This window comes from Blastochloris sulfoviridis (genome assembly GCF_008630065.1).
Lineage (GTDB): Bacteria > Pseudomonadota > Alphaproteobacteria > Rhizobiales > Xanthobacteraceae > Blastochloris > Blastochloris sulfoviridis.
The window spans coordinates 57672-167725 of record NZ_VWPL01000001.1; the positions used below are offsets into that span (position 1 = coordinate 57672).

Sequence of the window (110054 nt, forward strand, 5' to 3'; positions counted from 1 at the left end):
GCGGCTCGGCCGGGAACGACGGCGCGGCAGGAATGCCGCGTCGCACCTATTCCGCCCTCAGCAACGACTTCATCCGATGTGAATTCATGACCCAACGCTGGTCTCACATCCTGAACACGCCGAACCTTGTCTCCGGCACCGGGGCGTTCAGCGCGGCGGAGAAGGCCAGCGCCAGCACCCGGCGGGTTTCGGAAGGCGCGATGATGCCGTCGTCCCACAGCCGCGCGGTGGCGAAGTACGGGCTACCCTCGGCCTCGTACTTGGCGCGGATCGGCGCCTTGAACGCCTCCTCGTCCTCGGCCGACCAGGCCGCGCCCGCGGCCTCGATATTGTCGCGCTTGACGGTGGCGAGCACGGTCGCCGCCTGCTCGCCGCCCATCACCGAGATGCGCGAGTTCGGCCAGGAGAACAGGAAGCGCGGCGAGTAGGCCCGCCCGCACATGCCGTAATTGCCGGCGCCGTGCGAGCCGCCGACGATCACCGTGATCTTCGGCACGCTCGCGCAGGCCACCGCGGTGACCATCTTGGCGCCGTCCTTGGCGATGCCGCCGGCCTCGTAGTCGCGCCCCACCATGAAGCCGGTGATGTTCTGCAAGAACAGCAGCGGCACCCGGCGCTGGCAGCACAGCTCGACGAAGTGCGCCGCCTTCAGCGCGCTCTCCGAATAGAGGATGCCGTTGTTGGCGACGATGCCGACCGGGATCCCGTGGATGTGGGCGAAGCCGGTGACCAGCGTGGTGCCGTAGAGCCGCTTGAACTCGTCGAACTCGGAGGCGTCGACGAGGCGGGCGATCACCTCGCGGATGTCGTATTGCCGGCGGTTGTCGGCCGGCACGATGCCGTCGAGCTCGGCCTCGTCATAGGCGGGCGGGCGCGGCTCGCGCAGCGCAATGTCGATGATTTTGCGGGTGTTGAGGTTGCCGACGATGCGCCGGCAGATGGCCAGCGCGTGGGTGTCGTCGGCGGCGTAATGGTCGGCGACGCCGGAGTGGCGGGCGTGGACGTCGGCGCCGCCGAGATCCTCGGCCGACACCACCTCGCCGGTCGCGGCCTTCACCAGCGGCGGGCCACCGAGGAAGATGGTGCCCTGGCGGCGCACGATGACGGTCTCGTCCGACATCGCCGGCACATAGGCGCCGCCGGCGGTGCACGAGCCCATCACCACCGCGACCTGGGCGATGCCGGCCGCCGACAGATTGGCCTGGTTGAAGAAGATGCGGCCGAAATGCTCGCGGTCGGGAAATACCTCGGTCTGGTGCGGCAGGTTGGCGCCGCCCGAATCGACCAGATAGACGCAGGGCAGCCGGTTCTCGCGCGCGATCTCCTGGGCGCGCAGGTGCTTCTTCACCGTCATCGGGTAGTAGCTGCCGCCCTTGATGGTGGCGTCGTTGCAGACGATGACGCACTCGCGGCCCTCAATGCGGCCGATGCCGGTGATGACGCCCGCGCCGTGCACGTCGCCCTCGTACATGCCGAAGGCGGCGAGCGGCGCGAGGTCGAGGAACGGCGTGCCGGGGTCGATGAGGCGCATCACCCGCTCGCGGGGAAGCAGCTTGCCGCGGGCGACGTGGCGCTCGCGCGTCTTGGCGTTGCCGCCCAGCGCCGCCTCGGCGCGTCGCGCCTTCAGCTCCGCAACCAGCGCCGCCATGGCGACGCGATTTTCCGCAAACACCGGCGCACCGGTGTCGATGCTCGACGCAATGACCGCCAAGGTCGTCTCCCGTTTCAGCCCGGCACTTTTTGCGGCCGGTTCCCCCTATCTATGACGCAAGCGCGGGGACGGCGGAAGCTGACCGTTGGTTCAGGATGCAACCAATTGGGAGGTTCGGCCGGGCGCGCCCTGCCTGCCGTCAGAGAAAATGACTGTCGAAACAAAGGCGTGGAGGGCAAGACCGGAGCCCGGCCGCAAACACGGCGGATCAGGTCAGATGTCCCGGCGATGGAGCTAGATCAATTTCTCGACCAATACTCGTAAACCTTGTTCAATTCCTTGGCAAAGAACACCTGCTTCTCGGATACGTCGTACCCGAGAGTTGCCGCAAAATCGAAAAACCCGTCACCCGGCCGTCCATCCGATTTGGCGACGACGACCACAGATAGCATGCCACGATCTTTTTCGCTTTCCTCCCTTGAAATATCACAAAGTAATTTATAAAATCTCCCGTCTATATGTGAAATATTGACTGCTGTTATCTTCTTGCATATACATCCATAAGTTATCACGCTACGGCGTTTTGCAGCCAATATCATCTCATTTCGCGCCTCTTCTTTTGCCTCACTCCAATCAACATCAGTATAGTCGCTAAGTTGCATCTGTCCCTCCCCTCAACTCATGCGCTTGACCTCGGGCCAGTCGATCTCGCTGCGCGAGACCACCCAGGTCTCCTTCAGCGCCTGGGCCTTCCAGGCCTTGAAGGCCGGCAGGCTTTCCACCGCCTCCATGTAGCGGGCGGCCGTATCATCCACCGCCACGTCATAGGTGCGGAACCGCGTCACCACCGGGGCGAACATGGCGTCGGCGATGCCGAACGCGCCGAACAGGAACGGCCCGCCGGCGCCGAACCGCTCCCGGCACTCCCGCCAGATGGCCAGGATGCGCTCGACATTGGCCGCCGCCTCCGGCGTCAGCGCCCGCGACTCGATCGGCCGCCACAGGTTCATCGGCAGCAGCTTGCGCAGGGCGGAAAAGCCGGCATGCATCTCCGCCGAAACCGCGCGCGCCACGGCCCGCGCCGCCGGGTCGACCGGCCACAGCGCGCGGTCGGGGAACCGCTCGGCGAGGTATTCGAGAATCGCCAGCGACTCCCACACCCGGATGTCGCCGTCGATCAGGCAGGGCACCTTGCCGGTGGGTGAATGGCGGGCGATTTCGGCCTTGGTGTCAGGCTGGTCGAGCGGGATCACCGTCTCCTCGAACGGGATGCCGGCCACCGTCAGCGCCACCCAGGGCCGCATCGACCAGGACGAGTAGTTCTTGTTGCCGATCACAAGGCGCAGCATTCCGCTCAGGCTCCGATGGCACGTCCTGCCGCGGAAGCTGCCATGGCCGAGGCATCCGCACAATTGCCCGTATCGATTCGCGCCCGGATCGACCCGCGCCCGCACGGACTGGCGCCGGCGGGCCGGCCGATCGTCGAGTTGCCGGCGGCCCGGGGGCTGCCTACCATGCCGGCCCTTTTCAACGCGGGCTTGGCGGCATGGGCGATTTCACGTTTCTCGACCTTGCGGCGTTCGCCACCTTCGTTTTCACCTGGGCCGGCTATCACGCGGTGCTGGAGTGGAGCCCGTTCGCGGCGCGCAATCTCAACCACATCATGGAGCGCTACCGCCACGCCTGGATGCACCAGATGCTGGCCCGCGACGTGCGCATCGTCGACACCCAGATCATGGCCTCGGTGCAGAACGGCAGCGCGTTCTTCGCCTCCAGCTCGCTGTTTGCCATCGGCGGCGCGCTGGCGCTGTTGCGCGCCAGCGACGACGCCATGCGGCTGATGGAGGGGCTGCCCTTCAACATCCAGACCACGCGGGGGGTGTGGGAGCTCAAGGTGCTCGGCTTGACGGTGATGTTCGTCTACGCGTTCTTCAAGTTCGCGTGGTCGTACCGGCTGTTCAACTACGCCGCCATCGTGATGGGCTCGGTGCCAGCCGCCGAATTCAAGGAAGACCCGGCGGCGATCGCCATCGCCAACCGCGCGGCCAAGCTGCACGCGCTCGCCGGCCGGCATTTCAACCGCGGCCAGCGGGCGCTGTTCTTCGCGCTCGGCTATCTCGGCTGGTTCATCAGCGCCTGGGCGCTGCTCGCCACCACCCTCGCCGTGCTGGTGGTGATGCTGCGCCGGCAATATGGCAAGGAGTTCCAGAGACTGTTCGAAGGCGATCCGATCGCGTTCAAATGATTGCGGCCGTCAGGCGAGGCCCGCTCTCACGCGACACCTGCCCTCATGCGATGCTTGCCTTTACGCGTTACTGCGCCTTCACGCGATACTTGCCATGGCCGCCAGCACCGCGAAGGCCAGGGCGGCGCCGCTGGTCCAGGCCACCATCTGCCAGCCTTCGCTGGTGTCTTCGGTGTCGTCTCTCGGAGTGCTCGTGGACCAGCGCATCGCCCGCTCCTCGATCATCTGCAATAGGAAATGGCGGCCCGCCAGACCGGACCGTCGATGAAACCGTGTCCTTGCGTCGATCGTCCGATTGCACAGGTCAAACGCCCGTGGTTTCACCCGGTTCCGTTCGTCAAGAAAGTTAAAGCCCGGATATGACAAACACCGATGACGCCGCCGTTGCCCATGCCATCCTGGATCTCGCCGCGGCGCGCGGCGGCGGCACGCTGTGCCCGACCGAGGCGGCGCGCGCGGCCAGCGGCACGGCGGACTGGCACCATCTGATGCCGCTGGTGCGGCGGGTGGCGGTGCGGCTGGCGCTGGAGGGGCGGATCGTCATCACCCGCAAGGGCAAGCCGGTGGACCCGACCGACTTCAAAGGCGTCTACCGGCTCGGCCTGCCGCGCAACGATTGAGGTTACAGGCCCGTCACGGCGCCGGGAACAACTCGCTGGAGCGCCCGCTGGCGTAATAGGCGGCGAGGCCGATCCATTCCCGGCTCGCCAGATCGAACCGGCGCAGGCCGTCCGAGGCGAAAAAGAATGGCCACAGCAGGCCCTGCCCCGGCGTGCGGAAATCGACCGGATAGGCCTCGACCGGGAAACCCGCCGCCCGGAAGCAGCCGATCGAGCGCGGCATGTGCCATGCCGAGGTGACCAGAAGCCAGCGCTCGCCGGGCTTGGGCGCCGCCAGTTCCTTCGAGAACACGGCGTTCTCGGTGGTGTTGCGGGAGCGGTCCTCGACCTCGATCCGCTCGGGCGCAAGCCCCATGCGCGCGAAGAAGGCGCGCGCCGCGTCCGCCTCGGTATGGCCCTGCTTGAGCACCTTGCCCTCGCCGCCCGAGAACAGGATGCGGGCGTTCGGGTAGGTGCGCGCCAGGGCCACCGCCTCGGTCATGCGCTCGCCAGCCTCATTGAGCGCCAGTTCGCCGCGCGCCCCAAAGACGGTGGCGTCGATCGCCCCGCCGAGCACGACGATGCCATCCGGTGCGCCGTTGCCGGCATCCCAGCGCGGAAAGCGCTGCTCCAGCGGCGCCATCAGCAAATTGGCGGCCGGCGATAGCCCGCAGATCACCAGAAGGACCGCGGCGAGCCCCGTCAGCTGCCGGCCGAACCGCCAGCGCAGCGTGACGACGCCGACCAGCAGCAGCACGAGCAGGCCGTTGGTTGGCGTCGCGAGGAAGCCCAGCGTCTTCGAGATGTAGAAGAACACGTCCATGCGGGTGGGCGCCTCAGGCCGGCGCGAGGCCGAGCCGCGCGTCGCGCCGGCGCAGCCAGGCGACCACCGGCACGGCCAGCGCGATCATCCACGCCTTGCCCACCACTTGGCCGCCGAGGAACTCCAGCGAGCCGAAGGCGAGATAGAGGAACACGATGGAATCGACCACCAGGCCGACGACGCCGGAGGCGACCACGGCAGCGACGAAGCGGCGCCGCTGCAGCGGGGTGTAGACGGCGAGGTCGGCGAACTCCGACACCAGGAACGCCGCCGCCGAGGCCAGCACCAGCGAGGGCGGCGCCACCGCCGCCGACAGCGCGGCACCGATCAGGATCGCCACCGCCGCGGCCCCTGCCCCGAGCCGGCGCTGCACCAGATCGCGCAGCACCAGCGCCACGCCGATCATCAGCACGCCGGAGGGCGCGGTGAGGCTTGGCCCCACCGGCACGAGGCACGGCCCGTTCGGCACGCACACCGTGCCGACATTGCCCACCATCCAGTTGGCGAGCGGAATGGTCAGCACGAACAGGGCGAAGAACGCGGCGCCTTCGGCGCGCCGGCGGGTGTCGTTCAGCATCCGTCTTCCTTTCGAAACCGCGCCCAGCCTTCGGCACGCAGCCGGCAGGCGGGACACGCGCCGCAGCCATAGCCCCAGGGGTGGCGGAGCGTGCGGTCGCCGACATAGCAGGTGTGGGTCTCCTCGACCACGAGATCAAGGAATTGTGGACCGGCGATGGCCAGGGCCAGGGCGAAGGTGGCGGCCTTGTCGATCCACATCAGCGGCGTGTGGATGGTCACCCGCCGGTCGAGGCCGAGCGACAGCGCCACCTGCATCGCCTTGATGGTGTCGTCGCGGCAATCCGGATAGCCGGAATAATCGGTCTCGCACATGCCGGCGACGATGTGGCGGATGCCGCGACGGTAGGCCAGCGCCGCGGCGAAGCCGAGGAAGATCAGATTGCGGCCCGGCACGAAGGTCGTCGGCAGCCCGCTCTCGGCCATGGCGATGGCGGCGTCGCGCGTCAGCGCGGTCTCCGAGATCTGGCCGAGCACGCCCAGGTCGATGACGTGGTCCTCGCCGAGCCGGCCGATCCAGGCCGGCTTGAGGCCCTCGATTCCCGCCCGGATGCGCCCGCGCACCTCCAGCTCGACGCGGTGGCGCTGGCCATAGTCGAAGCCCACCGTCTCGACGCGGTCGAACCGGTCGAGCGCCCAGCCGAGGCAGGTGGTGGAATCCTGGCCGCCGGAGAGCAGCACCAGCGCGGAAAGGTCGGGGGAGGTCATGGCGGGTGATTAACACGGGAGGGCGAAGGCGCACACCCCTGCCCTTGACCTTACGACATCCGGCGACCGGGGTGCGGTGCTGGGACAATGGAACGCCCCGCCCTGCCAAAGGCCCCGGCTCTCCGCTCCGCTTCGGCCGGGGCACGAGTATCACCGAAATGCTCTGTCGTCCTGAGCGCGTATCAAGAAGATACTCTGCCGTCGCGGGGAGGCATCAAGAAGATGCGATGTCGTCCCGGGCGAGCGTCAGCGAGACCCGGGACCGTTTTCAGGAAGAGATGCCTTTTCTTGCTGACGATCCCGGGTCGCGGGCCTTCGGACCTTGCCCGGGATGACAGGTCACCCGGTTTTGTCAGGCTGTCTTGTTGTCAGGTTGTCTTGGCGAACAGTTCGCGGCCGATCAGCATGCGGCGGATCTCGGACGTGCCGGCGCCGATCTCGTAGAGCTTGGCGTCGCGCAGCAGCCGCCCGGCCGGATACTCGTTGATGTAACCGTTACCGCCGAGAAGCTGGATGGCATCCAGCGCGGTCTGCGTCGCCAGTTCGGCGGCATAGAGGATGGCGCCGGCCGCGTCCTCGCGGGTGGTGCGGCCACGGTCGCAGGCCTTGGCCACGGCATAGACATAGGCCTTGGCGGCATTCATCCGCACATACATGTCGGCGACCTTGGCCTGTACGAGCTGGAAGGTGCCGATCGGCTGGCCGAACTGCTTGCGCTCGCGCACATAGGGCAGGACGAGGTCGAGCGCCGCCTGCATCAGCCCGAGCGGGCCGGCCGCCAGCACCACGCGCTCGTAGTCGAGACCGCTCATCAGCACCGCGACGCCGCGGTTGACCGTGCCGAGCACGTTTTCCTCCGGCACCTCGCAGTCCTCGAACACAAGTTCACAAGTATCCGAGCCGCGCATGCCGAGCTTGTCGAGCTTCTGGGCCGTCGAGAAGCCCTTCATCCCCTTCTCGATGATGAAGGCGGTGATGCCCTTCGGGCCGGCGGCGGGGTCGGTCTTGGCATAGACCACCAAAGTGTCGGCGCCGGGGCCGTTGGTGATCCACATCTTGTTGCCGTTGATCACATAACGGTCGCCGCGCTTCTCCGCCCGCGTCTTCATCGACACCACGTCGGAGCCGGCGCCGGGCTCGGACATCGCCAACGCTCCGAGGTGTTCGCCGGCGATAAGGCGCGGTAGATAGCGCTTCTTCTGCTCTTCGGTGGCGTTGCGGCGCAGTTGGTTGATGCAAAGGTTGGAGTGGGCGCCATAGGACAGGCCGACCGCGCCCGAGGCCCGGCTGATCTCCTCCATGGTCACCACGTGCTCGAGATAGCCGAGGCCGGTGCCGCCGAACTCCTCCTCCACGGTGATGCCGTGCAGGCCGAGCGCGCCCATCTCCGGCCACAGGTCGCGCGGGAACCGGTTTTCGCGGTCGATCTCGTCGGCGCGCGGGGCGATCCTGTCCTGGGCGAAGTCGCGGACGGTGTCGCGGATGGCGTCGGCGGTCTCCCCGAGGCCGAAATCGAACGGCGGCGGGCTGTTGGCGAGCATGAAATCCTCCCGGTTCGGCTTATGGTTGCCGCCTTTATAAAGCCGGGCGGCCCCGAAGTCAGGAGGGTCTGCGGGCGATGGCGACCCCGTCCCGACCCCTCGGGTCAGGGTCGTTCGGAGGGGTCGTCATAGAGGGGTCGTCATACAGATGTCCGGCTTGATCGGCCGGACACCGTATCAGGCGCGCAGAAGCTGGGGCGTCGTTAGGTAAGCCGGCTCCGGATTTCCGGCCACCAGCCGGTCGATGGCGCCGGCGCGCATCGGCCGGCCGAGCAGATAGCCCTGCAGCTCATGGCAGCCGGTGGCCTGCAGGAAGCGGGCCTGCTCGGGGGTCTCGACCCCCTCCGCCACCACGGTCATCCGCAGCCCGCGGGCCAGCGACACGATGGCGTGGACGATCATCGCCGAGTCGGCCGACTCGCCGAGGTCGCCGACGAAGCTCTGGTCGATCTTGAGCTTGTCGAAGTTGAACCGCCGCAGATAGCTGAAGCTGGAATAGCCGGTGCCGAAATCGTCGAGGGCGACCCGGCAGCCAAGGGCGCGCAGCCGGTTGATCACCGCCAGCGCGATCTCCGGATCCTCCACCAGCACGCCTTCGGTGATCTCCAGCACCAGGCGCTCCGGCGCCATGTTGGTGGCGTGCAGAACCCGCTTCACGGTGGACTCGATATCGCCCTTGAGCATCTGGATGGGCGACAGATTGACGGCGATCGTCAGGTCCGGCCAGCGTGCGGCATCCTCGCAGGCGCGCTGCAGGACGACCGCGCCGAGCTTGTGGATGAGACCGGTTTCCTCGGCGATCGGGATGAAGTCGTTCGGCGGGATCATGCCGCGCAGCGCGTGGCGCCAGCGCACCAGCGCTTCGAGGCCGTTCAACGTCTTGCCGTCGGCGGCATAGATCGGCTGATATTCGACCAGCAGCTCGCCGGTGAGGATCGCCGCCCGCAGCTCGCGCTCGATGAACCGGCGGTGGCGCGAGTCCCGTTCGAGATCGGTGTCGTAGACCGTCGCCCGGCCGCGACCATTGGACTTGGCGACATAGAGCGCGAGGTCGGCGCGGTGCATCAGCAGATGCTGCTCGGCGCCATGGTCGGGCGCCAGCACGATGCCGATGGAGGCGCCGATATCGAGCTGCTTGCCGTCGATCGGCCCGGGCCGGCTCACCTCCTCGATGATGCGCATGCCGAATTTCAAGGCGAGGTCGCGGTTGATCGGCCCGTCGACCAGCACGGCGAACTCGTCGCCACCGATCCGCGCCACCGTGACGAACGCGCCGCACACCTCGCGCAGGCGCCGCGCCACGTCGGCCAGCAGCCGGTCGCCGGTCTGGTGGCCGAACGTGTCGTTCACCTCCTTGAACCGGTCGAGATCGACCAGCATCAGCGCGAAGCTGCCGCCGCGGCGGGCCTTGCGGGTCTGTTCCAGCAGCGCCTCGAAGAAGGCAAGGCGATTTGCCACCCCGGTCAGCGGATCGGCGTTCGCCAGTGCCTGGGTGCGGTCGACGTTGGCGATCAGCTCGCGCGTCGCCTTGTCGACGTCGCGCACGAGATAGATCAGAAGCCCGCCGATGATGAGGAAGACGACCACGGCCGCGGGCGCGACCACCTCGACCAATGCCCGGCCGGGATTGACGCTGCGCCAGACCAGGGCGCCGATGGTGGTGCCGGTGAGCCCCACGATCGGCAGAATCGCCCGCCCGGAGGGTGCCGAGCTGCTGGTCGCGAATGAGAGAGAGGCCAACCCGTAGGCGTCGGCCAGTTCGCGCAATGCGGTCTCGTCGAGCACGCGGACGGCGACCAGGAGGTCGGGCGTCGCGGCGGCCGGATCCGCTTTCGCCAAAGGCGCCGCCGCGGCAATGGCGAGGCGGCCCGACAGGGTGGAATACCCCGCCCACGCCGGCCCGTGGCGGACGATGCCTGCGCCGGTCGGCTGGCCGGCCGCCGTGGTCGCCAGCGACTGCATGCCGGCGGCCATCTCGTTCGGCAGCCTCGCCTTGACCTGCTGGCCCGAGATCGTCGCCGCGAGCGGCAGGCCATTCGGCGACACCAGGAAGGCGTGAACGCCCTGGCTGGCGACAGCGGCGCGGGCGCCGTCCTCGGACTCCGGCGTGCCCTCGGAATCGTCCGCGAAGCCGAGCAGCGCCGGCTCGGCCGCCGCGTGTTCGGCAATCTGGCTCTGCCCCTTCAGCAGCTCGGCCAGCACCGTCTTGGCGGTGCGGATGTCGTCGTCGATCGCCTCGCGCTCGAGCCGCGCCCCGATATGGAGTGTGACGACAACGACGATCAGCGTGCCGGCCGTGATCACCGCCGCGACAATCTCCGTGATCCGCGGCTTCAGCACGGATCGAGTCGTTTCAATCGCCCTCGCCATTTGGGCCCCGCATTCCCCAATACGGACTTGATGTAGCGGACGCGGTTTAACGCAAGGTCAGTGAACGCGGTTAATGCCCGTCAACGTCAAAAGCCGTCGGCCTGCGCAAGGTAGTTTTTAAGTCGGCTATAGACGAGCCTGGCGGCCTTCTTCAGGATCCCGCGGACGGCTGCGCCCATTGCTGCGCCAAGTGTCATGCCTGATGCCCGTCGATGCCATGGACAATCCTATGAACTCTGATTGCGGATGGCACGATGTAACGCCTCGCCGGCGCCAAACCTGCGCGACAATTTCGCGCCATGGTTATTCGCGCCTGAACGGACTACGACAGGCGAAACCACAGCGTCGCGATGCCGAGAAAGGCGAAGAAGCCCACCACGTCGGTGACCGTGGTGACGAACGGCCCCGACGATACCGCGGGGTCTGCGCCAAGCTTATGAAGCGCCAGCGGAATCAGGATGCCGCCAAGCGCCGCCGCGATCAGCACGATAACCATGGAGAGCCCGATGACCAGGCCGAGATCGGGCAGGCCGAACCACGCCACCGCCACCGCGCCCATGATGACCGCGAAGGCGATGCCGTTGAGCAGGCCGGCCGCCACCTCGCGCAGCACGATCCGGCGCGCATTGGCATTGCCGAGCTGGCGGGTGGCGAGGGCGCGCACCGCCACCGTCATGGTCTGCGTGCCGGCATTGCCGCCCTGGCTCGCGACGATCGGCATCAGCACCGCCAGCGCCACCATCTTCTCGATCTGGCCTTCGAACATGCCGATCACCACCGAGGCCAGGATGGCGGTGAAGAGATTGAGGAAGAGCCAGGAAAACCGGCTCTTGGCGATGTACCAGACCGTGTCCGACAGCTCTTCGTCGGCCTTGACGCCGCCCAGCGCCTTCAGGTCCTCGTCGGCCTCCTCCTCGATCACGTCGACCACGTCGTCGACGGTGATCACGCCGACCAGCCGGCCGGCGTCGTCGGTCACCGCGGCCGACACCCAGTTGTAGCGCTCGAACCGCCGGGCGACGTCCTCCTGGTCGTCGGTGGCGTTCACCTGGTGGCGCTCGTCCGAGACGATATCGACCATCGCCACCGGCCGCTTGGTGCGCAGCAGCACGTCGAGCGGCACCTCGCCGAGCAGCTGGTAGCGCGGATCGACGACGAAGATCTCGTAGAAGCGCTCCGGCAGTTCCTCGGTCTCGCGCAGATGGTCGATGGTCTGGCCCACCGTCCAGAACGCCGGCACGGCGACGAACTCGGTCTGCATCCGCCGGCCGGCGGATTCCTCGGGGTAGTCGAGGCTGCGGGCGAGCGCGACGCGATCGAGCGCCGGAAGCTGGTCGAGGATCTCGTCCTGATCCTCCTTGTCCAGATCCTCGAGAATGTAGACGGCGTCGTCGGAGTCGAGCTCGCGCACGCCTTCGACCAGGGTGCGCGTCTCCAGCGCCTCGACGATGCGGGTGCGCGCCGTCTCGTCCAGCTCGGTCAGGGCCGCGAAGTCGAACGCGTCGCCCAGAAGCTCGATCAGCCGCGGCCGGTCGGCCGGGTCGAGCGACAGCAGGAGATCGCTCTGGTCGGTGGCGTGGAGATCGGCGAACAAGGCGCGCAGGCGCGTCGCGTCGCCCTCTTCCACCGCGGCCGCAACGGCATCCCTCACCTCGGCCCGGATGTCGCCGTTCTCGTTCCGAAGCGGCAGGCCGTCAGCCTTCGCCGCATGCTCGCGGGCCATTTCGTCGAGCATGGCGTCCTCCTTCCGGATCGGGATTCGACGTCGCTTGTAGGAAGGCGTCGCAACGATGGCAACGCGGACCATAACAACGCGGACCATGACAACGCGGACGATGACAATGCGGACGATGGCCGGTCCGCGCATTCGCTGCTAAGGGAATGAGAGACTGTTCGGAGGCACCCCCGTGCGCCCTCGCTCTCTCCTCGCCCCCATCGTTCTCCTCGCCCCTTTTCTTTTCGTCGCCCTCGCCGGCCCGGTCCTCGCCTGCGGGCCCGAATCGCTCGGCACGCGCCGGGTGCTCGCGGTCGACACGGCGGGCGGCGTGCGGGTCGGCACCAAGAGCTATCCGGCCACCCTGCCCTTGGCCGACAAGGAAGTGGTGCTGACCTTCGACGACGGCCCCTGGCCGGGCACCACGGAGGCGGTGCTCGACGCGCTCGCGCGCGAATGCGTGAAGGCGACCTTCTTCCTGATCGGCGAGAACGCCGCAGCGCGACCGGCCTTGGTGCGGCGGATGATCGCAGACGGCCACACGGTCGGCCATCACACCTGGTCGCACCCGATCCTGTCGAAGATCGCCACTGCCGACGCACTCAACGAGATCGAGCGCGGCATCGCCGCCGACGACCGCGCCGCCTATGGCAGCGTATCGGCAACGCCGCGCGTGGCCTTCTTCCGCTTCCCCGGCTTCGCCGACACGCCAGAATTGCTCGATCGGCTGGCGGAGCGGAAAATCGCCGTATTCGGCGCCGATCTGTGGGCCAGCGACTGGAAGCCGATGACCCCGCAGGCCCAGCTCGACCTCGTCATGAAACGGCTGAACGAGACGGGTCGGGGAATCGTGCTGTTCCACGACACCAAGCGCCAGACCGCCGACATGCTTCCGGCGTTTCTGCGCGCCTTGAAGGACAGCGGCTATGGCGTTGTCCACATCATGCCTGCCCATCCCCAGGCGGGACGGTCGTTTTACCGTTCCTTATCGGCAGGGGGCTAGGCTCTATCGACAGGCCGCCATTTTTAATTATTCTAATGTGCGGTCGCTGAGGCTCACCCGATGAAATTCGCTCTTGCTGTCGCTGCCACTGCCACGCTCCTCCTCGTTCCCACGGGCGGCGGGGCTCTCGCCGCCGAGTCCTGTCCCGGCAATCCCGATGCGCTGGGAACGTCGCGCGAGGTGGCGATCGACCCGGCGACGCTGCCGCGCATCGGCTTCATGCAATACAAGGAGATGGTGGAGCTTCAGCCGAAGGAGGTGATCTTCACCTTCGACGACGGGCCGCTGCCCAAGACCACGCCTGCGGTGCTGGAGGCGCTGCGCAAGGAGTGCGTCAAGGCGACCTTCTTCATCGTCGGGCGCATGGCCAAGGCCTATCCCAACGTGCTGCGCGAAGTGGCCGCCGAGGGCCATTCGATCGCCACCCACAGCGTCACCCACCCGCTGATCTTCCCCAAGCAGAGCTTCGAGAAGGGCAAGCGCGAGATCGATGACGGCTTCGCCATCGTCAACGCGATCCTGGCGCAGGACGGCCGACAGGCCGCGCCGTGGTTCCGCTTCCCCGGCCTCGGCCGCACCAACGCGTTCGAGAAGTATCTCGGCGAGCGCGGCGTGGTGTCGATGAGCGCCGACTTCCCGGTCGACGACTGGCTGCACCGCACGCCTGATCAGGTCTACAAGATCGCCCTGGCGCGGCTGGAGGCCAACGGCAAGGGCATGTTCCTGCTGCACGACATCCAGCCCTCCACCGTGGCCATGCTGCCGCGCCTTCTGCGCACGCTGAAGGAGCGCGGCTACAAGGTGGTGCACATGGTGCCGCTCGGCACGCCGGGCGCCGAGGTCGCCCGCGCCGAGACCCGCACCCGCGTGCCGGCGATGCCCAAGCAGCCGGTGTCGGACACCGTCAGCCCCGGCATGATGCCGTCGCTGGCCGAGCCCGTTCAGCCGGCGCCGCCAGCCACGCCGAGCGCGGCCGAGCAGGTTCCGGGACCGGGAGGGCTGCTTCCCGCCCGCCTCAACCCGCTGCCGCCGCACGACGTGGTCAGCCGCGATCTGGTGCCGCAGCGGCGCGACGAGATGCCGTTCTCGGTGTTCTGGCCCTCGCAGATCATGTACGACCTGCGCGCGCCGACGATGCGCTGAGGCAGGCGATGCGCTGAGGCGGCATCCCGAGATATCCGACGTGATGATGGCCGGGCCTGCGCCCGGCCATTTGCATTCTGGGCATGTGTGTTGGACAGGCGTGAAGGTACGCGCCGGCCGGACTTCGTGCGATTCGCCAAGACGCCTGGTTCGCCAAAACGAAAAACGGCCCGGTCCATCAGGAGCCGGGCCGTTTTTTCGCTGAGCGGCGGCTTTCGTCGCCGTCAGTCTGGTGCGGTCGAGAGGACTCGAACCTCCACGGGTCTCCCCACTAGCACCTCAAGCTAGCGCGTCTACCAGTTCCGCCACGACCGCAATTGCTTCAGGCGTTCAATGCCGAAGCGGCCGGTGTGTTAGCAAAGGACGGCAGCCACCACAAGCCGCCTGCCAACATTCCTTGCCGCAATCCGCACAGCCGGTGGATATCCTGATGGGGGACACCCCGACGAAAGCAGTCACCCGACAAAGGCCGTCAGACGAAATCCGGCGCGCTGCGCCGGCGCTTCGTTGTCCGGCTGCCGAAAGCTTCGGTTCCGGCCGGGGATTTTTCGCCGACATCGTTTCCGGCATCCCGAAGGGATCGACCGGAAACCGTATCACGCCTCGCTCGGCAGGGTGGCGCGCGACAGCAGGCGGGTGATGTTGACGGCGATCCGATTGCCGTTGATCACCACGGCGCCCTTGGCCACCGGCAGGTTGTTGGCCAGAATCGTCACCTCGTCGTCCTCGGTGGCGTCGAGCTCGATGATGGCGCCGCGGCCCATGCGCAGCATCTGGTGGATGGGCATCACGGTCGAGCCGAGAACCACGGAAATGTCGAGTTGGACGGTGTCGATGTTCGCCACGATGACCTCGAAACACGGAACGCCACAGGGTGCGTACCGCAAAATTCATCCAGTCATGGTTAAAAACGAATGAATCTGCGCCAGGATCTCGCCGCAGCCCTGCCCGCCGATGGCCTGTGTCGGGAGATCGGCGGCCCGCCGGTGGCGTGGCGGATCGCCGACGGCTTGGTGTCCTACGAGGACGCCGTGGCGGCGATGGAGGCCCGCGTCGCGGCGATTCGCGCGGGCGAAGCGCCGGAGCTGGTGTGGCTGGTCGAGCACCCGCCGCTCTATACGGCCGGCACCAGCGCGGCGGAGGCCGACCTGCTCGCGCCCGGCCGCTTCCCGGTGTTCCGCACCGGCCGCGGCGGCCAGCTCACCTATCACGGCCCCGGCCAGCGGGTGGCCTATGTGATGCTCGACCTCTCCCGGCGCGGCCAGGACGTGCGGCGATTCGTGGCGGCGCTGGAGGCCTGGATCATCGCCACGCTGGCCCGCTTCAACGTCACCGGCGAACGGCGCGAGGATCGCGTCGGCGTGTGGGTGCGCCGGCCGCAACTCGGGCCGGGCCGCGAGGACAAGATCGCCGCCATCGGCATAAGGGTGCGCCACTGGGTGACGTTCCACGGCATCTCGCTCAATGTCGAGCCGGAGCTTGCGCACTTCGCCGGCATCGTGCCTTGCGGCATCGCCGATCCGCGCTATGGCGTAACCTCGCTGGTCGATCTCGGCCTGCCCGTCACCGTGGCGGAAGCCGACATGGCGCTGCGGGCGGCGTTCGAGGCGGTGTTCGGGCCGACCGCCGCCGCGCCGGACGATGCATCGCATTCGAACTAAATCGATAACAGCGCCTGAATTCCTGTCTGGTAGTGATTTTACGTGACGCCGGGGCTGCGCGGCGCATGCGGTGCGGCGGCCGTCCGGTTCTTCTTTCCCTACGGCGACCCGAGAGCGGGCGCCGCATCCGCAGGTGACCCTGCGTTCGGAGGACACTGCCTTGCCACGTAACGGCCACGCCTGTGGTGATTTCGCGGCAAGGGGAACGTGTCCGAACGTGAGCGGTTCTCACTGCGGAGGGGTAACATCATTCGAAGGAGTTGTTATGCGTAAGGCTGTCATCGTTCTGTCGGCCATGGTCGCCCTCGCGGGCGCTGCCACCAGCGCCTCGGCCGAGCAGCGCTATTATGACGAACGGACGGGTGCGCTGCTGGGCACCGGCGCCGTGGTCGGCACCGTCGTCGGCGTCGGCCTGTTCAATGGCTGGTGGGGCAGCTCGGCCACTGCGACCGCTCTCGGCTCGACGGCGGCGTCCTCGGCCGTCGTCGGCGGCGTGGCCGGCGTCGGCACCGTCGCCCTGATCCACGCGGCCACCACGCCGTGCACCGGCTTCGACGCGCTGCTGGGCCCATTCCGGCAGGGTCCGTCCGGCTGCGTCGACGGCCATTATGTCGGTTATCAGGCCGCGGCCCAGACCAAGCGCCGCCACTGACGCCACGGCGTCGCAACCCAACCGCGTCGCAACCCACAAGACTTCGCGGGTCGGGTTGGCAGGATGCTCCACGGAGCATCCGGGCCACCCGGCCCGCGGTGCTTTCCGGCGTACCCGACCAAGCCGGTGCGTCAGCGGGTCGGCAGCACCGAGAAATTCTGGCCGGGTTGGCGCGCGGCGAGCTCGGCCTCGGCCGTCTCGATCACCCGGAGAAAGTCCACCCGCGCCGTGGACGGCCCGCGCTGGCAATCGGCGATCATCGCCTCGACCGCCTGCGCCGGCCCGGCCGCCACCGCCTCGACCGAGCCATCGATGCGGTTGCGCACCCAGCCGGCGAGACCGTAGCGGGCGGCGCTCCGCTCGACGTAATTGCGGAAGCCCACGCCCTGCACCCGTCCGGTGATGATGAGCCGGGCCACCCTCATCGCAGCGCCCTCCCCGCCCTCGACTGATCGCGACTCACCGTGCGCCCGCGTCCAGCGCGCGCTCAGTGTCCACCATGTAGTCGCGGATCACCGGCACGGCGTCGCGCCTGGCGGCCAGCAGGAGCTGGAACACCATGTTGGAGCCGTGCAGGAAGCCCAGCTCCACCGCGGCGAGATAGAACTCCCACATCCGCGCGAACCGCTCGCCCATCATCGCCACCACCGCGGCGCGCTCGGCGGCGAAGCGTTCGCGCCAGTGCTTGATGGTCCAGTAGTAGTGCAGCCGCAGCACCTCGCAGTCGGCCACCCACAGGCCGGTGCGCTCGGTGGAGGCGAACACCTCCGACAGCGCCGGCACGTAGCCGCCGGGGAAGATGTGCTTGCGGATGAACGGCGCGGTCGAGCCCGGCGGCGACATGCGGCCGATGGCGTGGATCATGGCGAAGCCCTCGGGCTTCAGCAGGCGCTTCACAGTGGAGAAGTAGTCGTCGAAATAGGCGACGCCGACGTGCTCCATCATGCCGACCGACACCAGCCGGTCGAACGTGCCCTCAAGCTCGCGGTAGTCGGTCTCGACGAAGGTGACGCGGTCCTCCACGCCCTCCGCCTTGGCGCGCTCGCGGGCAGACGCGATCTGCTCGGGCGAGACATTGATGGCGGTGACGGTGGCGCCGCAGGCCTTGGCGAGGTAGCAGGCGAGCGACCCCCAGCCCGAGCCGATCTCCACCACGCGCATGCCGGGCGCAATCTTCAGCTTGGCCGCGATGTGGCGCATCTTGGCGCGCTGGGCGTCGGCGAGCGGGGTATCCGGCGCCGTGAAGTAGGCGCAGGAATAGCTCATGGTCTCGTCGAGCCACAGCCGGTAGAAGGCCGCCGGGTGGTCGTAATGGTGGCGGGCGTGCTGGGCGGCGCGGCCCAGCGGGTTCGACTGGTGGACGCGCTTCAGCGCCCGCCAGACGCGGCGCAGCGCCTGCTGCAGCGGATGCGACGCCAGCCCCGAGCGGTTGACCGAGAACAGCAGCAGGAGGTCGAAGACGCTGCCGCCGTCCTCGATGGTCAGCCGGCCGTCCATATAGGCTTCGCCGGCCGCAAGCTCGGGATTGAGGAAGAGCTGGCGCGCGACCTTGTCGTCGTGGAAGCGGACGGTGACGACCGGCCCGCCCTCACCGGAGCCGAAGGACCGGCGTGCGCCGTCATGGTCGATCACGGTCAGCCGGCCATTGCGGACAAACCGGGTGAGCAGCGTGGCAAGCAGTCGCATCGAGTCGCCTCCAGCGGTGGTGGCGACTGTATCACGGGACGTGATCGCGCAACTTGGCGGCGCGCGCTTTTGGGCCGCATCGCCATCCCGAGGGATCGCGCGATCGTAGGGCGCAATAGCGAAGCGTATTGCGCCAAGTGAGCCCGCAAAAGGGCGGAATACGCTTCGCTATTCCGCCTCACACACGGCACCCGGTCCCGGGTCTCGCTTCGCCTCGCCCGGGACGACGACCTTTCAAGGAGCTTCGTCATCCCGGCCAAGCGCCGAAGGCGTGCGAGCCGGGATCGTCTTCAGGAAACGGGCCTGTTCTGCGGACGGTCCCGGGTCTCGGCTTCGCCTCGCCCGGGACGACGATGCACAACAAACGTCCGCCGATCAGGCGAATTCCATGATCACCGCGTCGACCGACATCGAGTCGCCGGGCTGCGCCTTGATCGCCTTGACGACGACGTCGCGCTCGGCGCGCAGCACGTTCTGCATCTTCATCGCCTCGACGATGCACAGCGCCTCGCCGGCCTTGACCTCCTGGCCTTCCTTGACCGCGATCTCGACCACCAGCCCCGGCATCGGGCACACCAGCTCCTTGCCGTGGTCGGGGCCCTTCTTCTGCGGCATCAGGGCGGCGAGCTTGGCCTCGCGCTCGTTGTAGACGTAGGTCACCGCCGACATACCGCGGTGGGAGATGCGGAAGCCGTTGGGCACGGTGCGCACCTGGGCGGTGCGCGGCACGCCGTCGATGGTGCCGCGCCACACCAGGTCGCCCGGCTTCCAGTACGAGGCCAGCCGGTAGGTGGTCTCCTCGCGGCCGCGCAGCGTGAGCAGCGAGACCTTCCACTCGTCGACCTCGGTGCCGACGCCCGCGGCCTCCGACACCTTGACGTGGAACTCCAGGTCCTTCTCGAACACCACGCAGCGGAACGGATCGACCGGGATCGGCCGGCCCACGATCTGGCCGGAGATCAGCCGGCGGCGGCGGGTGGAGATGAAGTCGATGGAGGCCGCCACCGCGGCGATGATGCGCGCGACCTCGCCCTCCGGATGCTGGACCTTGAAGCCGTCCTTGTATTCCTCGGCGATGAGGCCGGTCGACAGCTTGCCCTGGCGCCAGCGCGGATGCTGCATCAGCGCCGACAGGAACGGGATGTTGTGCTGGATGCCCTCGATGGCGAACGCGTCGAGGGCGTGCGCCATGGCGTCGATCGCCTGGTTGCGGGTCGGCGCGTGAGTGACCAGCTTGGCGATCATCGGATCGTACCAGATCGAGATCTCGCCGCCCTCGAACACGCCGGTGTCGTTGCGGATGATCGAATCCTCGAACGGCCCCTCGTGCGGCGGGCGATAGCGCGTCAGGCGGCCGGTCGAGGGCAGGAAGTTGCGGAACGGGTCTTCCGCATAGATGCGGCTCTCGATCGCCCAGCCGTCCAGCTTGATGTCGTCCTGGGTGTATTTGAGCGGCTCGCCGGCGGCGACGCGGATCATCTGCTCGACGAGGTCGATGCCGGTGACCATTTCCGTCACCGGATGCTCGACCTGCAGGCGGGTGTTCATCTCCAGGAAGTAGAAGGACCGGTCCTGGCCGGCGACGAACTCGACGGTGCCGGCCGAGTCGTAGCCCACCGCCTTGGCCAGCGCGACCGCCTGGGCGCCCATCCTGGCGCGGGTCTCGGGGTCGAGCAGCGGCGAGGGCGCCTCCTCGATGACCTTCTGATTGCGGCGCTGGATCGAGCATTCGCGCTCGCCGAGGTGGATGACGTTGCCGTGCTTGTCGCCCAGCACCTGGATTTCGATATGGCGCGGCTCGATGATGAACTTCTCGATGAACACGCGGTCGTCGCCGAACGAGGCCTTGGCCTCGGCGCGGGCCAGCTTGAACCCGTCGGCAACCTCGGCCCTGGAATGGGCGACGCGCATGCCCTTGCCGCCGCCGCCGGCGGAGGCCTTGATCATCACCGGATAGCCGATCTCGTCGGCGATCCGCACGGCGTGCTGGTCGTCCTCGATGACGCCGAGATAGCCCGGCACGGTCGAGACCTTGGCGGCAGCGGCCGCCTTCTTGGACTCGATCTTGTCGCCCATGGCGGCGATCGCCCTGGGGTTCGGGCCGATGAACACGATGCCATGCTTGGCCAGTTCGACCGGGAACGCCTCGCGCTCGGACAGGAAGCCGTAGCCGGGGTGCACCGCCTCGGCGCCGGTGTCCTTGCAGGCTTTGATGATCTTGTCGATGACGAGGTAGGACTCCGCTGCGGCGGGCGGACCGATATGGACCGCCTCGTCGGCCATGTCGACGTGCATGGCGTCCTTGTCGACGTCGGAATAGAGGGCGACGGTCTTGATCCCCATCCGTTGCGCGGTGCGGATGATGCGGCAGGCGATCTCACCGCGATTGGCGATCAGGATTTTCTTGAACATTCCGCGCGTCCTTCCGCACCCGAACTAATTCCGGCGGTGTGTTGGGACGTCATCATCGCCTTGTCAATGTGGGCGTTCGTTGCAGTCACCCGGTCAGCGCCCAAACCAGGGCGCCGGCGGCCACCATCGCGGCCGATCCCAGCGCCAGCGGACCCGCGAACGCCCAGCCGCCAGCCGCCGCGCCGAGCGCCGCCTTCAGCGTGGTATTGGTCGCAGCCGCAAGCAACACGCCGAGGCTGGGAAGGGTCGCATCGCCGCCCTTGCGGGCCAAATCGGCCATGGCGAAGGTTGCAGCGTCCAGATCGGCCGCCCCGGCAATGCCGGCGACGGCCAGCGTCGCCTCCGGGCCGAGCGCGGCCGCGGCCGCGCGGCTGGCCGCCGTCACGGCCACCAGCAGAAGCGCGTACTGCAACACCGAGCCCAGCGCGAACGGATTGGACAGCGCCGGCTCGCTGCCCGGCGGCGTGGTCCTGCGCCAGGAGAATACCAGTCCACACGCCAGCGCGGCCCCAGCCGCCGCCAGCAGCGGCGGTGCCGCCACACCGGCGGTGCCGAGCAGCACCGTCAGCAGAATCGCGGTGCGCGTCAGCGACACGGCGCCGGCCACCAGCGCCGCACCGGCCAGAAGCTGCGGGTCGCCCTCCCCGGCCGCGGCACGCCGCGCATTGGCCAGCGTCACCGCCGTCGAGGACACCAGCCCGCCGGCCGCCCCCGCCACAAGCTGGCCGCGCCGGGCACCGAGCAGCTTGACCGCCGCATAGCCGCCGAAGGCCACCGCCGCCAGCACGATGACCACCAGCAGGAGCTCGCGCGGGTTGAGGCCGCCATAGGGGCCGACGGTGCGGTCGGGAACCAGCGGCAGAGCGATGAACGTCATCCCCAGCAGCAGGAGCGCCGAGCGCAGCTCCGGCCAGGTGATGCGCGCCACGAAGGCATGGAGCGGCTCGCGCGCCGCCAGGATGCCGGCGGTGGCCACGCCCGCGGCCGCGACGAGGTGCGGATCGCCGGCCATGGCGTAGGCGCCGAGCGCGAAGGTGACGAGGCCCGCCACCGTGCCGGTGACGCTGAACGTGCCGTCGTGCACGCTTTCGCGGAACTGGAAGGCGGCGAACACCGCGCCGAGCGTTGCGAACGCCAGGCCGAGCAGCAAGCCGGCGCCGGCCGGCAGCGCCAGGGCGATGGCGCCCACCACCCCGCCGAGCATGCCGATCAGCGTGTAGGTTCGCAGGCCCGCGGTGCGCTGGCCGGGGGCCTCCCCACGCTGGCGCCAGCCGCGTTCGACGCCGATCAGAAGACCGACGCCGAGCGCCAGGGCCAATCGCTGGAAGAGGTCCGCCAGTTCCATGGCGGGTCAGCGGCAGCCGTACTGCCGCTCCAGCGCGCGGATCTGCTGGATGCGGGCGCGGTCGGCGCGCGACAGCGGGATGCTCGCCTCATTGTCATAGAGGCAGCCGGCATTGCCGAAATAGGAGATGGCGCGGGCCGTCTTGAAGCAATAGCCGTTGGCCTTGTAGATCGAGTTCCGCTCGACCCACAGATCCTGGCAGGCGTTCTGGGCCCAGGTCGGCGCGGCGGACGCGCCGAGAACGACGAGCGCGGCAAGGGCTGCAATGATGGTGCGGGCTGCAATGATGGTGCGCATGGCGTCTTCTCCCAAGACAAGCGTGTCCCATGACGTGCGCGCCGTGACGCGCGGGGGAAGACACGGCTGGCGCAGCCGCAGTCTATACGAGAATCCGGCCCGGCCAGCGCTGGCCGGGCCGGATCTGTCTCAAATCACGTTGCCGCGCCTGGGGCCGATCCCCGGGAAGTAGCACCGGCAGGGCGCACCGCGCGGCGCGGGCTCGCCGAGGCCGCAGGTGCCGCGCGCCGTGTAGCAGGCGCGGCCCCACCGGCGCGGCGGCGGCGGACCGTAGCCGGGCGCCGGCCGATACCCCCAGTGCGGCGGCGGGGGCGGCGGCGGACCCCAGCGGCGCGGCGGCGGCGGGGGCGGCGGCGGGCCCCAATACTGCGCCACCTGGAATTCGGCGTCCTGCTGCGCCGACGCGGGCGACGACAGGGCGGCGACGCCGAGCAGCATCGCTGCGGCAGTACCTGCGATCACAAGTCGCGAAAACATGTCAATTCGTCCATTTCTGCCCATTTCTCGGGCGGATTGAACCCCGGATCCGGGTTTCACCGAAGCCTGCTTGGATGCGAGACCCGAAGATGGCCTTGTGATCCTCGGAGTATCGTCTTGCCAAACATCCTCGTCGAAAAAGAGGAGATTTGGTGAGCGGATTACGAAATGCCTGCTTGTTCTGCTGGTTTCGTCTTTCATGCGGCTTCCTGTCGATCCCTTCGGGATACCGGAAGCGGTCTCGCCCCCCTGCGCCGCGCAGCGCCCGGCCGTGGCGAGCGATAATTTCAGACAACGCGCATGAATAAGGTCTGAACGAAACGAAAGCGCCCGCCGGTCGGAGACGACCGGCGGGCGCTTTGTCATGTGCTTGGTTTACCGGAATTTCGCCGTGCCTTCTTCAGGCCTTTCGCACGGCGGCCATCCGGGCTCCCGGAGAAGCGCTCAAAGCGGCAGGTTGTCGTGCTTCTTGGGCGGCTGTTCGAGCTTCTTGGTGCGCAGCATCGCCAGTGCCCGCGCCACGCGCAGGCGGGTGGCGTGCGGCATGATCACCTCGTCGATGTAGCCGCGCTCGGCCGCCACGAACGGCGACAGGAAGCGCTGCTCATACTCCTCGGTGCGCTTGGCGATCTTCTCGGGATCGTCCATGTCCTGGCGGAAGATGATCTCGACCGCGCCCTTGGCGCCCATCACCGCGATCTGCGCCGACGGCCAGGCGTAATTGACGTCGGTGCCGATGTGCTTGGACGACATCACGTCGTAGGCACCGCCAAACGCCTTGCGGGTGATCACGGTGACCAGCGGCACGGTGGCCTGGGTGAAGGCGAACAAGAGCTTGGCGCCATGCTTGATCAGGCCGCCATATTCCTGCGCGGTGCCCGGCAGGAAGCCCGGCACGTCGACGAAGGTGACGATCGGGATCTCGAAGGCGTCGCAGAAGCGCACGAAGCGCGCCGCCTTGCGCGAGGCGTCGGAATCGAGCACGCCGGCCAGCACCATCGGCTGGTTGGCGACGATGCCGACCGTGCGGCCCTCGATGCGGCCGAAGCCGGTGACCATGTTGCGGGCGAAATTGGCCTGGATCTCGAAGAAATCGCCCTCGTCCACGACCTTCAGGATCAGCTCCTTCATGTCGTAGGGCTTGTTCGGGTTGTCCGGCACCAGCGTGTCGAGCGAATGGTCGATGCGCGCCGGATCGTCGAACGACGGCCACATCGGCACGCCGTCGATATTGTTCGACGGCAGGAAGTCGAGCAGGCGGCGGATCTGCAGCAGGCACTCGACGTCGTTCTCGAACGCGCCGTCGGCCACCGACGACTTGGTGATGTGGACCTGGGCGCCGCCCAGCTCCTCGGACGTGACGGTTTCGTTCGTGACCGTCTTCACCACCTCCGGGCCGGTGACGAACATGTAGGAGGAGCCGCGCACCATGAAGATGAAGTCGGTCATGGCCGGCGAGTAGACGTCGCCGCCGGCGCACGGCCCCATGATCACCGAGATCTGCGGCACCACGCCCGAGGCGATGACGTTGCGCTTGAACACCTCGCCATAGCCGCCGAGCGCGGCCACGCCCTCCTGGATGCGGGCGCCGCCGGCATCGAACAGGCCGACGATGGGCGCGCGCACGCGCAGCGCCAGCTCCTGGATCTTGACCATCTTCTGGGCGTGCGCTTCCGACAGCGAGCCGCCGAACACGGTGAAGTCCTTGGCGAAAACGCAGACCGTGCGGCCATTGACGGTGCCCCAGCCGATGACCACGCCGTCGCCGGGAACCTTGGTCTTTTCCATGCCGAAGTCGTCGCAGCGGTGCTGGACGAACATGTCGAACTCTTCGAACGAGCCGGGATCGAGCAGGAGCTCGATGCGCTCGCGGGCGGTCAGCTTGCCGCGGTTATGCTGCGCCTCGATGCGCCGGGTGCCACCGCCAAGACGCGCGTGGGCACGCCGTTCCTCAAGCTTCTCCAGAATATTCTTCACCGTCATCTCCTGCCCGCGTGGCGCCGCGGGTGCTTAACACCAACAGCCGGTGACGCAAATCCCACCTTGGACCGAAAAGCGTGTGACGGGCGAGCGCTGCGTGCAATCGAGATGCGCGCCCGTTTCAGGCCTGGCTCTTCGGGCCTGGCTCGTCAGGCTTGGCTCTTCAGGCATGGGCTCCCGCGAGCCTGAGGCCCCTGGTCGGAGCCCTTGCCCGCGACGGCGACCCGGCGCTTGGGCGAGGTCGCAGGAATATTCTATCCATGGTTGCGCAATTAACCTTGCGGACACCATGAAACCCGTTGCCGTTCCGAGCGGATCGAAGTCACCGCCCGCTGGACTCGCCCACCGCGTTCTAACGCAAGGAGACAAAGTCTCCGTAGCGGCAGCCCTCGACGCCATCAATCGCAGGACGCGACCAGATCGGCCCTCGAACGCCCGACCCAGAGAGGCGGGTGCAAGGGGATCGCCAGGCCATCGGCTGCGATTTCCGCACGTCTGCCGGCGCACCGGCGCGTGCTTCGCGTCAGGAGTAGGATATGTCCGTATCGAGTATCGGGTCTTCGAGTTCGTCCAACCTGTGGCAGCTGCTCAAATCGCTGGCAGCGTCACAGGCGGAGACTGCGTCGCGCGCCTCGGAAGCCGACACGGCCGGCGCCACCGAAACGATCACGCTCTCCACCAATGACGATGCGGCAACGGCGTCCGCGTCGTTTTCGTTCAGCAGCGAGCTGATGTCGTTTCTGCTGAGCCTGCAGCAGATTTCGGCCTCCTCATCGGCCTCCGAGGCCTCTTCGGAGACGTCGAGCGCGCAAGATGTTTCGGCCGTTGCATCCGCGACCGGCGGATCGCCGCTGGACCGCCTGTTCAGCGCGATCGATGCCGACTCGAGCGGCGACATTTCCGAAGACGAGTTCTCATCCTTCGTGAGCGCGCTCGGTGGTTCGTCCGAGGAGGCCAGCCAGATCTATGCCGCCCTTGATGCCGATGGCGATGGCGCGGTGAGCAAGGACGACCTTGCTTCTGCATTGCCGCCGCCGCCCCCGCCGCAGGGACCGCCGCCGGCCGAACAGGAGGCTGCCGCGAGCCTGGTTTCGGCTCTCGACACGGATGGCGACGGCTCGGTGTCCCAGGAGGAGCTGGAAGCGCTGGCATCGAGCGCCGGCGGCACCGCGGAGGAGGCCGAAGCCATTCTGGAGTTGTTCGATACCGACAAGAGCGGCACGCTGAGCGCCGAGGAGCTGGCCGTTCAGCTTCAGGCTCTGTTCCAGGCCTTCCACGCCGATCGCGCCGCCGGGACGTCGGCGGCTGGCGGTTCGGCCGCGGCCTGACCCAACCTTCCCAGCTCTCCGGATGCGGCTTCAGCGGACGTCGCGGATCACCAGAACCGCGGCGTCCCATTCCTTCTTTCGGAAGGCGCGGCGCGCCATCGCCTGCTCGTCGCGGCCCCAGAACGCCATCTGCCAGTCCTCGTCGACATGGACGGCGTCCCAGCCGGCCTCCGGCGTCAGCGCGTCCTGCGCCACCGCCAGCGCGATGAGTGCCGAGCCGGCGAGCGCGGTCAGCGTATAGAGCGCGCCCAGCGCAAAGGGCGGCACGGCTTCCACCGCCCGGCGCACCGCGTCGATCGCGGTCTCGGTCTGGCCGACGAACGTCACGCCCTCGGACAGCATGAAGCGCGCGCCCAGCCGCTCGTGGGCGAACGCCAGCACCGGATCCCAGACCTCGGCCTGCCGCGCCACCAGCCCGGCCGGCTCGGCGGCGCGGTAGCAGACAAGATCCGAGCCGGCATATTTGACGATCTCGTCGATGACGGCCTGCAGCTTGCCCTCGCCCACCACCTCGTCGAGCGTGACATTGACCAGCCGGGTCAGCGGCATGGTGGCGGGGTCGATCACTTGACCTTGCGCCGACCACTCGGCCGCCAGCGCCTCGGCCAGCGTGCGGGTCGGCACCGCCAGCGGCTGGCCGCGCGGCGTCTTGGGGGTGCGGCCGTCGAGCTGGACGGCCCAGCCGTCCGCCCCCTCCTCCACCGTCACCGCGGCATAGAAGCGCTTGGGCAGTTGCGGCCGCATGGCGCGCTGGGCCGCGCGCATCGGGTCGAGCTCCGGCGCGGGCCCTTCGAGATCGGCGAGGAGGTCGCGGATATTGCTCATGCTATTCGGTTTCCGGTTGATCAACTCGGAATGGTGGCCGGCTGGGAACCGCCTTCTTTCCCTCTCCCCTTGCGGGAGAGGGTGCCGAGCGGTCTTTAGATCGCGAGGCGGGTGAGGGGTAAACCTTCCAGCATCAGCCGTATGCACCCCTCACCCGGCCCGACCTCGCTTCGCTCGGTCGTGCCACCCTCTCCCGCAAGGGGAGAGGGAAGAAAGAAGGCGAGTTCATCACCCGGAAACGGCTCGATCAGCCGGTTTTCGTGTCGCACAGGCGTTCGAACGCCGGCAGGAAGGCCGCGAAGTCGTCGAGCACGGCGTGGGCGCCGGCCGCCGCCAGCGCCGCCGGGGGATGATAGCCCCAGCCCGCGCCGATCGGCAGGGCGCCGGCCGCCCGCGTCATCTCCATGTCGAAGGTGGTGTCGCCGAGCAGCACGGTCTCGGCTGCGCCGGCCCCGGCCTCGGCCATGGCGGCGAACACCATGTCCGGCGCCGGCTTGGACGGATGGTCGTCGGCGGTCTGCACCGTGGCGAAGGCGTCCTTGAGCCCGTGCAGATCCAGCATGCGGTCGACGCCGCGGCGCGACTTGCCGGTGGCGAGGCCGAGCGTCACGCCGTCGCGCTGCGCCAGCGCGTCGATCACCGCCCTTGCTCCGGGAAACAGCGGCGCCTGCTGGGCCGGATCAGCGCTCAGCCGGAAGAACGCCTGCTTGTAGGCATCGGCGAAGCTTTCGGCCGGAAACGCCGGATCGTCGCCCGCCAGCATGGCGAAGGCCTGCGGCAGCGACAGGCCGACCACCGACAGGATCGCATTCCGCGCGGGCGGCGGGCGGTCGTGCGCCCGATAGGCGTCCTCCATCGCCGCGACGATGAGGTGCTGGCTGTCGATGAGGGTGCCGTCGACGTCGAACAGGACGAGCTTCACGGCCTGGTCGCCCGCTCGCCCGAGGTTTCGCCGTCCGTCTCCTCCAGGCGGCGCAGCAGGCGGTCCTGCGCCTCGGCCAGGGCGTTGATGCGCCCGCGCAGCACCTTGACCTCGGCGACCAGCTCGCCGATCCGCGGATCGCGGAAGGACGCGAACCACGGCGCGCGCCGGGCGAACACCACCACCATGCCGGTGAGCATCAGCACCAGGACGGCCACTGCGATCAGGCTGAAGGACGAATCGGACATCGGTGCAAACCCGTGTGTGCCGCGAACGATCACTCGTCCGGCGCATCCTCGATGGGATCATAGCGCTTGGCATCGAAGCCGAGCAGGTTCCACGACTGCGCCATGTGGTCCGGCAGCGGCGCGCTGACGTCGATCGTGCCGCCGCGCGGATGGGGAATGACGATGCGCCGCGCGTGCAGGTGCAGGCGGTTCTGCATGCCGCCCGGCAGATCCCAGTTCTCGACCTCGAAATATTTCGGGTCGCCGACGATGGGGTGGCCGATGGTCGCAGCGTGGACGCGCAGCTGATGGGTGCGGCCGGTGACCGGCTTCATCGACAGCCAGGCGAGCTTGGCGCCGGCGGTTTCCACCACCGCATAATAGCTGACGGCGTGGGAGGCGCCCTCCTCGCCGTGGCGGGCGACGCGCATGCGCTCGCTCTCCTCGCCCTCGCCGCGGGCGATGAAGGTCGAGACCCGGCCCTGCTTGGGCTTCGGCACGCCCTTGACCAGCGCCCAATAGATCTTGCGCGCCCCGCGGGCGCGGAAGCTCTTCGTCAGCTCGGTCGCCGCCTTGCGGGTCTTGGCGATGACGAGGCAGCCCGTCGTGTCGCGGTCGAGCCGGTGGACGAGGCGCGGCCGCTCGCCGCGGGAATCGGCCAGCGCCATCAAGAGGCCGTCGACGTGGCGGGTCATGCCGCTGCCACCCTGCACCGCAAGGCCGAACGGCTTGTTGATGACCATCACGTCGGCGTCCTCGAACAGCACCAGCGGCGCCAGGGTCGCCCGTGCCTTGGCGGCGGCCTCGCTGTCGCGCTGGGGCTTCGGCGCCAGCGACAGCGGCGGCAGCCGCACCTGCTGGCCGGCGATGATGCGGTCCTTGCCGTCGGCGCGCTTGCCGTCGAGCCGCACCTCGCCCTTCCTCACGATGCGCTGGATGTGAGCGAACGACAGGCCGGGGAACTTGGACTCGATGAACCGGTCGAGCCGCATGCCGGCCTCGTCCGGCTTGACGCCGACCACCTGCACCGAGGTGGTGATCTGCTGGGTGGCGCTGGGTTCGGGCGCCGCCACGGTCTTCACCGGCTTGGCTGGCGCCGCCCGCGACGGCTTCTCGAACCCGGATTTGGCAAGACCGGGCTTGGCAAAACCGGGCTTGGCAAAACCGGGCTTGGCCCGGCCCGATGCCGGCCGGCTGGATCGGAGCTGGCCGGCACCGGACTGGCCGAACTTGCCGGCTCCGGCTTGTCCGCGTCCCGCGCCCCGCGTCCCCACCGCCTTGCCGCCGGGCCGGCCGCTGCGCGGCGCCTCATCGGCGACATCACCCTCGTCGAACCGCGGGCGCCCAACTCGGCGGCTGCCGGACCGCGGCTCGTCTTGAGCGCCGTCCGACTCCCAGTCCCGATCCGGCTCCCAAGTCCGGTCCGATTCCCAGTCCCGGTCCGATGTCCGGCCTTCGGCCGGCTTGACCGAAGCCCTGCCCTTCGGCGCGTGGCCGCCAGCCTTGTCGTCGAACCGGGTCTTGTCGCCGAACCGGGGTTTGGACGGCCCCTTGCCCGCCGGCTTGCCCGACGCCCGCCCCGGCTTCGCGGTGCGATCGCGCGGTCCGGCGGTCTGCCGGCCGCCGCCCGGCTGGCGCGGCCCCTGCCGCCCGCTTCTCATGATGCCCTCCCGCACCGGCGCGCGCCGGCCGGCGCGGCGATGGCAGGCTTGTGTCCATTGAAAACCATAGCGGGGCCATAGCACGCCGCAGGCGCCTGCGAAACGCGCGATTCTGCCCCGGTCCCGGCTGCCGGACGGCCCGCCGAAGCCGCCCGAAAGCGGCGAAATGCGGCGGCATGCCCGCACGCGATCCTTGACAATGCGGCGCGCGACAATAGGGTGCCGCAACTTTGCAGAACTGCGCGGCGCCGGCTGGGCGCGCGAGAGGGTTTGACAATGGCCAAGGCCGCAACGATCAAGATCAAGCTCGTGTCGACCGCCGACACCGGCTATTTCTATGTGACGAAGAAGAACTCGCGCACGATGACCGAGAAGCTTTCCAAGAAGAAGTACGACCCGGTCGCGAAGAAGCACGTCGAGTTCAAGGAAGCCAAGATCAAGTGATCGGCGGCATCCAGATCTGAACAAAAAAAGGCGCCACTTGGCGCCTTTTTTATTTTAGCCGGATGACCTCCACCCAGATGAATAGGCGTCCTTCTGCCGCGGCGAAGGCAGAATCAGGCGATCAACCGCCCCGGCTTGCCGAATCCCAGCAGATGGATGGTGTGGCGGGCGATCATCGCCTCCTCGTCGGTGGGGATGACGAACACCTTCACCTTCGAATCGGCCGTCGAGATCACCGTGCGGCTGCGATCGTTGGCGGCGGCGTCGAGCTCGACGCCGAGCCACTGCAGGCCGTCGAGGATGCGGGCGCGCACGCGCGTGGCGTTCTCGCCGATGCCGGCGGTGAACACCAGCGCATCGACGCCGCCGAGCGCCGCCGCCAGGCTGCCGGTCTCGCGCCGGACGCGATAGATGAAGTGCTCGACGGCGTCCTTCGCCTGGGGATCGTCGGAGGCCTCCAGCACCCGCAAATCGTGCGACAGGCCGGACATCCCCTTGAGCCCGGAATTGCGGAACAGCAGGTCGGCGACCTCCTTCGTGCTCATGCCCTTCTGGTCGATCAGATAGAACAGGACGCCGGGGTCGATCTGGCCGCACCGCGTGCCCATCGGCAGGCCGTCGAGCGCGGAGAAGCCGAGCGTGGTGGCGACCGAGCGGCCGCCCTTGACCGCCGCCATCGAGCAGCCATTGCCCAGGTGGGCGATGATGACGCGGCCCGCCGCCTCCAGCGGCGCGATCTCGGACAGCCGGCGGCTGACATATTCGTAGGACAGGCCGTGGAAGCCGTAGCGGCGCACGCCCTCCTCATAATAGCTGCGCGGCAACGCGTAGCTCTCGGCAACGAATGCCTGCGTGCGGTGGAACGCGGTATCGAAGCAGGCCACCTGCGGCGCATCGGGGAAGTGCTCGCGCGCCGCCGCCACGCCGGCCAGATTGTGCGGCTGGTGCAGCGGCGCCAGCGACGTCAATTTGGCGAGCTCGACGACCAGATCGTCATCGATGAGCACCGGCCTGGTGTGGTCGCGACCGCCGTGCACGATGCGGTGGCCGACGCCCTCGACGCGCACGCCCGGCAGTTCCTCGTCGAGCCAGGCGATGATCTCGGCGAGCGCCGAGGCGTGGCTGTCGGGCCCCTGCCCGGCCGGCCAGACGCGATCGATGAGCGGCTTGCGGGCGCCATCGACCGCCTTGCAGTGGACGCTCGCCCCGAGCCCCTCGATCTGGCCGATCAGCCGGCATTGCGGATGGGCTGTTGCCTCGAACACCGAGAACTTGATCGACGACGAGCCGGCATTGATGGTGAGGACGACGCCGGTCATTCGGCGGCCGCCTTGGTGGCCAGGAGCGCGTGCGGGCGGCCTTCGCGCCGCCAGTAGTCGTAGAGCAGCGCGAGCGCGCAGCTGGCAAGGCGCGACTTGTCGTTGTCGGCCCGGCTGGTCATGATCACCGGCACCCTGGCGCCGACGACGAGGCCGGCGCCCTCGGCGTGGGCCAGGAAGGTCAGCTCCTTGGCCAGCATGTTGGCCGATTCGATATTGGGGGCGATCAGCACCTGGGCGCGGCCGGCGACCAGCGAGGTGATGCCCTTGGTGCGGGCCGCCTCCATGTCGATGGCGTTGTCCATCGCCAGCGGCCCGTCGACCACGCCGCCCTTGATCTGGCCGCGCTCGGCCATCTTCGACAGCACCGCCGCGTCGAGCGTCGAGGGCATCGCCGGATTGACGGTCTCGACCGCCGACAGGATGCCGACGCGCGGCTTCTCCATGCCCAGCGACAGCGCCACGTCGATGGCGTTCTGGACGATCGACACCTTGGTCTCGAGGTCGGGCGCGATGTTGATGGCGGCGTCCGAAATGATCAGCGGGTGGGAGATGCCCGGGCAGTCCATCACGAAGACGTGACTGATGCGGCGGCCGACCCGCAGGCCGCCATCCTTCTTGACGATGTGCTCCAAGAGCTCGTCCGAATGGATGGCGCCCTTCATCACCGCGCGGGCGCGGCCCTCGTGCACCATGGCGACGCCGCGGGCCGCCGCCTCGTGCTCATCCTCGATATCGACGATCTCCAGGCGCGAGATGTCGGCGCCGAGCTGGCGGGCGCAGTCGACAATGCGCGCCTTCGCGCCGATCAGGATCGGCACGCACAGCCCGGCTTCAAAGCCCAGGATGGCGCCGCCGAGCGAGTTCTTGTCTTCCGGCGCCACCACGGCGGTGGGCAACGGTTCGAGATCGCGGCACATGGCGATCATGCGGTCGAACTGCTGGTGGCGCTCGACCAGAAGCTCGGGAATCTCGTGCGGCGGAAAGGTCAGCTTGACCATCGGCGCGTCGACCTCGGCGACGCCGTCGGCCACCAGCGTGCCGTCGGCGAGCGAGACGCTGGTGTCGAGCACCACGCACGGCTTGGCGCGCTTTTCCTTCACCCGCACCTTGATCGTCAGCTCGTCGCCGACATGGACGCGCGACAGGAAGCGGAACGTCTGGCCGCGATAGAGCGTGCCGGGGCCGGGCAGCATATTGCCGAGCACCGCCGACACCAGCGCGCCCACCCACATCGAGGGCGCGACGGCATCATCGCGCCCGTCATGATCCTCGTCGCGGCCCGGCAGGTGCATCGGGTTCAGATTGCCGGACGCATGCGCGAACACGTAGAGGTCGTTGGCGGCACAAACGCGTCTGGTCGATGCTTCGTCGCCGACCGCAAGCTCGTCCCAGGTCCGGTTTGCGTTCATTGCGATCTTCAAGCGACACCCCTTTGGATTCTGGCCGCAGCCGGTCTGGCCAAGGCACGGTCATTCGTCTTCGTCGTCGGCGCCTGCCGGGCGCACGTCCCAGCATCCGGTCCGGCGCCGGCCGCAGCCAGCCCCGTTCGGAGGCCGCTCCGGAACGCCGCAGCCCCGGCCCGCGTTCGGGCCTTCGCACCTGCACGGTCGCGGCGCCCCGCTTCTCTTCACACGCAACTGTCCTAAGCAAAACGATTAAATTACCGATGACGGGTCTGCATGGCATATATGCGCAGTATGCCCATGTTGCGGCGCGGCATGAACTTGATCCGCCGATTCGGGCCGGCTTGCCGGCGGCGACGGCAGCCGCGCCCGATTGCGCCAGCGGAGGCCGGCGCGTGTCTGGCGGATCCGTCTTGGCTGCGGGATCCGTCTTGGCTGCGGGATCCGTCTTGGCTGCGGGATCCGTCTTGGCTGCGGGATCCGTCTTGGCTGCGGGATCCGTCTTGGCTGGCGGAGACGGCGGCCGGGACCGACAGGGGCGATTGGGGACGGATGGCCCCGGCGATCCCACAACCGGCGACTCCATGACGTCTCGTCGAGAACGGGAATTTCAGCGATTCACCGGCACCGCCGCGTGCTTTTGAGCGGATGTCCGTTCGAATGCCGAGCCCCCGATCTCCCTTTGCGTCAGGCCACGTCCGCTTCGGAATGCGTCAGCCGGACAATGGGGCGCCGAGATGCCGGACACGGACCGGGAATACAACTTAAGGTACTTACTTGTTGGAATTTTCTGAATTTTAAATGGTATTCACTCTATTAAAGGTTGTCAACTGATGATCTATTATTTTGGCGCAATTGTCTTGATTGATTTCAAATTTTATGCCTTCCCCCGCCGCCCCGCCTATCCATGCAGGACAATATTGGTAATATAAAAAGCAATCAATGATCTAGTTTGCGCGTGGCGTAGCTTTCCGGTTGTAGGAATAGCAGTACTGCCTGGGATTGCTAGCTAGAGCGGGGCGGTCCGTTTATGATGACGCAGTGTCGAAGCGTCGCGCCATTGCGTCGAGATGTCCCCACAACGTCGCATCCGGACATGAGGGCGTTTATGTTTAAGGAAAAGCACGTGATCGAGCCCGAAAAACCGCCGTCGAGCCTCGTGGTTCTTGAGGCGGTTCTCCTGATGATGATCTCCAAGTCGATGGTCGATCCGGAAGACATCGCCGATGCTCTGGAAGATGCCGCGGACGCACTCGCTTTCGACGATCAGACCGCCGACGCGAATCACGTCTATCGCACCGCCAAGTCGATCCGCGCCGCCGGCCGGAAGGAGACCAAGCTCAACCGCTTGGCCATCGTCTCTCCCTGAAGCAGTTCCCGGCTCAGCCGGCCCTGCCTGACGAATATTGTTTTCGCCAATAGTCCGACCAGTCCAGTCTTGTCCTTCGCGACCACTGGATTTACGCGCGGTCCGCAACGCCGTCGCAATCCCGGTCCGCCTCGCGGCCGTCCAGCAGTGCCGTCAGGAATGCGACGAGCTGTTCTGCTGCCGCCTCGCGCAGGCCGCCATTGACGATCTCGATGTCCTGCGGCCCCAGGCCGACCTGCACCGCCACCCGCTCGGTGCGGCTTGCGCCCTCCTCCATCGCCTCCGACGCGCGGTGGCGGGCGGCGCGGCGAGCTGCCAGCACCTCGGGCGGCGCGGTGACATGGACCAGCCGCGCGTTCTCGTAGCGGGCGCGGGCCAGCATCGTCACGTCGCGCGAGATATTGGCCACCACCACGCGTCCGGCGCGGATATCGCCGTCGATCTCCGCCGGCAGGCCATAGTCGTGGCCGTGGGCATGCCAGGACAGCGCGAACGCACCCAGCGCCGCGGCGCGCACGAACGCCTCCGGCGTCATCGACGAATGGTCCTCGGACCCGTCGCTCGGCCGGGTGACGACGCGCCGCACGAACACCACGCCGGTCCGGCCGGCCAGCGCCACCTGCGCCAGATTGATCAGGGTGTCCTTGCCCGCCCCGCTCGGCCCCATCACGCCGACGAAGATTCCCGGCCCGAGCCGACCCGGCCGCGATGCCTCCCGCCCAACCATGGTCACAGCACCCGCCTGCCGTCGCGCCACACTTTCCGCACCACCGGCACGCCGAGCCGGACATCGACCTGAACGAGGTCGGCCCGCTTGCCGGGTGCGATCTCGCCGCGATCGTCAAGCCCCACGGCTTCGGCCGGCGTCCCGGTGACGGTGCGCACCGCCGCCGCAAGGTCGATACCCGGCACCGCCTCCGGCAATTGCAGCGCCGCCATCAGCAGGCTTGAGGGCACGTAGTCGGACGACAGGATGTCGAGCACGCCCTGCGCCGCCAGGTCGACGGCGGCGACATTGCCGGAGTGCGAGCCGCCGCGCACCACGTTCGGCGCGCCCATCATCACCTTGACGCCGGCCTGGTGCAGCGCCGCCGCCGCCTCGACCGTGGTCGGAAACTCGGCGATGGCGACGCCGTCGCGCGCGGCCTCGGCGACGTGCTCGGCCGTGGTGTCGTCGTGGCTCGCCAACGTCACGCCGTGGGCCTGGGCCAGCGCCACCAGCCGCTCGCGATTGACGAGGGCGTAGCGCTCCGACTGCGCCTTGCGGTGGGCGAACAACCGGTCGAGCTCGGCATCGGTCATGCCGCCGGCCTTGCCGCGGTAATAGGTGCGCAGCTTGTCCTCGTCGCGGAACTGGCGCTGGCCGGGCGAATGGTCCATCAGCGATACCAGCCGCACGTCCGGGCGCGGCATCAGCAGGGCCGCGTCCTCCACCACCGAGCCGGTCGGCACCTCGCAGCGCAGATGCAGGAAGTGGTGGGCGCGCAGCATGTCGGCGTCGCGGGCCTGGGCGATGGTGTCGGCGAGCAGCTCGGCGTGGCCGTCGGCGTCTCCGCCAAGGCTTTCCTCGCGCCACACGCGCAGCGAGTCGAGCACGGTGGTGATACCGCAGGCGGCAAGCTGCGCATCATAGGCCACCACCGCGGCGAGCGCGTTCCACGTCACCTTCGGCCGCGGCAGGAAATGCGCTTCGAGATGATCGGTGTGCAGCTCGATAAGGCCCGGCAGCAGCAGGCTGCCGCCGAGATCGCGCCCGCGCTCGGGCGGCGTGTCCTCGCCGATCTCCGCAATGCGCCCGGCCGAGACCGCGACCCAGCCGCGATCGAGCACCCGATCGGCGAGCACCACGTTCGCATTTGAAAGAACAAACGAGTCCATGGTCCCCCTCAGGCAGCAGCAAAGGCGCGGACGTCGAGCGTGCGATCCGCAACCGCGTCGCGCACCTCGTCGTCGTGGAAGATGCCGACCAGCGCCGTGCCGGCGGCCCGCTTGTCGCGGATCAGCCCGATGACGGCGTCGCGGTTGGCGCCGTCGAGCGATGCGGTCGGCTCGTCGAGCAGCAGCAGCCGCGTGTCGGCGATGAAGCCGCGGGCGATGTTGACGCGCTGCTGCTCGCCGCCCGAGAAGGTGGCCGGCGGCAGGTGCCACAGGCGTTCGGGCAGATTGAGGCGCTTCAGCATGGCGCTCGCGCGGGCGTTGGCCTCCGTCGTGTCGATGCCGCGCGCCCTGAGCGGCTCGGCGACGATGTCGAGCGCGGCGACGCGCGGGATCACCCGCAGGAACTGCGACACATAGCCCAGCGTGGTCGCGCGCAACGCCAGAATCTCGCGCGGGCTGGCGCTCGCGACATCGATCACCGCCGCGCCGTCGTCGATCAGGATGCGGCCGGCGTCGGTGCGGTAGTTGCCATAGATCATCTTGAGGATGGAACTCTTGCCGGCGCCGGATGGCCCACCCAGCGCCACGCACTCGCCGGCCGCCACCTCGAACGACACGCCCGCCACCACCGGCAGCGTGAGGCCGCCACGCAGGTGCAGCGTGAAGCTCTTGGCGATGTCCTGAACGTCGAGAACCGTCATCGCGTCCTCATGATCTCTTCCTTCCCTCTCCCACCCGGGCCGCGCTTGCGCGCGCCCGGGCGCAGGCTCTTGCGGGAGAGGGTGGCGAGACCGAATGCAAATGAGGTCGAGCCGGGTGAGGGGTATTTTGTGTGAAAAGATACAGCCCCCTCACCCGCCTCGCGATCTTTCGATCGCTCGGCACCCTCTCCCACAAGGGGAGAGGGAAGAAGCGGCATAGCCGCCACACGCTTCCGAAAGAACGGATCAACTGAAGCGCTCATTGCTGGGCCACCGCATTCATGACTGCAGCACCGACGACACCAGGAGCTGGGTATAGGCGGCCTGCGGATCGTCCAGCACCTGGTCGGTCAGCCCCTCCTCGATCACGCAGCCCTCCTTCATCACCATGATGCGGTGGGAGAGCAGGCGCGCCACCGCGAGGTCGTGGGTGACGATCACCACGGCGAGGCCGAGATCGGCCACCAGCGAGCGGATGAGATCGAGCAGGCGCGCCTGTACCGACACGTCGAGCCCGCCGGTCGGCTCGTCCATGAAGACGAGGCGCGGCGCGGTGACGAGATTGCGGGCGATCTGCAGCCGCTGGCGCATGCCGCCCGAAAAGCTCTTCGGCGAGTCGTCGATGCGGTCGGCGGCGATCTCCACCCGCCCCAGCCAGTCGGCGGCGGCGCCGCGGATATTGCCGTAGTGGCGCCAGCCCACCGCCATCAGCCGCTCGCCGACATTGGCGCCGGCGGAGACCGCCATGCGCAGCCCCGCCTCCGGCGACTGGCGCACGAAGCCCCAATCGGTGCGCAGCAGCAGGCGCCGCTCGGGCTCGCTGAGTTCGGCGAGGTCGCGCAGGCTGCCGTCGCGCATCGAATAGCGCACGTGCCCCGCGCTCGGCGCAAGCTCGGTCGACAGCAGGCCGAGCAGCGTCGACTTGCCGGAGCCGGATTCGCCCACCACCGCCAGCACCTCGCCGGCATGCAGCGTGAACGACACGTCGCGGCAGCCGAGCCGCGCGCCGTAGAATTTCGTCAAGCCCTCGGCGATGAGCAGCGGTTCCTCACACATCCGCGCCCTCCCCGCTTTCGATCGGATTGCCGGCGAGACGGCCGCGATGGCCCGCCGCCTGCCGGCCGTTGCAGAAGTCGGTGTCCGAGCACACGAACATGCGCCCGCCGCGATCGTCCAGGATCACCTCGTCGAGGAACACGCCGGTCGCACCGCACAGCGCGCAGGGCTCGGTGAAGCGCTGCGGCGCGAACGGATGATCCTCGAAATCGAGGCTGACGACGCGCGTGTGCGGCGGCACCGCATAGATGCGCTTCTCGCGGCCGGCGCCGAACAACTGCAGCGCCGGGCAGTCGTCGAGCTTGGGATTGTCGAACTTGGGGATCGGCGACGGATCCATCACGTAGCGGCCGTCCACCGTTACCGGATAGGCGTAGGTGGTGGCGATCTCGCCGAAATGGGCGATATCCTCGTAGAGCTTGACGTGCATGGTGCCGTAGTCGGCCAAGGCGTGCAGCTTCCTCGTCTCGGTCTCGCGCGGCTCCAGGAAGCGCAGGGGTTCGGGGATCGGCACCTGATAGACCAGGATCTGATCCGCGTTGAGCGGCGTCTCCGGCACGCGGTGGCGGGTCTGGATGATCGTCGCCTCGACCGTGCGGGTGGTGGTGGCGACATTCGCGACGCGGGTGAAGAAGCCGCGGATGGCGACGGCGTTGGTGGTGTCGTCGGCGCCCTGGTCGATCACCTTCAGCACGTCGTCCGGGCCGATGATGGCGGCGGTGACCTGCACGCCGCCGGTGCCCCAGCCGCGCGGCATCGGCATCTCGCGGCTGGCGAACGGCACCTGATAGCCGGGAATGGCGATGGCCTTGAGAATGGCGCGGCGGATCGCGCGCTTGGTCTGCTCGTCGAGATAGGCGAAATTGTAGGCGGTGCGCTCGGTCGCGATCGCTTCGCTCATTGCGCGGCCTCCTTCAGCGCGGCGGCATCCCACTCGGCGCGCAGGCGGCGCAGCAAATCGAGTTCCGACTGGAAATCGACATAATGCGGCAGCTTGAGGTGCTCGACAAAGCCGGTGGCCTCGACATTGTCGGAATGCATGATGACGAATTCCTCGTCCTGGGCCGGCGCGCTCACATCTTCGCCCAGTTCAGCTGCGCGCAGCGCGCGATCGACCAGCGCCATCGCCATCGCCTTCCTTTCGCAATGGCCGAAGGTGAGCCCGTAGCCGCGGGTGAACTGCGGCGGCGCGTCGCCGGCACCCTTGAACTGGTTGACCATCTGGCACTCGGTGACGGTGATGGTGCCGAGCGTGACGGCGAAGCCCAGCTCCTCGACGAAGATCTCGACCTCGACCTCGCCCATGCGGATCTCGCCGGCGAACGGATGGCTGCGGGCAAAGCCGCGCTGGGTGGAATAGCCGAGCGCCAGCAGGAAGCCCTCGTCGCCGCGCGCCAGCGCCTGCAGCCGCAGATCGCGGCCGATCGGAAAGGCCAGCGGCTCGCGGGTGAGGTCGCCGGGCTCAGAGCCATCGTCGCGCGGCGACGGCTCGATCAGGCCCTCTTCGCCCAGGAGATCGGTGACGCGCGGCACCGCCTCCTCGCGCGGCGCGGCGGTCGCCGGCTCGGGCGGCGCGAAGCCGTCGAGCGCGCCGTCGATCAGCCGGTGGGTATAGTCAAAGGTCGGCCCCAGGATCTGGCCGCCGGGCAGATCCTTGAAGGTCGCCGAGACGCGTCGGCGAATGGCCATGTTGGAGGTGTCGAGCGGCTCGGTGGCGCCCAGGCGCGGCAGCGTGGCGCGGAAGGCGCGCACCAGGAAGATCGCCTCGACCAGATCGCCGCGCGCCTGCTTGATCGCCAGCGCCGCCAGCCCGCGATCATAGAGCGAGCCCTCGGTCATCACCCGGTCGACGGCGAGCGCAAGCTGGCCATCGATCTGCGCCGCCGAAACTTCCGGCACCTCGGGATCGCCGCGCCGCTCGTGCGCCATCAGCCGGTGGGCGTTCCGGATCGCCGCCTCGCCACCCTTGACCGCGACATACATCAGGCCGCCTCCACCAGTCGCACCGAGCGCGGCAGCGCCGCGATCTCGTTCGCCGTGCACAGCACGAGATCGACCCCGCGCGGAAAGGCCGCCCGGTTGGCCTTGAGCCGCTCTACGAAGTCGTCCGGCAGCGGCGAGGCCGCAAACGTCGCGGTGCCGGCAATGCCGGGGCCCGCCAGCATGAGCGAAGCGCCCGAGAAACGCTCGACCTGCACCAGGAGCGTCGCCGAGCGGTCGGGATAGGCATCCGAGCCTTGCGCGAACGCATCAAGCAGCGGCATGGCGCGCGGGTCGGACACAAGCGCGAAGGCTGCGGCCGCGGGATCGGCGATGATCGGCGCGCCGGCATGAAAGCGCAGGAATTCCGCAACCTCGGGCGACGCCATGAGCGCCGCGTCGAGCCAGAGCGGCGTGTCCTGGTCGGCGAGCGTCAGCGCCAGCGCGGCCAGGGCCGGCGTCATCGGCGCGGGCGGCGCAAGCTCGCTCGCCAGCGGCTCGATGCGGCCGGGCCGGGCCATCGCCGCCATCACCGACCGGAAGGCGCGCTGCGCGTCGAACACCGGGTCGGCAAAGCCGGGCGCAAGCGCCACCGTCGCGAGAGACACCGTTCCCCCGGTCATGACGCGGCCTCCTGATTGTCGCCACGGGTGACGGTGAAGAACTCGACGCGGGTGGCCGCCGCCTCGGCCACCGCCTTCGCCGCCTCCGCCGCCAGCCGTGCGCGCACCGGTGCGAGCAGTTCGGTGTCGACGCGCGGGCGTGCCGAAACGTCCTGCCACAGCGCGTCGAAGATCGCGGCGAGCCGCGCCCGCTCCGGCGCGCGGCCGAGCAGATAGGCGTGGCCGATATGGCCGGTCGAGAGCCGCACCGCGGCGCGCGTCACCGTCGCCTCGCCGAGATTGAACGGCGCGCCGTCGCCGCCGATGCGGCCGCGCACCATCACCAGCCCGCAGGCGGCCTTGCGCAGATCCTCGACCGCCGGCCTTTCCGGCCACGCCGTCCAGGCCGAGTCGAGCTCGCGTGCGGTCGCGGCAGCCAGCAGCGCCATGGCGGCGCGGCGTTCGTCAGTCTCGTTCTTCGTCATCACACCGGCATGAAACAGGCGCTACTGGACAAGCGAGCCAGCTTGTCTACTAATATAGACAAGTTGGCCCGCCGTCCAATGAAGCTTCGGTGACATCGCCGTGCCGATCGATCTTGACCGTCTCCCTGTCGACCGCGGATCCGGCGTTTCGCTGTGGCGGCAGATCGCCGAACGCATCGAGTCCGAGATCACCACCGGCGCCTTTCCGCCAAGCAGCCAGCTTCCCTCCGAGAGCGAGCTGACCGAGCGCTTCGGCGTCAACCGCCACACCGTGCGCCGGGCGCTGGCGGTGCTGGCCGAGAAGGGCCTGGTGCGCGCGGTGAAGGGCCGCGGCAGCTTTGTCGAGGAAGCGCCGCTGCCCTACCCGATCGGCCGGCGCGTGCGGTTCTCCGAGAACGTCATGGCCGCCGGCCGGGCGCCGCGCGGCCGGCTGCTCGGCGTCGCCACCGTGGTCGATGCCGAGCCGACCCGCCGCCTCGGCCTGCCGCCGCGCACGCCGCTTCTTCGCATCGAGATGGTATCGAGCGCCAATGGCGTGCCGCTGTCGCGCTCCACCTCCTGGTTCGAGAAGGCGCGGTTCGAGGGGCTGGAGGCCGAGCTGCAGCGCACCGGCTCGGTGAGCCGCGCCTTTGCCGCCCACGGCATTGCCGATTATGCGCGCCTGGAGACGGCGATCTCCGCCCGCCCGGCCGATCCGGCCGAGCAGGACCTGCTGGAGCTGCCGCCCGGCCGCGCGGTGCTGGTGGTCGACGCGGTGAACGCCGACGCCGAGGGCCGGCCGATCCAGGTGCAGCGCACGCGCTTCGCCGCCGACCGCGTGCACCTGGTCGTGAAGAGCTGAACCGCAGCCGCCCGGAACATCGCCGCCCGGCGCTGCGTTGCTCCGGTCAATTCGGCGCCGGCCTGCCACCCGGACGTCTTGACCGAGCGAACGGGGCTGCGGATCCGGAGGACCACATGATGACCCTTCGCAGCCTGACATTCGGGGCGAGCCTGGCCTTCGCGAACTTGGCCTTCGCGGTGCTGGCCTTGACGGTGCTGGCGGCGCAGCCGGCCGGTGCCCAGGCGCCGCCCTTCGGACCCGACTGCCCCCAGGTGATGGCGCGAACGCACGGCACGGTGTGGGTCGGCACCATCCGCGGCCAGCGCGAGGACATGTGGGATTCGGTCGAGACGCGGTTCCAGCGCTCGTGCTTCCAAAGCCGCGCGGCGTGCGAGAAATGGCTCTATGACGCCCGCTCCTACTACACGCTGAATTTCGACAACGATCTGTGCCGGCCGATGCAGCCGCGGCGGTGAGCGGCGAAATGCGTCAAGCGAGCGCGAGGCTGTCATCCCGGGCTTCGCAACGCGAAGAGCCGGGATCGACCGCCGGAAAAGGCACCCCTTCCTGCTGACGGTCCCGGGTCGCGGGCCCTTGGCCCTTGCCCGGGACGACGACTCTCAACCGTCATTCTGTGGCGCACGTAGGGCGCAATACGCTGCGCTCTTGCGCCCTACCAAACGTGCCCGGGACGACACCCTTTTACCCCACCGTCTCGCGGCGGCCGATGATCGAGAAGCGCAGCAGGGTCGACAGCCAGTCGATCACCGCGACGGTGGCGAGGATCATCAGCACCAGCGCCGAGACGTGCTGGAACTCCAGCGTGCGGATCTGCTCGGCGAGATGAAGGCCGATGCCGCCGGCGCCGACGATGCCGATAATGGTGGCCGAGCGCGTGTTGGACTCGAAATAGTACAGCACCTGGCTCGCGATCACCGGCGCCACCTGCGGCCACAGGCCGAAGCGGATCGCCGCCAGCCGGCCGCCGCCGGCCGACGCCACGCCCTCGACGGGGCGCGGATCGGCCGCCTCGATCGCCTCGGAGAACAGCTTGCCGAACGCGCCGAAATTGGCCGAGGCCACCGCCAGGACGCCGGCGAACGGGCCGAGCCCCACCACATTGACCCAGATCAGCGCCCAGATCAGCTCGTCGACGCCGCGCACGGTGTCGAGGAAACGGCGCGACAGGAAGTGGATGACGAACTGCGGCACCACATTCTCGGCCGCCAGGAAGCCGACGGCGATCGCCGGCACCGCCGCAAGCAAGGTGCCGAGCAGCGCGATCGCCACCGTCTCGGCGAGCGCGTGCAGATAGATCATGAAGGTCGCCCAGTTGCCGGTCGAGGGCGGCACCATGAACACGACGAACTCGCCGAGCCTGAACAGGCCCTGGACGAACCGGCGGCCGTCGAACTCCAGCACCACGATGCCGAGCGCGAACAGCCCCAGCATGGCGGCGATCACCAGCACCGTCGCGATGCGCGCCCGCGTCACCCGGCGAAACAGCGCGGGGTGGCGGGCGGCCGCCGCCGTGGGGTCGGCGCTGAGCCGCGGACGCCTGGCCATCACGCGCGCTCCAGCCCGAGCAGCGCATGGCGCAGCCGCTCGGTTGCGAGGTCGATCACCATCACCGTGCCGACGATCAGCACCAGGAGCGCGCTGACGTCGGAATAATAGAACTTGCGGATCGCCTCGATCAGGTCCTGGCCGATGCCGCCGGCCCCGACGAAGCCCATCACCGCCGCGCCGCGCACATTGACCTCGAAGCGCAGCAGCGCGTAGCTGGCGAAGTTCGACAGCACCTGCGGCAGCGCCGCGAAGCGCACCACCTCCACCCACGAGCCGCCATTGGCCTTGACGCCGTCCACCGGCCTCATGTCGATGTTCTCGACAACCTCGCAGAACAGCTTGCCGAGCGCGCCGGTGGAATGCACCGCCAGGGCCAGCACGCCCGGCACCGGCCCGAGCCCGAAGGCGATGACGAAGATCAGCGCGAACACCATCTCCGGCACGGTGCGGCAGACTTCGAGAAAGCGCTTGGTGGCGAAGCGCACGACCGCGCTGCCCATCAGGTTGCGGGCGGCGAAGAAGCACAGCATGAAGCCGCCGAGGGCGCCCATCAGCGTGCCCATATAGGCGATCAGCAGCGTCTCGCCGAGCAGCCAGAGCCAGCGCCTGAGGCCCCAGAACCACTCCCCGACATCCGACAGCACGATCGCGCCGCTGTCCAAGTGGGCGAGCCGCCCCACATAGTCGCCGAAGCGGTGGAGATTGGCGCCGAACTTGCCGAGATCGACCTCGCCGACCTGCGCCGCGATGGCGACCGCAACTGCGAGAATCGCGAAGCCCAGAATGGTCTGGCGCCGCTTGGCGGCGATGGCGCCGTCATAGGCGCGCATCATCGCGTCAAGCTGCGTGTCGCTCAGGCGGGTGATCGAGGGCGCCATCGAATCCTGTCGGGTTTCCGGAAGCCGCTCGGCCTCTATCTTCCCTCTCCCCCTGCGGGAGAGGGTGGCGAGGCCGAGCGAATGCGAGGTCGAGCCGGGTGAGGGGTAAACCCTGACTCACCTTTGAAGATTCACCCCTCACCCGCCTCGCGATCCAAAGATCGCTCGGCACCCTCTCCCGCAAGGGGAGAGGGAAGGACGTGATCTCTGCGCGGCGAGCGAAGCTCTGCCACTCCTGTCCGCACGCGTCAGCGGCGGCCCGGATGGTCCGGACCGCCGCCAGGCAGGGTGCGGCGAGGATCAGGACCGCTTCTGCTTGCGCAGCTCGTCGACGAACTTGATCAGCTCGACGACCGGCAGATAGGCTGAATGGTCGACCGGCTGCCAGGGCTGGCGCTTGCCCTCATAGATCTGGTTGAAGGCATCTTTGTCCGCCGCAAACTTGAAGAACGCTGTGCGGATCTTCGCCTTGAGATCATCCGGCAGGTCGGAGAGATAGGCGAACGGCGAGTTCACGATCAGGTCGGAGACGAAGATGATGCGGTAGTCGTCATACTTCGCCATGCCCTTGCGCTCCATGCGGCGCAGGCTGGATTCGTTCTCGTCGTTCCACCAGTTGGCGGCGACGTCCACCGTGCCCTGCTGCAGCGCGATCACCGCATTCTCGTGGCTGCCGGTGTAGACCACCTTGCCGAAGAATTTCTCGGGATCGATGTTCATCTTGCTGAGGGCATAGCGCGGCACGTTGTTGCCCGAGGTCGAGTTGGGATCGACCAGGCCGAGATTCTTGCCCTTCAGGTCGTCGACCTTCTGGAAGGGCGAATCCTTCCTCACATAGAACACCGAGTGATAGCCCTTGGTGCCATCCTGGTTGACCTCGATGGCGAAGGGCTCGGTCTTGACGCCGGTCATCGCGGCGCGGGCGTAGGAGGCCGGGCCGTAATAGGCGATGTGGATGTTGCCGGCGCGCTGGCCCTCGATGATCGCGGCATAGTCGTTGGCGAGACGCAGCGTGACCTTGGTGCCGAGCTCCTTCGAGAGATACTCGGCGAACGGCGTCCAGCGGTTGGTGACGCCGGAGGCGTTCTCCTCGGGGATCAGGGCGAAGACCAGCTCGGGGTACTTCGCCTTCCAGTCCTGGGCGAGCGCGGTGTTGGCCGTGACGGCCAGCGCCGCGCCAGCGAGAATGAGCGTACGTCGATTGAGCATCGAGGCCTCCTGTCGAAGCAAATTCGGGAACTCGGGCGGGAACGAGAACTCAGGCGAGAACCGGCTGCGGCAGCGCCGCCGGCAGCGTGTCGGGGGCGGGCCCCGCATCCATCACCTCGCCAGCCTCCAGGCCGTAGAGGTCGCGGGCGACCGTGTCGGTCAGCGCCTCGGGCGCGCCGTCGAACACCACGCGGCCGGCGGCCATGCCGACCAGGCGGTCGCAATAGAGGCGGGCGATGTCGAGCGAGTGCAGATTGCACAGCACGGTGATGCCGTAGTGCTTGTTGATGCGCAAAAGCGCGTCCATCACCGTCTTGGTGTTGCGCGGATCGAGCGAGGCGATCGGCTCGTCGGCCAGGATGATGCGCGGCTCCTGCACCAGGGCGCGGGCGATGGCCACACGCTGCTGCTGGCCGCCGGAGAGCGAATCGGCGCGCTGGGCGGCGACCTGGGCGATATCGAACTGGTCGAGCGCGGAGAGCGCGACCGCCTTCTCCTCATGCGTCCACAGCTTGAGCAGCGAGCGCCAGCCGGGCGTGCGCTGCAGCCGGCCGAGCAGCACGTTGGTGAGCACGTCGAGCCGGCCGACCAGGTTGAACTGCTGGAAGATCATCGCGCAGTCGGCGCGCCAGCAGTGGAGCCGCCGGCCGGCGAGCCGCGTCACATCCTGGCCGTCGACCAGGATGCGGCCGGCGCTCGGCTCGGCGAGGCGGTTGACCATGCGCAGCAGCGTCGACTTGCCGGCGCCCGAACGGCCGATGATGCCGACGAAGCCGCCGGCCGGGATTTCCAGCGAAACATCGGCGACTGCGTAGATGTCGCCATAGCGCTTCGACAGGCCGTCCAGGACCAGCACACCATCCTCCGCCGCACCGCGTCTTGTCCTGCAAGCAGTAGCCACGCCCTGCGACAGACGCATGACGGCGGGCAGGCATCAGAATTTGCGCGCATGCCAGAGATTTGCCGGCGTCGGAGTGGCGGTTGTCGTCGAACCGTCACGCGGCCGTGGCACGCATCGGGCCCGTTTGTGACGCGAGTCCGCCATGACATGCCTGCCATGACACGCCTGTCCGAGACGCCCCTGATCGACCCCACCGCCACGCTGCGCGAGTGCCGGCTCGGCCGCTACACCTCGGTCGGCGCCCGCACCAGCCTGTTGGAGACCACGCTCGACGACTACTCCTACATCGTCGATGACGGCGAGGTCGCCTACACCACCACCGGCAAGTTCTGCTCCATCGCCGCCATGGTGCGGATCAATCCGGGCAATCACCCGATGACGCGCGCGGCCCAGGCGCACTTCACCTACCGCGCCTCCTATTATTTCGAGGGCGAGGCCGACGAGGCCGAGTTCTTCGCGTGGCGGCGCAGCTTTCCGGTCATCCTCGGCCACGATGTGTGGATCGGCCATGGCGCCGTCATCCTGCCCGGCCGCTCGATCGGCACCGGCGCGGTGGTGGCGGCGGGGGCCATCGTCACCAAGGATGTCGCGCCCTACACCATCGTCGCCGGCAATCCGGCACGGCCGCTGCGGCAGCGCTTTCCCGAGGCGATCGCCGAGCGGCTGATGCGGCTCGCATGGTGGGACTGGGACCACGAGCGGCTGCGCGCCGCCTTGCCGGATTTCCGCGCGCTCGGCGTCGAGGCGTTTCTCGACAAGCACGAAGCCGCAGCGTAAAGCGCCGCCATGGCTGCCCGCTACGCGCTCTATTTCGCCCCACTCGCCGACCGCCCGCTGTGGGATTTCGGCTCCGCCACCATCGGCTGGGATGCCGAGACGGCTGCCGAGCGCCCTGCCCGGCCGCCCACCCAGGCGCTCGTGCCCGGCTGGGCGGAGGCCACCGCCGAGCCACGGCGCTACGGCTTCCACGCCACGCTGAAGGCGCCGTTCGCGCTCGCCGAGGGCACGCGCGCCGAAGACCTGCTGGCCGCGGCCGAGGCGTTCGCGGCCGCCCCCCGCCCGGTCCCGCAGCTTCGCCTCGACGTGCGCATCCTCGCCGGCTTCGTGGCGCTGGTGCCCGAGGAACCGAGCGCCGCGCTCGATGCGCTGGCCGCCGCCTGCGTGCGCGACTTCGACCGCTTCCGCCGGTCGCTCACGCCGGCCGAGCGCGCCCGCCGTTCGCCGGAGCGCCTGTCGCCGCGGCAGGCCGAATATCTCGACCGCTGGGGCTATCCGTTCGTGTTCGAGGAGTTCCGCTTCCACATGACGTTGACCGGCCGGCTGCCGCCCGACGAAGCGGAGGCGGCGCGCGCGGCGCTGGCGGCCGCCCACCAGCAGGCCTGCGGCGACGGCCTCACCGCGGTCTCGACCCTGGCGGCATTCGTCCAGCCGAGCCCGGGCGAGCGCTTCCGCATCCTCGCCGCGTGGCCGCTGCGGGCGAGGTGAGACGAAGCGTCGGCTTGATCAGCCGGAAACCGTATCAATCCGCCGTCTCGGCGGCGATCCAGGCGAGATAGCCCGGCTCGCCGCCGGTCACCGGCACCACCAGAATGGCCGGCGTGTCATAGGGATGGCGGGCCCTGATGGCGATGGCCACCGCCTCGGTGCGGGCGGCGCGGGTCTTGACGATCATCACCGTCTCGGTCGCCCGCTCGACCGCGCCCTGCCAGCGATAGACCGAGCGAACGCCCGGCAGAATGTTGACGCAGGCCGCAAGCCCGGCCTCGACCAGCGCCGCGCCGGCCGCTTCCGCCTCGACAACCGAAGGCCACGTCGTATAGACGAGTGCCGCCTGATCCATGGACCTCTCTCCCCGGCGCCGCTGCGGCGAACCTGCCGGATGCGGCCATTGCAATGCCTCAGTCACCCCGACGCTACGACAGGATTGCGTTCGTCGCGAGCCAGGCGTCCGACGCCCAGGCCGCGCTGGCGCGCTTTCAGAGACGCTACGGCTCCACCAACCCGGACGATGCCGACGTGGTGGTGGCGCTCGGCGGCGACGGGCTGATGCTGCAGACGCTGCACCGGTTCATGGGCAAGGCGACGCCGATCTATGGCATGCATTGCGGCTCGGTCGGCTTCCTGATGAACGATTTCGTCGAGGACGACATCGTCGCGCGCCTCGCCGCGGCCGAGCCGACCTGCATCCACCCGCTGGTGATGACGGCGCACGACATCGCCGGCCGGGTGCTGACCGCCAACGCCATCAATGAGGTGTCGCTGCTGCGCCAGTCCTACCAGGCGGCCAAGCTGCGCATCTCGGTGGACGGCAAGGTTCGGCTTGCCGAGCTGATCTGCGACGGCATCCTGGTCGCCACCCCGGCGGGGTCGACCGCCTACAATCTGTCGGCGCACGGGCCGATCCTGCCGCTCGACTCGCCGCTGCTGGCGCTGACGCCGCTGTCGGCGTTCCGGCCGCGCCGCTGGCGCGGCGCCATCCTGCCCTATCGCGCCGAGGTCGGCATCGAGGTGCTGGAGGCCGACAAGCGCCCGGTCAGCGCCGCGGCCGACCATGTGGAAGTGCGCAGCGTGCTGCAGGTGTGGGTGCGCATGGACCTCACCACCTCGCTGACCATGCTGTTCGATCCCGGCCACAGCCTCGACGAGCGGATCCTGCGCGAGCAGTTCGGCACCTGACCGCCGGCCCGCCTGATGATCCCCGGCGCCAACCAGACCATGGTGCACGGATCCTTAACGGTTGGTTGTTAGCGTGCCGCACGGTCCGGTCGGCAGCCCCTCCATGTATCGTATCGAATTCAACCGACTTCGTTTTCTGGTGATCGACGACAACGCCCACATGCGGCGGATTGTCCGCACCCTGCTGCATGGCTACGGCGCGCGCGAGGTGTACGAAGCCGAGGACGGCGCCGCCGGCCTCGAAGCCTTCACCTCCTACACGCCGGACATCGTCATTACCGACTGGGCGATGCCGATCTTCGACGGGCTCGAACTGACGTCGATGATCCGCCAGCCCGGCGCCAACGCCAACCCCTACGTGCCGATCATCATGCTCACCGGCCACAGCGAGAAGCGCCGGGTGATCGAGGCGCGCGATTCCGGCGTCACCGAGTTCCTGTGCAAGCCGATCTCGGCGCGCGCGCTCTACCAGCGCATCCTCAACGTGGTGGTCAATCCGCGTCCCTTCATCAAGACCAAGACGTTCTTCGGGCCGGACCGCCGCCGCAACGTCAATCCGAACTATGTCGGCCCGGAGCGGCGCAAGGGCGGCAAGGCGGAGGTCATCAAGGCCCAGCCGCTGCTCGAAAAGCTGCGCGCGCCCACGTGACCCTCGGGACGCGAACGTCATGAGCAAATCGAAGTCCGATGAGACGGTGACGGCCTTCCCCGATCACGACGTGATCGTGCCGAGGAAGAACCTCAAATCGTTCGCCCAGAAGGTCTCGGCCGACGAATCCGAGTTCGATTGGGAGGCGATCGAGCGGGCCGAGGCGGCGCTGAACGAACTGTCGCCCGAGTTCGACGGCTGGATGGTCTCCGAGTGCGACCGGCTGGAAGCCGCGCGCAAGCTGCTCACCGCCGGCGGCCTGTCGAAGGGAACGACGCAGGTGCTGTTCCGCGCCGCGCACGACATCAAGGGCGAAGGCGCCACCTTCGGCTTTCCGCTCGCCGCGCGGATCGCCGACAGCCTGTGCCGGCTGGTGTTCCATACGCCCAAGCCGGCGGCGCTGCCGCTCGACCTGATCGACAGCCACGTCGCCGCCATCCGGGCGGTGGTGCGCGAGAACGTCCGCGGCGACGATGATCCGATCGCCTGCGAGGTGGCCGACCATCTGCGCGCCCTGACGGACAGCTTCCTCAGGGACCAGCACAGGGACGACCCCGAGTGGCTGGCCGAATACGGCACGCCCTCGATCGTGCCGGAGTGACGCCGGGCTGAGCCTTGTCTCCGGCCATCATCCCGAACGAGGCTGAAGCCGAGACCCGGGTTCGCTTCTCTTTGTGCCTCGTCATCCCGGACGGCGCGCAGCGCCGATCCGGGATCGTCATCCGGAAGGGGCATTCCGTCCTGAAAACGATCCCGGGTCGCGGGCCTTCGGCCCTTGCCCGGGACGACAGCGGGGCCTCGTCATCCCGGACGGTGCGCAGCGCCGATCCGGGATCGTCATCCGGAAAAGGGCCCCCATCCTGCAGACGGTCCCGGGTCGCGGGCCTTCGGCCCTTGCCCGGGACGACGCCCTTGCACGGGCTGTCGCGCCTGATGCCCCTCAGGCCGCCTCGTCCAGATCGGCCTCTTCCAGATCGGCGGTGAAGGCCCGCGCCTCCTCGCGCGCGGCTTCCGCGGCGTAGCGGCGCAGCAGCGCGAAATAGCTGTCGAGCTGGCGGGGATCGTTGCCGCGATAGTGCGTCAGCACCCGCTCCACCATGCGCCGGCGCAACTGTGCCGCCGCCAGCGGATCGTGGGCCGTGCCCATCTCGTGCAGTGCCGCCAGCACCGCGCGGAACAGCGGCTCGGCCGAGGCCGGCAGGCCGGCCTTGAGATAGAGCGGCGCGAAGGTGGCGAAGCTGCGGTCGTCGAGGATGGCGGCCACCCGCGACAGTCGGAAGCCGGACAGCTCGGCCAGCGCCGCCTCGAACAGGGCCCGATTGCCGCCAAGCAGCGCGCGCAGCAGCAGGCCGGCGGTGAGCTGCCCGGTACCGCGCAAATGGCGGACCAGCTCCAGCGTCTGGTCGCCCCCGGCATTGCGGGCGATCGTCACCGTGGTGCGCTCGCAGGCCTCGCGCGCGACGCGCGCCGCCGCCGCAGGTTCGAGCCAGGCGCGCTCCGACACGAACATGGCGAGCGCGCCCGCCGTCTTGGCCACCAGCGACTGGCGCAGCGTCGGCGTCAGATCGGGCCGCGCCAGCAGGATTTCGCGGACCGTGCCGGCATGGCCATGCCGGGCGATGAGCCGTTCGAGCGAGGCTTCGTCGATGTCGGCGCCCTCGTTCCCGATCAGCACGCGGCAGATTTCGGCGTCGGCGACCTCGATGATGACGGCGGAGACCGATTCGGGCACCCAGGGGCGGGCCGCCACCGCGGCCCTGAGCCCGGGCCGGCCGGCGCGGACGATCTCGATCAGCTCGATCTCCAGCAGCACCGGCGAGCGTTCCACCACGATGGCGGCGATGTCGGCGGCATCGTGCGCCAGCGCCAGGATGATGTCGTGCGGCGCATCGGCGCTGCGGCCCAGCGCCTCGGCGAGCGCGCGGCGTACCACCGGAGCGCGGTCGTCGAGCATCAGGGTCAGCGCCGCCTGGGCGGCCTTCCGGTCATGCTCGGAGAAATCGGAATAGAGATAGGCGCGGGCCAGCGCCGCGGTGGCCTCGGCGCGGTCCCCCGGCTGCGCAGTGCGAACCCATTGCAGGAATCGGCGAACGATCATCCCGAAACACCAATCGAGGTGGCAACCGCATCCACGCTAGGGGTGCGGGCTTAACAAAGCGTTCACCGTGAATTTTAAGAGTTTGGAGGGACTATTCCCGCGTGTCGACGCCCGAGGCGCGGGCGAAGGTGCCGAGATCGAGCGGCCGGCCGGCGTCGCCCGAGGTCTTGCCGGCACCCGCCGCATAGGCCGCACGCGCCGTCTGCGGCACCCACAGCGCGCGCACATCGGCGGTGGCCGGGCCGGTGCGTTCGGTCTGGAACAGGCCATGGAAGGCGAAGGGCAGCGGCGGCTCCGCCGGCTCGGGCGCGAGGCCGAGCGCCGCGCTTCCCTGCGATGCGGAGGCGGGCGCCGTGGCGGCGGCCGTCACCGGGTTGCCCGCGGCCGGGCTGGTCGTGGTCTCGGTGCCGTGCTGCTTGACCAGCACGGCATAGACCTCCGCCGCCGAGCGGGCGCGGCCGGACTTGTCGTAGAAGATCGGCCGGTTGGCGGCGGCGGCTTCCGGAAACACCGTGTCCGCGCGCGCGGCGGGCTGCGTGGCGGCGAGGTCGAGGAATTTCCGCGCCCCGGCCGAGCCGAAGAAATGGGCGACATAGAGCTCGCCATCGGTCGGCTGGCGGCCGAGCAAGGCACGCAGATCGGCGGCGTTGCGGTTGGTGAAGGCGCCGGCCATCACCGCATTGGCGGTCGGGTCCTCCCGCAGCGCCATCACCTGCCGCTTGAGCGCCGGATCGGCGATGTCGAGATTGCCCGAGGGCGTGCGGGTGATGGCGGCGGCATAGTCGCCATAGCCGTAGCGGGCACCATCGGCCTTCAACGTCTCCAGCCAGGTGTCGTCGAGGAACTGGAACAGGCCGGTGGCTGAGGAGGTCTTCGACTTCAGCGCCGGGTCGAGGTCGGACTCGCGCCGCGCCGTCTTGAGCAGATAGTCGAAGCTGGTGCCGGTGGTTTCACTGGCCGTTTGCAGGGCGCCCATCACTCCGGACGCGCCGCCGGCCGGGGCCGGCTGGGGCACGGCCGGCGCCGGGCTGGGAGCCTGTGCCTTCGGCGTGGTGAAGAGAAACATGGCGTCCACCGCTGCGTCTCCCCAATTCGTCGCCGGAGGGTCGAGGCCGGCACGCCCGCCACGACACGATGCGCGTGACGGTGCGGCGGTTATGGTAAACGCATGGTTAACGCCAACGGCGGCACAAGCTGGCCGTTCGCTCCGCTCGCGGACTTTCGTGAAATCTTTGATTTCGGATAAGAAAATCTGCGATGGTCAACGGCCCCACGCGTCAGCGTTCGGGGCCGTTGGAATAATGGAGCATTTTCCGAACAAGTGGATACCGGTTGTGCGAAAGAAAATGCGACAAACCAGAAACTTAGAGCGTCCGATCTGATGCAGTCAGATCGGATCACGCTCTAGCGCCCCGTACCGCGGGCGGCGGCGTGGCCAAGCAACGGGACAATCAGGGAGGAGCGAATCATGGGCGAGCGGCACTGGCGCGGCGGCATGTGGCTGGAGGACTTCGAGGTCGGCACCACCATCCGCCACCGCCTCACCCGCACGTTGACCGAGACGGACAACATGCTGTTCTCCAACATGACGCTGAACCCGCAGCCGCTGCACATCGACCGGCACTTCTGCGAGCGCGAGACCGAGTGGGGCCAGCCGCTGGTCAATTCGCTGTTCACGCTGGGGCTGATGATCGGCATCTCGGTGAACGACCTCACCAACGGCACGACCATCGCCAATCTCGGCATGACCGACGTGCGCTTCCCCGCGCCGCTGTTCCACGGCGACACGCTGCGCGCCGAGACCACCGTGCTGGCGGTGCGCGAATCCAAGTCGCGGCCGGATGCCGGCATCGTCGAGCTCCACCACCGCGCCTATAACCAGGACGACATCCTGGTGGCCGAGTGCCGGCGCCAGGCCTTCATGAAGAAGCGGCCGGCGTGACATGCGCTCGCTGCTGTTCGTTCCGGGCGACAGCCCGCGCAAGCTGGCCAAGGCGCTGGAGACCGGCGCCGACGCGCTGATCATCGACCTCGAGGACTCGGTGGCGCCCGACGCCAAGGCCGCGGCGCGGGTGGCGACCGCCGGCTTCCTGCGCGAGGCGGTGCCGCTGGCGGCGCGCCCCCGTCTCTATGTGCGGGTGAACGCGCTGGGCTCCGGCCTGGTCGACGAAGACCTCGACGCGGCGATGGCGGCGCGCCCGGACGGCGTCATGCTGCCCAAGGCCGAGCACGGCCGCGACGTCGTCCATCTCGGCGCCAAGCTCGCCGCGCGCGAGGCGCTGGCCGACATCCCGGCCGGCGCCACCCGGATTCTCGCCATCGCCACCGAGACGGCCGCCGCCCTGTTCGGCCTCGGCACCTATGCCGGCGCCTCCGACCGGCTGGCCGGCCTCGCCTGGGGCGGCGAGGATCTCTCCGCCGACCTCGGCGCCGAGACCAACCACGACGATTCCGGGCGCTGGACCTCGCCCTATCTTCTCGCCCGCAACCTCTGCCTCGCCGGGGCGGCGGCGGCGCGGGTGCTGGCGATCGACACGGTGTTCGTGGATGTGCGCGACGAGGCCGGATTGCGGGTGGAGGCGGAGGCCGCGCGGCGCGACGGCTTCTCGGCTAAGATGGCCATCCACCCCGGCCAGGTCAGCGTTATCAATGCGGTATTCACGCCCTCTGAGACGGCGGTTGAAGAGGCGCGCCGCGTGATCGCCGCCTTCGCGGCGGCGGGCGACGCCGGGGTGACCACGCTCGACGGCCGGATGCTGGACCGGCCGCACCTGCTGCGGGCGAAACGGGTGCTGGAAAGGGCGGGAAGCAACCAATAACACGCTTGGATTGAGCCTCAAGACTGCGCTATCTTGACGTTATGCCCACGCTCAAGCGCATCCGTGATCCTGTCCATGGTTTGATCGTATTTGACCTTGAAAAGGAGGTCGACAAAGCCGCTTGGCGGTTGATCGACACATCAGAGTTCCAGCGTCTTCGTCGTATCAAGCAGCTCGGCGTGTCAGAGTTCACCTTTCCCGGCGCGACGCATACTCGGTTTTCTCACTCTATTGGCGTATTCCACGTCGCACGGTGCCTGATGAAGGTCGCAGAAAAGGGGCTACCTGCGACGGAGTGGAATCATCAACGGGAACGAACTGCTCTTCTCGCAGCCTTACTGCATGATATCGGCCACGGGCCCTTCAGCCACGCATTCGAAAACGTCGAAAAGGAACGTCTTGGTTCTCGCGGTAGTTACAAAAATCACGAGACCTGGACGGCCGAGATCATTGCCTCACGCGCGCGGTCCATTCGACCTGCTCTTGAAAAGGTGTTCGGGGGCGGAGGCGGTATCGCCGACGACATCGCGGAGTTGCTCACTCGTCCCCCAACCGACATCTATGCCGCAATCGTGTCGAGTTCGTTCGACGCCGATCGCCTTGATTATCTCAGGCGAGATCGTCTGATGACCGGTTCAGGTGCAGGTGCCATCGATTTCGACTGGCTCGTCGACAATCTCCGTGTTGTTCGTGCAAAAATTGGAATCGGCGAAGGTGAAACCGACGAAGGTGAGCCAACGACGATCCAGACTTTCGCGTTTGAAGAGAAGGCGCTCCAAGCCGTGGAGGCGTTTATCCTCGCGCGGTACCATCTCTATTCACAAGTTTATTTTCATCGGGTGACTCGCGGCATCGAGATGACACTGTCGGCTTTTCTCCGCAGCATCGCGGTCCTCGTGGCGAACGGACGGGCACAGGAACTGCCGGTACACGAGCGGAACCCGCTGGTCGCCTATTTCGCTGCGGTCGAGCCAACGCTCGCACTGTACCTCGCTCTCGACGACGCCGTGGTCTGGAACATGATTGAAGCCTGTGCCGATAACGGTCCCGAGGACGTCCGCGTCCTCGGGCGCGATATCCGTGACCGCAAGCTGCGGAAGGCAATCGAGATCGACATGGTCAACACGACGGATCTCGATCGTCTGCGAAAGGGCTTTATCGACAACGATCTCAAATCCTCGATTGGACAGACGATATTCCGAGACGCAGTTTCGCTCTCGATCTATAAGGACGCCCAGCGTGAGGATATCCCGGCCCACAAACGTGTGTTCGTGAAACGGGCCGATGGCAACGTTGTCGACATTGCCGCGTTGTCGAAGGCGGTGGCCGCATTGACCGAAGACCAAAATGTGCTCAGGTATTATTTTGCAGATTGGCGTCAGTACGATTCGGCTCTGAAATGCGCGGGAGAAACCAATGGCGAAGCTCGATGACGTGGTGGTCGGCATCGTCGCCCTCGCGGGAGGCGAGCTCATCGGCCGCATCCGCCTGCAGAAAATTGTCTATCTGCTGGAGCAGAAGGGCCTGAACAGCGGCGCGAGGTTCGCGTACCATCATTATGGTCCCTATGCGGAACCGATCTCGGATGCGGTCACCGATGCCAAATTCTGGGGACGGCTGAAAGAGACAATGGCGTTCCGTCAGGTCGATGGCGCGCCGTTCAGCAAGTTTTCGACCGAGGAAGCCCCGACCCGACTCGGTGCGATCGACATCGATCAGGCTCGCCCACTGGTTCAGAAACTCGCGGGCGAGACCTCGACAGTTCTCGAGCTCGCCGCGACCATCCATTGGCTCGCGACCCAGGAGCAGGAGCAGGTGCCAGATTGGCGAGCGGAGCTTGAACGCCGGAAGCCCGGCAAGACAGGCTCCGGTCGGCGGGAACGCGCCTTGGCGTTGCTCAAAGAACTGGAACTCGCTCCGACCGACGCTTAAGTGCGGTCGAGAGATTCCTGCTTTCCCGTCTTCTCCTTGCCCTCTCCACTCTTTGGCGGCTGCGATCTAAAAGGGCAGCGCTGTCCTCCCCTCCCGCCTATTCCCCGCCGCGATCACGGCGCAGCTTGGCCCAGTAGTCGAGCCGCTTCTTCAACTCGCGCTCGAAGCCGCGCTCGACCGGCCGGTAGAAGCTTTGCCGGCCAAGCTCGTCCGGGAAATAGTCCTGGCCGGAGAAGCCTTCGGCCGTGTCGTGGTCGTAGGCGTAGCCGGCGCCGTAGCCCTCCTCCTGCATCAGCTTGGTCGGTGCATTGAGGATGTGCTTGGGCGGCATGAGAGATCCCGCCTGCTTGGCGACGCGGCGGGCGGCACCGAACGCCTTGTAGGCGGCGTTCGATTTCGGCGCGGTGGCCATGTAGATCACCGCCTCGGCGATCGCCAACTCGCCCTCCGGCGAGCCGAGGAAGTCGTAGGCATCCTTGGCGGCGTTGGCGACGACCAGCGCCTGCGGGTCAGCCAGCCCGATGTCCTCCACCGCCATGCGCACGATGCGCCGCGCCAGGAACAGCGGCTCCTCGCCGGCATCGAGCATGCGCGCCAAGTAATACAAGGCCGCATCCGGATCCGAGCCGCGCACCGATTTATGCAGCGCCGAGATGAGGTTGTAGTGACCTTCTCGATCCTTGTCGTAGATCGGGGCGCGCCGCTGCACCACGCCGGCGAGGCCGGCGGTATCGAACGTCTCGCCCGGCTTGGCGGCGCGCCAGACCTCCTCGGCCAGCGTCAGGGCGGCGCGGCCGTCGCCATCGGCCATGCCGATCAGCGCAACCCGCGCCGCATCGTCGAGCGGAAGCGGCTTTCCCTCGATATTCTCGGCTCTTGCGAGGAGATGCTCAATTGCTGTCTTATCCAACGGCTGGAACGTCAGCACCCGCGCCCGCGACAGCAGCGCGGCATTGAGCTCGAAGGACGGGTTCTCGGTGGTGGCGCCGACCAGCGTCACCGTGCCGTCCTCGACCACCGGCAGGAAGGCATCCTGCTGGGCGCGATTGAAGCGGTGGATCTCGTCGACGAACAGCAGCGTGCCCTGCCCGACCTGCCGCCGGCCGCGCGCGGCCTCGAACACCTTCTTGAGGTCGGCGACGCCGGTGAAGATCGCCGAGATCTGCTCGAAGTGCAGGTCGGTCTCCTGGGCGAGCAGGCGCGCCACCGTGGTCTTGCCGGTGCCGGGCGGCCCCCAGAAGATCAGCGAGCCGAGCGAGCGGGAGGCCAGGAGGCGCGTCAGCGCCCCGTCCGGCCCGACCAGATGGTCCTGGCCAACAACCTCGGCGAGCGTCTTCGGGCGCAGCTTGTCGGCCAGCGGCCGCGGCGCCTCCGCTTCAAGGCCCGCGGCGGTGAACAGCGAGGGCGTCGGCTCGGGGCGGCGGGGCATGGCGCGCTCCCCGCTCAGCCGGGAAGCACCATCTGGATGGCGCGGCCCTCGCGCTGCACCACCAGCCGCCACAGCCGGGCGCCGGCGCGGAAGATGCGCTCCAGCTCCTGCGGCGATCTGATGTCACGGCCATTGACCTGCAGCACCGCATCGCCGGGCTGGAAGCCGAGATTGTCGGCCGGAGAGCCAGGCTCCACCTTGACCACCACCACGACGCCCTCGCCGCCGAACGGCAGATGCAACTCGTCGGCCAGGGCCGCGTCCAGCGCCGCCACCGTGGCGCCGGCAAAGGGCGAGCGGGACCTGATGGCCACGGCGTCGCGCGAACTGCCCTCCGGCGGCGCCTCCAGGCCGATGGGGAGCGGCACCTCGTTCGCCCCGCGCCGCACGGTCAGCACCGCCCTGCCGCCGACCGGACGGGTGGCGAGCCGGAAGCCGAGCCCGTCGGGGTCGTCCACCATCTGGCCGTCGATGGCGACGACCACGTCGCCGCGCTTCAGCCCGGCCTTGGCAGCCGGCGTGCCGTTCGGCACGTCCGCCACCAGCGCGCCGGCCGGCCGCGGCAGGCCGAGGCTCTCGGCGATATCCGCCGTCACCGTCTGCAGCCGGGCGCCGAGCCAGGGCCGCTTCACCTGCTTGCCGCCGCTCTTGGCCGACTCCACCACCACCCGGACCATGTTGGACGGAATGGCGAAGCCGATGCCGTGGCTGCCGCCCGAGCGGGTAAAGATCGCCGTATTGATGCCGACCAGCCGCCCCGACATGTCGACCAGCGCGCCGCCCGAATTGCCGGGATTGATTGCGGCGTCGGTCTGGATGAAGGACTGGAAGTCGCTGATGCCCACCTGGCTGCGGGCCAGCGCCGACACGATGCCCTGCGTCACCGTCTGGCCGACGCCGAACGGATTGCCGATCGCCAGCACCAGGTCGCCGACCTGCAGCGCGTCCGAATCCGCCAGATCGATCGCCTGGAACGGCGCCCCCTCATTGACCCGCAGCACCGCGAGGTCGGTGCGCGGATCGCGCAGCACGATCTCGGCAGCCAGCTCGCGCTTGTCGGCCAGCACCACCTTCACCTCGTCCGCTCCCTCGACGACGTGGTGGTTGGTGACCACCAGCCCGCGCGGATCGACGATCACGCCCGAGCCGAGCGAGCGCTGCACCCGCTCGCGCGGCACGCCAAAGCCGCGGTCGCCGAAGAAGCGGCGGAAGAACGGGTCTTCGAAGAACGGATGGCCGCTGCCCCTGGGCGCCGACTTGAGCGCGAACACGTTGACAACGGCCGGCGAGGTCTTCGCCGCGACCGGCGCGAACGACAGCGTCACCTGCTGGCGCGACTCGGGCGCAACGCGCAAGGGCGCCTGCGCCTGTGCCGGCACCTGCACGGCCAGGGCGAAGACGGCGGCAAGGACCACGGCGCCGACGGCGGCAAGGCGGGATGGAACACCCGCCGATCCGACCGGACCGGTTGAACCGGCCAATCCCGCATGACGTTCCAAGTCGTTGAGCTGTCGCATTCTTTTTCGCAACACCCGCTCCCGCCCTTTGCAAAGACGACGTTGGCAACGCTATGACGCTGGCAACGATATAAGGTATCCGATGTCCGAAAAAAGGCGTACCCGCGCGGTGGCCGCCGGTCGCGTCCCGTGCCGGCGAGCGGACCGCCGGGCCGGACATGCCTTGCTGCGGCGCGCGCCATTCCCGCCCGGCGCCCCGGACGGCCACCCGCCGCCGCCCGCAATGCCGAGGGTGGCGCGGGTGCCGCGGCGTCGTGCGTCAGTCCGCCAGCAAGATGTTCGCGGCGACGAACGTGAAGAACAACATGCCGATCACCGAAATTGTCGCCAGGATCAGGTACAATTTCGCGGCCGCCCATTGACCGTCTTCGTTATAGATTTTGCGAAGCGTCCCCGGGACCACCGCGAGCGGTGTAATCAGCCCAAGAACGACGCCCAAGATCAGCCAATTCACCATGGATACGACTCCCCTCGTAAGGTCAGCACGGCCCTCGTGATCCGACCCTGACATCCGCCCCCGCAGATGTTCGGCCACCAGCGGCGCGGGCGAGGCCAGGAACCACGCTCTCGGACGGTGGGCAAGGATTATTGCTGTCGATGCGGGTTTGGAACGATCATCGCCGGCCGGATGCAAAAGAGGCGGCCGAAGCCGCCTCAATCCGATCATCCGATCGCAAGCACGCTCACGCCGCCGCCGCGGACTCGACCGGGCCGGAATCCTTGCCCTTGGCGGTCACGTCGCGGTCGACCAGCTCGATCACCGCCACCGGGGCGCAGTCGCCGAAGCGGAAGCCTGCCTTGACGATGCGGCAGTAGCCGCCATTGCGGCCGGCATAGCGCGGGCCGATGACGTCGAACAGCTTCTTGACCATCGCGACGTCGCGCATCTGGGCGATCGCCTGACGGCGGGCGTGCAGGTCGCCGCGCTTGCCGAGCGTGATCAGCTTCTCCACCACCGGCCGCAGGTCCTTGGCCTTGGGCAGGGTGGTGAGGATCTGCTCGTGCTTGATCAGCGCCGCAGCCATGTTGGCAAACATCGCCTTGCGGTGCTCGCTGCTGCGGTTGAATCGCCGGCCGGCCTTGCCGTGGTTCATGTTGTTCTCGACCGGAGGCCCGGCCGTCCCTTCTGCCCGGTGACCCGGGGCTTGATGCTCAATAGTGGTCTTCGAAGCGCTTGGCGAGATCTTCGATGTTCTCGGGCGGCCAGCCAGGCACTTCCATGCCCAGGTGCAGGCCCATCGCCGCCAGCACTTCCTTGATCTCGTTCAGCGACTTGCGCCCGAAGTTCGGCGTGCGGAGCATCTCCGCCTCGGTCTTCTGGATCAGGTCGCCGATATAGACGATGTTGTCGTTCTTCAGGCAGTTGGCCGAGCGCACCGACAGTTCAAGCTCGTCGACCTTCTTGAGCAGAGCCGGGTTGAACGGCAGCTCCTGGATGGCCGGCGTCTCGACCGCGCGCTTGGGCTCCTCGAAATTGACGAAGATGTCGAGCTGGTCCTGCAGGATGCGCGCGGCGTAGGCCAGCGCGTCATCCGGCGACAGGGCGCCGTTGGTCTCGACCGTCATGGTCAGCTTGTCGTAGTCGAGGATCTGGCCCTCGCGGGTGTTCTCGACGCGGTAGGACACCTTCTTGACCGGCGAATAGAGGCTGTCGACCGGGATCAGGCCGATCGGCGCGTCCTCGGGCCGGTTGCGGTCGGCCGCGACATAGCCCTTGCCGGTGGCCACCGTGAACTCCATCCGGATCTCGGCGCCCTCGTCGAGGGTGCACAGCACGAGGTCCGGATTGAGAATGGTGATGTCGCCAACCGTCTGGATGTCGCCGGCGGTCACCACGCCGGGGCCGGACTTGCGCACGACCATGCGCTTGGGTCCGTCGCCCTGCATCTTGATGGCGACATCCTTGATGTTGAGCACGATGTCGGTGACGTCCTCGCGCACGCCCGGAATCGAGGAGAACTCGTGCAGGACGCCGTCGATATGGACGCTGGTCACCGCCGCGCCCTGCAGCGAGGACAGCAGAATCCGGCGCAGGGCGTTGCCGAGCGTGGTGCCGAAGCCGCGTTCCAGCGGCTCGGCGATCACCGTCGCAATGCGCCGAGCATCCTGTCCCGGCTGCACCTGCAGCTTTTCGGGCTTGATGAGCTCTTGCCAGTTCTTGTGGATCACAGGGTCTCACCCTTCAGTCGGCTGCGGACCGATCACCGGCCCGCGGGCATACGGGGGCACGCCATGGCGTGCGCGGGATCAGACGCGGCGGCGCTTGCGCGGCCGGCAGCCATTGTGCGGGATCGGCGTCACGTCGCGGATCGAGGTCACCGTGAAGCCGGACGCCTGCAGGGCGCGCAGCGCCGATTCGCGACCCGAGCCCGGACCGGCGACTTCGACTTCCAGCGTGCGCATGCCGTGTTCGGCGGCCTTGCGGGCGCAATCCTCGGCCGCGACCTGGGCGGCGTAGGGGGTCGACTTGCGCGAGCCCTTGAATCCCATCTGGCCGGCGGAGGACCAGGCAATCGTGTTGCCCTGCGCGTCGGTGATGGTGATCATCGTGTTGTTGAACGAGGCGTTCACGTGCGCCACGCCGGAGGCGATGTTCTTGCGTTCGCGACGGCGGACGCGGCCGGTGGCTTCCTTGGCCATGTTCTTGATCCTTCAGGCGCGCCCGTCGTTCCAGGCGCTCGGGATTGAAAGACGTGTCTCGACCGGCTCGAACCGGCCAATTCAACGCGATACGGGACCGAACGCGGCCCTCTCACCCCGGGCGTCGAAACGCTCGCCCAGGGAACGGTGCCGCCGCGGACCGGGCCGCGGCGAAATCATACGGCTTCCGGTTGGTCCCGTTGGGAGACCGGAAACGGACCCGCCGAAAACCCTTCGCGCACGAACGGGAGTTTCGGCGATCGGGACACGGCTCTCCGGCCTGGTCGGCCGGAGCACCGCATCACTTCTTCTTGCCGGCGATCGGCTTGGCCGGACCCTTGCGGGTGCGGGCATTGGTGTGCGTGCGCTGGCCGTGCACCGGCAGGCCGCGGCGATGGCGCAGGCCGCGATAGCAGCCGAGATCCATCAGGCGCTTGATGTTCAGCTGCACGTCGCGGCGCAGATCACCCTCGACCATATAGTCACGATCGATGGTTTCGCGAATCTGCAGCACTTCCTGGTCGGTGAGCTGGTTGACCCGCCGCTCGGCCGGAATACCGACCTTCTCGGTGATCTCGTGCGCCTTCTTGGGCCCGATGCCGTGAATGTACTGCAGCGCGATGAGGACGCGCTTGTTGGTCGGAATATTGACGCCTGCGATGCGGGCCACGGTTCTTCTCCTGCGGCGACCAAGCCGCTGATCTCCTGGCGGCCGGTCTTCTGGGTGTCGTGCGCCCGAAGAGGACCGGTTAAACGGGTACGCGGCACCCGGCCCTCCTCGGAAGACCCGGCGCCGTTCAAATGCTCGCCGGGTCATACTGTCAGTTGCGAGGTCCGTCAACCTCTTGCGGCGACCACGCCGAGAACCCGGCCGATCGCTTCCGTCACCTCGTCGATGGTCTTCATGCCGTCGATCTCCTTGAGGAGACCCTTGGTCCGGTAATAGTCCGACAGCGGCGCGGTCTGGGCCGTGTAGGCGCTCAGCCGCTGCTTCAGCGCCTCGGGATTGTCGTCGGGGCGGACCGCCTCGCCGCGCGCCGTCATCTCGGCGACGCGGGTCTCGATTCGCTTCACCAGGGCCGTGTGGTCGACGACGAGTTCGACCACGCCGTCGAGCTTCAGCCCCTTCTCCGCCAGCATCCGGTCGAGCGCCTCGGCCTGGCCGGGGGTGCGCGGGAAGCCGTCGAGGACGAAGCCGTTCCGGCAGTCGTCCTGGTCGATCCGGTCGGAGACGATGGCCACCACCACCTCGTCCGGCACCAGATCGCCGCGCGCCATGATGTCCTTGGCCTTCAAGCCCACCGGCGTACCCGCCGCCACCACGGCGCGCAGCATGTCTCCCGTCGACAACTGAACGATGCCGTGCCGTGCCGTCAGGCGCTGCGCTTGCGTGCCCTTGCCCGCCCCTGGCGGTCCCAACAGCACCAGCCTCATCGACGTCTCCCCTTCAGGTTCGCTTTTTTGATGAGGTCTCCATACTGGTGGGCATAGAGATGACCCTGCACCTGGGAGACCGTGTCCATGGTCACGCTGACCACGATCAGGAGCGACGTTCCCCCGAGATAGAAGGGGATCGCGGCATAAGAGATCAGGATTTCCGGGATCACGCAGACCAGGGCGATGTAGATCGCGCCCACCACGGTGATTCGGGTCAGGACGTAGTCGATATACTCCGCCGTGCGCTCGCCCGGGCGAATGCCGGGAATGAAGCCGCCATACTTCTTCAGATTGTCGGCGGTCTCCTGCGGATTGAACACGATGGCCGTATAGAAGAACGTGAAGAACACGATCATCGCCACATAGGCCAGCATGAACAGCGGCTGTCCGTGCCCGAGCAGCGCGGTGATCGTGGTCAGCCAGCCGCCGCTCTCGCCGGCGCTGAAATTGGCGGCCGTGACCGGCAGCAACAGCAGCGAGGAGGCGAAGATCGGCGGAATGACGCCCGCGGTGTTCAGCTTCAGCGGCAGATGCGAGGACTGGCCCTCGAACATCCGGTTGCCGACCTGGCGCTTGGGATACTGGATCAAGAGGCGCCGCTGGGCGCGCTCCATGAACACCACGAAGCCCACCACGACCGCCGCCATCGCCAGGATGATCAGGATCAGCGCGGTCGAGATCGCGCCCTGGCGGCCGAGTTCGAGGGTGCTGGCGATGCCGGCCGGCAGCTCGGCGACGATGCCGGCGAAGATGATCAGCGACACGCCATTGCCGACGCCGCGCGCGGTGATCTGCTCGCCGAGCCACAGCAGGAACATGGTGGCGCCGACCAGCGTGATGGTGGTCGAGACCAGGAAGAACAGGCCGGGCTGCGACACCACATTGCCCGAACTCTGCAGGCCGAGCGCGATGCCCCAGGCCTGGAAGCCGGCCAGCACGACGGTGAGATAGCGCGTGTACTGGTTGAGCTGCTTCCTGCCCTGCTCGCCTTCCTTCTTGATCGCCTCCAGCGTCGGCGACACCGAGGTGAGAAGCTGGATGATGATCGAGGCCGAGATGTACGGCATGATGTTGAGGGCGAAGATGGCCATTCGGCCCACCGCGCCGCCCGCGAACATGTTGAACATGCCGAGGATGCCGCCCTGCTGCTGCTTGAACAGGTCGGCCAGGGCCTGCGGGTCGATGCCCGGCAGCGGAATGTGGGTTCCGAGCCGGTACACCACCAGTGCGGCGAGCGTGAACCAGATGCGCCGCTTGAGCTCCTCGGCCTTGCCGAGAGCCGAGAAATTCAAGTTCGCTGCGAGCTGTTCAGCCGCCGACACCATGACCCGCGCTCCTGCACTCTCTGCTCGCTTCAGATGAGGTCCGCAAGCCGGGAGCTCAAGCCGTCTCCGCCTCGGCGGCCGGCTTCTCGATCAGCGTGACCGATCCGCCCAGCGCCTCGACCGCCGCACGCGCCGACGCCGTGGCGTGATTGACCACGAGGTCGACCTTGGCCGTCAGCTCGCCGGTGGCGAGCAGCCGCACGCCGTCCTTGGCGCGGCGCAGCACGCCGGCCTCGACCAGCTCGGCCACCGTCACCGGCTTCGACGAGTCGAGCTTGCCCGCCGTCAGCGCCCGCTGCAGGCGCTCCAGCGTCAGTTCGTTGTAGTCGAGCCGGAAGATGTTGTTGAAGCCGCGCTTCGGCAGGCGCCGGTGCAGCGGCATCTGGCCGCCTTCGAAGCCCTTGATGCGCACGCCGGTACGCGCGGTCTGGCCCTTGCCGCCGCGGCCGCCGGTCTTGCCCATGCCGGAGCCGATGCCGCGGCCGATCCGCAGACGCGACTTGCGCGCGCCGGCATTGTCCTTGATCTCGTTGAGTTTCATCGCTTGATCTCCGCGCGCGCGCTTCTCAAGCGCCCTGAACCACGCGCACGAGGTGCGCGACCTTATCGATCATGCCGCGCACGGACGGAGTATCCGGCAACGTGCTGCGGCGCCCGATCTTGTTGAGGCCGAGTCCGATCAGCGTGGCGCGCTGATCCTGCCGGCGCCGGATCGGGCTGCCGGTCTGCTCGACCGTGACGGTGTTCTCCGCGGGGTTGGCCATGGGGCGACTCCGTTCGAATTTATGTCAGCTCAGTCGGTCGCCTCGGCGTCGACATCGCGGCGGCGGCTCTGGAGGGCCGACACCTTGAGGCCGCGCCGCGCCGCAACCGAGCGCGGATTGTCCTGGCGCTTGAGGGCATCGAAAGTCGCCCGCACCATGTTGTAGGGGTTCGAGGAGCCCATCGACTTGGCCACCACGTCGGCCATGCCGAGCGTCTCGAACACCGCACGCATCGGGCCGCCGGCGATGATGCCGGTACCGGCCGGAGCCGCACGCAGGAACACGCGCCCGGCGCCGTGATGGCCGGCGATGTCGTGGTGCAGCGTACGGCCCTCGCGCAGCGGCACGCGGATCATCGCCCGCTTGGCCGATTCGGTGGCCTTGCGGATCGCCTCCGGCACCTCGCGCGCCTTGCCATGGCCGAAGCCCACCCGGCCCTTCTGGTCGCCGACGACGACGAGTGCGGCGAAGCCGAAGCGACGTCCACCCTTCACCACCTTGGCGACGCGATTGATGTGGACGAGCTTGTCGACGAAGCCGCTGTCGCGGTCTTCGCGATCACGATCCCGATCGCGCTGACGCTCTCTCGCCATTTCAGTCTATCTCCTCGGGACGTCCCGTCCCCTCGAATCCGTCAGAATTCCAGGCCGCCCTCGCGGGCGGCGTCGGCGAGCGCCTTCACGCGCCCATGATAAAGAAAGGCACCGCGATCGAACACGACCTGCTTGACGCCCTTGGCGACAGCGCGCTCGGCCAACAGCTTGCCGACCGTCTTGGCCGCCTCGACATTGGCGCCGGTCTTCAGCGTCGCGCGCAGATCCTTCTCGATCGAAGACGCCGAGCACAGCGTGATGCCCTGCGCGTCGTCGATGACCTGGGCATAGATGTGCAGACCCGAGCGGTGCACCGACAGCCGCGGCCGGCCGTTCGCCGCCGCCCTGATGGCACGGCGCACGCGATGAACGCGGCGGGCCGTGACGGTAGAGTTCTTGGCCATCTCAGCGCCTCATCACTTCTTCTTGCCTTCCTTGCGGAAGATGAATTCGCCGGCGTACTTGACGCCCTTGCCCTTGTAGGGCTCCGGCGGACGGAACTCGCGGATCTCGGCCGAGACCTGCCCGACCTTCTGCTTGTCGATGCCGCTGACCACGATCTCGGTCGGCTTCGGCGTGACGATCTGGATCCCGTCCGGGATCGGGTAGATCACGTCGTGCGAATAGCCGAGCGCGAGCTGCAGGTTCTTGCCCTGCACCGCGGCGCGATAGCCGACACCGGTGATTTCGAGCTTGTCCTCGTAGCCCTTGGTGACGCCAACCACGAGGTTGTTCACCAGGGTGCGGGACAGGCCCCACATCGCGCGGTGGCGCTGGGTGTCCTGGCGCGGCGTCACGTGGATCTCGGCGCCGTCGAGCTTCACCTCGACCTCGTCGACCAGGACCACGGACAGTTCGCCCTTCGGACCCTTGACCTTGACGGACTGGCCGCTGACCTGGGCAGTCACGCCGCCCGGCACCGCCACCGCCTTCTTACCAATTCGAGACATGCTGATCCCTCCCCCGCTTAGAACACGGTGCAGAGGACTTCGCCCCCGACGTTCAGCGAGCGCGCCTCGTGATCGGCCATCACGCCCTTCGGCGTCGAGACGATGGCGATGCCGAGGCCGTTCATGACGTGCGGCAGCGTGTCAACGGAGGCATAGACGCGGCGGCCAGGCTTCGACACGCGGTCGATGCTCTTGATCACCGGCTGGCCGTCGAAATACTTCAGCTCGACCTCGAACTCAGTACGGCCCGAGGCGTGCTCCGTGGTGGTGTAGCCGCGGATGAAGCCCTCGGACTTCAGTACCTCGAGCACGCGCCCACGCAGCTTGGAGCCCGGCGTCGACACCGAGTTGCGGCGGCGCATCTGGGCGTTGCGGATACGGGTGATCATGTCCCCGATCGGATCATTCGACATGACGCGACCTCCTCACCAGGACGACTTGACGAGCCCGGGGATAAGCCCCTGCGAGCCGAGTTCACGCAGCGCCACGCGGCTCACCTTGAGCTTGCGGTAGTTCGCCCGCGGACGCCCGGTCACCTCGCAACGGTTGCGGATGCGGGTCTTGGACGAATTGCGCGGCAGTTCCGCCAGCTTGAGCCGGGCGGCGAAGCGCTCCTCGATCGGCAACGACCTGTCGTCGGCGATCGCCTTCAGCCTCGCGCGCTTGGGCGCATACTGTTCAGCCAACTTGCGCCGGCGCTTGTTCTTCTCGATGGCACTGGTCTTGGCCATGTCCTACTCCGTGTTCCGCGTCTGAGACGCCTGTCTCACTGCCGGAAGGGAAAATTGAAGTGGCGAAGCAGCGCGCGCGCTTCCTCGTCGGTGCGCGCGGTGGTGCAGACGACGATGTCGAGACCCCAAATCTGCTCGACCTTGTCGTAGTTGATCTCCGGGAACACAATGTGCTCCTTGAGACCGAGCGCGTAGTTGCCGCGCCCGTCGAAGCTCTTGGGCGACAGGCCGCGGAAGTCCCGCACGCGCGGCAGCGCCATGGTCACGAGCCGGTCAAGGAACTCGTACATGCGCGTCTTGCGCAGCGTGACCTTGGCGCCGATCGCCTGGCCCTCGCGCAGCTTGAAGGTGGCGATCGACTTGCGCGCATTGGTGATCACCGGCCTCTGGCCAGCGATCAGCGCGAGGTCGCCCGCCGCGTTCTCGACCTTCTTGCGGTCGGCCGTGCCTTCGCCCACACCCATGTTGAGGACGACCTTCTCGATGGTCGGCACCTCGAACTTGTTCTTGTAGCCGAACTCCTCGATCAGCTTGGGCCGCACGACCTCTTCGTAAAAGGTCTTCAGCCGCGGCGTCGGGATCACGACCGGCTCGCTGCTCGCAGCGCGCGGCGCCTTGGCGGCCGCCTTCGCGCCCTTCTCGGGAGCCTTGTCCTTCTTCGGCGCCTTGGCGCCGTCCTTCGGATTCTTGTCAGCCATCGATCCGTTCTCCCGACCGCTTGGCAACGCGCACCTTGCGGCCGTCATCGAGCACCTGGAAACCGACGCGGGTCGGCTTGCCGTCCTTGGGATCGGCGACCGCGAGGTTCGAAAGCTGGATCGGCGCCTCTTTCGAGATGATGCCGCCCTGCTGGGATTGGGTCTGGCGCTGGTGGCGCTTCACGACATTGACGCCGCGAACCAAGGCGCGGCCTTCGCTCGGGCGCACCTCGATCACCTCGCCGGACCGGCCCTTGTCGCGCCCGGTGAGCACGACGACCTTGTCCCCTTTGCGGATTTTCGCCGCCATCACAGCACCTCCGGGGCGAGCGAGATGATCTTCATATGGTTCTTGGCGCGGAGTTCGCGCGGCACCGGTCCGAAGATACGAGTGCCGATCGGCTCCTTCTGATTGTTGATCAGAACCGCGGCGTTGCGGTCGAAGCGGATCACCGAGCCGTCGGGCCGGCGGATGTCCTTGGCCGTGCGAACCACGACCGCCTTCATCACGTCGCCTTTCTTGACGCGACCGCGGGGGATCGCCTCCTTCACCGACACCACAATGATGTCGCCGACATGGGCGTACTTGCGCTTCGAGCCGCCCAGCACCTTGATGCACATGACACGGCGCGCGCCGGAATTGTCCGCCACGTCGAGATTGGTCTGCATCTGAATCATGACGCACCGTCCTCTCGCGGTCGCGCGACACTCGAATCGGGTGCCTCGCGGAGATTCTTATTGTTCAACGGAAGATTCCGTCACTTGCTCTCGTCTTCGACCACGATCCAGCGCTTCAGCTTCGAGATCGGGGCGTGCTCCACAATGGCCACGGTGTCGCCGACCTTGAACTTGTTCGCCTCGTCATGGGCGTGGAACTTCTTCGACCGCCGGACGGTCTTCTTCAGCACCGGATGGGTGAAGCGTCGCTCGACACGGACCACGACGGTCTTGTCCTGCTTGTCGCTCACCACGGTGCCTTCCAGCACGCGCTTCGGCATGGCCCTCTCCTTAAGCCTTGGCCGACGCGCTGGTGCGCTTCTCGGCGGCAATGGTCTTCAGCCGCGCGATGTCGCGGCGCACCGCGCGAACCCGCGCGGTATTCTCAAGCTGTCCGGTCGCCCGCTGGAAGCGCAGATTGAACTGCTCCTTCTTGAGCTTCAGGACCTCGTCGTCGATCTGGTCGGGCGTCATCGCCCTAACGTCGGTCGCCTTCACGGCAGCCTCCTCATTCGGCGATGCGCGAAACGAAGCGCGTCTTGATCGGCAGCTTGGCGGCGGCGAGCGTCAGCGCCTCGCGCGCAAGCTCGGTCGGCACGCCGTCGATCTCGAACAGGATGCGGCCAGGATGAACCCGCACCACCCACAGTTCGGGCGCGCCCTTGCCGGAGCCCATGCGGACCTCGGCCGGCTTCTTCGACACCGGCACGTCCGGGAACACCCGGATCCAGACGCGGCCGGCGCGCTTCATGTGGCGCGTCATCGCCCGGCGGGCGGCCTCGATCTGACGCGCGGTGACCCGCTCCGGCTCCAACGCCTTCAGCCCGAACTGGCCGAAATTGAGGGCCGTACCGGATGAGGCGATGCCGCGGATGCGGCCCTTGTGGGCCTTGCGGAACTTCGTTCGGTTGGGCTGCAGCATGGCTCGCCGTCCGTTTCTCTTCGCGTTATGCCGCGTCGCGGCGCGACCGGCCGGACGACGGCTCGGCTTCGGCCAGACGCTTGTCCTGCGCCATCGGGTCGTGCTCGAGGATCTCGCCTTTGAAGATCCACACCTTCACGCCGCAGGTGCCGTAGGTGGTGAAGGCCGTCGCCTGGCCGTAGTCGATGTCGGCGCGCAGCGTATGCAGCGGCACGCGTCCCTCGCGGTACCACTCCATGCGCGCGATCTCGGCGCCGCCGAGCCGGCCGGAGCAGTTGATGCGGATGCCTTCCGCGCCAAGCCGCATCGCCGACTGAACGGCGCGCTTCATGGCGCGGCGGAAGGCCACGCGGCGCTCAAGCTGCTGGGCGATCGATTCCGCGACCAGCTTGGCGTCGACTTCCGGCTTGCGGTTCTCGACGATGTTGAGGACCACTTCCGACTTCGTCAGCGCACCGATCCGCTTGCGCAGCTTGTCGATGTCGGCGCCCTTCTTGCCGATCACCACGCCCGGACGAGCCGAGTGGATGGTGACGCGGCACTTCTTGTGCGGACGCTCGATGATGATGCGCGACACCGCGGCCTGCTTCAGCTCCTTCTGAAGCTGACGCCGGATCTCCATATCCTCATGGAGCAGCTTGCCGTACTCCCCCTTGGGGGCGTACCAGCGGCTGTCCCAGGTCCGGTTGATGCCGAGCCGCAGCCCGATCGGATTGACCTTCTGACCCATGTTGTCCTCCGCCTCTCACTCGGAGGCCGGCGCCGCCTCGACCTGGCGGACGACGATGGTGATATTCGAAAACGCCTTGAAGATGCGGCCGACACGGCCGCGCCCACGCGGCACGAAACGCTTGATGACCATGGACTTGCCGACATGCGCGTCGGCAACCACCAGATCGTCGACGTCGAGCCCGTGATTGTTCTCGGCGTTCGCAACCGCCGATTCCAGGCACTTGCGGACGTCGCGGGCGATCCGCTTCTTCGAGAATTCGAGATCGGCCAGCGCGCTCGCAACCCGCTTGCCGCGGATCAGGCCCGCAACCAGATTGAGCTTTTGCGGGCTGACGCGCAGATTGCGCGCCGAAGCCATCGCTTCGCTGTCCTTGAGAGTGCGCTCGCGCGCCGGCTTACCCATGACGCCCTCGCCTCACTTCCGCTTGGCTTTTTTGTCGGCCGCGTGGCCGTGGAAGGTCCGGGTCGGCGAGAACTCGCCGAACTTGTGCCCGACCATGTCCTCGCTCACATACACCGGAACATGCTTGTTGCCGTTGTACACGCCGAAGGTGAGCCCGACGAACTGGGGCAGGATCGTGGAGCGGCGGCTCCAGATCTTGATCACCTCGGCACGGCCCGAACCGCGCGCAGCATCCGCCTTCTTCAGCAGATAGCCGTCGACGAACGGGCCCTTCCAAACCGAACGCGCCATCGCCCTGTCCTCACTTCTTCTTGCGAGCGTGGCGGCTCGACACGATGAACTTGTCGGTCCGCTTGTTGCTGCGCGTCTTCTTGCCCTTGGTCGGGAAACCCCACGGCGTCACCGGATGACGGCCGCCGGAGGTGCGGCCTTCGCCGCCGCCGTGCGGATGGTCGATCGGGTTCATCGCCACGCCGCGATTGTGCGGGCGGAAACCGAGCCACCGGGTGCGGCCGGCCTTGCCGCTCGAAACGTTCATGTGATCCTGGTTCGACACCGCGCCGACCGTGGCGTAGCACGCACCAGCCACCAGCCGCTGTTCGCCCGAGTTCAGGCGCACAATGACGTAGCCCTGGTCGCGCCCGACGATCTGGGCGTAGGTGCCGGCCGAGCGCGCGATCTGCCCGCCCTTGCCCGGCTTCAGCTCGATATTGTGGACGATGGTGCCGACCGGCGCCGAGCTGAGCGGCATCGCGTTGCCGGGCTTCACGTCCACATGGCTGCCAGCCACCACCATGTCGCCGGCGGACAAACGCTGCGGCGCCAGGATGTAGCTCAGCTCGCCATCCTCGTAGCGGATCAGCGCGATGAACGCCGACCGGTTCGGATCATATTCGAGCCGCTCCACCGTCGCCGGCATGTCGCGCTTCGTGCGCTTGAAGTCGACAAGCCGGTAGGACTGCTTGTGGCCGCCGCCGCGGAACCGCACGGTGATGCGGCCCATGTTGTTGCGCCCGCCCGACGACGACTTGCCGACGGTCAGGGCCTTCACCGGCTTGCCCTTCCACAGGCCCGAGCGGTCGACCAGCACGAGCTGGCGCTGCGAGGGCGTGACGGGCTTATATGTTTTAAGAGCCATCTCTAAGCCTCCAGCCGCCTCACAGACCCGTCGTCACGTCGATCTTGTGGCCCTCGGCCAGCGTCACGATCGCCCTCTTGACGTCGGACTGCTCGCCCCTGCGGTTGCGAAACCGCTTGACCTTGCCCTTGCGGACCAGCGTGTTGACGGCCTCAACCTTGACCTCGAACAGCTTCTCCACCGCTTCCTTGATCAGCGGCTTCGTCGCAGTCTTGGCGACCTTGAACACGACCTGATTGTTCTCGGAGGCCATCGTCGCCTTTTCGGTGATCACCGGCGCGACGATGACGTCATAGAGGCGCGGATCGATGCTCATTTGAATCGCGCCTCCAGCGCTTCCACCGCGGCACGGGTCAGCACCAGCGTCTCACGCCGCAGAATGTCGTACACGTTGATGCCCTGCACCGGCAGAACGTCGAGGTTCGGCAGGTTGCGCGCGGCGAGATCGAAATTGGTGTTGACCTCGGCCCCGTCGACCACCAGCGCGTTGGCAAGCCCGAGCTTGCCCAGCCGCTCGACCAGCCCCTTGGTCTTCGGCTCGGCGAGTGCCGCCGAATCGAGAACCACGATGGCATCGCCCTTGGCCTTCGCCGACAAAGCGTGCTTGAGGCCGAGCACACGCACCTTCTTCGGCAGGTCGATGGCGTGCGAGCGCACGAGCGGGCCGAACGCCCGGCCGCCGCCGCGGAACTGCGGCACGCGGGCGGAGCCGTGACGGGCGCCGCCGCTGCCCTTCTGCTTGTAGATCTTTTTGCCGGTGCGGTTGATCTCGGCGCGGTTCTTCACCTTGTGCGTGCCAGCCTGGCGCTTGGCGAGCTGCCAGGTGACGAGGCGATGAAGAATGTCCGCGCGCGGCTCAAGCCCGAAGATGTCATCGTCGAGCGTGACAGAGCCGGCCTCGCCGCCGTCGAGCGTCTTGACCTTCAATTCCATCACGCGCTCTCCCCGCTCTCAGCCGCAGCGCCATCGCTCTCAAGCAGACGGAACTTGCCGGGCTTCGGCGCATCCTGCGGCAGCGCGCGCTTGACCGCGTCGCGTACCATGATCCAACCGCCGTCCACGCCAGGCACCGCGCCTTCCACCAGGATCAGGCCGCGCTCGACGTCGGTCTGCACCACGCGCAGATTCTGCGTGGTCACCGTGGTGGCGCCCATGTGGCCGGCCATACGCTTGTTCTTGAACGTCTTGCCGGGATCCTGACGGCCGCCGGTCGAACCGTGCGAGCGGTGCGAGATCGACACGCCGTGGGTGGCCCGCAAGCCGCCGAAATTGTGCCGCTTCATGCCGCCGGCGAAGCCCTTGCCGGTGGAGGTGCCGGTGACATCGACGAACTGGCCGATCACGAAATGATCGACCGTGAGCTCGGCGCCGACCGGGATCAGCTCGTCGGCATTGACCCGGAACTCCGCAAGCTTGCGCTTGGGCTCGACCTTGGCCACCGCGAAATGACCGCGCTGGGCCCGGCTGACATTCTTCACTTTCGCTTTGCCCACGCCGAGCTGCAGCGCGACATACCCGTTCTGCTCGGCGGTGCGATGCGCAACCACCTGGCAGTTCTCGACTCGCAGCACCGTGACCGGCACGTGCTCCCCGCCGTCGGTGAAGACGCGGGTCATGCCGACCTTCTGGGCGATGACTCCGGAGCGCATGGCTCTCTTCCTTCCTGTCGCCTCAGAGCTTGATCTCGACGTCGACGCCGGCCGCGAGGTCGAGCTTCATCAGCGCGTCGACCGTCTGCGGTGTCGGGTCGACAATGTCGAGGACACGCTTGTGGGTACGGATCTCGAATTGCTCGCGGCTCTTCTTGTCGATGTGCGGCGAGCGGTTCACGGTGAACTTCTCGATCCGCGTCGGCAGCGGAATCGGACCCCGAACCTGCGCACCCGTGCGCTTCGCCGTATTGACGATCTCGCGCGTCGAGGCGTCGAGGATTCGGTGATCAAACGCCTTGAGGCGGATCCGAATGTTCTGGCCGTTCATCGTTCTTGCTTTCGTTCGCGAGACCGGTGCAGTCGGCGCGCCGGGACCGGCGCGCCGTTCTGCGTGACACTCACTCGATGATGCTGGCGACGACGCCGGCGCCCACGGTGCGGCCGCCCTCACGGATGGCGAAGCGCAGCTTCTCTTCCATCGCGATCGGCACGATCAGGTGGACTTCCATCGACACGTTGTCGCCCGGCATCACCATTTCCGTGCCTTCCGGCAAATGAACGACGCCGGTCACGTCGGTGGTGCGGAAATAGAACTGCGGGCGATAGTTGGTGAAGAACGGCGTGTGACGGCCGCCCTCTTCCTTGGTGAGGATGTACGCCTCAGCCTTGAACTTGGTGTGCGGCTTCACGGAGCCGGGCTTGCACAGCACCTGGCCGCGCTCGACCTCCTCGCGCTTGGTGCCGCGCAGCAGGCAGCCGACGTTGTCGCCCGCCTCGCCCTGGTCGAGCAGCTTGCGGAACATCTCGACGCCGGTGACGGTGGTCTTGGTGGTCGGACGGATGCCGACGATCTCGACTTCCTCGCCCACCTTGATCACGCCGCGCTCGATACGGCCGGTCACCACGGTGCCGCGGCCGGAGATCGAGAACACGTCTTCCACCGGCATCAGGAACGGCTGGTCCTTCGGACGCTCCGGCTGCGGAATGTAGGCATCAACCGCGTCCATCAGCTTCAGGATGGCTTCGCGGCCGATCTCGGGGCTCTTGTCCTCGAGCGCCATCAGGGCCGAGCCCTTGATGATCGGAATGTCGTCGCCCGGGAAGTCGTACTTCGACAGAAGCTCGCGAACCTCGAGCTCGACGAGCTCAAGCAGCTCCGGGTCGTCGACCATGTCGACCTTGTTCATGAACACGACCAGCGCCGGCACGCCGACCTGGCGCGCAAGCAGGATGTGCTCGCGGGTCTGCGGCATCGGGCCGTCGGCGGCGGACACCACCAGGATGGCACCGTCCATCTGCGCCGCGCCGGTGATCATGTTCTTCACATAGTCGGCGTGACCGGGGCAGTCGACGTGCGCATAGTGGCGCTTGTCGGTCTGATACTCGACGTGAGCGGTCGAAATCGTGATGCCGCGCGCCTTCTCTTCCGGCGCCTTGTCGATCTGGTCATAGGCGGTGAAGCTCGCCCCGCCCGTCTCGGCAAGAACCTTCGTGATCGCAGCCGTCAGAGAGGTCTTGCCATGGTCGACGTGACCGATGGTGCCGATATTGCAGTGCGGCTTATTCCGCTGAAATTTTTCCTTCGCCATCGCTCGTAATCTCCGTCGATGTCAGACTGTCGATCCGTCCGGCCGAATAGTCTCAAGCGAACTTGGCCTGGACTTCCTGAGCCACGTTCGAGGGGACCTGTTCGTAGTGATCGAATTGCATGGTGAACGTCGCACGCCCCTGGCTCATCGAACGCAAGGTGTTGACGTATCCGAACATGTTGGCGAGCGGCACCATCGCATTGATGACGACCGCATTGCCGCGCATGTCCTGGCCCTGGATCTGCCCGCGCCGCGAATTCAGGTCTCCGATGACCGAGCCGGTGTAGTCTTCCGGGGTCACGCACTCGACCTTCATGATCGGCTCGAGCAGAACCGAAGCGCCCTTCTGAAGCGCCTCGCGCAACGCCGCGCGCGAGGCAATCTCGAACGCCAACGCCGAGGAGTCGACCTCGTGATAGGCGCCGTCAATGAGCTGGACCTTGAGATCCACCACCGGGAAGCCGGCGACCACGCCGGACCCGAGGACGGACTGCAGGCCCTTTTCGACGCCGGGCAGATACTCCTTCGGCACCGCGCCGCCGACGATCTTGCTTTCGAACTCGAAGCCCTTGCCGGCCTCGTTCGGCTCGCACACCAGCTTGACGCGGGCGAACTGCCCGGTGCCGCCGGTCTGCTTCTTGTGGGTGTAGTCGACCGTCGTCGGCCGCGTGATCCGCTCGCGATAGGCCACCTGCGGCGCGCCGATATTGGCGTCGACCTTGTAGGTGCGGCGCAGGATGTCGACCTTGATGTCGAGATGCAGCTCGCCCATCCCCTTCAGGATGGTCTGGCCGCTCTCCTGGTCGGTCGACACGCGGAAGGACGGATCCTCGGCCGCGAGCTTCTGCAGCGCCACGCCGAGCTTCTCCTGGTCGGCCTTCGACTTCGGCTCGATGGCGATCTCGATCACCGGATCGGGGAACTCCATCTTCTCAAGGATCACCGGCTTCAAAGGATCGCACAGCGTGTCGCCGGTGCGCGCGTCCTTAAGGCCGGCCAGCGCGACGATGTCGCCGGCATAGGCTTCCTTGATGTCCTCGCGCGAGTTGGCGTGCATCAGCAGCATGCGGCCGACGCGCTCGCGCTTTTCCTTGGTCGAGTTCAGCAGCCCCATGCCGCTTTCGAGCTTGCCCGAATAGATGCGGCAGAAGGTGATGGTGCCGACGAACGGGTCGTCCATGATCTTGAACGCGAGCACGGAGGTCGGCTCGTCGTCGGACGGATTGCGCACCACTTCTTCGTCGTTGCGCGGATCGGTGCCGCCGATCCCGCCGCGATCGAGCGGCGACGGCAGATAGTCGACCACAGCGTCGAGCAGCGGCTGCACGCCCTTGTTCTTGAAGGCCGAGCCGCAGAACACCGGATTGAATGTGCGGGTGGTGACCGCCTTGCGCACCAAGCGCTTCAGCGTCGCCTCGTCAGGCTCGACGCCTTCGAGATAGGCGTTCATGGCGTCGTCGTCGAGCTCGACCGCCGCCTCGATCAGCATGGTGCGATACTCGGCCGCCTTGTCGGCGAGATCGGCCGGGATGTCCTCGTCGCGATACTTCGCGCCGAGTGCCTCGTCGTCCCACACGATGGCGCGCATCCGGACAAGGTCGATCACGCCCTTGAAGTCGTGCTCGGAGCCGATCGGCAGCTGCAGGCACACCGGCTTGCCGGCGACGCGGGTGACGATGTCGTCGACGCACTTGTAGAAGTCGGCGCCGATCTTATCCATCTTGTTGACGAACACGACGCGCGGCACGTTGTACTTGTCGGCCTGGCGCCACACCGTCTCGGTCTGCGGCTCCACGCCCTGGTTGCCGTCGAGCACGCACACCGCACCGTCGAGCACGCGCAAGCTGCGCTCCACCTCAATGGTGAAGTCGACGTGGCCTGGCGTGTCGATGATGTTCAGGCGCTTGCCGTTCCAGAAGCAGGTCGTCGCGGCCGACGTGATGGTGATGCCGCGCTCCTGCTCCTGCTCCATCCAATCCATCGTCGCGGCGCCATCGTGCACCTCGCCGATTTTATGGCTCTTGCCGGAATAATAGAGGATCCGCTCCGTGGTCGTGGTCTTCCCGGCATCGATGTGGGCCATGATGCCGAAATTGCGGTAGTCCTCGATCGGATGGCTACGGGGCATGAGAATGTCCTCGACGGGCGCGCGCGACCAGCGTCACCAACGATAGTGAGAGAAGGCGCGGTTCGCTTCCGCCATCTTGTGGGTGTCTTCGCGCTTCTTCACCGCGTTGCCGCGGTTGTTGGAAGCGTCGAGCAGCTCGGCCGACAAACGGTCGATCATCGTCTTTTCGTTACGGTTACGCGACGCACCGATGATCCAGCGGAACGCCAGGGTCTGGCGGCGCTCCGGCCGCACCTCGACCGGCACCTGATAGGTGGCGCCGCCGACGCGCCGCGAGCGCACCTCGATCGCAGGCATGACATTGTCGAGCGCCTGCTGGAACACGCCGAGCGCGTTCGCCTTGGTGCGGTTCTCGATCACGTCGAACGCGCCGTAGACGATCCTCTCGGCAACCGACTTCTTGCCCTGCTTCATGACGGAGTTCATGAAGCGCGACAGCACGATGTTGCCAAACTTGGGATCGGGCAACACTTCGCGGCGTTCGGCACGATGACGACGGGACATGGGCGATCTCTCTTCTCGTCATGCCCGGACTCGACCCGGGCACCCCGATCCTATTCTCTTTCGACTGGTTCCCCGGGTGGCGCGACGCGCGCCCGGGATGACCTTCGCGACGCGGTCACTTCGGCCGCTTGGCGCCGTACTTCGACCGACGCTGCTTGCGGTTCTTCACGCCCTGCGTATCGAGCACACCACGCAGGATGTGATAACGAACGCCCGGCAAGTCCTTCACGCGGCCGCCACGGATCATCACCACCGAGTGTTCCTGAAGGTTGTGACCTTCACCCGGGATGTAACCGATGACCTCGAACTGGTTGGTCAAGCGGACCTTAGCAACCTTGCGGAGAGCCGAGTTCGGCTTCTTCGGCGTGGTCGTATAGACACGCGTGCAGACCCCGCGCTTCTGCGGGCTGCCCTCCAGATGGCGGGCCTTTTCGCGATAGACGCTCGCCTCACGGGGCTTGCGGATCAACTGATTGATCGTCGGCATGGTTCGCCTTCGGACCTTCTTGTTTCGCCTCTCGACCGAACTCATCCGCCACAGCGCATGAGCGCGCGTCGCGAACCGGCCGTCCGTTACCGAACGGCCAAACGCCGGACCCGCCGCCCGCCTGATGGCGGTAAGCGGTCCGCTGCCAAACACAGACACAACGGTTCCCCGTTGCGCCGATGCAACCCGAGGCTCTCGCCTGGTTTCAGCTTTCGCCGGCTATTGCGGCAGCGTCTCGGATCCTTGAGTCCACGCTGGGCGCGCGGACATAGCGGAGCCGACCGCCTGCCGAAAGTCCGTGGGTTCTAGAAGCTGCAGCGCGGGGCGTCAAGTCTGAAATCGTTGGAATGCCGTCACAATGCCCGCAACGCCGTGCAATTCCGCTTCAGCAGGGCTGTTCAGGCGGGCAGAAACCAGCAATCGGGACACAAATGCCGCCGCTCATGGCCGGTTTTGGAGTCGAAACTCGGTAGAATCAGTGGCGCCAATCGGCGCCTGTCGCATCACCTTGCGCGATTCCATTGGGACTCACGGAGCAATTGCGGCCGCCCGGCGTGGCAAGCCTGCTGCGGCCGCCCGCGCGACTCAGGGCTGGCGGTGCTGGCGTGCCACCAGCTTCCTGCCGCTGTAGATGGCGGCCGTCGTATCGCTGATGCGGCGGTAGTCCAGGCAGGTCTCGGTCTCTTTCGGCCGCGAGAAACGGCGGCAGAACTGGTTGCCGCGCATCGTCCAGATGCCGTTGATTCGCGCCCGCTTTTCGCCACGGATCAACTCGTAGACCGAGGTTCCGTCGGCCTTGTGGCGGATGATCGCGCGCGAGCCGTCCGGCCCCAGCGATTCCAGCGGCACGCCGATCGCGAACGCCCGGATCTCGGCGCCGGTCATCGGCGTGCCCGGCAAGACCGCCTTCTTGCCACCCTGGGCGGCGGCGGACACCTCCGCCATGGTGAGAACCGACAGCACACACCCGAACGCCAAGCCAGCGACCAGCCGCATCATGTCCCGCCCTCCCCCCGGCGCCCGCCTTCCGGCTGCGGACGCCCTCACGCGGTTTCCGGTTGATCCCTTGGGGATACCGGGAACCGCGTGCAGCGTACGCACTCCGGCGCTGGCCGCCAAGCCGCGGAGCCGCGAGGCACCAATACGCAAACGGCCGCCCGAAGGCGGCCGTCGATGCGTTGTACCTGCCCCGCGGCCAGCCTCGCGGCCGCGGGGACGCAGCCTTCTCCGCAAACGCAAGAACCGGTCTCGCGAAAACGACTGCGTTGACCCGCCGGCTTGAAGCACGGCTTGCAGCGTCCGCCCGACCCGATGGGATCGGCGGGCGCTCTGATGCGGTGCCCGGATGATCCCTTCGGGATCCCGGAGACGATCTCGCCGAAAGACCCCTGATCCGCGGGGGCATTTCGGGGATCGGCAGACGGTTCTCCGGCCCGGTCGGCCGGAAAACCGTATGCCGTGGGATGCGGCCGCGCTATTCCGCGGCCGGCAGGCTCGCCGGCGGCTCGATGCGGGCCGCCGCCTCCTTCTCGCGCTCGGTCTGGATCAGGTCGTCGCGCCGGCGCGCCACCTCGCGCAGGCGGGTCATCACCGCGCCGGTGCCGGCGGGGATGAGCCGGCCGACGATGACGTTTTCCTTGAGGCCGCCGAGATTGTCGACCTTGCCGGCCACCGCCGCCTCGGTCAGCACGCGCGTCGTCTCCTGGAACGACGCGGCGGAGATGAAGGAGCGGGTCTGCAGCGACGCCTTGGTGATGCCGAGCAGCACCGGGCGGCCGCTGGCCGGCTTCTTGCCGGCGGCGAGCGCCTTCTCGTTCTCCTCCTCCAGCTCGACCAGATCGACCTGCTCGCCCTGGATCAGGTCGGTCTCGCCGGCGTCGTCGATCTCGACCTTCTGCAGCATCTGGCGGACGATCACCTCGATGTGCTTGTCGTTGATATTGACGCCCTGGAGCCGGTAGACCTCCTGGATCTCGTTGACCAGATAGGCGGCGAGCTCCTCGACGCCCTTGATCGCCAGGATGTCGTGCGGCGCCGGGTTGCCATCGACGATGAAGTCGCCCTGCTCGACGATGTCGCCGTCCTGAAGGTGGATGTGCTTGCCCTTCGGGATCAGGTACTCGATCGGCTCAAGCTCGGGATCGTTCGGCTCGATGGTGAGCCGGCGCTTGTTCTTGTAGTCGCGCCCGAAGCGGATGGTGCCGGAGATCTCGGCGATGATCGCCGCGTCCTTGGGCCGTCGCGCCTCGAACAGTTCGGCGACACGCGGCAGACCGCCGGTGATGTCGCGGGTCTTGGCGCTCTCCAGCGGCACGCGGGCCAGCACGTCGCCGGCCTGCACCTTGCCGCCCGGATCGACCGCGATGATCGAGTCCGGGATCAGGGTGTAGCGGGCGTCGCCGCCGCGCGGCAGCTTGGCGATCTTGCCGTCCTTGCCCTTGACCAGGATGGCCGGGCGCAGATCCGCGCCGCGGTTGGCGCTGCGCCAGTCGGTCACGATGCGCTTGGCGATGCCGGTCGACTCGTCGAGCGTCTCGGCCATCGACTGGCCTTCGACAAGATCCTCGAACGCCACCGTGCCCTCGGCCTCGGTAAGTACCGGGCGGGTGTAGGGATCCCACTCGGCGATGCGGGCGCCGCGCTTGATCTTCTCGTCCTCGTCGACCTTGAGGCGCGAGCCGTACTGGATGCGGTGCACCGCCCGCTCCGTGCCGTCGGCGTCCTGGATGATCACCGACATGGTGCGGCCGGTGGCGATCAGCTCGCCATCCGAATTGCGAGCCACCGCCTTGTTGCGGAACTTCACCACGCCTTCGAAATTCGACTCGATGAAGGACTGCTCGTTGATCTGCGCCGCCCCGCCGATGTGGAAGGTGCGCATGGTGAGCTGGGTGCCCGGCTCGCCGATCGACTGGGCGGCGATGACGCCCACCGCCTCGCCCATGTTGACGGGCGTGCCGCGGGCGAGATCGCGCCCGTAGCAGGTGCCGCACACGCCGGTCTTGGCCTCGCAGGTCAGGACCGAGCGGATCTTGACCTCCTGGACGTTGGCCGTGACCAGCTTCTCGACCTGCGGCTCCTCGATCAGCGTCGAGCGCGGGATCAGCACCTCGCCGGTGGCCGGATCCATCACGTCATCGGCCGTCGTGCGGCCGAGCACGCGGCTCGCCAGCGACGCCACCACCTGGCCGGCGTCGATGATCGCGCGCACTTTGATGCCGTTCTCGGTGCCGCAGTCGACCTCGTTGATGATGCAGTCCTGCGCCACGTCGACCAGACGGCGGGTGAGGTAACCCGAGTTCGCCGTCTTGAGCGCGGTGTCGGCGAGGCCCTTTCGCGCGCCGTGCGTCGAGTTGAAGTACTCGAGCACGGAGAGGCCCTCCTTGAAGTTGGAGATGATCGGGCTCTCGATGATCTCGCCCGACGGCTTGGCCATCAGGCCGCGCATGCCGGCGAGCTGCTTCATCTGCGCCGGCGAACCGCGGGCGCCGGAGTGGGCCATCATGTAGATCGAGTTGATCTGGGCTTCGCGTCCGGTCAGCTCGTCCTTCTTGGCCGACTGGATCTCCCGCATCATCTCCTCGGCGATGCGGTCGGTGCACTTGGCCCAGGCGTCGACCACCTTGTTGTACTTTTCGCCCTGGGTGATCAGGCCGTCATTGTACTGCTGCTCGTATTCCTTCACCGCGGCGCGGGCTTCCTCGACGATCGGCCACTTCTTGGCCGGCACCACCATGTCGTCCTTGCCGAACGAGATGCCGGCGCGGAAGGCGTGGTAGAAGCCGAGCGCCATGATGCGGTCGCAGAAGATCACCGTCTCCTTCTGGCCGCAGTGGCGGTAGACGGTGTCGATGGCGCCCGAGATCTCCTTCTTGGTCATCAGCTTGTTGACGACGTCGAAGGGGGTCTTGGGGTGGCGCGGCAGCAGCGCGCCGAGCAGCATGCGGCCCGGCGTGGTGTCGACGATGCGCGTGCCCTCGACGCCGTTCTCGTCGATGTACGGCACGCGGCCCTTGATCCTGGCGTGCAGCGTCACCGCCTTGGCGGCGAGCGCGTGCTCGATCTCGCCGATGGTGGCGAACGCCATGCCCTGGCCGGGCTCGTTGTCGCGCATCAGGCTGAGATAATAGAGGCCCAGCACGATGTCCTGGCTCGGCACGATGATCGGCGAGCCGTTGGCCGGGTGCAGGATGTTGTTGGTCGACATCATCAGCACGCGCGCCTCGAGCTGCGACTCGAGCGACAGCGGCACGTGCACCGCCATCTGGTCGCCGTCGAAGTCGGCGTTGAAGGCCGAGCACACCAGCGGGTGAAGCTGGATGGCCTTGCCCTCGATCAGCGTCGGCTCGAACGCCTGGATGCCCAGGCGGTGCAGCGTCGGCGCGCGGTTGAGCAGCACCGGATGCTCGCGGATCACCTCGTCGAGGATGTCCCAAACCTCCGGCCGTTCCTTCTCGACCATCTTCTTGGCCTGCTTGACGGTGGCCGACAGGCCCTTGGCGTCGAGGCGCGAATAGATGAACGGCTTGAACAGCTCCAGCGCCATCTTCTTGGGCAGGCCGCACTGGTGCAGCTTCAGCTCGGGACCGACGACGATCACCGAACGGCCGGAATAGTCGACGCGCTTGCCGAGCAGGTTCTGGCGGAAGCGGCCCTGCTTGCCCTTGAGCATGTCGGACAGCGACTTCAGCGGACGCTTGTTGGCACCGGTGATGACGCGGCCGCGCCGGCCGTTGTCGAACAGCGCGTCGACGGCCTCCTGCAGCATCCGCTTCTCGTTGCGGATGATGATGTCGGGCGCCTTGAGCTCGATCAGCCGCTTCAGGCGGTTGTTGCGGTTGATGACGCGGCGGTAGAGGTCGTTGAGGTCGGAGGTGGCGAAGCGGCCGCCATCCAGCGGCACCAGCGGCCGCAGATCCGGCGGGATCACCGGCACGGCGGTGAGGATCATCCACTCCGGCTTGTTGCCGGATTCGATGAACGACTCGATCAGCTTGAGACGCTTGGCGAGCTTCTTGGGCTTCAGCTCGGAGGTGGTCTCCTGGATCTCCTGGCGGATGTCGACCGTGAGCTTCTCAAGGTCGAGCGCCTTCAGCATCTCGCGGATGGCCTCGGCGCCGATCATCGCGGTGAAGGAGTCCTCGCCGAACTCCTCCTGGGCGCGCATGTAGTCTTCTTCCGAGAGAAGCTGGCGCTCCTTCAGCGTGGTGATGCCCGGCTCGATGACCACGTAGTATTCGAAATACAGGATGCGCTCGAGATCCTTGAGCGTCATGTCCATCAGCATGCCGATGCGGCTCGGCAGCGACTTCAGGAACCAGATGTGGGCCACCGGCGCGGCCAGCTCGATGTGGCCCATGCGCTCGCGCCGCACCCGCGACAGCGTGACCTCGACGCCGCACTTCTCGCAGATGATGCCCTTGTACTTCATGCGCTTGTACTTGCCGCACAAGCACTCGTAGTCCTTGATCGGCCCGAAGATGCGCGCGCAGAACAGGCCGTCGCGCTCGGGCTTGAAGGTCCGGTAGTTGATGGTCTCCGGCTTCTTGATCTCGCCGTACGACCAGGACAGGATCTTTTCAGGACTGGCGATCGAGATCCGAATTTGGTCGAAGGTCGGCGCCGGAGTCTGCGGGCCGAACAGGTTCAAGACCTCTTGGTTCATCACCGTCTCCTTGTGCCGCTCATCCGGGACACCGCCTTGACCCGGACCACCGGCGAAAATTCGAAATTACGGTCGGCGCGGGGCGGCCGGGCCGCCCCGCCTGCGCACGCGCTTTATTCGGCGGCCGGCGGCAACTGCTCCGCCGCCACGGGCTTGCTGGACTGCAGCTCGACGTTCAGGCCGAGCGAGCGCATCTCCTTGACCAGCACGTTGAAGCTCTCGGGAATGCCGGCCTCGAAGGTGTCGTCGCCACGGACGATCGCCTCGTAGACCTTGGTGCGGCCGGCCACGTCGTCCGACTTCACCGTCAGCATTTCCTGCAAGGTGTAGGCCGCGCCATAGGCTTCCAGAGCCCACACCTCCATTTCGCCGAAGCGCTGGCCGCCGAACTGCGCCTTGCCGCCCAGCGGCTGCTGGGTGACCAGCGAGTACGGGCCGATCGAGCGCGCGTGGATCTTGTCGTCGACCAGATGGTGCAGCTTCAGCATGTAGATGTAGCCAACCGTGACCTTACGGTCGAACTGCTCGCCGGTGCGGCCGTCGAACAGGTCGCTCTGGCCGGACTTGTCGAGGCCGGCGAGCTCCAGCATGTGCTCGATGTCCGCCTCGTGCGCGCCGTCGAACACCGGCGTGGCGATCGGTACGCCACGGCGCAGGCCGTGGCCGAGCTCCACGAAGCCTTGTTCGTCGAGCGCCGCGACGGCGGGATCGTTGGGCGCGTAGATCTCGTTCACCGTCGCCTTCAACGCCGCCATGTCGTTCTGCGCCATGTAGGCGTCGACCGCCTGGCCGATCTTCCGGCCGAGGCCGGCGCAGGCCCAGCCCAGGTGCGTCTCCAGGATCTGGCCGACATTCATGCGGCTCGGCACGCCGAGCGGATTGAGCACCATGTCGACCGGCGTGCCGTCGGCGAGGAACGGCATGTCCTCCGCCGGCACGATGCGCGACACCACGCCCTTGTTGCCGTGCCGGCCGGCCATCTTGTCGCCCGGCTGGATCTTGCGCTTCACGGCGACGAAGACCTTGACCATCTTCATCACGCCGGGCGGCAGCTCGTCGCCGCGCTGCAGCTTCTCGACCTTGTCCAGGAAGCGCTGTTCGAGGCGCTTCTTGGAGTCGTCGTACTGCTTGCGCATCGCCTCCAGCTCGCTCATGAGCTGGTCGTCGGCGAAGGCGAACTGCCACCACTGGGCGCGCGGGAACTCGGTGAAGATCTCGCGGCTCAGCACCGTGTCCTTCTTGAAGCCCTTGGGGCCGGCCACCGCGCTCTTGCCGTCGAGAATGTCGGCAAGGCGGGTGTAGACGTTGCGGTCGAGGATCGCGAGCTCGTCGTCGCGGTCCTTGGCCAGGCGCTCGATCTCCTCGCGCTCGATCGCCAGCGCGCGCTCGTCCTTGTCGACGCCGTGGCGGTTGAACACGCGCACCTCGACCACCGTGCCCTGCACGCCGGGCGGCACGCGGAGCGAGGTGTCGCGCACGTCGGCCGCCTTCTCGCCGAAGATGGCGCGCAGCAGCTTCTCTTCCGGCGTCATCGGGCTTTCGCCCTTGGGCGTGATCTTGCCGACCAGGATGTCGCCGGCATGCACGTCGGCGCCGATATAGACGATGCCGGCTTCGTCGAGGTTCTTCAGCGCCTCTTCCGAGACGTTGGGGATGTCGCGGGTGATCTCCTCCGGCCCGAGCTTGGTGTCGCGGGCCATCACCTCGAACTCCTCGATGTGGATCGAGGTGAACACGTCATCCTTGACGATCCGCTCGGACAGCAGGATCGAGTCCTCGAAGTTGTAGCCGTTCCACGGCATGAAGGCGACGAGGCAGTTGCGGCCGAGCGCCAGCTCGCCGAGCTCGGTCGAGGGACCGTCGGCGATGACGTCGCCCTTTTTCACCTGATCGCCCACCCGCACCAGCGGACGCTGGTTGATGCAGGTGTTCTGGTTGGAGCGCTGGAACTTCTGCAGGCGGTAGATGTCGACGCCGGGCCGGGTCGGGTCGGTCTCTTCCGTGGCGCGGATGACGATACGCGTCGCGTCGACCTGATCGACGACGCCGGTGCGGCGCGCCGGAATGGCCGCGCCGGAATCGCGGGCGACCACCGCCTCCATGCCGGTGCCGACCAGCGGCGCCTCGGCGCGCACCAGCGGCACGGCCTGACGCTGCATGTTCGAGCCCATCAGCGCGCGGTTGGCGTCGTCGTTCTCAAGGAACGGGATCAGCGCCGCGGCGACCGACACCAGCTGCTTGGGCGACACGTCCATGAAGTCGACCTTGTCGGGCGACACCATCAGCACGTCGCCGCCGTGGCGGCAGACCACGAGGTCTTCGAGGAAGCGGCCGTTCGCGTCGAGCGGGATGTTGGCCTGCGCGACGTAGTACTTCCCCTCCTCCATGGCGGAGAGATAGATCACATCCTCCGTCACGTGGCCGTCCTTGACGCGGCGGTAGGGCGTCTCGATGAAGCCGTACTTGTTGACGCGCGCGAAGGTGGCGAGCGAGTTGATCAGGCCGATGTTCGGGCCTTCGGGCGTCTCGATCGGGCAGATGCGGCCATAGTGCGTGGTGTGCACGTCGCGCACCTCGAACCCGGCGCGCTCGCGCGTCAGGCCGCCCGGACCCAGCGCCGACAGGCGGCGCTTGTGGGTGATCTCGGACAGCGGATTGGTCTGGTCCATGAACTGCGACAGCTGCGAGGAGCCGAAGAACTCGCGCACCGCCGCCGCCACCGGCTTGGCGTTGATCAGGTCCTGCGGCATCACCGTGTCGATGTCGACGCTCGACATGCGCTCCTTGATGGCGCGCTCCATGCGCAGCAGGCCCAGCCGGTACTGGTTCTCCATCAGCTCGCCGACCGAACGGACGCGGCGGTTGCCGAGATGGTCGATGTCGTCGATCTCGCCCTTGCCGTCGCGCAGCTCGACCAGCGTGCGCACCACCGCGACGATATCCTCCCGGCGCAGCACGCGGATGGAGTCGTCGGCGTCGAGGTCGAGGCGCATGTTCATCTTCACCCGGCCGACCGCCGAGAGGTCGTAGCGCTCGGGATCGAAGAACAGCGAGTGGAACATCGCCTCGGCGGTCTCAATCGTCGGCGGCTCGCCCGGGCGCATCACCCGGTAGATGTCGAACAGCGCCTCCTCGCGGGCCGAGTTCTTGTCGATCGCCAGCGTGTTGCGGATATAGGCGCCGGTGTTGACGTGGTCGATGTCGAGCATCGGCAGCTCGTCATAGCCGGCCTCGACCAGCATCTTGAGGGTCTTCTCGGAGACCTCCTCGCCGGCCTCGACATAGATCTCGCCGGTCTGCGGATTGACCATGTCCTCGGCGAGGAACTGGCCGACCAGATCGGCGTCGGTGGCGCGCAACGCCTTCAAGCCCTTCTCGACCAGCAGGCGGGCCTGGCGGGCGTTGAGCTTCTTGCCGGCCTCGACCACCACCTCGCCGGTGTCGGCGTCGATGAGATCGGCGGTCGCCTTGAAGCCCTTGAAGCGCGTCGGATCGAACGGCATGCGCCATCCGTCCTTGTCCTTCTTGTACTCGACCTGGCGGTAGAAGGTGTTGAGGATGGTCTCCGGATCGAGGCCGAGCGCGAACAGCAGGCTCGTGGCCGGAATCTTGCGGCGCCGGTCGATGCGCGCATAGACGATGTCCTTGGCGTCGAACTCGATGTCGAGCCAGGAGCCGCGATAGGGAATGATGCGGGCGGCGAACAGGAGCTTGCCCGAGGAGTGGCTCTTGCCCTTGTCGTGGTCGAAGAACACGCCCGGCGAACGGTGCATCTGCGAGACGATGACGCGCTCGGTGCCGTTGACGATGAAGGTGCCGTTCGACGTCATCAGCGGGATGTCGCCGGTGTAGACGTCCTGCTCCTTGATGTCCTTGACCGACTTGGCGCCGGTCTCGGCGTCCACATCGAACACGATCAGGCGCAGCGTCACCTTGAGGGGAGCTGCGAACGTCATGCCGCGCTGGCGGCATTCGTCGACGTCGTATTTCGGCGGCTCGAAATCGTAGCGCACGAACTCCAACATCGCCGTCTGCGAGAAGTCGGAGATCGGGAACACCGACTTGAAGACCGCCTGCAGCCCCTCGTTGGGTCGGCCGCCCTTCGGTTCCTCAACCAGCAGGAACTGGTCGTAGGATGCCTTCTGCACCTCGATGAGGTTGGGCATCTCCGCGACTTCCCGGATGCCGCCGAAGAACCTGCGAATACGCTTGCGACCGCTGAACGTCTGAGCCATCGTGTCCTCGTTGCTCGCCGGCATGCGCCGGCCGGAGGGTCGACGTCCCCCGCTGCGGGGAACTCCGTCGGCGGCGACCCTCGGTCCGCCGTCCCCGGCTCTCCGGGGCGTCTTACGCACGCATCCCGCCGAAGCGATCCGGCGGGAGACCGGCTCGGAGCCGGCTGAAATCCATCACTCGCAATCCATCACTCAAAAGACCGCGTCACTCGCAAGACCGCGTCACCCGAAAGACCGCATCACCCGAAAGGCCGTGACGCGACGAAATCCGTGACGCGACGCCGTCCCGCCCGGCCGCCGGGCGGAGTGCGCGCAGCGGCCCCGGGACGATGTCCCGAAGCCACCGCACGCGACGTCTCACTTGAGTTCGACCTTGGCGCCGACCTTCTCGAGCTGCGCCTTGATCTTTTCGGCCTCGTCCTTGGCCACGCCTTCCTTGACCGGCTTGGGCGCGCCCTCGACCAGGTCCTTGGCCTCCTTCAGGCCGAGACCGGTGATCGCGCGCACTTCCTTGATCACCTCGATCTTCTTGTCGCCAGCCGCGGCCAGGATCACGTCGAACTCGGTCTTCTCTTCGACCGGCGCCGCAGCGGCGGCAGCGCCCGGCGCCGCGGCAACCGCGACCGCCGCAGCGGCCGACACGCCCCAGCCTTCTTCGAGCAGCTTGGTCAGCTCGGCCATTTCGAGCACGGTCAGAGCGGACAGCTCGTCGTAAATCTTCTGCAGATCAGCCATTGAATATGGTCCTTATCGGTTCGAACCGGAGTTTCGAGAAGCCTCACGCGGCTTCGCGCTTTTCGGCATAGGCCTTGAGCAGGCGGGCCATCTTGGCCGACGGCTCCTTGGACAGCTGGGCGAACTTGGTGGCCGGCGCACTGAGGACGCCAACCAGCCGCGCACGCAGCTCGTCGAGCGAGGGCAGAGTGGCAAGCGCCTTCACCCCGTCGACACTGAGAGCCGTCTTGCCCATCGCGCCGCCCAGGATCACGAACTTGTCGTGCGCCTTGGCGAAGTCGAGGGCGGCCTTGGGAGCGGCCACCGGATCGCCCGAATAGGCGATCAGCGTCGGCCCCTTGAGCAGGGGCGCGATGGTGGCAGCATCCGTGCCTTCGAGCGCGATCTTCGCGAGGCGGTTCTTCGCGACCTTCACGCTGGCGCCGGCCTTCTTCATCTGCTTGCGCAGGTTCTGAAGCTGGGCGACCGTGAGGCCGGAATAATGGGCGACGACGACGACGCTCGAAGTCTTGAAAACCTCGTTGAGCGACTCGACGACGACCTTCTTTTCCGCGCGATCCACGCTTCGTCTCCGTTGGCGGAACGATCGAAGATCGTCCGCCTGTTGCACCTGCCGGCCCGTCTGGCGGAACACGTCTCGCCTCGCAGGACGGCGCTCGGGTTGCCCTGTCCCCCCGGGCGCCGCGAACGGGCCGAGGTGCTGGTTCGAACCGGTCTCCGGGAACGGCCAGAAGTCGGCCACGCCCGGGGTCGGCTGATCCCCCGTCTGTGCAGGCCCAGAAGGCGTTCTGTTCCTTCAAGGATTAGGCCGTCGCCGGCACCTGCAGTCTCGGACAGGACGAGGCCGGACGGGCAAGCCCGCCGGCCCCACCGCGCCGGGGATCACCCGGCAACGGATCTCTTCAAGCTTCCGGCCGAGGCCGGAGCCAAACTCTCAAATAAGCGTTCTTGATGCAGTTTGTCAGCCCCTAAACTGCCTTTTCGCCGCCAATCACTGTGGATGGCTCCACCTTGACCCCCGGCCCCATGGTCGAGGAGACGGCCACACGCTGAAGATAGGTGCCCTTGGCACCCGACGGCTTGGCCTTGACCACCGCGTCGGTGAAGGCGCGGATGTTCTCGACCAGCTTGTCGGTCGTGAACGACACCTTGCCGATGCCGCCATGAATGATGCCGGCCTTCTCGACGCGGAACTCGACCGCGCCGCCCTTGGCCGCCTTCACGGCGCCGCCGACGTCCATGGTCACGGTGCCGACCTTCGGGTTCGGCATCAGGCCGCGCGGGCCCAGCACCTTGCCGAGGCGGCCGACCAGCGGCATCAGGTCCGGCGTGGCGATGCAGCGGTCGAACTCGATGGTGCCGCCCTGCACGATCTCCAGCAGATCCTCGGCGCCGACGATGTCGGCTCCGGCCGCCTTGGCCTCGTCGGCCTTGGCGCCGCGCGCGAACACCGCCACCCGCACCGTGCGGCCGGAGCCGTTGGGCAGGTTGCAGACGCCGCGCACCATCTGGTCGGCGTGGCGCGGGTCGACGCCGAGATTGAGCGCCACCTCGACGGTCTCGTCGAACTTGGCCTTGCTGCGCGACTTGATGAGCTCCACCGCCTCCGGGAGGGTGTAGAGCTTGGCGCGGTCGATGCCCTCGCGGGCGGTGCGGATACGCTTGCCAGCTTTGCTCATGGCCTTACCCCACCACCTCAAGGCCCATCGAGCGGGCGGAACCTTCGATCATGCGCGCAGCCGACTCGATCGAGTCGCAATTGAGGTCGACCATCTTCTTCTCGGCGATCTCGCGAATCTGCTCGGCGGTGACGCGCCCGGCCTTGGCGCCGCGACCCGGCGTCTTGGAGCCCGACTGAAGACCGGCGGCCTGCTTGAGGAAGTAGGAGACCGGCGGCTGCTTCATCTCGAAGGTGAAGGAGCGGTCCTGATAGGCGGTGATGACGACCGGGATGGGCGTGCCCTTGGTCATCTGCGCCGTCTTGGCGTTGAACGCCTTGCAGAATTCCATGATGTTGAGACCGCGCTGGCCGAGCGCGGGGCCGATCGGCGGCTGCGGCGTCGCGGCGCCCGCCGCCACCTGCAGCTTGATGTAGCCGGTGATTTTCTTTGCCATCTGTCACTCCCGTGGCCGGATGCCCGGCCGATTCAGGGTTTCGTGGTGCGGGTCGGACGCTTGGCCGGCGCCCTCGCCTTCCACATCGAGCCGGTCGAAGCTCAGAGCTTCTCGACCTGCCCGAACTCAAGCTCGACCGGGGTGGGCCGGCCGAAGATCGAGACCGCCACCTTCAGCCGAGATCTGGCTTCGTCGACTTCCTCGACGAAGCCGCTGAACGAGGCGAACGGGCCGTCCGCCACGCGGACCTGCTCGCCAACCTCGAAACTGATCGTCGCCTTGGGCCGTTCCACGCCCTCCTGCATCTGGTGCAGGATGCGGTTGGCCTCGGCGTCGGAAATCGGGATTGGCTTCTTGTCCGCTCCCAGGAAGCCCGTCACCTTCGGCGTGTTCTTGATGAGATGATAGGCTTCGTCAGTGAGGCTGCACTTCACCAGCACGTAGCCAGGGAAAAACTTCCGCTCCGAATCGACCTTCCGGCCGCGCCTGATCTCGACCACCTTCTCGGTGGGGACCAGGATCTGCTCGAACAGATCGTTCAGCCCGCGGCTCGCCGCCTGCTCGCGAATCGATTCGGCGACCTTCTTCTCGAAATTCGAATAGGCGTGGACGATATACCAATGAGCCGCCATTGCCGGGTGACCTTCAGGCGCCGATCGACAGCAGAGCCGACAGGCCGAGCCGAATCATCCAGTCGACGAGCATGAAAAAGACGGCGGAGGCGACAGCCATGACCAGCACCATCACCGTGGTGATGGCGGTCTCCCGGCGCGTCGGCCAGGTGACCTTCTCGGTCTCCGAGCGGACCTGCTGCAAGAATTCGAGGGGATTGGTCTTCGCCATGATGTCCGCTTGAACGATTCCACTTGAACGAGTCTGCGTGAACAATTCCGTCTGATCGACACGTCCGCCGAACCCGCTCCGCCGGGCCATGGCTGCCTCGTATCGGCCCCGAGGCCGGGTCGAAGCCGGCAGCCGGCGCTACGGATGCCGGAAACCGACCGTGGTATCGCCGCCTTGGTTTCTGCAGGCCGAAGCTGGCAGAAGCCGAAGCTGGCAGGAGTGGAGGGACTCGAACCCCCAACCCCCGGTTTTGGAGACCGGTGCTCTAGCCAGTTGAGCTACACTCCTCCGGGCGACAGGACGCGCGGCTGCACGTGAGCCATGGCACATCCTCCGTCATTCCTCGGAATGGTGAACACGTATACGACGCACCGGCCCTTGTCCAGCCCCCGCCCCCACTCGGACGCGGCGCATTTGCGGGCCGATTTTCGCTGGGAGTCCGTTGATTTGGCGACATTGGGCAATCCGGGCCCGGACGCCGCCCGTAAATTCGCTTATAAGTTCGAACACGCTGGGATGAGGCGCCCCCCGACCACGCACTGGGACCTCGCCGAACAACTCGAACAAGAAACGGACTCACAAGGCCATGATGGACATCACGTCGCTGCTCGCCCTCGCCGGCTTCTTCGCCCTCTGCTTCGCCGCGGCCTCCACCGGCGCCAAGTACGGCCCGGACGAATGGTACCGCTCCATCGCCAAGCCGGCCTGGATTCCGCCCAACTGGGCGTTCGCGCCGGCCTGGATGGTGTTCTATTCGCTGCTCGCCGTGGCCGGCTGGCTGGTGTGGCGCGAGGCGGGCATTGCCGGCGCCGCCGTGCCGCTGACGCTCTATGTGCTGCATATCTTCTTCAACGGCATCTGGTCGCCGCTGTTCTTCGGCTGGCACCGCGTCGACCTCGCGCTGATCGATGCCGGCGCCATGTGGCTGTCGCTGGTGGCCACCATCATCGCCTTCGCCCAGGTCAGCACCACCGCCGCCTGGCTCTTGGTGATCTATCTCGGCTGGGTGACCTTCGCCTTCCTGCTCAATCTGGCGGTGCTGCGGCTCAATCGCGACCGGCCGCTCGATTCGCTCGCCTCGAAGAGCTGACACACGTCGCCACAACGCGGCCGGGACACTGCGCCCGGCCGCGTGTCGGATTTGCCGGCGGGGCAATGTCGGATATGCGACATGGCCGTTATGTAATCAGACAATACAGCGCTCCGCGGGCCCCGGCGATGGCGGCGGGCGGCAGCACCCTTCCTCAACATATTGATATTTATCGATTTTTAATTTCGCCGGCTTTGGCGCGCGGCTTGCATTTGCTTCTGCGACAGACGGGAGTCCGCCATGCCGCAACGCCATCGCCGCCCGCTTGCCATCGTGCTCGGCACCAATGAAATCGCCTCCGCGGTCGCCGTGCTGCTGCGCCGCCAGGGCTATTCGGTGGTGCTGTCGCACGATCCCGCCCCGCCGGTGATGCGGCGCGCCATGGCCTTTCATGATGCGCTCTATGACGACCGCTGCGTGCTGGAGACCGTTGTCGGGCGTCGGGCGGAGACCTGGCCGGAGCTGGTGCAGGTGCTGGCGGCGCCGAACACCGTGGCGGTGACCCGCCTCGCCCTCACCGACCTCATCGTGCAGGGGCCGATCGACGTGCTGGTCGACGGCCGGATGCAGAAATACGCCGTCACCCCCGATCTGCGCCACCTCGCCGGCATCACCGTCGGGCTGGGGCCGGGCTTCAGGATCGGCTTCAACTGCGACATCGCGGTGGAGACCTGCCCGGCCTGCACCGGCCTCCTGGTCACAAGCGGCGCCACGCTGGACGCCGACGGCATCCCGGCCCGACTCGGCAATGCCGGCCGCGAGCGCTTCGCCTATGCGCCGGCCGCGGGGCGCTGGCGCACCGCCATCGAGATCGGCACCCGCGTGTTCAAGGGGTTCCCGGTCGGCCACCTCGACGGCGTGCCGGTGGCGGCGCCGTTCGACGGCGTGCTGCGCGGCGTGGTGCGGGACGGGCTCTTCGTGCCGGTACGCACCAAGCTGTTGGAGATCGACCCGCGCGGCCGCCAGGCGCGCTGGACCGGCATCGACGAGCGGCCGCGCGCCATCGCGCTCGCCACGCTCAAGGCGGTGATGAGCCGCGCCGCCCAGCAGCCGCTGCAGCCGGCGTTCGCGCCCCCCACCGCGATGGCGTCGTCGGCACTTCAAGTTTCGATTCAGAATCCGGAAATGCCGGCAAGCCGTTGATATGACGGCGTTTCATCTCTCCTCAGAGCCTGCTTTTAACGTGCCGATTCTGAGATTTCGCTTCAAGCCGGGGCGATGCGCACCGCCACGTCGAGCGGCTTGGCGGTATAGGGCGCCGAGGTGACGATGACCCGTGCGCCGGCCGCGACATAGGCGCCGGCCCGCTCGGCATTGATGCCGCCGGCAGCGGCGACGAGGGCGCGCGGCGCCACCGCCCGCAGCCGGGCCGCCAGCTCGGCCACCGCCTCGACCGTGAACTTCTCGGCCTGGATGACATCGGCACCGGCGGCCGCCCAGGTCACGCCCTCCTCGACCGAGGCGACCTCGACCACGGCCGCGCGCTCCGGCGCGCCACGGCGCAGGCGGGCGATGGTCGCGGCCGGCGGCTCGCCGCCGAGGAACGCCCTGTGCTCGGCAAACACCAGGATGGTCTCCGACAGGCCCAGCCGGTGCGGCACCCCGCCCCCGGCCATCAGCGCCTTCAGCGACAGCGCCTTGGCGCCGGGAACCATCTTGCGGGTGCCGGCGACCGCGGCATCGGGATTGACGGCGCGCGCCGCCTCGACGATCGCCCGCGTCGCGGTGGCGATGCCCGCCGCCGTCTCGATCAGAAGCTGGCCCATCTTCCAGCCGCGGTGCAGCGCGCCGGCCGGGCCGTGCGCGGCCAGGATCGGCGCCCCGGCCGCCAGCGCCACGCCGGAGGCTGTGAACGTCTCGACCGTGCACCCGGCCAGCGCCAGGAGCCGCGCGGCATCCTCCACCGCCGCCGCCACCATCGGGCCGCGGGCGGCAAAGGTCATCGTGCCGGGGGCGTCCCCGATGCCCAACAGGTGGGTGGTGAGGTCGCCCAGCGGAACGTCGTCCGAAAGGAGGGAATCGAGCGCGGCATCGCCAAGCGGAAAGGGCATGATCTTTGGGCCTTGTTGGAAATCCGTCTGCGGGCCTCGCGCCCGGGCGGCGCGACCACTCCTCGCTCGACCGGACCGGGGCGTTTCGCTATGTATCTGCCGATACGGCGAAGCGGCAAGCCGCCGCCGGAACTGAGAGGACAACATGAAGATTTCCGCGCGCAACGTGCTCAAAGGCAAGGTCATCGAGGTGACCAAGGGCGCCACCACCTCCCATGTGAGGCTCGATGTCGGCGGCAACGTCATCACCGCCGCGATCACCAACGAGGCGGTCGACGAGCTTGGTATCGCCGTCGGCAAGGACGCCTTCGCGGTGATCAAGTCGTCGGACGTGATGATCGGGATCTGATACGAAATCCGGCTGATCAAGCCGGAGTTTCGTATTCCGTTCGCCGAGAATCCCTTGTTCGATAACGGGATTTTCGGCGAGACTGTTTCCGGTATCCCGAAGGGATCAACCGGAAACCGTATGACGCAGGCACGCCGGTCACCCGGCGGTCCAGCGGAAGCGGCGGCCGCGCAGCCGTCGTTTTTCGGACCACCGCTATATTCCTTCGGATATATCCAGAGCGCGCCTCATGTCCCTCTCCCGCCGCACCGTCCTCGCCGGGCTCGCCGGCCTGCCCGCGTTCAACCTCGCCGCCGTCACCCGTCCCGCCTCGGCCCATCCGGTCAGCGGGCTCGAAGTGCTGGGCGCCCCCAACGCCTCCACCGTCGTCCTGGTGCGGCTGATCGAATCGGGCGGCCTCGCGGAGGCGGCGCCGGGCGCGACCTTCCGCCTGTGGCGCGACACCGACGATTTGCGCGCCGGGCTGGTCTCCGGCCGCTCGCGCCTGATCACCACGCCGATCCACGTGCCGGCGAACCTCGCCAATCGCGGCCTGCCAATGCGGCTCCTCGCCATCATCAGCATGGGCCATCTGTCGGTGGTGACGGCCGATCCCTCGATCGCCACCTTCGCCGACCTCGCCGGCAAGAAGATCGTCGGCTTCTTCAAGAACGACATGCCCGACCTGGTGTTTCGGACCATCGCCAGGAAGGAGGGAATCGACCCCGACCGCGACATCGAGCTCACCTATGTCGGCACGCCGATGGAGGCGGCGCAGATGCTGGTCGCCGGCCAGGCCGAGACCGCCATCCTCAACGAGCCGCCGGCCACCGGCGCGATCATGATGGCCGGGCAGACGGGCCGCGCGCTGCGCCGGGCCATCAGCCTGCAGCAGGCCTGGGGCCGCCATTTCGGCAAGCCGCGGATTCCGATGGCCGGCGTCGCCCTGCACCAGAGCCTGATCGACGATTCGCCGGAGCTGCTGGCCGCGTTGCGCACCGGCCTCGCCCCGGCTAAGGACTGGGTCCTGGCCAACCGCACGGAGGCGGCACAGCTCGCCGAACGCACCATGCAGTCCCGTCCCGCGGTGTTTGAGCGCTCGCTCGACCACTTCAACATCGACGTGGTGTCGGCGGCGGCCATCCGACCGGAAATCGAGACGTTCTACCGCGCCATCCTCGACCTCTCGCCCGCGACGCTCGGCGGCACGCTGCCGCCGGACGAGTTCTATCTCGACCTGTGAACGCGGCCGCCCGCCTCGCCTGGGGCGCCGCCGGCCTTGCCGGGCTGGCCGTGGCGTGGGAGGCCGGCCACCGCGCGCTCGGGCCGCTGGTGCTGCCGGCGCCGGCCGAAACCGCAGCCACCCTCACCACCCTCATCCTCTCCGGCAAGGCCGGGCCGGCGCTCGCCGTCACCGCCGCCGACGCGCTGGGCGGCTGGCTCGCCGGGGCCATGCTCGGCGCGGCGCTGGGGATCGCGGGCGGCCTCCTGCCGCCGCTCGGCGCGGCGCTCCGGCCGGTGACCATCGTCATTCTCGGCGTGCCGCCGATCGCCTGGGTGGTGCTGGCGCTGTTGTGGTTCGGGCCGGCGGGCCTGAGCGCCGGCTTCACCGTGCTGGTGACGGTGCTGCCGATCGTGTTCGCCGGGGCGTTCCAGGGCATTCTCGCCCGCGATCCGGCCCTCGGCGAGATGGCGAGAGCCTTCGGCGCCCCGCCGCTGCTGAAGCTGCGGGCGCTGATCGTGCCGCAGCTCCTCGACCATCTGCTGCCGGCGCTCGCCACCGCGCTGGCCTTCGCTTGGAAGGTGGCGGTGATGGCCGAGGTGCTGGGCGGCGGCACCGGCATCGGCGGCGAGATCGCCACCGCGCGCGCCCATCTCGACCTCGCCATGACGCTGGCCTGGGTGATGCTGGCGGTGGCGCTGCTGCTCGCCTGCGACGCGGCGCTGCTCAGCCCGGTCCGCCGCCGCGCGCGGGGGGTGGCGTGATGCTGGTGTTCGACGGGGTGACGCTGGATTTCGGCGACGGGCCGGTGTTCGACCGGTTCGATCTTGCGGTCGCGCCCGGCCGGCTGGTGGCGCTGCTCGGCCGCTCCGGCTGCGGCAAGACCACCTCGCTCCGGCTCGCCGCCGGCCTTGTCGCGCCGGCCTCGGGCCGGGTCGAGAACCGGTTTCGCCGCACGGCCATGGTATTCCAGGAGCCGCGCCTGCTGCCCTGGGCGGACGCCACCGACAATGCCGCCTTCGGGCTCGCCGCTTTGGGCGTCGGGCGGGAGGCGCGCCGCGCCCGCGCCGGCGACCTGCTCACCGGCTTCGGCTTCGCCCCGGCCGATCTCGGCAAGCGCCCGGCGGAGCTGTCGGGCGGCATGCAGAGCCGGGTCGCCATCGCCCGCGCGTTCGCGGTCGAGCCCGACCTGGTGCTGATGGACGAGCCGTTCGCGGCGCTCGACGTCGGCCTGCGGCGCGAGCTGCAGGATCTGGTGCGCGACGCGGTGGAGCGGCGCGGCAGCGCGGTGCTGTTCGTCACCCACGACGTCACCGAGGCGATCCGCCTCGCCGACCGCATCCTCGTGCTGTCGGCACGGCCGGCGCGGGTGGTGCTCGACGCCGAGGCGACGCCGACCGCCGATCCGGCCGCCATCCATGCCGCCGCGGCCACCTTCCTCGCCTTGCCGGCGGCGCGCGGCGCCCTGCTGGAACGCTGAGACATCATGCGGTTCCCGGTTGATCCCTTCGCGATCCCGGAAGCGACCGTCGTCAGGGCGCGCGGAATGCGAGGTTGCGCACGTCCTCGAACAGATCGAGATCGTCCTCATCACCCTCGCGGCAGCTTGCCGGCATCGTCTGGGCGCGGACCGGCTTGGCATGGCGCAGCAGCGTGAGGAAGCGCTCGGCCTCCTCGACCGTCATGGCCGGCTTCGGTGCGCCGGCGGGCGCCTCGGCATCGGTGATCGCCGCGCAAAGCTCCGCGGCAAGCTGCGGCGTGACCGGCTCGGCCATGATCCGCAGGAGACATTCGTGCACCGCCGCCCGGCCCTGCTCGCTCTGGACAAGGTCGCAGACCGACAATGCCTGCCCCTTCTGCTGGCCGGCCTCGATATAGACGGCGATGGCGCGGGGCGGGAAATCGGGATCGAACCGCCCGACGACGAAACGCGCCAATACCCGGTAGAACTCTGCCAGCCACGCCCGGTCCGGCCGCTCGAACCGGCTTTCGAACACCGCCCAGGCGATGCCGGAGGTGTGCGCGTAAAGGAACCTCGAAACGAGCTCGACCTCGTCGAAGGCCTTCGGCATCGATTCCTTGGCGGCGGCGCACATGCAGGTGTTGAAGATGCACTCGATCGCCCGGAAGCGCTGCGGGGCAGCCTCGTCATAGGCCGTCTTCAGCGCCTCGATCTGCTGCAGCGTCAGCGTGCCGCCCTGGCGGGCGGCGGCATCGCTGATCTCGGCGAACACCTCGTCGCTGACGCGGCGCGCCGTGCCCAGGCAATGATGGGGGCCGGCAAAACTGGGGGGCATGTTCGCTCCTCCCTCCGGCCGGAGTCGCCAGCAACGCCGTCGCACGACGCCGTCGCATGGAGGCCGGCTCCAAGGATAACTCACGAGAGGTCCGGACGATCCAGACCCGCCTCTTGTCGGCTGGCGAGATCGCACCGGACGCCCGCCTGTCCGTTCGTCCCGGCTCGTCCCGCCCCGGCTGGCGAGATTGCCAGCCCCTCCGGCGCACGCGGGCGGGCGTGGGATCGGCGGGGGATCCCGCCGTCCCTGGCGATGCTCGCCCTCTTCGCATCATGCAATCATAAATTATGGCCCATGGCACCATCTGCGCGAAGAATTACGGGGAACTTTGCCGTTACCGTTAGGAAACTCCGCATGAGCCAAGAGGGGCCGGCCCTCGCTCTGGCGCCAAGGAGATCCGGCGCGAAGGAGAGGGACGCGGCCGCGAGCGCCGTTCGTCCCCGGACCGAGTCCCGCCGGGCTTGAAACAGCCGTGTTTTCCGACCTAATTACGCGCCATGGAATGGTCCTTTCCGGCCCACCTGCACCGGCTGCCTGTCAGGCTGAGATTGTCGCGTGCCGGTCTCGCCGTGGCGGTGCTTGCGCTGGCGCAGCCGGCTGCCGCCCAGCTTCAATATGCGCCCGGCGCGACGCCCGGCTTTTCGGCCGTTCCCAAGGCCGTGCCGGCCGCGCCGCCGATGCCGCCCTCGCGCGAGGGGCCGCGCATGGCCGAGCCGAAAAGCCCGCACACCGCGATTCCGGCGATTCCGCGCGGCAAGGTGGCGCTGGCGCTGGCCGCCCGCTACAGCGCCGATGGCGCGGTGGTCCAGGCGGCGCTGCACTGGCGGGTGTTCGCCGCCGCCCCGGACGCCAACGGCAATCACGTGCTGGTGGGCGAATCCCACGACGCCATGCCGATCTTCGCGCTCGATCCCGGCAGCTATGTCGTGCACGCGGGCTACGGCCTCGCCGGCTACGCCAAGCCGGTGACGCTGGCCAGCGAGCCGGTGCGCGAGACGTTTGCGCTGCAGGCCGGCGGCCTCAAGCTGCAGGCGGCGCTCGCCGACCAGATCCTGCCGCCCGCCAAGGTGTCGTTCGACGTCTACGCCAACAGTCTGGTCGGCGGCGGGCCGGAGCGGCTGCTGATGCGGCAGATCGAGCCCGGCGCGCTGGTGCTGCTGCCCGAGGGCACCTACCAGGTGGTTTCCGCCTATGGCGACGCCAATGCGGTGGTGCGCGCCGACGTGAAGGTGCAGGCCGGCCGCATCTCCGAGGCGACGCTGCGCCACCGCGCCGCCGCCATCACCCTCAAGCTGGTCGAGGCGCCCGGCGGCGATGCCATCGCCAACACCGCGTGGTCGGTGCTGACGCCCGGCGGCGACGTGATCAAGGAATCGATCGGCGCCTTCCCCTCGATGGTGCTGCAGGAGGGCGACTATCTCGTCATCGCCCGCAACGAGGGCCGCTCGTTCTCGCGCGAGATCAATATCGAGCCGGGCCGAGACGCCGAGATCGAGGTGCTGACCTCCGACGCCGCGCCCAGCGCCGGCCGCCGGGCGCGGTGAGTGTCAGCGCCCTCAGGAATCCCCTCATTTTTTGTGCTGAGACTTCAATGCCTTGGCGTTGTGGTGCTTGAACAGTTGGCCGGTTCTCGTCGACCGCCAACTCTGCGCCCAGCCATATTTCGACGGCGCTGCATGGTGGAAACATGGGGGCGAGTCACGGTTCAGGTCCACCGAAGAGGACCTGCGGGCAAGCGTGGGGCACATAAGTCAATAATGAGGGGATTCATGAGGTCAGCGCCTTCGACCGTTGCCATATCAACGGCCGACTTTCTCGGCCATTGTTATCAGTCCGTTGACGGTGCGTGAGCCGGCGAGCCGTTCAATGCCGCCAGCAACCGGTCCTGGATCCGAGAGATCAGGAAGCGCGACCCTGCATTGGTAAGGTGCGTGGCATCGCGAAAATAAAGCTGGTTGCCGGCCATTATCTCGCATTGATCATTTGAGCAAAAGACTGATTTCGGGTCGATTATCATCAACCCAGGAATCTGTGCCGAAACCCTTTCCACCATCAGATCAATAGCTTCCGTCTCCTTACGCACTTTTGCAAGAGGGGCGGGCTGGCAGGACTTCAAGTCGCCGCCCGGACGCGCGAGACAGGTCGCAATGTTGATCCCGGCATTGTAGCTGCTGTTCAGCAGGATCGTCGTTCGCTCGCCGGCTCGGATTTGCCGCAGGCTTTTAGAGAGACGTTCCTCAAGCCAATTTACGTAATCGTTCCCGACCCCTTCGAACAACGGCCCGTCGGACTCACCGATGTCGCGGGCATAGCCGCCATAGTTCCCGACCAGGATCACAGGGAATTTGTCGGCCTCAAGTTGCCTGTATGCCTGGGCGACATTCTTGGCGCATTGCTGATCCGGCACTCCGCTGATGAAACGACGTGTATTGCGCAAGAACAAACATCCATGATCGAAGAATGCAATGCCCTTGAAACCATGCTCCTTGAAAAGTTCGTCAAGACCGAACAATAAATTGAGCGCGTGGCTGTCGCCGACAAGATAGACGATTCTGTTTGCGGAGAGATCTCCGAAGCCGCAACGGCTCAGACGATGGTCGCAAAGATCGCCGGCAAAGGTCAATTCGCCCGGCTTCTGCACGGACTTGACGCGAGCCGGAAATCCATCGGCGACAACCACCGCCACCGCCAATCCCACCGACCCGGCCAGCGCGCACACCGCAGCCAGCCCCGTAGCGGCCGTCCCCGCTGCCCGCCATGACCGGAGCTTGGCCGTTTGGCTGAAGCCATAGCGGAACGGCTTCTCCACGGCCGAAAACAACACTGCTCCCAGCACGATCGAGCCGGCAAACAGGCTCACCAACTCGGCCGGCGTCACCGGCAGCAGCATCCAATAGCGATAGAAGACGATGAGCGGCCAATGAACGAGATAGATGGAGTAGGACCGCCGCCCGACAAATTGGAAAATCGCGTTGTCGAGCAGACGGTTTGCGAAACTTGCAGGCCCTGCAAAAATGAGTGCCGCCGTGCCCAGCGTGGGCACCAGCGCGGCAAGGCCTGGCCATGGGGTCCTGCCGTCGAAGACCAGCAGGGAGATGGTTATGAGGACCAAGCCCCCCGCTCCGCAGGCTTGGCGAAGCCAAGCGGAACAACGGATGTCGCCGAGCAGCACCACCGCCGCGCCCAGGCTGAACTCGAACACGCGGAACGGCATCATGTAGAAGGCGAAGCTAGGGGCGATGCCGGTCACCCAATAGCTAGCGGCCAACGACATGACGCCGACCGCCACAATGGCCGGAACCAAGGGCAACCGCAGCCATTTGAGCGCGACGATCGCGGCCGGCCAGAACAGATAGAACTGCTCCTCGACGCTCAGCGACCAGATGTGCAGCAGCGGCTTGAGAAAAACATCCGAGTCAAAATAGTTCTGAGAGAGATAGAAATGGATATTTGCTGTTGCCAACAACGAATAGAGAGCCGACCAGCCGAGCGAGACATAATCGGCCGGCGTTAGGATCTTCCAGCCGACCAGCAGTGACACAAGAACTGTGGCAAGCAGTGCAGCGAACAGGCGGCGGAAACGCCGCAGGTAGAACGTCCTGAAGCTGAAGGACTCGGCCTGGATAATTTGGCGGGATATCAAATAGCCCGAGATCACAAAAAAGATGTCGACACCGGCAAACCCGCCAGGAAGCCAACTGTCGCTAAGATGAAATACGAGAATGGCCAGAACAGCGATGGCGCGCAGGCCTTGGATATCCCGCCGAAAATCCCGCCCGGATTGGCGGGAGACCATTATCGGCTGCGGCAAGACCATTGCGTTCCGGCCCACTCACGGTTACCCCGCTGCGCGCTCGCGCTTGACGTCCGGCGGGGTTGCCTCCTCGACCAGCGCCGCCAGCGCGTCGGCGAACGACGCCGAGGTCTGGTTCTGGCTGCCGAGGCGGCGGATCGACACGCCGCCGGTCTCGGCCTCCTTCTTGCCGACCACCAAGAGCACCGGCACCTTGGCCAGCGAATGCTCGCGGACCTTGTAGTTGATCTTCTCGTTGCGCAGGTCGATCTCGGCGCGCAGGCCCGCCCGGCGCAGCTTCTTCAGGATCTCCTCGGCGTACGCATCGGCGTCCGAGGTGATGGTGGCCACCACGATCTGCAGCGGCGCGATCCACAGCGGGAAGTGGCCGGCGAAGTTCTCGATCAGGATGCCGGTGAAGCGCTCCATCGAGCCGCAGATGGCGCGGTGGATCATCACCGGCACCTTCTTCTGGCCGTCGGCGTCGATGTAGAAGGCGCCGAACCGCTCCGGCAGGTTGAAGTCGACCTGGGTGGTGCCGCACTGCCAGTCGCGGCCGATGGCGTCGCGCAGCACATACTCGAACTTCGGCCCGTAGAACGCGCCCTCGCCCGGATTGATCGCGGTCTTGATCTTGCCCCCCGACTGGGCGGCGATCTGCTCCAGCACCCGGCCCATCACCTCCTCGGCGTGGTCCCACGAGGCGTCCGAGCCGACGCGCTTGTCCGGCCGGGTCGACAGCTTGACCACAAGATCGGCCTCGAAGCCGAAATCGGCGTAGGTGGTGAGGATCAGCTCGTTGATCTTCAGGCATTCCGCGGCGAGCTGGTCCTCGGTGCAGAAGACGTGGGCGTCGTCCTGGGTGAAGCCGCGCACCCGCATCAGCCCGTGCAGCGCGCCCGAGGGCTCGTAGCGGTGGACGACGCCGAACTCGGCCAGCCGCATCGGCAGGTCGCGGTAGCTCTTCAGCCCATGCTTGAAGATCTGCAGGTGGCCGGGGCAGTTCATCGGCTTGAGCGCGAACACCCGCTCGTCGCCGGTCTCCTCGCCGGCCGACAGCACCTTGAACATGTTCTCCTTGTACCAGCCCCAGTGGCCGGAGATCTCCCACAGCTCCTTGTCGAGCACCTGCGGCGCGTTGACCTCCTTATAGTCGGCGCTCAGGCGGCGGCGCATGTAGGCGGTGATGCCCTGGAACAGCGTCCAGCCCTTGGGGTGCCAGAACACCACGCCCGGCCCCTCCTCCTGGAAATGGAACAGGTCCATCTCGCGGCCGAGCCGGCGGTGGTCGCGCTTCTCGGCCTCCTCAAGCTGATGCACATAGGCGTCGAGCTGGTCCTGGGTCTGCCAGGCGGTGCCGTAGATGCGCGTCAGCATCGGCTTGGTGGAATCGCCGCGCCAATAGGCACCGGCCACCTTCATCAGCTTGAAGGCGGTGCCGACCTGGCCGGTGGAGCGCAAATGCGGGCCGCGGCAAAGGTCGAACCACTCGCCCTGCTTGTAGATCTTCAGGTCCTGCCCGTCCGGAATGGCATCGACCAGCTCGACCTTGAAGTATTCGCCCTTGTCGCGGAACACCTGCTTCGCTTCGTCGCGGCTCCAGTATTCCTTGGTGAACGGCCGATCGCGGGCGATGATCTCCCGCATCTTGGCCTCGATCTTGGGCAGGTCGTCGAGGGTGAACGGCTCGTTGCGGTGGAAGTCGTAATAGAAGCCGTTCTCGATCACCGGGCCGATGGTGACCTGGGTTCCCGGCCACAGCGTCTGGACGGCCTCGGCCATCACGTGCGCCGCATCATGGCGGATCAGGGCGAGCGCGTCGGGCGCGTCGCGGGTGACGATCTCGATCTTCGCATCGCGGTCGATGGGGTCGACGAGATCGGTCAACTCGCCGTCGAGCTTCACCGCCACCGCCTTCTTGGCGAGCGACTTCGAGATGTTAGCTGCGACGTCGAAGCCGGTGATGCCGGGCTCGAACGCGCGCTGATTGCCGTCGGGAAATGTCAGGGTGACCATCGATATCTCCTGCTCACTCCTGCGTACAACACAGGTAAGCCTGCCGGACGAATGGGGATGAGGCGCGCGCGCCGGGTCCGGGACCGGCGGCGGCGGGGCGGAAATGCGCCGGCTTCCGCTTAATACGGTGTTTCGGCCGGTTCAATGTCCCGCTCGGTTCAATATCCCGCTCAGCGGATGACGGCCTGTCATGAAACGCCGTCGTCCCGGGCGACGCGATTGCATCGCCGGGTTCCGGCTGGCAAGAACGCAAGGCTTCGCCCGCCCTCGGTCCGGACGAGCCCCGCCGCGATGCCAAGATGTCCAACCCGTTCGAACACTATCGCCTGGAGCCGGCCCGGAGCCCCGAGGATTGGGCGGCCTACCATGCAATCCGGCGCGATGCGCTGTTCGCCCGGCTGCTGCCGCGCCACCCCTACGACAAGAACGACCCCGACGAGTTCCTGCCCGGCCACACCTCCTGCGTCCTCAGATACCGCGACGCGGTGATCGGGGTGGTGCGCATCGACGAGATCGACGCGCAGCGCGTCGGCCTGCGGATGATCGCCGTGCGCGACGACGTCCAGCGCGGCGGCCACGGCCGGGCGATGCTGGCGCTGGCCGAGGAGCAGGCGCGGGCGGAGGGGCGGTCGGAGGTGATCATCAACGCCCACCTCACCGCGGTCGGCTTCTATCTCAAGCTGGGCTACGCGCCGGGCGAGTGGGCCGACCCGGCGCCGGTGCCGCCCGGCACCATCCGCGTCGGCAAGGTGTTATGATACGGTTTTCGGTTGATCCCTTCGGGATACCGGAAACGATCTCGCCGAAAAACGATCGGATGAGAATTTTTCGGCGAACGGCATACGGTTCTCCGGCTTGATCAGCCGGAAACCGTATGAGGGGCACGAGTGGCATCCCAGCGCTGATGCGCGGGGCCGTCGCCTCGTACGAATTTTTCTTATGGAGATCAAGGCTGTAGGGCGGAATAGCGTCAGCGTATTCCGCCAGCATCGGCCGACATGACGCCGCGGCGCAATACGCTGCGCTCTTGCGCCCTACGATGCCCGGGCTTCGTCATCCCGGCCGAGCGGAGCGAGAGCCGGGATCGCTATCCGGAAAGGGGCTTCCCCTTCCTGCAAACGGTCCCGGGTCGCGCAGCTTCGCTGCTTGCCCGGGACGACAGCCAGCGAAACCAGCGGCGCAATACGCTGCGCTATTGCGCCCTACAAAATTACCGTTCCGCGGCGCGGTCGAGGTCGATCCCCTCCAGCAGCGAGCCCTCGGGCTCCGGCCCCGGATTGGTGGAGCGCCACAGTCCGTAGCGCCAGGGCACGTACCAGCGCGCCTTATCCGGCACCCGCTCGCAGACGAAATCGAGCCCCGAGGTGCCGAGCGGCGTGCAGCGGCACAGCCGGGCGAAGCCCATCCAGCCGCCGGCCCACAGGCCGTGGCGGGCGATCGCCTCGTCCATATAGGATGAGCAGGTGGGCAGATGCCGGCAGCCGCGGCCGGCCAGCATCGAGAAGCTGAGCTGGTAGGTGCGGATCAGCCCGCGCGCGGCGAGTGCCGGCAGGTGGATTACGCGGCTCACGCTGGCCTCGCCGACATGTCATCCCTTTCCGCGATTCTGTTGCCTGACGGCACCATCGGCTGTTTGCGCCGCCTCGTCGGAGGGCGCGACCTTACCCTCTCCCCTCGCGGGAGAGGGTGGCGAAACCGAGCGCCAGCGAGGTATCGCCGGGTGAGGGGGCATTTCAAGCCGGGCCGGTTTCACCCCTCACCCGCCTCGCGATCTTTCGATCGCTCGGCACCCTCTCCCGCAAGGGGAGAGGGGAAGAAAAAGCGGGCCGCACGTCGCGTCACATCACTTCCTGCTTGGCGGCGGCGGCGTCGCGCGCCTCGATCTGGGCGATGGCGTCGACCACCGCATCGAAGGTGAGCAGCGTCGAGGCGTGGCGCGCCTTGTAGTCGCGCACCGGCTCCAGCACCTCGATGTCGGCCCATTTGCCGGCGGGCGGCGCGCCCTGCTCCTTCAGCATGCGGCGCACGGTCTCGCGCAGATGGCGCAGCTCCTCGGCGTTCGAGCCGATGATGTTGCGCGCCATGATCGAGGACGAGGCCTGTCCGAGCGCGCAGGCCTTCACCTCATGGGCGAAATCGGTCACCACGCCGCCCTCCATCCTGAGGTCGACGGTGACCGTCGAGCCGCAGAGCTTGGAATGGGCGGTGGCACTGGCGTGCGGCTCGGCCAGCCGGCCGATGCGCGGGATGGTTCCCGCCAGTTCGAGGATGCGGAGGTTGTAGACGTCGTTGAGCATCGCGCAAACGTGATCTTGGCCGGGATGTTGGCCCTACCGGCCTGTTCGGGGTGCGACGATAACATATATGGATGTGCGGACGCGACGGCGGCAAGCTCGCCGGCGCGTGGTGTGCGGCGCGGTGGTCCGGTTCAGGCCCTGCCCCGTACACGAGCGAGCCGATCCCGGTGACACCCGGCGCGTTTCCCCCGCGCCGTCGAACGGAGACCTCGATGGACGCCAGCGTCGCCCCCCTGTTCCCCAAGGCCAAGGACGATCCCTCTCAGCCACCGGCCCCGGTGGCGCGGCCGAGCCGCGCGGAGGCGGAAGCCGCCGTGCGCACGCTGATCGCCTGGACCGGCGACGATCCGGCCCGCGAGGGGCTGATCGACACGCCGGCCCGCGTCGTCAAGGCGTATGAGGAGCTCTACCGCGGCTATCGCGAGGACGCCGCGGCGTTCCTGGAGCGCACCTTCTCCGAGACCGGCGGCTATGACGACATGGTGCTGGTGCGCGACATCCCGTTCCACTCGCACTGCGAGCACCACATGGTGCCGTTCTTCGGCAAGGCGCATATCGCCTATGTGCCGGTCGACCGGGTGGTCGGCCTGTCGAAGATCGCCCGCATCGTCGATGCCTTCGCGCGCCGGCTGCAGACCCAGGAGCATCTCACGGCGCAGATCATCACCACGATCGACGACGTGCTGAAGCCGCGCGGCGTGGCGGTGCTGATCGAGGCCGAGCACATGTGCATGACCATGCGCGGCGTGCAGAAGGCCGGCGCCTCGACGCTCACCACCCAGTTCACCGGCGTGTTCCGCGACGACCCGGCCGAGCAGGCGCGCTTCATGACCCTGCTGCGCCAGGGACGCGGGTGACTTTTCGCCCGGGGAACAACATGTCCGCTGAACGCCAACGCTTCTCGCCGCGCGGTACCGCCGCCGAGATCGAGGAGGGCCTTGCCCTCGCCCCGAAGTTCGACGCCGACGGGCTGGTGACCGCCGTGGTCACCGATGCCGGCGACGGAACGGTGCTGATGGTGGCGCACATGAACGCCGACGCGCTGGCGCTGACCATCGAGACCGGGTTCGCCCACTATTGGTCACGCTCGCGCCAGGCGCTGTGGAAGAAGGGCGAGACCTCCGGCCACCTGCAGCGCGTGACCGACCTGCGCGTCGACTGCGACCAGGACGCGGTGTGGCTGGCGGTGGAGCAGACCGGCGAGGCCGCCTGCCACACCGGCCGCAAGAGCTGCTTCTACCGCCGCATCCCGCTCGGCCGGGCGCCCTCGCCCGCGCTGGAGATGGAGCTGGTCGACGGCGAGCGGCGGTTCGATCCGGCCGCCGTCTACCGCCGTTCGTGACCGGTTCCGCGTTTTGTCACAGTTGTGGCCTATCTGCACGCAGTGACGCCTGCCCCCGCAGGCCGAGGCATCGATGAACGCCGAACGCGAACTTCAGCGCCCGCGCCCGCGTCGGCGCGCTCTTTTCGCCATGATGCGCCGCGGCCGTGCCCGCCCCGCCCCGCCGGAGGAGGTTCCGCGCGCCGAGCCCCGGCACCCCCGCCCGACGCTCGGGCTGGTGCTGGGGGGCGGTGCCGCGCGCGGGTGGGCGCATATCGGCGTGCTGAATACGCTGGCGGATGCCGGCATCGTGCCCGACGTGATCGCCGGCACCTCGATCGGCGCGGTGGTCGGCGGCTGCCACGCCTGCGGCAAGCTTGAGGCGATCGAGGCGTGGGCGCGCCGGCTCAACCGGCGCCGCCTCTTCGGGCTGGTGGACGTCTCGCTGGCCGGCGGGCTGGTCAGCGGCGAGCGGCTGGCGCGGCTGCTGGTGCGCGAGATCGGCGACCTCGACATCGAGTCCCTGCCCTGCCCGTTCGCCGCCGTCGCCACCGAGCTCGGCACCGGGCACGAGGTGTGGCTGACGCGCGGCGGGCTGGTGCCGGCGATGCGCGCCTCCTACGCCCTGCCCGGCGTGTTCCCGCCGGTGCGGATCGCCGGGCGCTGGCTGGTCGACGGCGCGCTGGTCGATCCGGTGCCGGTCAGCGCCGCCCGCGCGCTCGGCGCCCGGCTGGTGATCGCGGTCAACCTCAACACCGAGACGCTGGGCGGCCGCAGCGGGGTGATCCCGGCCTTCGGCACCGACGGCTCGGAGGGCGAGGAGAAGGTGCGGTGGCGGCAACGGCGCGCCAGCACGTTCCGCCAGGACCGCCTGACCCGCCGCCGCCTGCTCGAAACCCAGAGCGGCGTGCCCGGCCTGCCGACGGTGATGGTGGAAGCCTACAGCGTGATGCAGGACCGCATCTCCCGCTCGCGGCTGGCCGGCGATCCGCCCGACGTGCTGATCGGCCCCAAGGTGGGGCGCATCGGCCTGTTCGATTTCCACCGGGC

At 67.6% G+C, this 110054-nt stretch carries 119 protein-coding genes and 2 tRNA genes (1 of these 121 only partly in view); 31 read left to right on the plus strand and 90 right to left on the minus strand.

Going from position 1 to position 110054, the window contains the following annotated elements:
• Positions 1–103 precede the first annotated feature (103 nt).
• The 3 genes from F1193_RS00215 to F1193_RS00225 form a co-directional block, all read right to left on the minus strand.
• Positions 104–1648 carry a carboxyl transferase domain-containing protein gene (locus F1193_RS00215; RefSeq protein WP_150095808.1) on the minus strand — a complete coding sequence of 515 codons (1545 nt, stop codon included), beginning with the start codon at positions 1646–1648 and terminating at the stop codon, positions 104–106.
• Between the two features lie 302 nt (positions 1649–1950).
• Complete coding sequence (locus tag F1193_RS00220; protein WP_150095666.1) at positions 1951–2313, minus strand: hypothetical protein; 363 nt, start codon at positions 2311–2313, stop codon at positions 1951–1953.
• 12 nt (positions 2314–2325) lie between these two features.
• Positions 2326–3000 carry a glutathione S-transferase family protein gene (locus tag F1193_RS00225; protein WP_150095667.1) on the minus strand — a complete coding sequence of 225 codons (675 nt, stop codon included), beginning with the start codon at positions 2998–3000 and terminating at the stop codon, positions 2326–2328.
• A 197-nt stretch (positions 3001–3197) separates the two neighbouring features.
• Between F1193_RS00225 and F1193_RS00230 the strand changes: the two genes are divergently transcribed.
• Positions 3198–3896: a DUF599 domain-containing protein gene (locus F1193_RS00230; protein ID WP_150095668.1), complete on the plus strand. Its 699-nt coding sequence runs from the start codon at positions 3198–3200 to the stop codon at positions 3894–3896.
• Between the two features lie 78 nt (positions 3897–3974).
• On the opposite strand, the gene F1193_RS17620 is transcribed toward F1193_RS00230, so the two are convergent.
• Positions 3975–4103, minus strand: coding sequence for a hypothetical protein (locus F1193_RS17620; RefSeq protein ID WP_281287222.1), 129 nt, complete (start codon positions 4101–4103; stop codon positions 3975–3977).
• A 152-nt stretch (positions 4104–4255) separates the two neighbouring features.
• On the opposite strand from F1193_RS17620, the gene F1193_RS00235 reads away from it, so the two are divergent.
• Positions 4256–4516: a DUF3253 domain-containing protein gene (locus F1193_RS00235; RefSeq protein ID WP_150095669.1), complete on the plus strand. Its 261-nt coding sequence runs from the start codon at positions 4256–4258 to the stop codon at positions 4514–4516.
• A 13-nt stretch (positions 4517–4529) separates the two neighbouring features.
• Here F1193_RS00235 and F1193_RS00240 read toward each other — a convergent pair whose 3' ends face one another.
• The 6 genes from F1193_RS00240 to mgtE form a co-directional block, all read right to left on the minus strand.
• Positions 4530–5312, minus strand: a complete 783-nt coding sequence (locus F1193_RS00240; protein ID WP_150095809.1) for a YdcF family protein — start codon at positions 5310–5312, stop codon at positions 4530–4532.
• 19 nt (positions 5313–5331) lie between these two features.
• The gene (locus F1193_RS00245; RefSeq protein WP_150095670.1) at positions 5332–5895 is read right to left on the minus strand and encodes a VUT family protein; all 564 of its coding nucleotides are present in this window, start codon (positions 5893–5895) and stop codon (positions 5332–5334) included.
• Positions 5889–6602 carry a 7-cyano-7-deazaguanine synthase QueC gene (gene queC / locus F1193_RS00250; RefSeq protein ID WP_150095671.1) on the minus strand — a complete coding sequence of 238 codons (714 nt, stop codon included), beginning with the start codon at positions 6600–6602 and terminating at the stop codon, positions 5889–5891. The genes F1193_RS00245 and queC overlap by 7 nt, the downstream gene beginning before the upstream one ends.
• A 368-nt stretch (positions 6603–6970) precedes the next feature.
• Positions 6971–8143 carry an isovaleryl-CoA dehydrogenase gene (locus tag F1193_RS00255; protein WP_150095672.1) on the minus strand — a complete coding sequence of 391 codons (1173 nt, stop codon included), beginning with the start codon at positions 8141–8143 and terminating at the stop codon, positions 6971–6973.
• A gap of 177 nt (positions 8144–8320) precedes the next feature.
• The gene (locus tag F1193_RS00260) at positions 8321–10483 is read right to left on the minus strand and encodes a putative bifunctional diguanylate cyclase/phosphodiesterase (protein WP_170263209.1); all 2163 of its coding nucleotides are present in this window, start codon (positions 10481–10483) and stop codon (positions 8321–8323) included.
• A 352-nt stretch (positions 10484–10835) separates the two neighbouring features.
• A complete protein-coding gene (gene mgtE, locus F1193_RS00265) occupies positions 10836–12248 on the minus strand; it encodes a magnesium transporter (RefSeq protein ID WP_150095674.1) in 1413 nt (470 codons plus the stop codon).
• Between the two features lie 172 nt (positions 12249–12420).
• On the opposite strand from mgtE, the gene F1193_RS00270 reads away from it, so the two are divergent.
• Both F1193_RS00270 and F1193_RS00275 read left to right on the plus strand, forming a co-directional pair.
• Positions 12421–13230: a polysaccharide deacetylase family protein gene (locus tag F1193_RS00270; protein ID WP_210247272.1), complete on the plus strand. Its 810-nt coding sequence runs from the start codon at positions 12421–12423 to the stop codon at positions 13228–13230.
• Positions 13231–13290: 60 nt separating this feature from the next.
• Complete coding sequence (locus F1193_RS00275) at positions 13291–14373, plus strand: polysaccharide deacetylase family protein (RefSeq protein WP_150095675.1); 1083 nt, start codon at positions 13291–13293, stop codon at positions 14371–14373.
• A gap of 230 nt (positions 14374–14603) precedes the next feature.
• Here F1193_RS00275 and F1193_RS00280 read toward each other — a convergent pair.
• Both F1193_RS00280 and F1193_RS00285 read right to left on the minus strand, forming a co-directional pair.
• Positions 14604–14688: transfer RNA gene (locus F1193_RS00280), tRNA-Leu, on the minus strand.
• A gap of 281 nt (positions 14689–14969) precedes the next feature.
• Positions 14970–15218 carry a FliM/FliN family flagellar motor switch protein gene (locus tag F1193_RS00285; protein ID WP_150095676.1) on the minus strand — a complete coding sequence of 83 codons (249 nt, stop codon included), beginning with the start codon at positions 15216–15218 and terminating at the stop codon, positions 14970–14972.
• 69 nt (positions 15219–15287) lie between these two features.
• Here F1193_RS00285 and lipB point away from each other — a divergent pair, with 69 nt between their 5' ends.
• Both lipB and F1193_RS00295 read left to right on the plus strand, forming a co-directional pair.
• A complete protein-coding gene (lipB, locus tag F1193_RS00290) occupies positions 15288–16034 on the plus strand; it encodes a lipoyl(octanoyl) transferase LipB (RefSeq protein ID WP_150095677.1) in 747 nt (248 codons plus the stop codon).
• 265 nt (positions 16035–16299) lie between these two features.
• Positions 16300–16686, plus strand: coding sequence for a hypothetical protein (locus F1193_RS00295; RefSeq protein ID WP_150095678.1), 387 nt, complete (start codon positions 16300–16302; stop codon positions 16684–16686).
• Between the two features lie 131 nt (positions 16687–16817).
• Here F1193_RS00295 and F1193_RS00300 read toward each other — a convergent pair whose 3' ends face one another.
• The 7 genes from F1193_RS00300 to F1193_RS00330 all read right to left on the minus strand — a co-directional run bounded on the left by F1193_RS00300 (position 16818) and on the right by F1193_RS00330 (position 24880).
• Positions 16818–17111 (minus strand): acylphosphatase, encoded by a 294-nt coding sequence (locus tag F1193_RS00300; RefSeq protein WP_150095679.1) that lies wholly within the window; start codon positions 17109–17111, stop codon positions 16818–16820.
• A 34-nt stretch (positions 17112–17145) separates the two neighbouring features.
• Positions 17146–18372, minus strand: a complete 1227-nt coding sequence (locus tag F1193_RS00305) for an SAM-dependent methyltransferase (protein ID WP_150095680.1) — start codon at positions 18370–18372, stop codon at positions 17146–17148.
• A 375-nt stretch (positions 18373–18747) separates the two neighbouring features.
• Positions 18748–20784, minus strand: coding sequence for an acetyl-CoA carboxylase biotin carboxylase subunit (locus F1193_RS00310; RefSeq protein ID WP_150095681.1), 2037 nt, complete (start codon positions 20782–20784; stop codon positions 18748–18750).
• A gap of 85 nt (positions 20785–20869) precedes the next feature.
• Complete coding sequence (locus tag F1193_RS00315; RefSeq protein ID WP_150095682.1) at positions 20870–22129, minus strand: MgtC/SapB family protein; 1260 nt, start codon at positions 22127–22129, stop codon at positions 20870–20872.
• A 6-nt stretch (positions 22130–22135) separates the two neighbouring features.
• On the minus strand, positions 22136–22426 hold the full coding sequence (locus F1193_RS00320; RefSeq protein WP_150095683.1) for a YARHG domain-containing protein: 291 nt from the start codon (positions 22424–22426) through the stop codon (positions 22136–22138).
• A 129-nt stretch (positions 22427–22555) separates the two neighbouring features.
• Entirely contained in the window at positions 22556–22903 is a 348-nt protein-coding gene (locus F1193_RS16975) for a hypothetical protein (RefSeq protein WP_170263212.1), read from the minus strand.
• A gap of 444 nt (positions 22904–23347) precedes the next feature.
• Positions 23348–24880: an acyl-CoA carboxylase subunit beta gene (locus F1193_RS00330; protein ID WP_150095684.1), complete on the minus strand. Its 1533-nt coding sequence runs from the start codon at positions 24878–24880 to the stop codon at positions 23348–23350.
• Positions 24881–25419: 539 nt separating this feature from the next.
• Between F1193_RS00330 and F1193_RS00335 the strand changes: the two genes are divergently transcribed.
• Positions 25420–26211 carry an EF-hand domain-containing protein gene (locus F1193_RS00335; protein ID WP_150095685.1) on the plus strand — a complete coding sequence of 264 codons (792 nt, stop codon included), beginning with the start codon at positions 25420–25422 and terminating at the stop codon, positions 26209–26211.
• 30 nt (positions 26212–26241) lie between these two features.
• On the opposite strand, the gene F1193_RS00340 is transcribed toward F1193_RS00335, so the two are convergent.
• From F1193_RS00340 to F1193_RS00355, 4 genes are all read right to left on the minus strand, one after another.
• Positions 26242–27036, minus strand: coding sequence for an ATP12 family chaperone protein (locus F1193_RS00340; RefSeq protein ID WP_150095686.1), 795 nt, complete (start codon positions 27034–27036; stop codon positions 26242–26244).
• Between the two features lie 247 nt (positions 27037–27283).
• Entirely contained in the window at positions 27284–27958 is a 675-nt protein-coding gene (locus F1193_RS00345) for an HAD-IA family hydrolase (protein ID WP_150095687.1), read from the minus strand.
• A complete protein-coding gene (locus tag F1193_RS00350) occupies positions 27955–28206 on the minus strand; it encodes a hypothetical protein (RefSeq protein ID WP_150095688.1) in 252 nt (83 codons plus the stop codon). The genes F1193_RS00345 and F1193_RS00350 overlap by 4 nt, the downstream gene beginning before the upstream one ends.
• A 29-nt stretch (positions 28207–28235) precedes the next feature.
• Positions 28236–29459, minus strand: coding sequence for an RluA family pseudouridine synthase (locus F1193_RS00355; RefSeq protein WP_246164051.1), 1224 nt, complete (start codon positions 29457–29459; stop codon positions 28236–28238).
• A 663-nt stretch (positions 29460–30122) separates the two neighbouring features.
• Between F1193_RS00355 and rpmG the strand changes: the two genes are divergently transcribed.
• A complete protein-coding gene (rpmG, locus tag F1193_RS00360; protein WP_150095690.1) occupies positions 30123–30290 on the plus strand; it encodes a 50S ribosomal protein L33 in 168 nt (55 codons plus the stop codon).
• Between the two features lie 113 nt (positions 30291–30403).
• Here rpmG and F1193_RS00365 read toward each other — a convergent pair whose 3' ends face one another.
• Together F1193_RS00365 and F1193_RS00370 are read right to left on the minus strand one after the other, a co-directional pair.
• Positions 30404–31609 carry an acetate/propionate family kinase gene (locus tag F1193_RS00365; RefSeq protein WP_150095691.1) on the minus strand — a complete coding sequence of 402 codons (1206 nt, stop codon included), beginning with the start codon at positions 31607–31609 and terminating at the stop codon, positions 30404–30406.
• Entirely contained in the window at positions 31606–33021 is a 1416-nt protein-coding gene (locus F1193_RS00370) for a bifunctional enoyl-CoA hydratase/phosphate acetyltransferase (protein ID WP_150095692.1), read from the minus strand. The genes F1193_RS00365 and F1193_RS00370 overlap by 4 nt, the downstream gene beginning before the upstream one ends.
• A 1054-nt stretch (positions 33022–34075) precedes the next feature.
• Here F1193_RS00370 and F1193_RS00375 point away from each other — a divergent pair.
• The gene (locus F1193_RS00375; RefSeq protein WP_150095693.1) at positions 34076–34384 is read left to right on the plus strand and encodes a hypothetical protein; all 309 of its coding nucleotides are present in this window, start codon (positions 34076–34078) and stop codon (positions 34382–34384) included.
• Between the two features lie 91 nt (positions 34385–34475).
• Here F1193_RS00375 and phnN read toward each other — a convergent pair whose 3' ends face one another.
• From phnN to phnG, 8 genes are all read right to left on the minus strand, one after another.
• On the minus strand, positions 34476–35111 hold the full coding sequence (phnN, locus tag F1193_RS00380) for a phosphonate metabolism protein/1,5-bisphosphokinase (PRPP-forming) PhnN (RefSeq protein ID WP_150095694.1): 636 nt from the start codon (positions 35109–35111) through the stop codon (positions 34476–34478).
• A gap of 2 nt (positions 35112–35113) precedes the next feature.
• On the minus strand, positions 35114–36262 hold the full coding sequence (locus F1193_RS00385; protein ID WP_150095695.1) for an alpha-D-ribose 1-methylphosphonate 5-triphosphate diphosphatase: 1149 nt from the start codon (positions 36260–36262) through the stop codon (positions 35114–35116).
• Between the two features lie 8 nt (positions 36263–36270).
• Entirely contained in the window at positions 36271–36963 is a 693-nt protein-coding gene (phnL, locus tag F1193_RS00390) for a phosphonate C-P lyase system protein PhnL (protein WP_150095696.1), read from the minus strand.
• A gap of 279 nt (positions 36964–37242) precedes the next feature.
• Positions 37243–38019, minus strand: coding sequence for a phosphonate C-P lyase system protein PhnK (gene phnK / locus F1193_RS00395; RefSeq protein WP_150095697.1), 777 nt, complete (start codon positions 38017–38019; stop codon positions 37243–37245).
• On the minus strand, positions 38012–38920 hold the full coding sequence (locus F1193_RS00400; protein ID WP_150095698.1) for an alpha-D-ribose 1-methylphosphonate 5-phosphate C-P-lyase PhnJ: 909 nt from the start codon (positions 38918–38920) through the stop codon (positions 38012–38014). The genes phnK and F1193_RS00400 overlap by 8 nt, the downstream gene beginning before the upstream one ends.
• Complete coding sequence (locus tag F1193_RS00405; RefSeq protein WP_150095699.1) at positions 38917–40002, minus strand: carbon-phosphorus lyase complex subunit; 1086 nt, start codon at positions 40000–40002, stop codon at positions 38917–38919. Before F1193_RS00405 ends, F1193_RS00400 begins: the two co-directional genes overlap by 4 nt.
• On the minus strand, positions 40002–40622 hold the full coding sequence (phnH, locus tag F1193_RS00410; RefSeq protein WP_150095700.1) for a phosphonate C-P lyase system protein PhnH: 621 nt from the start codon (positions 40620–40622) through the stop codon (positions 40002–40004). Before phnH ends, F1193_RS00405 begins: the two co-directional genes overlap by 1 nt.
• Positions 40619–41086 carry a phosphonate C-P lyase system protein PhnG gene (gene phnG, locus F1193_RS00415; RefSeq protein ID WP_150095701.1) on the minus strand — a complete coding sequence of 156 codons (468 nt, stop codon included), beginning with the start codon at positions 41084–41086 and terminating at the stop codon, positions 40619–40621. Before phnG ends, phnH begins: the two co-directional genes overlap by 4 nt.
• 100 nt (positions 41087–41186) lie before the next feature.
• Here phnG and phnF point away from each other — a divergent pair, with 100 nt between their 5' ends.
• Entirely contained in the window at positions 41187–41927 is a 741-nt protein-coding gene (gene phnF, locus F1193_RS00420; protein WP_246164041.1) for a phosphonate metabolism transcriptional regulator PhnF, read from the plus strand.
• Between the two features lie 116 nt (positions 41928–42043).
• Complete coding sequence (locus F1193_RS00425; protein ID WP_170263225.1) at positions 42044–42385, plus strand: hypothetical protein; 342 nt, start codon at positions 42044–42046, stop codon at positions 42383–42385.
• Between the two features lie 226 nt (positions 42386–42611).
• On the opposite strand, the gene phnE (F1193_RS00430) is transcribed toward F1193_RS00425, so the two are convergent.
• The 4 genes from phnE (F1193_RS00430) to phnC form a co-directional block, all read right to left on the minus strand.
• Entirely contained in the window at positions 42612–43475 is an 864-nt protein-coding gene (gene phnE, locus F1193_RS00430) for a phosphonate ABC transporter, permease protein PhnE (RefSeq protein ID WP_150095703.1), read from the minus strand.
• Positions 43475–44356, minus strand: a complete 882-nt coding sequence (phnE, locus tag F1193_RS00435) for a phosphonate ABC transporter, permease protein PhnE (protein ID WP_150095704.1) — start codon at positions 44354–44356, stop codon at positions 43475–43477. Before phnE (F1193_RS00435) ends, phnE (F1193_RS00430) begins: the two co-directional genes overlap by 1 nt.
• Positions 44357–44656: 300 nt before the next feature.
• Positions 44657–45565, minus strand: coding sequence for a phosphonate ABC transporter substrate-binding protein (gene phnD, locus F1193_RS00440; RefSeq protein ID WP_150095705.1), 909 nt, complete (start codon positions 45563–45565; stop codon positions 44657–44659).
• Between the two features lie 49 nt (positions 45566–45614).
• Complete coding sequence (gene phnC, locus F1193_RS00445; protein ID WP_150095706.1) at positions 45615–46421, minus strand: phosphonate ABC transporter ATP-binding protein; 807 nt, start codon at positions 46419–46421, stop codon at positions 45615–45617.
• A gap of 201 nt (positions 46422–46622) precedes the next feature.
• Here phnC and F1193_RS00450 point away from each other — a divergent pair, with 201 nt between their 5' ends.
• Both F1193_RS00450 and F1193_RS00455 read left to right on the plus strand, forming a co-directional pair.
• Complete coding sequence (locus F1193_RS00450) at positions 46623–47243, plus strand: LbetaH domain-containing protein (RefSeq protein WP_150095707.1); 621 nt, start codon at positions 46623–46625, stop codon at positions 47241–47243.
• Positions 47244–47252: 9 nt separating this feature from the next.
• Positions 47253–47951, plus strand: coding sequence for a DUF1045 domain-containing protein (locus tag F1193_RS00455; RefSeq protein WP_150095708.1), 699 nt, complete (start codon positions 47253–47255; stop codon positions 47949–47951).
• Between the two features lie 34 nt (positions 47952–47985).
• On the opposite strand, the gene cutA is transcribed toward F1193_RS00455, so the two are convergent.
• A complete protein-coding gene (gene cutA / locus F1193_RS00460) occupies positions 47986–48306 on the minus strand; it encodes a divalent-cation tolerance protein CutA (RefSeq protein WP_150095709.1) in 321 nt (106 codons plus the stop codon).
• 53 nt (positions 48307–48359) lie between these two features.
• Here cutA and F1193_RS00465 point away from each other — a divergent pair, with 53 nt between their 5' ends.
• The 3 genes from F1193_RS00465 to F1193_RS00475 all read left to right on the plus strand — a co-directional run bounded on the left by F1193_RS00465 (position 48360) and on the right by F1193_RS00475 (position 50392).
• On the plus strand, positions 48360–49142 hold the full coding sequence (locus tag F1193_RS00465) for an NAD kinase (RefSeq protein ID WP_150095710.1): 783 nt from the start codon (positions 48360–48362) through the stop codon (positions 49140–49142).
• A gap of 103 nt (positions 49143–49245) precedes the next feature.
• A complete protein-coding gene (locus F1193_RS00470) occupies positions 49246–49791 on the plus strand; it encodes a response regulator (protein ID WP_126399393.1) in 546 nt (181 codons plus the stop codon).
• Positions 49792–49810: 19 nt separating this feature from the next.
• Positions 49811–50392 carry an Hpt domain-containing protein gene (locus tag F1193_RS00475; RefSeq protein ID WP_170263229.1) on the plus strand — a complete coding sequence of 194 codons (582 nt, stop codon included), beginning with the start codon at positions 49811–49813 and terminating at the stop codon, positions 50390–50392.
• A gap of 339 nt (positions 50393–50731) precedes the next feature.
• On the opposite strand, the gene F1193_RS00480 is transcribed toward F1193_RS00475, so the two are convergent.
• Together F1193_RS00480 and F1193_RS00485 are read right to left on the minus strand one after the other, a co-directional pair.
• Positions 50732–51889: a DUF2336 domain-containing protein gene (locus tag F1193_RS00480; RefSeq protein WP_150095712.1), complete on the minus strand. Its 1158-nt coding sequence runs from the start codon at positions 51887–51889 to the stop codon at positions 50732–50734.
• Between the two features lie 91 nt (positions 51890–51980).
• Positions 51981–52955, minus strand: a complete 975-nt coding sequence (locus F1193_RS00485) for a lytic transglycosylase domain-containing protein (protein ID WP_425457190.1) — start codon at positions 52953–52955, stop codon at positions 51981–51983.
• A gap of 402 nt (positions 52956–53357) precedes the next feature.
• Between F1193_RS00485 and F1193_RS00490 the strand changes: the two genes are divergently transcribed.
• Genes F1193_RS00490 through F1193_RS00505 form a run of 4 tightly spaced genes read left to right on the plus strand, consistent with a single transcriptional unit; the run spans position 53358 to position 56640 of the window.
• Positions 53358–53831: a MaoC family dehydratase gene (locus tag F1193_RS00490; RefSeq protein WP_246164042.1), complete on the plus strand. Its 474-nt coding sequence runs from the start codon at positions 53358–53360 to the stop codon at positions 53829–53831.
• Between the two features lies 1 nt (position 53832).
• Positions 53833–54708, plus strand: coding sequence for an HpcH/HpaI aldolase/citrate lyase family protein (locus tag F1193_RS00495; RefSeq protein WP_150095714.1), 876 nt, complete (start codon positions 53833–53835; stop codon positions 54706–54708).
• A 41-nt stretch (positions 54709–54749) separates the two neighbouring features.
• Positions 54750–56141, plus strand: a complete 1392-nt coding sequence (locus F1193_RS00500) for an HD domain-containing protein (RefSeq protein ID WP_150095715.1) — start codon at positions 54750–54752, stop codon at positions 56139–56141.
• Positions 56125–56640 (plus strand): hypothetical protein, encoded by a 516-nt coding sequence (locus tag F1193_RS00505; protein WP_150095716.1) that lies wholly within the window; start codon positions 56125–56127, stop codon positions 56638–56640. The genes F1193_RS00500 and F1193_RS00505 overlap by 17 nt, the downstream gene beginning before the upstream one ends.
• 97 nt (positions 56641–56737) lie before the next feature.
• Here the strand turns inward: F1193_RS00505 and F1193_RS00510 are convergent, their stop codons facing one another.
• The 44 genes from F1193_RS00510 to F1193_RS00725 all read right to left on the minus strand — a co-directional run bounded on the left by F1193_RS00510 (position 56738) and on the right by F1193_RS00725 (position 92877).
• Positions 56738–58069, minus strand: coding sequence for a replication-associated recombination protein A (locus F1193_RS00510; protein ID WP_150095717.1), 1332 nt, complete (start codon positions 58067–58069; stop codon positions 56738–56740).
• A gap of 14 nt (positions 58070–58083) precedes the next feature.
• A complete protein-coding gene (locus tag F1193_RS00515) occupies positions 58084–59484 on the minus strand; it encodes a Do family serine endopeptidase (RefSeq protein ID WP_246164043.1) in 1401 nt (466 codons plus the stop codon).
• Positions 59485–59845: 361 nt separating this feature from the next.
• The gene (locus tag F1193_RS00520; protein WP_150095719.1) at positions 59846–60043 is read right to left on the minus strand and encodes a hypothetical protein; all 198 of its coding nucleotides are present in this window, start codon (positions 60041–60043) and stop codon (positions 59846–59848) included.
• Between the two features lie 226 nt (positions 60044–60269).
• Positions 60270–60680 carry a 50S ribosomal protein L17 gene (rplQ, locus tag F1193_RS00525; protein WP_150095720.1) on the minus strand — a complete coding sequence of 137 codons (411 nt, stop codon included), beginning with the start codon at positions 60678–60680 and terminating at the stop codon, positions 60270–60272.
• Between the two features lie 58 nt (positions 60681–60738).
• The gene (locus tag F1193_RS00530; RefSeq protein WP_150095721.1) at positions 60739–61755 is read right to left on the minus strand and encodes a DNA-directed RNA polymerase subunit alpha; all 1017 of its coding nucleotides are present in this window, start codon (positions 61753–61755) and stop codon (positions 60739–60741) included.
• A gap of 78 nt (positions 61756–61833) precedes the next feature.
• On the minus strand, positions 61834–62226 hold the full coding sequence (rpsK, locus tag F1193_RS00535) for a 30S ribosomal protein S11 (RefSeq protein ID WP_150095722.1): 393 nt from the start codon (positions 62224–62226) through the stop codon (positions 61834–61836).
• 301 nt (positions 62227–62527) lie between these two features.
• Positions 62528–62896 carry a 30S ribosomal protein S13 gene (rpsM, locus tag F1193_RS00540; protein ID WP_150095723.1) on the minus strand — a complete coding sequence of 123 codons (369 nt, stop codon included), beginning with the start codon at positions 62894–62896 and terminating at the stop codon, positions 62528–62530.
• A 167-nt stretch (positions 62897–63063) separates the two neighbouring features.
• On the minus strand, positions 63064–63660 hold the full coding sequence (locus tag F1193_RS00545; protein ID WP_150095724.1) for an adenylate kinase: 597 nt from the start codon (positions 63658–63660) through the stop codon (positions 63064–63066).
• The gene (gene secY / locus F1193_RS00550; RefSeq protein WP_150095725.1) at positions 63657–64988 is read right to left on the minus strand and encodes a preprotein translocase subunit SecY; all 1332 of its coding nucleotides are present in this window, start codon (positions 64986–64988) and stop codon (positions 63657–63659) included. The genes F1193_RS00545 and secY overlap by 4 nt, the downstream gene beginning before the upstream one ends.
• A gap of 55 nt (positions 64989–65043) precedes the next feature.
• Positions 65044–65529 carry a 50S ribosomal protein L15 gene (rplO, locus tag F1193_RS00555; protein WP_150095726.1) on the minus strand — a complete coding sequence of 162 codons (486 nt, stop codon included), beginning with the start codon at positions 65527–65529 and terminating at the stop codon, positions 65044–65046.
• Between the two features lie 25 nt (positions 65530–65554).
• Positions 65555–65752: a 50S ribosomal protein L30 gene (gene rpmD, locus F1193_RS00560; protein WP_150095727.1), complete on the minus strand. Its 198-nt coding sequence runs from the start codon at positions 65750–65752 to the stop codon at positions 65555–65557.
• A gap of 29 nt (positions 65753–65781) precedes the next feature.
• Positions 65782–66345 (minus strand): 30S ribosomal protein S5, encoded by a 564-nt coding sequence (rpsE, locus tag F1193_RS00565; protein ID WP_126399428.1) that lies wholly within the window; start codon positions 66343–66345, stop codon positions 65782–65784.
• 41 nt (positions 66346–66386) lie between these two features.
• On the minus strand, positions 66387–66749 hold the full coding sequence (gene rplR, locus F1193_RS00570) for a 50S ribosomal protein L18 (RefSeq protein ID WP_150095728.1): 363 nt from the start codon (positions 66747–66749) through the stop codon (positions 66387–66389).
• Between the two features lie 12 nt (positions 66750–66761).
• Positions 66762–67295 carry a 50S ribosomal protein L6 gene (gene rplF, locus F1193_RS00575; protein ID WP_150095729.1) on the minus strand — a complete coding sequence of 178 codons (534 nt, stop codon included), beginning with the start codon at positions 67293–67295 and terminating at the stop codon, positions 66762–66764.
• A 17-nt stretch (positions 67296–67312) separates the two neighbouring features.
• Positions 67313–67708, minus strand: coding sequence for a 30S ribosomal protein S8 (rpsH, locus tag F1193_RS00580; protein WP_150095730.1), 396 nt, complete (start codon positions 67706–67708; stop codon positions 67313–67315).
• Positions 67709–67720: 12 nt separating this feature from the next.
• On the minus strand, positions 67721–68026 hold the full coding sequence (rpsN, locus tag F1193_RS00585; RefSeq protein ID WP_150095731.1) for a 30S ribosomal protein S14: 306 nt from the start codon (positions 68024–68026) through the stop codon (positions 67721–67723).
• A 35-nt stretch (positions 68027–68061) separates the two neighbouring features.
• Complete coding sequence (gene rplE / locus F1193_RS00590; RefSeq protein WP_150095732.1) at positions 68062–68724, minus strand: 50S ribosomal protein L5; 663 nt, start codon at positions 68722–68724, stop codon at positions 68062–68064.
• The gene (gene rplX, locus F1193_RS00595; RefSeq protein WP_150095733.1) at positions 68717–69034 is read right to left on the minus strand and encodes a 50S ribosomal protein L24; all 318 of its coding nucleotides are present in this window, start codon (positions 69032–69034) and stop codon (positions 68717–68719) included. The genes rplE and rplX overlap by 8 nt, the downstream gene beginning before the upstream one ends.
• Positions 69034–69402: a 50S ribosomal protein L14 gene (rplN, locus tag F1193_RS00600; protein ID WP_055037004.1), complete on the minus strand. Its 369-nt coding sequence runs from the start codon at positions 69400–69402 to the stop codon at positions 69034–69036. The genes rplX and rplN overlap by 1 nt, the downstream gene beginning before the upstream one ends.
• A gap of 80 nt (positions 69403–69482) precedes the next feature.
• Entirely contained in the window at positions 69483–69722 is a 240-nt protein-coding gene (rpsQ, locus tag F1193_RS00605; protein ID WP_150095734.1) for a 30S ribosomal protein S17, read from the minus strand.
• Between the two features lie 10 nt (positions 69723–69732).
• Positions 69733–69915 (minus strand): 50S ribosomal protein L29, encoded by a 183-nt coding sequence (gene rpmC / locus F1193_RS00610; protein WP_246164052.1) that lies wholly within the window; start codon positions 69913–69915, stop codon positions 69733–69735.
• Between the two features lie 34 nt (positions 69916–69949).
• On the minus strand, positions 69950–70363 hold the full coding sequence (gene rplP / locus F1193_RS00615; protein ID WP_150095736.1) for a 50S ribosomal protein L16: 414 nt from the start codon (positions 70361–70363) through the stop codon (positions 69950–69952).
• A gap of 25 nt (positions 70364–70388) precedes the next feature.
• Entirely contained in the window at positions 70389–71093 is a 705-nt protein-coding gene (gene rpsC, locus F1193_RS00620; RefSeq protein ID WP_150095737.1) for a 30S ribosomal protein S3, read from the minus strand.
• Between the two features lie 15 nt (positions 71094–71108).
• Positions 71109–71498, minus strand: a complete 390-nt coding sequence (gene rplV, locus F1193_RS00625; protein WP_150095738.1) for a 50S ribosomal protein L22 — start codon at positions 71496–71498, stop codon at positions 71109–71111.
• A gap of 12 nt (positions 71499–71510) precedes the next feature.
• Positions 71511–71789 carry a 30S ribosomal protein S19 gene (gene rpsS / locus F1193_RS00630; protein ID WP_126399452.1) on the minus strand — a complete coding sequence of 93 codons (279 nt, stop codon included), beginning with the start codon at positions 71787–71789 and terminating at the stop codon, positions 71511–71513.
• 10 nt (positions 71790–71799) lie between these two features.
• Positions 71800–72636, minus strand: a complete 837-nt coding sequence (gene rplB, locus F1193_RS00635; RefSeq protein ID WP_150095739.1) for a 50S ribosomal protein L2 — start codon at positions 72634–72636, stop codon at positions 71800–71802.
• A gap of 19 nt (positions 72637–72655) precedes the next feature.
• Positions 72656–72952 (minus strand): 50S ribosomal protein L23, encoded by a 297-nt coding sequence (locus tag F1193_RS00640; RefSeq protein ID WP_150095740.1) that lies wholly within the window; start codon positions 72950–72952, stop codon positions 72656–72658.
• On the minus strand, positions 72949–73569 hold the full coding sequence (gene rplD / locus F1193_RS00645; protein ID WP_150095741.1) for a 50S ribosomal protein L4: 621 nt from the start codon (positions 73567–73569) through the stop codon (positions 72949–72951). The genes F1193_RS00640 and rplD overlap by 4 nt, the downstream gene beginning before the upstream one ends.
• On the minus strand, positions 73569–74285 hold the full coding sequence (gene rplC / locus F1193_RS00650; protein ID WP_150095742.1) for a 50S ribosomal protein L3: 717 nt from the start codon (positions 74283–74285) through the stop codon (positions 73569–73571). The genes rplD and rplC overlap by 1 nt, the downstream gene beginning before the upstream one ends.
• 22 nt (positions 74286–74307) lie before the next feature.
• Positions 74308–74616: a 30S ribosomal protein S10 gene (gene rpsJ, locus F1193_RS00655; protein ID WP_055036993.1), complete on the minus strand. Its 309-nt coding sequence runs from the start codon at positions 74614–74616 to the stop codon at positions 74308–74310.
• Positions 74617–74686: 70 nt separating this feature from the next.
• Entirely contained in the window at positions 74687–75877 is a 1191-nt protein-coding gene (gene tuf, locus F1193_RS00660; protein WP_150095743.1) for an elongation factor Tu, read from the minus strand.
• A gap of 52 nt (positions 75878–75929) precedes the next feature.
• Complete coding sequence (gene fusA / locus F1193_RS00665; protein WP_150095744.1) at positions 75930–78005, minus strand: elongation factor G; 2076 nt, start codon at positions 78003–78005, stop codon at positions 75930–75932.
• A gap of 33 nt (positions 78006–78038) precedes the next feature.
• Positions 78039–78509 carry a 30S ribosomal protein S7 gene (gene rpsG / locus F1193_RS00670; RefSeq protein ID WP_150095745.1) on the minus strand — a complete coding sequence of 157 codons (471 nt, stop codon included), beginning with the start codon at positions 78507–78509 and terminating at the stop codon, positions 78039–78041.
• 115 nt (positions 78510–78624) lie between these two features.
• Complete coding sequence (gene rpsL / locus F1193_RS00675) at positions 78625–78996, minus strand: 30S ribosomal protein S12 (RefSeq protein ID WP_150095746.1); 372 nt, start codon at positions 78994–78996, stop codon at positions 78625–78627.
• A gap of 585 nt (positions 78997–79581) precedes the next feature.
• Positions 79582–79995, minus strand: a complete 414-nt coding sequence (locus tag F1193_RS00680; protein ID WP_150095747.1) for a hypothetical protein — start codon at positions 79993–79995, stop codon at positions 79582–79584.
• A 475-nt stretch (positions 79996–80470) separates the two neighbouring features.
• Positions 80471–84661: a DNA-directed RNA polymerase subunit beta' gene (rpoC, locus tag F1193_RS00685; RefSeq protein WP_150095748.1), complete on the minus strand. Its 4191-nt coding sequence runs from the start codon at positions 84659–84661 to the stop codon at positions 80471–80473.
• Between the two features lie 113 nt (positions 84662–84774).
• Entirely contained in the window at positions 84775–88896 is a 4122-nt protein-coding gene (rpoB, locus tag F1193_RS00690) for a DNA-directed RNA polymerase subunit beta (protein WP_150095749.1), read from the minus strand.
• 357 nt (positions 88897–89253) lie between these two features.
• Positions 89254–89631, minus strand: a complete 378-nt coding sequence (gene rplL, locus F1193_RS00695; protein WP_150095750.1) for a 50S ribosomal protein L7/L12 — start codon at positions 89629–89631, stop codon at positions 89254–89256.
• A gap of 43 nt (positions 89632–89674) precedes the next feature.
• The gene (gene rplJ / locus F1193_RS00700) at positions 89675–90193 is read right to left on the minus strand and encodes a 50S ribosomal protein L10 (RefSeq protein WP_150095813.1); all 519 of its coding nucleotides are present in this window, start codon (positions 90191–90193) and stop codon (positions 89675–89677) included.
• 406 nt (positions 90194–90599) lie between these two features.
• The gene (rplA, locus tag F1193_RS00705; RefSeq protein ID WP_150095751.1) at positions 90600–91310 is read right to left on the minus strand and encodes a 50S ribosomal protein L1; all 711 of its coding nucleotides are present in this window, start codon (positions 91308–91310) and stop codon (positions 90600–90602) included.
• A gap of 4 nt (positions 91311–91314) precedes the next feature.
• Positions 91315–91746 carry a 50S ribosomal protein L11 gene (rplK, locus tag F1193_RS00710; protein WP_150095752.1) on the minus strand — a complete coding sequence of 144 codons (432 nt, stop codon included), beginning with the start codon at positions 91744–91746 and terminating at the stop codon, positions 91315–91317.
• A 101-nt stretch (positions 91747–91847) separates the two neighbouring features.
• Positions 91848–92378 (minus strand): transcription termination/antitermination protein NusG, encoded by a 531-nt coding sequence (gene nusG, locus F1193_RS00715; protein ID WP_150095753.1) that lies wholly within the window; start codon positions 92376–92378, stop codon positions 91848–91850.
• Positions 92379–92391: 13 nt separating this feature from the next.
• Positions 92392–92589: a preprotein translocase subunit SecE gene (secE, locus tag F1193_RS00720; RefSeq protein WP_150095754.1), complete on the minus strand. Its 198-nt coding sequence runs from the start codon at positions 92587–92589 to the stop codon at positions 92392–92394.
• A 211-nt stretch (positions 92590–92800) separates the two neighbouring features.
• Positions 92801–92877 (minus strand) — tRNA-Trp (locus F1193_RS00725).
• A 298-nt stretch (positions 92878–93175) separates the two neighbouring features.
• Between F1193_RS00725 and F1193_RS00730 the strand changes: the two genes are divergently transcribed.
• Both F1193_RS00730 and F1193_RS00735 read left to right on the plus strand, forming a co-directional pair.
• A complete protein-coding gene (locus F1193_RS00730; protein ID WP_246164044.1) occupies positions 93176–93679 on the plus strand; it encodes a TspO/MBR family protein in 504 nt (167 codons plus the stop codon).
• Between the two features lie 240 nt (positions 93680–93919).
• The gene (locus tag F1193_RS00735) at positions 93920–94822 is read left to right on the plus strand and encodes a xanthine dehydrogenase (protein WP_246164045.1); all 903 of its coding nucleotides are present in this window, start codon (positions 93920–93922) and stop codon (positions 94820–94822) included.
• A gap of 62 nt (positions 94823–94884) precedes the next feature.
• Here F1193_RS00735 and modD read toward each other — a convergent pair whose 3' ends face one another.
• A complete protein-coding gene (modD, locus tag F1193_RS00740; protein ID WP_150095756.1) occupies positions 94885–95730 on the minus strand; it encodes a ModD protein in 846 nt (281 codons plus the stop codon).
• A gap of 145 nt (positions 95731–95875) precedes the next feature.
• Between modD and F1193_RS00745 the strand changes: the two genes are divergently transcribed.
• The 4 genes from F1193_RS00745 (at position 95876) to F1193_RS00760 (ending at position 98760) form a co-directional block, all read left to right on the plus strand.
• A complete protein-coding gene (locus F1193_RS00745; RefSeq protein ID WP_150095757.1) occupies positions 95876–96079 on the plus strand; it encodes a TOBE domain-containing protein in 204 nt (67 codons plus the stop codon).
• A 229-nt stretch (positions 96080–96308) separates the two neighbouring features.
• A complete protein-coding gene (locus tag F1193_RS00750) occupies positions 96309–97301 on the plus strand; it encodes an ABC transporter substrate-binding protein (protein ID WP_150095758.1) in 993 nt (330 codons plus the stop codon).
• Positions 97298–98044 carry an ABC transporter permease gene (locus F1193_RS00755; RefSeq protein ID WP_150095759.1) on the plus strand — a complete coding sequence of 249 codons (747 nt, stop codon included), beginning with the start codon at positions 97298–97300 and terminating at the stop codon, positions 98042–98044. Before F1193_RS00750 ends, F1193_RS00755 begins: the two co-directional genes overlap by 4 nt.
• Positions 98044–98760, plus strand: coding sequence for an ABC transporter ATP-binding protein (locus tag F1193_RS00760; RefSeq protein ID WP_150095760.1), 717 nt, complete (start codon positions 98044–98046; stop codon positions 98758–98760). Before F1193_RS00755 ends, F1193_RS00760 begins: the two co-directional genes overlap by 1 nt.
• A gap of 52 nt (positions 98761–98812) precedes the next feature.
• Here the strand turns inward: F1193_RS00760 and F1193_RS00765 are convergent, their stop codons facing one another.
• A complete protein-coding gene (locus F1193_RS00765) occupies positions 98813–99577 on the minus strand; it encodes a hypothetical protein (protein ID WP_150095761.1) in 765 nt (254 codons plus the stop codon).
• 497 nt (positions 99578–100074) lie between these two features.
• Between F1193_RS00765 and F1193_RS00770 the strand changes: the two genes are divergently transcribed.
• Entirely contained in the window at positions 100075–101121 is a 1047-nt protein-coding gene (locus F1193_RS00770; RefSeq protein ID WP_150095762.1) for a hypothetical protein, read from the plus strand.
• A gap of 284 nt (positions 101122–101405) precedes the next feature.
• Here the strand turns inward: F1193_RS00770 and F1193_RS00775 are convergent, their stop codons facing one another.
• Positions 101406–103388 carry an acyltransferase family protein gene (locus F1193_RS00775; RefSeq protein ID WP_170263232.1) on the minus strand — a complete coding sequence of 661 codons (1983 nt, stop codon included), beginning with the start codon at positions 103386–103388 and terminating at the stop codon, positions 101406–101408.
• A gap of 27 nt (positions 103389–103415) precedes the next feature.
• Complete coding sequence (thrS, locus tag F1193_RS00780) at positions 103416–105386, minus strand: threonine--tRNA ligase (protein ID WP_150095764.1); 1971 nt, start codon at positions 105384–105386, stop codon at positions 103416–103418.
• Between the two features lie 299 nt (positions 105387–105685).
• Between thrS and F1193_RS00785 the strand changes: the two genes are divergently transcribed.
• The gene (locus F1193_RS00785; protein ID WP_150095765.1) at positions 105686–106144 is read left to right on the plus strand and encodes a GNAT family N-acetyltransferase; all 459 of its coding nucleotides are present in this window, start codon (positions 105686–105688) and stop codon (positions 106142–106144) included.
• Between the two features lie 452 nt (positions 106145–106596).
• On the opposite strand, the gene yidD is transcribed toward F1193_RS00785, so the two are convergent.
• A complete protein-coding gene (yidD, locus tag F1193_RS00790; RefSeq protein WP_425457186.1) occupies positions 106597–106956 on the minus strand; it encodes a membrane protein insertion efficiency factor YidD in 360 nt (119 codons plus the stop codon).
• A gap of 268 nt (positions 106957–107224) precedes the next feature.
• A complete protein-coding gene (locus F1193_RS00795; protein WP_150095766.1) occupies positions 107225–107683 on the minus strand; it encodes an iron-sulfur cluster assembly scaffold protein in 459 nt (152 codons plus the stop codon).
• Between the two features lie 212 nt (positions 107684–107895).
• On the opposite strand from F1193_RS00795, the gene folE reads away from it, so the two are divergent.
• The 3 genes from folE to F1193_RS00810 all read left to right on the plus strand — a co-directional run.
• On the plus strand, positions 107896–108540 hold the full coding sequence (folE, locus tag F1193_RS00800; RefSeq protein ID WP_150095767.1) for a GTP cyclohydrolase I FolE: 645 nt from the start codon (positions 107896–107898) through the stop codon (positions 108538–108540).
• A gap of 20 nt (positions 108541–108560) precedes the next feature.
• On the plus strand, positions 108561–109025 hold the full coding sequence (hisI, locus tag F1193_RS00805; protein ID WP_150095768.1) for a phosphoribosyl-AMP cyclohydrolase: 465 nt from the start codon (positions 108561–108563) through the stop codon (positions 109023–109025).
• Positions 109026–109098: 73 nt separating this feature from the next.
• A protein-coding gene (locus F1193_RS00810) for a patatin-like phospholipase family protein (RefSeq protein ID WP_150095769.1) crosses the window boundary here: on the plus strand, positions 109099–110054 show its 5' portion. The gene runs 82 nt beyond the window's last position; the window shows 956 of its 1038 coding nt (coding positions 1–956); its start codon is at positions 109099–109101; its stop codon lies beyond the right edge, outside the window.

Coding starts and splice junctions, on each gene's coding strand:
- F1193_RS00215 (WP_150095808.1), bottom strand. CDS start 1,648: ATGGCGGCGCTGGTTGCGGAGCTGAAGGCGCGACGCGCCGAGGCGGCG.
- F1193_RS00220 (WP_150095666.1), bottom strand. CDS start 2,313: ATGCAACTTAGCGACTATACTGATGTTGATTGGAGTGAGGCAAAAGAA.
- F1193_RS00225 (WP_150095667.1), bottom strand. CDS start 3,000: ATGCTGCGCCTTGTGATCGGCAACAAGAACTACTCGTCCTGGTCGATG.
- F1193_RS00230 (WP_150095668.1), top strand. CDS start 3,198: ATGGGCGATTTCACGTTTCTCGACCTTGCGGCGTTCGCCACCTTCGTT.
- F1193_RS17620 (WP_281287222.1), bottom strand. CDS start 4,103: ATGCGCTGGTCCACGAGCACTCCGAGAGACGACACCGAAGACACCAGC.
- F1193_RS00235 (WP_150095669.1), top strand. CDS start 4,256: ATGACAAACACCGATGACGCCGCCGTTGCCCATGCCATCCTGGATCTC.
- F1193_RS00245 (WP_150095670.1), bottom strand. CDS start 5,895: ATGCTGAACGACACCCGCCGGCGCGCCGAAGGCGCCGCGTTCTTCGCC.
- queC (WP_150095671.1), bottom strand. CDS start 6,602: ATGACCTCCCCCGACCTTTCCGCGCTGGTGCTGCTCTCCGGCGGCCAG.
- F1193_RS00255 (WP_150095672.1), bottom strand. CDS start 8,143: ATGCTCGCCAACAGCCCGCCGCCGTTCGATTTCGGCCTCGGGGAGACC.
- mgtE (WP_150095674.1), bottom strand. CDS start 12,248: ATGCTCGACGAAATGGCCCGCGAGCATGCGGCGAAGGCTGACGGCCTG.
- F1193_RS00275 (WP_150095675.1), top strand. CDS start 13,291: ATGAAATTCGCTCTTGCTGTCGCTGCCACTGCCACGCTCCTCCTCGTT.
- lipB (WP_150095677.1), top strand. CDS start 15,288: ATGAATCTGCGCCAGGATCTCGCCGCAGCCCTGCCCGCCGATGGCCTG.
- F1193_RS00295 (WP_150095678.1), top strand. CDS start 16,300: ATGCGTAAGGCTGTCATCGTTCTGTCGGCCATGGTCGCCCTCGCGGGC.
- F1193_RS00300 (WP_150095679.1), bottom strand. CDS start 17,111: ATGAGGGTGGCCCGGCTCATCATCACCGGACGGGTGCAGGGCGTGGGC.
- F1193_RS00305 (WP_150095680.1), bottom strand. CDS start 18,372: ATGCGACTGCTTGCCACGCTGCTCACCCGGTTTGTCCGCAATGGCCGG.
- F1193_RS00310 (WP_150095681.1), bottom strand. CDS start 20,784: ATGTTCAAGAAAATCCTGATCGCCAATCGCGGTGAGATCGCCTGCCGC.
- F1193_RS00315 (WP_150095682.1), bottom strand. CDS start 22,129: ATGGAACTGGCGGACCTCTTCCAGCGATTGGCCCTGGCGCTCGGCGTC.
- F1193_RS00320 (WP_150095683.1), bottom strand. CDS start 22,426: ATGCGCACCATCATTGCAGCCCGCACCATCATTGCAGCCCTTGCCGCG.
- F1193_RS16975 (WP_170263212.1), bottom strand. CDS start 22,903: ATGTTTTCGCGACTTGTGATCGCAGGTACTGCCGCAGCGATGCTGCTC.
- F1193_RS00335 (WP_150095685.1), top strand. CDS start 25,420: ATGTCCGTATCGAGTATCGGGTCTTCGAGTTCGTCCAACCTGTGGCAG.
- F1193_RS00340 (WP_150095686.1), bottom strand. CDS start 27,036: ATGAGCAATATCCGCGACCTCCTCGCCGATCTCGAAGGGCCCGCGCCG.
- F1193_RS00350 (WP_150095688.1), bottom strand. CDS start 28,206: ATGTCCGATTCGTCCTTCAGCCTGATCGCAGTGGCCGTCCTGGTGCTG.
- rpmG (WP_150095690.1), top strand. CDS start 30,123: ATGGCCAAGGCCGCAACGATCAAGATCAAGCTCGTGTCGACCGCCGAC.
- F1193_RS00365 (WP_150095691.1), bottom strand. CDS start 31,609: ATGACCGGCGTCGTCCTCACCATCAATGCCGGCTCGTCGTCGATCAAG.
- F1193_RS00370 (WP_150095692.1), bottom strand. CDS start 33,021: ATGAACGCAAACCGGACCTGGGACGAGCTTGCGGTCGGCGACGAAGCA.
- phnN (WP_150095694.1), bottom strand. CDS start 35,111: ATGGTTGGGCGGGAGGCATCGCGGCCGGGTCGGCTCGGGCCGGGAATC.
- F1193_RS00385 (WP_150095695.1), bottom strand. CDS start 36,262: ATGGACTCGTTTGTTCTTTCAAATGCGAACGTGGTGCTCGCCGATCGG.
- phnL (WP_150095696.1), bottom strand. CDS start 36,963: ATGACGGTTCTCGACGTTCAGGACATCGCCAAGAGCTTCACGCTGCAC.
- phnK (WP_150095697.1), bottom strand. CDS start 38,019: ATGTGTGAGGAACCGCTGCTCATCGCCGAGGGCTTGACGAAATTCTAC.
- F1193_RS00400 (WP_150095698.1), bottom strand. CDS start 38,920: ATGAGCGAAGCGATCGCGACCGAGCGCACCGCCTACAATTTCGCCTAT.
- F1193_RS00405 (WP_150095699.1), bottom strand. CDS start 40,002: ATGTATGTCGCGGTCAAGGGTGGCGAGGCGGCGATCCGGAACGCCCAC.
- phnH (WP_150095700.1), bottom strand. CDS start 40,622: ATGACCGGGGGAACGGTGTCTCTCGCGACGGTGGCGCTTGCGCCCGGC.
- phnG (WP_150095701.1), bottom strand. CDS start 41,086: ATGACGAAGAACGAGACTGACGAACGCCGCGCCGCCATGGCGCTGCTG.
- F1193_RS00425 (WP_170263225.1), top strand. CDS start 42,044: ATGATGACCCTTCGCAGCCTGACATTCGGGGCGAGCCTGGCCTTCGCG.
- phnE (WP_150095703.1), bottom strand. CDS start 43,475: ATGGCCAGGCGTCCGCGGCTCAGCGCCGACCCCACGGCGGCGGCCGCC.
- phnE (WP_150095704.1), bottom strand. CDS start 44,356: ATGGCGCCCTCGATCACCCGCCTGAGCGACACGCAGCTTGACGCGATG.
- phnD (WP_150095705.1), bottom strand. CDS start 45,565: ATGCTCAATCGACGTACGCTCATTCTCGCTGGCGCGGCGCTGGCCGTC.
- F1193_RS00450 (WP_150095707.1), top strand. CDS start 46,623: ATGACACGCCTGTCCGAGACGCCCCTGATCGACCCCACCGCCACGCTG.
- F1193_RS00455 (WP_150095708.1), top strand. CDS start 47,253: ATGGCTGCCCGCTACGCGCTCTATTTCGCCCCACTCGCCGACCGCCCG.
- cutA (WP_150095709.1), bottom strand. CDS start 48,306: ATGGATCAGGCGGCACTCGTCTATACGACGTGGCCTTCGGTTGTCGAG.
- F1193_RS00465 (WP_150095710.1), top strand. CDS start 48,360: ATGCCTCAGTCACCCCGACGCTACGACAGGATTGCGTTCGTCGCGAGC.
- F1193_RS00470 (WP_126399393.1), top strand. CDS start 49,246: ATGTATCGTATCGAATTCAACCGACTTCGTTTTCTGGTGATCGACGAC.
- F1193_RS00475 (WP_170263229.1), top strand. CDS start 49,811: ATGAGCAAATCGAAGTCCGATGAGACGGTGACGGCCTTCCCCGATCAC.
- F1193_RS00480 (WP_150095712.1), bottom strand. CDS start 51,889: ATGATCGTTCGCCGATTCCTGCAATGGGTTCGCACTGCGCAGCCGGGG.
- F1193_RS00485 (WP_425457190.1), bottom strand. CDS start 52,955: ATGTTTCTCTTCACCACGCCGAAGGCACAGGCTCCCAGCCCGGCGCCG.
- F1193_RS00490 (WP_246164042.1), top strand. CDS start 53,358: ATGGGCGAGCGGCACTGGCGCGGCGGCATGTGGCTGGAGGACTTCGAG.
- F1193_RS00495 (WP_150095714.1), top strand. CDS start 53,833: ATGCGCTCGCTGCTGTTCGTTCCGGGCGACAGCCCGCGCAAGCTGGCC.
- F1193_RS00500 (WP_150095715.1), top strand. CDS start 54,750: ATGCCCACGCTCAAGCGCATCCGTGATCCTGTCCATGGTTTGATCGTA.
- F1193_RS00505 (WP_150095716.1), top strand. CDS start 56,125: ATGGCGAAGCTCGATGACGTGGTGGTCGGCATCGTCGCCCTCGCGGGA.
- F1193_RS00510 (WP_150095717.1), bottom strand. CDS start 58,069: ATGCCCCGCCGCCCCGAGCCGACGCCCTCGCTGTTCACCGCCGCGGGC.
- F1193_RS00520 (WP_150095719.1), bottom strand. CDS start 60,043: ATGGTGAATTGGCTGATCTTGGGCGTCGTTCTTGGGCTGATTACACCG.
- rplQ (WP_150095720.1), bottom strand. CDS start 60,680: ATGAACCACGGCAAGGCCGGCCGGCGATTCAACCGCAGCAGCGAGCAC.
- rpsK (WP_150095722.1), bottom strand. CDS start 62,226: ATGGCCAAGGAAGCCACCGGCCGCGTCCGCCGTCGCGAACGCAAGAAC.
- F1193_RS00545 (WP_150095724.1), bottom strand. CDS start 63,660: ATGAGGCTGGTGCTGTTGGGACCGCCAGGGGCGGGCAAGGGCACGCAA.
- secY (WP_150095725.1), bottom strand. CDS start 64,988: ATGGTGTCGGCGGCTGAACAGCTCGCAGCGAACTTGAATTTCTCGGCT.
- rplO (WP_150095726.1), bottom strand. CDS start 65,529: ATGAAACTCAACGAGATCAAGGACAATGCCGGCGCGCGCAAGTCGCGT.
- rpmD (WP_150095727.1), bottom strand. CDS start 65,752: ATGGCCAACCCCGCGGAGAACACCGTCACGGTCGAGCAGACCGGCAGC.
- rpsE (WP_126399428.1), bottom strand. CDS start 66,345: ATGGCGAGAGAGCGTCAGCGCGATCGGGATCGTGATCGCGAAGACCGC.
- rplR (WP_150095728.1), bottom strand. CDS start 66,749: ATGGCCAAGAACTCTACCGTCACGGCCCGCCGCGTTCATCGCGTGCGC.
- rplF (WP_150095729.1), bottom strand. CDS start 67,295: ATGTCTCGAATTGGTAAGAAGGCGGTGGCGGTGCCGGGCGGCGTGACT.
- rpsH (WP_150095730.1), bottom strand. CDS start 67,708: ATGTCGAATGATCCGATCGGGGACATGATCACCCGTATCCGCAACGCC.
- rpsN (WP_150095731.1), bottom strand. CDS start 68,026: ATGGCCAAGACCAGTGCCATCGAGAAGAACAAGCGCCGGCGCAAGTTG.
- rplE (WP_150095732.1), bottom strand. CDS start 68,724: ATGGCTGACAAGAATCCGAAGGACGGCGCCAAGGCGCCGAAGAAGGAC.
- rplX (WP_150095733.1), bottom strand. CDS start 69,034: ATGGCGGCGAAAATCCGCAAAGGGGACAAGGTCGTCGTGCTCACCGGG.
- rplN (WP_055037004.1), bottom strand. CDS start 69,402: ATGATTCAGATGCAGACCAATCTCGACGTGGCGGACAATTCCGGCGCG.
- rpsQ (WP_150095734.1), bottom strand. CDS start 69,722: ATGCCGAAGCGCGTGCTGGAAGGCACCGTGGTGAGCGACAAGCAGGAC.
- rpmC (WP_246164052.1), bottom strand. CDS start 69,915: ATGACGCCCGACCAGATCGACGACGAGGTCCTGAAGCTCAAGAAGGAG.
- rplP (WP_150095736.1), bottom strand. CDS start 70,363: ATGCTGCAGCCCAACCGAACGAAGTTCCGCAAGGCCCACAAGGGCCGC.
- rpsC (WP_150095737.1), bottom strand. CDS start 71,093: ATGGGTCAGAAGGTCAATCCGATCGGGCTGCGGCTCGGCATCAACCGG.
- rplV (WP_150095738.1), bottom strand. CDS start 71,498: ATGGGTAAGCCGGCGCGCGAGCGCACTCTCAAGGACAGCGAAGCGATG.
- rpsS (WP_126399452.1), bottom strand. CDS start 71,789: ATGGCGCGTTCGGTTTGGAAGGGCCCGTTCGTCGACGGCTATCTGCTG.
- rplB (WP_150095739.1), bottom strand. CDS start 72,636: ATGGCTCTTAAAACATATAAGCCCGTCACGCCCTCGCAGCGCCAGCTC.
- F1193_RS00640 (WP_150095740.1), bottom strand. CDS start 72,952: ATGAGCATCGATCCGCGCCTCTATGACGTCATCGTCGCGCCGGTGATC.
- rplD (WP_150095741.1), bottom strand. CDS start 73,569: ATGGAATTGAAGGTCAAGACGCTCGACGGCGGCGAGGCCGGCTCTGTC.
- rplC (WP_150095742.1), bottom strand. CDS start 74,285: ATGCGCTCCGGAGTCATCGCCCAGAAGGTCGGCATGACCCGCGTCTTC.
- rpsJ (WP_055036993.1), bottom strand. CDS start 74,616: ATGAACGGCCAGAACATTCGGATCCGCCTCAAGGCGTTTGATCACCGA.
- tuf (WP_150095743.1), bottom strand. CDS start 75,877: ATGGCGAAGGAAAAATTTCAGCGGAATAAGCCGCACTGCAATATCGGC.
- fusA (WP_150095744.1), bottom strand. CDS start 78,005: ATGCCCCGTAGCCATCCGATCGAGGACTACCGCAATTTCGGCATCATG.
- rpsG (WP_150095745.1), bottom strand. CDS start 78,509: ATGTCCCGTCGTCATCGTGCCGAACGCCGCGAAGTGTTGCCCGATCCC.
- rpsL (WP_150095746.1), bottom strand. CDS start 78,996: ATGCCGACGATCAATCAGTTGATCCGCAAGCCCCGTGAGGCGAGCGTC.
- F1193_RS00680 (WP_150095747.1), bottom strand. CDS start 79,995: ATGATGCGGCTGGTCGCTGGCTTGGCGTTCGGGTGTGTGCTGTCGGTT.
- rpoC (WP_150095748.1), bottom strand. CDS start 84,661: ATGAACCAAGAGGTCTTGAACCTGTTCGGCCCGCAGACTCCGGCGCCG.
- rpoB (WP_150095749.1), bottom strand. CDS start 88,896: ATGGCTCAGACGTTCAGCGGTCGCAAGCGTATTCGCAGGTTCTTCGGC.
- rplL (WP_150095750.1), bottom strand. CDS start 89,631: ATGGCTGATCTGCAGAAGATTTACGACGAGCTGTCCGCTCTGACCGTG.
- rplA (WP_150095751.1), bottom strand. CDS start 91,310: ATGAGCAAAGCTGGCAAGCGTATCCGCACCGCCCGCGAGGGCATCGAC.
- rplK (WP_150095752.1), bottom strand. CDS start 91,746: ATGGCAAAGAAAATCACCGGCTACATCAAGCTGCAGGTGGCGGCGGGC.
- nusG (WP_150095753.1), bottom strand. CDS start 92,378: ATGGCGGCTCATTGGTATATCGTCCACGCCTATTCGAATTTCGAGAAG.
- secE (WP_150095754.1), bottom strand. CDS start 92,589: ATGGCGAAGACCAATCCCCTCGAATTCTTGCAGCAGGTCCGCTCGGAG.
- F1193_RS00730 (WP_246164044.1), top strand. CDS start 93,176: ATGATGGACATCACGTCGCTGCTCGCCCTCGCCGGCTTCTTCGCCCTC.
- F1193_RS00735 (WP_246164045.1), top strand. CDS start 93,920: ATGCCGCAACGCCATCGCCGCCCGCTTGCCATCGTGCTCGGCACCAAT.
- modD (WP_150095756.1), bottom strand. CDS start 95,730: ATGCCCTTTCCGCTTGGCGATGCCGCGCTCGATTCCCTCCTTTCGGAC.
- F1193_RS00745 (WP_150095757.1), top strand. CDS start 95,876: ATGAAGATTTCCGCGCGCAACGTGCTCAAAGGCAAGGTCATCGAGGTG.
- F1193_RS00750 (WP_150095758.1), top strand. CDS start 96,309: ATGTCCCTCTCCCGCCGCACCGTCCTCGCCGGGCTCGCCGGCCTGCCC.
- F1193_RS00760 (WP_150095760.1), top strand. CDS start 98,044: ATGCTGGTGTTCGACGGGGTGACGCTGGATTTCGGCGACGGGCCGGTG.
- F1193_RS00765 (WP_150095761.1), bottom strand. CDS start 99,577: ATGCCCCCCAGTTTTGCCGGCCCCCATCATTGCCTGGGCACGGCGCGC.
- F1193_RS00770 (WP_150095762.1), top strand. CDS start 100,075: ATGGAATGGTCCTTTCCGGCCCACCTGCACCGGCTGCCTGTCAGGCTG.
- thrS (WP_150095764.1), bottom strand. CDS start 105,386: ATGGTCACCCTGACATTTCCCGACGGCAATCAGCGCGCGTTCGAGCCC.
- F1193_RS00785 (WP_150095765.1), top strand. CDS start 105,686: ATGTCCAACCCGTTCGAACACTATCGCCTGGAGCCGGCCCGGAGCCCC.
- F1193_RS00795 (WP_150095766.1), bottom strand. CDS start 107,683: ATGCTCAACGACGTCTACAACCTCCGCATCCTCGAACTGGCGGGAACC.
- folE (WP_150095767.1), top strand. CDS start 107,896: ATGGACGCCAGCGTCGCCCCCCTGTTCCCCAAGGCCAAGGACGATCCC.
- hisI (WP_150095768.1), top strand. CDS start 108,561: ATGTCCGCTGAACGCCAACGCTTCTCGCCGCGCGGTACCGCCGCCGAG.